Source organism: Micromonospora sp. R311 (genome assembly GCF_056780015.1).
This window is the reverse complement of record NZ_JBSWCE010000025.1, coordinates 1-112543: the sequence shown is the minus strand read 5'-3', so window position 1 is coordinate 112543 and position 112543 is coordinate 1. Positions and strand designations below refer to the sequence as shown.

At 74.0% G+C, this 112543-nt stretch carries 104 protein-coding genes and 2 pseudogenes (1 of these 106 cut by a window edge); 47 read left to right on the top strand and 59 right to left on the bottom strand.

The window, feature by feature from the left end; all coding sequences use genetic code 11:
• The 3 genes and pseudogenes from AC1WTP_RS21770 to AC1WTP_RS21760 form a co-directional block, all read left to right on the top strand.
• On the top strand, positions 1-194 hold the 3' end of the coding sequence (locus AC1WTP_RS21770; RefSeq protein ID WP_481651105.1) for an STAS domain-containing protein. The gene continues 313 nt to the left of window position 1, outside the view; the window shows 194 of its 507 coding nt (coding positions 314-507); its start codon lies beyond the left edge, outside the window; the stop codon is at positions 192-194.
• Between the two features lie 39 nt (positions 195-233).
• Positions 234-506, top strand: coding sequence for a GlsB/YeaQ/YmgE family stress response membrane protein (locus tag AC1WTP_RS21765; RefSeq protein WP_481651104.1), 273 nt, complete (start codon positions 234-236; stop codon positions 504-506).
• A gap of 145 nt (positions 507-651) precedes the next feature.
• Positions 652-1170: pseudogene (locus AC1WTP_RS21760) on the top strand (STAS domain-containing protein); the annotation flags it as partial.
• Positions 1171-1317: 147 nt separating this feature from the next.
• Here AC1WTP_RS21760 and AC1WTP_RS21755 read toward each other — a convergent pair.
• Complete coding sequence (locus AC1WTP_RS21755; protein WP_481651103.1) at positions 1318-2139, bottom strand: DNA-formamidopyrimidine glycosylase family protein; 822 nt, start codon at positions 2137-2139, stop codon at positions 1318-1320.
• Positions 2140-2180: 41 nt separating this feature from the next.
• On the opposite strand from AC1WTP_RS21755, the gene AC1WTP_RS21750 reads away from it, so the two are divergent.
• Positions 2181-3257, top strand: coding sequence for a spore photoproduct lyase family protein (locus tag AC1WTP_RS21750; RefSeq protein WP_481651102.1), 1077 nt, complete (start codon positions 2181-2183; stop codon positions 3255-3257).
• Positions 3258-3297: 40 nt separating this feature from the next.
• Here the strand turns inward: AC1WTP_RS21750 and AC1WTP_RS21745 are convergent, their stop codons facing one another.
• The 4 genes from AC1WTP_RS21745 to AC1WTP_RS21730 are packed head-to-tail and all read right to left on the bottom strand — an operon-like array spanning position 3298 to position 6873.
• The gene (locus AC1WTP_RS21745) at positions 3298-3750 is read right to left on the bottom strand and encodes a MaoC family dehydratase (RefSeq protein WP_481651101.1); all 453 of its coding nucleotides are present in this window, start codon (positions 3748-3750) and stop codon (positions 3298-3300) included.
• Positions 3747-4919 carry an acyl-CoA dehydrogenase family protein gene (locus AC1WTP_RS21740; RefSeq protein WP_481651100.1) on the bottom strand — a complete coding sequence of 391 codons (1173 nt, stop codon included), beginning with the start codon at positions 4917-4919 and terminating at the stop codon, positions 3747-3749. Before AC1WTP_RS21740 ends, AC1WTP_RS21745 begins: the two co-directional genes overlap by 4 nt.
• 30 nt (positions 4920-4949) lie before the next feature.
• Positions 4950-5708: an SDR family NAD(P)-dependent oxidoreductase gene (locus tag AC1WTP_RS21735; RefSeq protein ID WP_481651099.1), complete on the bottom strand. Its 759-nt coding sequence runs from the start codon at positions 5706-5708 to the stop codon at positions 4950-4952.
• A gap of 16 nt (positions 5709-5724) precedes the next feature.
• Positions 5725-6873, bottom strand: coding sequence for an acyl-CoA dehydrogenase family protein (locus AC1WTP_RS21730; RefSeq protein WP_481651098.1), 1149 nt, complete (start codon positions 6871-6873; stop codon positions 5725-5727).
• A gap of 92 nt (positions 6874-6965) precedes the next feature.
• On the opposite strand from AC1WTP_RS21730, the gene AC1WTP_RS21725 reads away from it, so the two are divergent.
• From AC1WTP_RS21725 to AC1WTP_RS21715, 3 genes are read left to right on the top strand one after another with little or no spacing between them, the layout of a single operon-like run.
• Entirely contained in the window at positions 6966-7631 is a 666-nt protein-coding gene (locus AC1WTP_RS21725; protein ID WP_481651097.1) for a TetR/AcrR family transcriptional regulator, read from the top strand.
• A gap of 48 nt (positions 7632-7679) precedes the next feature.
• The gene (locus AC1WTP_RS21720; protein WP_481651096.1) at positions 7680-9098 is read left to right on the top strand and encodes an aldehyde dehydrogenase family protein; all 1419 of its coding nucleotides are present in this window, start codon (positions 7680-7682) and stop codon (positions 9096-9098) included.
• Positions 9095-10168 carry an alcohol dehydrogenase catalytic domain-containing protein gene (locus tag AC1WTP_RS21715; RefSeq protein WP_481651095.1) on the top strand — a complete coding sequence of 358 codons (1074 nt, stop codon included), beginning with the start codon at positions 9095-9097 and terminating at the stop codon, positions 10166-10168. Before AC1WTP_RS21720 ends, AC1WTP_RS21715 begins: the two co-directional genes overlap by 4 nt.
• A gap of 23 nt (positions 10169-10191) precedes the next feature.
• Here AC1WTP_RS21715 and AC1WTP_RS21710 read toward each other — a convergent pair whose 3' ends face one another.
• Positions 10192-10593 (bottom strand): helix-turn-helix transcriptional regulator, encoded by a 402-nt coding sequence (locus tag AC1WTP_RS21710; RefSeq protein ID WP_481651124.1) that lies wholly within the window; start codon positions 10591-10593, stop codon positions 10192-10194.
• Positions 10594-11089: 496 nt separating this feature from the next.
• On the opposite strand from AC1WTP_RS21710, the gene AC1WTP_RS21705 reads away from it, so the two are divergent.
• Positions 11090-11413, top strand: coding sequence for a hypothetical protein (locus AC1WTP_RS21705; RefSeq protein ID WP_481651126.1), 324 nt, complete (start codon positions 11090-11092; stop codon positions 11411-11413).
• A 1083-nt stretch (positions 11414-12496) separates the two neighbouring features.
• Here the strand turns inward: AC1WTP_RS21705 and AC1WTP_RS21700 are convergent.
• From AC1WTP_RS21700 to AC1WTP_RS21680, 5 genes and pseudogenes are all read right to left on the bottom strand, one after another.
• Positions 12497-12937: pseudogene (locus AC1WTP_RS21700) on the bottom strand (ATP-binding protein); the annotation flags it as partial.
• Positions 12938-12999: 62 nt separating this feature from the next.
• Positions 13000-13611: a TetR/AcrR family transcriptional regulator gene (locus AC1WTP_RS21695; RefSeq protein WP_481651094.1), complete on the bottom strand. Its 612-nt coding sequence runs from the start codon at positions 13609-13611 to the stop codon at positions 13000-13002.
• Positions 13612-13661: 50 nt separating this feature from the next.
• Complete coding sequence (locus AC1WTP_RS21690) at positions 13662-14894, bottom strand: acyl-CoA dehydrogenase family protein (protein WP_481651093.1); 1233 nt, start codon at positions 14892-14894, stop codon at positions 13662-13664.
• A gap of 72 nt (positions 14895-14966) precedes the next feature.
• Positions 14967-15764: an SDR family NAD(P)-dependent oxidoreductase gene (locus AC1WTP_RS21685; protein WP_481651092.1), complete on the bottom strand. Its 798-nt coding sequence runs from the start codon at positions 15762-15764 to the stop codon at positions 14967-14969.
• A complete protein-coding gene (locus AC1WTP_RS21680; RefSeq protein ID WP_481651091.1) occupies positions 15761-16510 on the bottom strand; it encodes an SDR family oxidoreductase in 750 nt (249 codons plus the stop codon). Before AC1WTP_RS21680 ends, AC1WTP_RS21685 begins: the two co-directional genes overlap by 4 nt.
• A 160-nt stretch (positions 16511-16670) precedes the next feature.
• On the opposite strand from AC1WTP_RS21680, the gene AC1WTP_RS21675 reads away from it, so the two are divergent.
• The gene (locus AC1WTP_RS21675) at positions 16671-17891 is read left to right on the top strand and encodes an acetyl-CoA C-acetyltransferase (protein ID WP_481651090.1); all 1221 of its coding nucleotides are present in this window, start codon (positions 16671-16673) and stop codon (positions 17889-17891) included.
• Positions 17892-17988: 97 nt separating this feature from the next.
• Here AC1WTP_RS21675 and AC1WTP_RS21670 read toward each other — a convergent pair whose 3' ends face one another.
• The 7 genes from AC1WTP_RS21670 to AC1WTP_RS21640 all read right to left on the bottom strand — a co-directional run bounded on the left by AC1WTP_RS21670 (position 17989) and on the right by AC1WTP_RS21640 (position 24953).
• A complete protein-coding gene (locus AC1WTP_RS21670) occupies positions 17989-19275 on the bottom strand; it encodes an ABC transporter substrate-binding protein (RefSeq protein ID WP_481651089.1) in 1287 nt (428 codons plus the stop codon).
• A 78-nt stretch (positions 19276-19353) separates the two neighbouring features.
• Entirely contained in the window at positions 19354-20469 is a 1116-nt protein-coding gene (locus tag AC1WTP_RS21665) for a branched-chain amino acid ABC transporter permease (RefSeq protein WP_481651088.1), read from the bottom strand.
• Positions 20466-21344 (bottom strand): branched-chain amino acid ABC transporter permease, encoded by an 879-nt coding sequence (locus AC1WTP_RS21660; protein WP_481651087.1) that lies wholly within the window; start codon positions 21342-21344, stop codon positions 20466-20468. Before AC1WTP_RS21660 ends, AC1WTP_RS21665 begins: the two co-directional genes overlap by 4 nt.
• Positions 21345-21369: 25 nt before the next feature.
• Positions 21370-22089 carry an ABC transporter ATP-binding protein gene (locus tag AC1WTP_RS21655; protein ID WP_481651086.1) on the bottom strand — a complete coding sequence of 240 codons (720 nt, stop codon included), beginning with the start codon at positions 22087-22089 and terminating at the stop codon, positions 21370-21372.
• 76 nt (positions 22090-22165) lie between these two features.
• The gene (locus AC1WTP_RS21650; RefSeq protein ID WP_481651085.1) at positions 22166-22951 is read right to left on the bottom strand and encodes an ABC transporter ATP-binding protein; all 786 of its coding nucleotides are present in this window, start codon (positions 22949-22951) and stop codon (positions 22166-22168) included.
• 254 nt (positions 22952-23205) lie between these two features.
• A complete protein-coding gene (locus AC1WTP_RS21645) occupies positions 23206-24090 on the bottom strand; it encodes an alpha/beta hydrolase family protein (RefSeq protein WP_481651084.1) in 885 nt (294 codons plus the stop codon).
• A 128-nt stretch (positions 24091-24218) separates the two neighbouring features.
• The gene (locus tag AC1WTP_RS21640) at positions 24219-24953 is read right to left on the bottom strand and encodes a YqjF family protein (RefSeq protein WP_481651083.1); all 735 of its coding nucleotides are present in this window, start codon (positions 24951-24953) and stop codon (positions 24219-24221) included.
• 217 nt (positions 24954-25170) lie between these two features.
• Here AC1WTP_RS21640 and AC1WTP_RS21635 point away from each other — a divergent pair, with 217 nt between their 5' ends.
• Entirely contained in the window at positions 25171-26355 is a 1185-nt protein-coding gene (locus AC1WTP_RS21635; RefSeq protein WP_481651082.1) for a low temperature requirement protein A, read from the top strand.
• Here AC1WTP_RS21635 and AC1WTP_RS21630 read toward each other — a convergent pair.
• Positions 26320-27540: a low temperature requirement protein A gene (locus tag AC1WTP_RS21630; RefSeq protein ID WP_481651081.1), complete on the bottom strand. Its 1221-nt coding sequence runs from the start codon at positions 27538-27540 to the stop codon at positions 26320-26322. The genes AC1WTP_RS21635 and AC1WTP_RS21630 overlap by 36 nt on opposite strands.
• Before the next feature lie 252 nt (positions 27541-27792).
• Between AC1WTP_RS21630 and AC1WTP_RS21625 the strand changes: the two genes are divergently transcribed.
• The 7 genes from AC1WTP_RS21625 to AC1WTP_RS21595 all read left to right on the top strand — a co-directional run bounded on the left by AC1WTP_RS21625 (position 27793) and on the right by AC1WTP_RS21595 (position 36536).
• A complete protein-coding gene (locus AC1WTP_RS21625; RefSeq protein ID WP_481651080.1) occupies positions 27793-30174 on the top strand; it encodes a discoidin domain-containing protein in 2382 nt (793 codons plus the stop codon).
• A gap of 79 nt (positions 30175-30253) precedes the next feature.
• On the top strand, positions 30254-32290 hold the full coding sequence (locus tag AC1WTP_RS21620; RefSeq protein ID WP_481651079.1) for a glycosyl hydrolase family 28-related protein: 2037 nt from the start codon (positions 30254-30256) through the stop codon (positions 32288-32290).
• Positions 32291-32599: 309 nt separating this feature from the next.
• Positions 32600-33013 carry a GntR family transcriptional regulator gene (locus AC1WTP_RS21615; protein WP_481651078.1) on the top strand — a complete coding sequence of 138 codons (414 nt, stop codon included), beginning with the start codon at positions 32600-32602 and terminating at the stop codon, positions 33011-33013.
• An 11-nt stretch (positions 33014-33024) separates the two neighbouring features.
• Positions 33025-33915: an ABC transporter ATP-binding protein gene (locus AC1WTP_RS21610; protein ID WP_481651077.1), complete on the top strand. Its 891-nt coding sequence runs from the start codon at positions 33025-33027 to the stop codon at positions 33913-33915.
• The gene (locus AC1WTP_RS21605; RefSeq protein ID WP_481651076.1) at positions 33912-34904 is read left to right on the top strand and encodes a transporter; all 993 of its coding nucleotides are present in this window, start codon (positions 33912-33914) and stop codon (positions 34902-34904) included. Before AC1WTP_RS21610 ends, AC1WTP_RS21605 begins: the two co-directional genes overlap by 4 nt.
• Before the next feature lie 242 nt (positions 34905-35146).
• Positions 35147-35506, top strand: a complete 360-nt coding sequence (locus tag AC1WTP_RS21600; RefSeq protein WP_481651075.1) for a hypothetical protein — start codon at positions 35147-35149, stop codon at positions 35504-35506.
• A complete protein-coding gene (locus AC1WTP_RS21595; RefSeq protein ID WP_481651074.1) occupies positions 35493-36536 on the top strand; it encodes a T3SS (YopN, CesT) and YbjN peptide-binding chaperone 1 in 1044 nt (347 codons plus the stop codon). The genes AC1WTP_RS21600 and AC1WTP_RS21595 overlap by 14 nt, the downstream gene beginning before the upstream one ends.
• A gap of 81 nt (positions 36537-36617) precedes the next feature.
• Here the strand turns inward: AC1WTP_RS21595 and AC1WTP_RS21590 are convergent, their stop codons facing one another.
• The 6 genes from AC1WTP_RS21590 to AC1WTP_RS21565 all read right to left on the bottom strand — a co-directional run bounded on the left by AC1WTP_RS21590 (position 36618) and on the right by AC1WTP_RS21565 (position 44224).
• The gene (locus AC1WTP_RS21590; protein ID WP_481651073.1) at positions 36618-37334 is read right to left on the bottom strand and encodes a cellulose binding domain-containing protein; all 717 of its coding nucleotides are present in this window, start codon (positions 37332-37334) and stop codon (positions 36618-36620) included.
• Positions 37335-37407: 73 nt separating this feature from the next.
• Positions 37408-37785, bottom strand: coding sequence for a DUF742 domain-containing protein (locus AC1WTP_RS21585; protein ID WP_481651072.1), 378 nt, complete (start codon positions 37783-37785; stop codon positions 37408-37410).
• Complete coding sequence (locus AC1WTP_RS21580) at positions 37763-38212, bottom strand: roadblock/LC7 domain-containing protein (protein ID WP_481651071.1); 450 nt, start codon at positions 38210-38212, stop codon at positions 37763-37765. Before AC1WTP_RS21580 ends, AC1WTP_RS21585 begins: the two co-directional genes overlap by 23 nt.
• Positions 38209-40416: a sensor histidine kinase gene (locus tag AC1WTP_RS21575; RefSeq protein WP_481651070.1), complete on the bottom strand. Its 2208-nt coding sequence runs from the start codon at positions 40414-40416 to the stop codon at positions 38209-38211. Before AC1WTP_RS21575 ends, AC1WTP_RS21580 begins: the two co-directional genes overlap by 4 nt.
• Positions 40413-42953, bottom strand: coding sequence for a helix-turn-helix transcriptional regulator (locus tag AC1WTP_RS21570; RefSeq protein ID WP_481651069.1), 2541 nt, complete (start codon positions 42951-42953; stop codon positions 40413-40415). Before AC1WTP_RS21570 ends, AC1WTP_RS21575 begins: the two co-directional genes overlap by 4 nt.
• Before the next feature lie 8 nt (positions 42954-42961).
• Positions 42962-44224 carry an Hsp70 family protein gene (locus tag AC1WTP_RS21565; RefSeq protein WP_481651068.1) on the bottom strand — a complete coding sequence of 421 codons (1263 nt, stop codon included), beginning with the start codon at positions 44222-44224 and terminating at the stop codon, positions 42962-42964.
• A 293-nt stretch (positions 44225-44517) separates the two neighbouring features.
• Here AC1WTP_RS21565 and AC1WTP_RS21560 point away from each other — a divergent pair, with 293 nt between their 5' ends.
• From AC1WTP_RS21560 to AC1WTP_RS21540, 5 genes are all read left to right on the top strand, one after another.
• Positions 44518-45426, top strand: coding sequence for an IniB N-terminal domain-containing protein (locus AC1WTP_RS21560; protein ID WP_481651067.1), 909 nt, complete (start codon positions 44518-44520; stop codon positions 45424-45426).
• A 103-nt stretch (positions 45427-45529) separates the two neighbouring features.
• Positions 45530-47377, top strand: a complete 1848-nt coding sequence (locus AC1WTP_RS21555; protein WP_481651123.1) for a dynamin family protein — start codon at positions 45530-45532, stop codon at positions 47375-47377.
• Positions 47374-48843: a GTPase domain-containing protein gene (locus tag AC1WTP_RS21550; protein WP_481651066.1), complete on the top strand. Its 1470-nt coding sequence runs from the start codon at positions 47374-47376 to the stop codon at positions 48841-48843. Before AC1WTP_RS21555 ends, AC1WTP_RS21550 begins: the two co-directional genes overlap by 4 nt.
• Before the next feature lie 28 nt (positions 48844-48871).
• Positions 48872-49006: a hypothetical protein gene (locus tag AC1WTP_RS21545; RefSeq protein ID WP_481651065.1), complete on the top strand. Its 135-nt coding sequence runs from the start codon at positions 48872-48874 to the stop codon at positions 49004-49006.
• Positions 49007-49293: 287 nt separating this feature from the next.
• On the top strand, positions 49294-50778 hold the full coding sequence (locus AC1WTP_RS21540) for a S1 family peptidase (protein ID WP_481651064.1): 1485 nt from the start codon (positions 49294-49296) through the stop codon (positions 50776-50778).
• A gap of 161 nt (positions 50779-50939) precedes the next feature.
• Here AC1WTP_RS21540 and AC1WTP_RS21535 read toward each other — a convergent pair whose 3' ends face one another.
• A complete protein-coding gene (locus AC1WTP_RS21535) occupies positions 50940-51959 on the bottom strand; it encodes an ornithine cyclodeaminase family protein (protein ID WP_481651063.1) in 1020 nt (339 codons plus the stop codon).
• A 188-nt stretch (positions 51960-52147) separates the two neighbouring features.
• Between AC1WTP_RS21535 and AC1WTP_RS21530 the strand changes: the two genes are divergently transcribed.
• Positions 52148-52720: a hypothetical protein gene (locus AC1WTP_RS21530; RefSeq protein WP_481651062.1), complete on the top strand. Its 573-nt coding sequence runs from the start codon at positions 52148-52150 to the stop codon at positions 52718-52720.
• A 96-nt stretch (positions 52721-52816) separates the two neighbouring features.
• Here the strand turns inward: AC1WTP_RS21530 and AC1WTP_RS21525 are convergent, their stop codons facing one another.
• The 4 genes from AC1WTP_RS21525 to sigJ form a co-directional block, all read right to left on the bottom strand.
• Positions 52817-53683: a MauE/DoxX family redox-associated membrane protein gene (locus AC1WTP_RS21525; RefSeq protein WP_481651061.1), complete on the bottom strand. Its 867-nt coding sequence runs from the start codon at positions 53681-53683 to the stop codon at positions 52817-52819.
• Positions 53684-53754: 71 nt separating this feature from the next.
• Positions 53755-54351 carry a cell wall protein gene (locus tag AC1WTP_RS21520; protein WP_447139274.1) on the bottom strand — a complete coding sequence of 199 codons (597 nt, stop codon included), beginning with the start codon at positions 54349-54351 and terminating at the stop codon, positions 53755-53757.
• A gap of 15 nt (positions 54352-54366) precedes the next feature.
• The gene (locus AC1WTP_RS21515; protein WP_481651060.1) at positions 54367-54780 is read right to left on the bottom strand and encodes an RlpA-like double-psi beta-barrel domain-containing protein; all 414 of its coding nucleotides are present in this window, start codon (positions 54778-54780) and stop codon (positions 54367-54369) included.
• Between the two features lie 254 nt (positions 54781-55034).
• Positions 55035-55919: an RNA polymerase sigma factor SigJ gene (gene sigJ, locus AC1WTP_RS21510; RefSeq protein WP_481651059.1), complete on the bottom strand. Its 885-nt coding sequence runs from the start codon at positions 55917-55919 to the stop codon at positions 55035-55037.
• A gap of 314 nt (positions 55920-56233) precedes the next feature.
• Between sigJ and AC1WTP_RS21505 the strand changes: the two genes are divergently transcribed.
• Positions 56234-56521 carry a hypothetical protein gene (locus AC1WTP_RS21505; protein ID WP_481651058.1) on the top strand — a complete coding sequence of 96 codons (288 nt, stop codon included), beginning with the start codon at positions 56234-56236 and terminating at the stop codon, positions 56519-56521.
• Here AC1WTP_RS21505 and AC1WTP_RS21500 read toward each other — a convergent pair.
• From AC1WTP_RS21500 to AC1WTP_RS21490, 3 genes are all read right to left on the bottom strand, one after another.
• The gene (locus AC1WTP_RS21500) at positions 56419-57006 is read right to left on the bottom strand and encodes a TetR/AcrR family transcriptional regulator (RefSeq protein ID WP_481651057.1); all 588 of its coding nucleotides are present in this window, start codon (positions 57004-57006) and stop codon (positions 56419-56421) included. The genes AC1WTP_RS21505 and AC1WTP_RS21500 overlap by 103 nt on opposite strands.
• A gap of 4 nt (positions 57007-57010) precedes the next feature.
• Complete coding sequence (locus tag AC1WTP_RS21495; RefSeq protein WP_481651056.1) at positions 57011-59479, bottom strand: PEP/pyruvate-binding domain-containing protein; 2469 nt, start codon at positions 59477-59479, stop codon at positions 57011-57013.
• A gap of 127 nt (positions 59480-59606) precedes the next feature.
• Positions 59607-59729 (bottom strand): 50S ribosomal protein L36, encoded by a 123-nt coding sequence (locus AC1WTP_RS21490; protein WP_447139279.1) that lies wholly within the window; start codon positions 59727-59729, stop codon positions 59607-59609.
• A gap of 255 nt (positions 59730-59984) precedes the next feature.
• Between AC1WTP_RS21490 and AC1WTP_RS21485 the strand changes: the two genes are divergently transcribed.
• The 3 genes from AC1WTP_RS21485 (at position 59985) to AC1WTP_RS21475 (ending at position 62275) form a co-directional block, all read left to right on the top strand.
• The gene (locus AC1WTP_RS21485) at positions 59985-61424 is read left to right on the top strand and encodes a nitroreductase family protein (RefSeq protein ID WP_481651055.1); all 1440 of its coding nucleotides are present in this window, start codon (positions 59985-59987) and stop codon (positions 61422-61424) included.
• Positions 61425-61458: 34 nt separating this feature from the next.
• A complete protein-coding gene (locus AC1WTP_RS21480; protein WP_481651054.1) occupies positions 61459-61800 on the top strand; it encodes an MmcQ/YjbR family DNA-binding protein in 342 nt (113 codons plus the stop codon).
• Between the two features lie 88 nt (positions 61801-61888).
• On the top strand, positions 61889-62275 hold the full coding sequence (locus tag AC1WTP_RS21475; RefSeq protein ID WP_481651053.1) for a DUF2267 domain-containing protein: 387 nt from the start codon (positions 61889-61891) through the stop codon (positions 62273-62275).
• 133 nt (positions 62276-62408) lie between these two features.
• On the opposite strand, the gene AC1WTP_RS21470 is transcribed toward AC1WTP_RS21475, so the two are convergent.
• Positions 62409-64883, bottom strand: a complete 2475-nt coding sequence (locus AC1WTP_RS21470) for a low temperature requirement protein A (RefSeq protein WP_481651052.1) — start codon at positions 64881-64883, stop codon at positions 62409-62411.
• A gap of 216 nt (positions 64884-65099) precedes the next feature.
• Here AC1WTP_RS21470 and AC1WTP_RS21465 point away from each other — a divergent pair, with 216 nt between their 5' ends.
• Positions 65100-66359, top strand: a complete 1260-nt coding sequence (locus AC1WTP_RS21465; RefSeq protein WP_481651051.1) for an ROK family transcriptional regulator — start codon at positions 65100-65102, stop codon at positions 66357-66359.
• Positions 66360-66706: 347 nt separating this feature from the next.
• Positions 66707-68422 carry an arginine--tRNA ligase gene (gene argS / locus AC1WTP_RS21460; RefSeq protein ID WP_481651050.1) on the top strand — a complete coding sequence of 572 codons (1716 nt, stop codon included), beginning with the start codon at positions 66707-66709 and terminating at the stop codon, positions 68420-68422.
• Between the two features lie 225 nt (positions 68423-68647).
• Here the strand turns inward: argS and AC1WTP_RS21455 are convergent, their stop codons facing one another.
• Genes AC1WTP_RS21455 through AC1WTP_RS21435 form a run of 5 tightly spaced genes read right to left on the bottom strand, consistent with a single transcriptional unit; the run spans position 68648 to position 72847 of the window.
• A complete protein-coding gene (locus AC1WTP_RS21455) occupies positions 68648-69631 on the bottom strand; it encodes a quinone oxidoreductase family protein (protein WP_481651049.1) in 984 nt (327 codons plus the stop codon).
• Complete coding sequence (locus tag AC1WTP_RS21450; RefSeq protein WP_481651048.1) at positions 69631-69993, bottom strand: hypothetical protein; 363 nt, start codon at positions 69991-69993, stop codon at positions 69631-69633. The genes AC1WTP_RS21455 and AC1WTP_RS21450 overlap by 1 nt, the downstream gene beginning before the upstream one ends.
• A complete protein-coding gene (locus AC1WTP_RS21445; protein WP_481651047.1) occupies positions 69990-70856 on the bottom strand; it encodes a DODA-type extradiol aromatic ring-opening family dioxygenase in 867 nt (288 codons plus the stop codon). The genes AC1WTP_RS21450 and AC1WTP_RS21445 overlap by 4 nt, the downstream gene beginning before the upstream one ends.
• A 12-nt stretch (positions 70857-70868) precedes the next feature.
• The gene (locus AC1WTP_RS21440; protein WP_481651046.1) at positions 70869-71657 is read right to left on the bottom strand and encodes a citryl-CoA lyase; all 789 of its coding nucleotides are present in this window, start codon (positions 71655-71657) and stop codon (positions 70869-70871) included.
• Entirely contained in the window at positions 71654-72847 is a 1194-nt protein-coding gene (locus AC1WTP_RS21435; RefSeq protein WP_481651045.1) for a CaiB/BaiF CoA transferase family protein, read from the bottom strand. Before AC1WTP_RS21435 ends, AC1WTP_RS21440 begins: the two co-directional genes overlap by 4 nt.
• A gap of 242 nt (positions 72848-73089) precedes the next feature.
• Here AC1WTP_RS21435 and AC1WTP_RS21430 point away from each other — a divergent pair, with 242 nt between their 5' ends.
• Both AC1WTP_RS21430 and AC1WTP_RS21425 read left to right on the top strand, forming a co-directional pair.
• Complete coding sequence (locus AC1WTP_RS21430) at positions 73090-74556, top strand: amidohydrolase family protein (protein WP_481651044.1); 1467 nt, start codon at positions 73090-73092, stop codon at positions 74554-74556.
• Between the two features lie 34 nt (positions 74557-74590).
• Positions 74591-75430 carry an IclR family transcriptional regulator domain-containing protein gene (locus AC1WTP_RS21425; RefSeq protein ID WP_481651122.1) on the top strand — a complete coding sequence of 280 codons (840 nt, stop codon included), beginning with the start codon at positions 74591-74593 and terminating at the stop codon, positions 75428-75430.
• A gap of 187 nt (positions 75431-75617) precedes the next feature.
• Here AC1WTP_RS21425 and AC1WTP_RS21420 read toward each other — a convergent pair whose 3' ends face one another.
• Entirely contained in the window at positions 75618-76427 is an 810-nt protein-coding gene (locus AC1WTP_RS21420) for an IclR family transcriptional regulator domain-containing protein (RefSeq protein WP_481651043.1), read from the bottom strand.
• 403 nt (positions 76428-76830) lie between these two features.
• On the opposite strand from AC1WTP_RS21420, the gene AC1WTP_RS21415 reads away from it, so the two are divergent.
• Positions 76831-78099 (top strand): MFS transporter, encoded by a 1269-nt coding sequence (locus AC1WTP_RS21415; protein ID WP_481651042.1) that lies wholly within the window; start codon positions 76831-76833, stop codon positions 78097-78099.
• Positions 78100-78218: 119 nt separating this feature from the next.
• On the opposite strand, the gene AC1WTP_RS21410 is transcribed toward AC1WTP_RS21415, so the two are convergent.
• Genes AC1WTP_RS21410 through AC1WTP_RS21390 form a run of 5 tightly spaced genes read right to left on the bottom strand, consistent with a single transcriptional unit; the run spans position 78219 to position 82656 of the window.
• Positions 78219-79106, bottom strand: a complete 888-nt coding sequence (locus AC1WTP_RS21410; protein ID WP_481651041.1) for an SMP-30/gluconolactonase/LRE family protein — start codon at positions 79104-79106, stop codon at positions 78219-78221.
• Complete coding sequence (locus AC1WTP_RS21405; protein ID WP_481651040.1) at positions 79100-80026, bottom strand: aldose epimerase family protein; 927 nt, start codon at positions 80024-80026, stop codon at positions 79100-79102. Before AC1WTP_RS21405 ends, AC1WTP_RS21410 begins: the two co-directional genes overlap by 7 nt.
• On the bottom strand, positions 80020-81165 hold the full coding sequence (gene dgoD / locus AC1WTP_RS21400; RefSeq protein ID WP_481651039.1) for a galactonate dehydratase: 1146 nt from the start codon (positions 81163-81165) through the stop codon (positions 80020-80022). The genes AC1WTP_RS21405 and dgoD overlap by 7 nt, the downstream gene beginning before the upstream one ends.
• Positions 81162-81872, bottom strand: coding sequence for a FadR/GntR family transcriptional regulator (locus AC1WTP_RS21395; RefSeq protein ID WP_481651038.1), 711 nt, complete (start codon positions 81870-81872; stop codon positions 81162-81164). The genes dgoD and AC1WTP_RS21395 overlap by 4 nt, the downstream gene beginning before the upstream one ends.
• 37 nt (positions 81873-81909) lie before the next feature.
• The gene (locus AC1WTP_RS21390) at positions 81910-82656 is read right to left on the bottom strand and encodes an SDR family NAD(P)-dependent oxidoreductase (protein ID WP_481651037.1); all 747 of its coding nucleotides are present in this window, start codon (positions 82654-82656) and stop codon (positions 81910-81912) included.
• Between the two features lie 160 nt (positions 82657-82816).
• Between AC1WTP_RS21390 and AC1WTP_RS21385 the strand changes: the two genes are divergently transcribed.
• From AC1WTP_RS21385 to AC1WTP_RS21370, 4 genes are read left to right on the top strand one after another with little or no spacing between them, the layout of a single operon-like run.
• Positions 82817-84109 (top strand): ABC transporter substrate-binding protein, encoded by a 1293-nt coding sequence (locus AC1WTP_RS21385; protein ID WP_481651036.1) that lies wholly within the window; start codon positions 82817-82819, stop codon positions 84107-84109.
• On the top strand, positions 84109-85044 hold the full coding sequence (locus tag AC1WTP_RS21380; RefSeq protein WP_481651035.1) for a carbohydrate ABC transporter permease: 936 nt from the start codon (positions 84109-84111) through the stop codon (positions 85042-85044). The genes AC1WTP_RS21385 and AC1WTP_RS21380 overlap by 1 nt, the downstream gene beginning before the upstream one ends.
• A complete protein-coding gene (locus tag AC1WTP_RS21375; protein WP_481651034.1) occupies positions 85041-85865 on the top strand; it encodes a carbohydrate ABC transporter permease in 825 nt (274 codons plus the stop codon). Before AC1WTP_RS21380 ends, AC1WTP_RS21375 begins: the two co-directional genes overlap by 4 nt.
• The gene (locus tag AC1WTP_RS21370; protein WP_481651033.1) at positions 85862-88021 is read left to right on the top strand and encodes an alpha-galactosidase; all 2160 of its coding nucleotides are present in this window, start codon (positions 85862-85864) and stop codon (positions 88019-88021) included. Before AC1WTP_RS21375 ends, AC1WTP_RS21370 begins: the two co-directional genes overlap by 4 nt.
• Before the next feature lie 95 nt (positions 88022-88116).
• Here the strand turns inward: AC1WTP_RS21370 and AC1WTP_RS21365 are convergent, their stop codons facing one another.
• Positions 88117-90198 carry an NPCBM/NEW2 domain-containing protein gene (locus tag AC1WTP_RS21365; RefSeq protein WP_481651032.1) on the bottom strand — a complete coding sequence of 694 codons (2082 nt, stop codon included), beginning with the start codon at positions 90196-90198 and terminating at the stop codon, positions 88117-88119.
• A 664-nt stretch (positions 90199-90862) separates the two neighbouring features.
• On the opposite strand from AC1WTP_RS21365, the gene AC1WTP_RS21360 reads away from it, so the two are divergent.
• A complete protein-coding gene (locus tag AC1WTP_RS21360) occupies positions 90863-91126 on the top strand; it encodes a hypothetical protein (RefSeq protein ID WP_481651031.1) in 264 nt (87 codons plus the stop codon).
• Positions 91127-91245: 119 nt separating this feature from the next.
• On the opposite strand, the gene AC1WTP_RS21355 is transcribed toward AC1WTP_RS21360, so the two are convergent.
• Together AC1WTP_RS21355 and AC1WTP_RS21350 are read right to left on the bottom strand one after the other, a co-directional pair.
• Positions 91246-91548: a GNAT family N-acetyltransferase gene (locus tag AC1WTP_RS21355; protein ID WP_481651030.1), complete on the bottom strand. Its 303-nt coding sequence runs from the start codon at positions 91546-91548 to the stop codon at positions 91246-91248.
• Between the two features lie 150 nt (positions 91549-91698).
• Positions 91699-93267: a DHA2 family efflux MFS transporter permease subunit gene (locus tag AC1WTP_RS21350; RefSeq protein WP_481651121.1), complete on the bottom strand. Its 1569-nt coding sequence runs from the start codon at positions 93265-93267 to the stop codon at positions 91699-91701.
• A 546-nt stretch (positions 93268-93813) separates the two neighbouring features.
• Between AC1WTP_RS21350 and AC1WTP_RS21345 the strand changes: the two genes are divergently transcribed.
• A complete protein-coding gene (locus AC1WTP_RS21345) occupies positions 93814-94110 on the top strand; it encodes a BON domain-containing protein (RefSeq protein WP_481651029.1) in 297 nt (98 codons plus the stop codon).
• 21 nt (positions 94111-94131) lie between these two features.
• On the opposite strand, the gene AC1WTP_RS21340 is transcribed toward AC1WTP_RS21345, so the two are convergent.
• Positions 94132-94593, bottom strand: a complete 462-nt coding sequence (locus tag AC1WTP_RS21340; protein WP_481651028.1) for an Lrp/AsnC family transcriptional regulator — start codon at positions 94591-94593, stop codon at positions 94132-94134.
• 98 nt (positions 94594-94691) lie between these two features.
• On the opposite strand from AC1WTP_RS21340, the gene AC1WTP_RS21335 reads away from it, so the two are divergent.
• Positions 94692-95597, top strand: a complete 906-nt coding sequence (locus AC1WTP_RS21335) for an SMP-30/gluconolactonase/LRE family protein (RefSeq protein WP_481651027.1) — start codon at positions 94692-94694, stop codon at positions 95595-95597.
• Between the two features lie 86 nt (positions 95598-95683).
• On the opposite strand, the gene AC1WTP_RS21330 is transcribed toward AC1WTP_RS21335, so the two are convergent.
• Positions 95684-96679 carry an endonuclease/exonuclease/phosphatase family protein gene (locus AC1WTP_RS21330; protein ID WP_481651026.1) on the bottom strand — a complete coding sequence of 332 codons (996 nt, stop codon included), beginning with the start codon at positions 96677-96679 and terminating at the stop codon, positions 95684-95686.
• A 22-nt stretch (positions 96680-96701) separates the two neighbouring features.
• On the opposite strand from AC1WTP_RS21330, the gene AC1WTP_RS21325 reads away from it, so the two are divergent.
• The 5 genes from AC1WTP_RS21325 to AC1WTP_RS21305 all read left to right on the top strand — a co-directional run bounded on the left by AC1WTP_RS21325 (position 96702) and on the right by AC1WTP_RS21305 (position 100273).
• Positions 96702-97544 carry a hypothetical protein gene (locus AC1WTP_RS21325; RefSeq protein ID WP_481651025.1) on the top strand — a complete coding sequence of 281 codons (843 nt, stop codon included), beginning with the start codon at positions 96702-96704 and terminating at the stop codon, positions 97542-97544.
• Between the two features lie 225 nt (positions 97545-97769).
• Positions 97770-98012 carry a hypothetical protein gene (locus tag AC1WTP_RS21320; protein ID WP_481651024.1) on the top strand — a complete coding sequence of 81 codons (243 nt, stop codon included), beginning with the start codon at positions 97770-97772 and terminating at the stop codon, positions 98010-98012.
• 181 nt (positions 98013-98193) lie between these two features.
• Complete coding sequence (locus tag AC1WTP_RS21315) at positions 98194-98634, top strand: phage holin family protein (protein ID WP_481651023.1); 441 nt, start codon at positions 98194-98196, stop codon at positions 98632-98634.
• Entirely contained in the window at positions 98631-99140 is a 510-nt protein-coding gene (locus tag AC1WTP_RS21310; protein ID WP_481651022.1) for a DUF3618 domain-containing protein, read from the top strand. Before AC1WTP_RS21315 ends, AC1WTP_RS21310 begins: the two co-directional genes overlap by 4 nt.
• Positions 99141-99229: 89 nt before the next feature.
• Positions 99230-100273, top strand: coding sequence for a fatty acid desaturase family protein (locus AC1WTP_RS21305; RefSeq protein ID WP_481651021.1), 1044 nt, complete (start codon positions 99230-99232; stop codon positions 100271-100273).
• A gap of 140 nt (positions 100274-100413) precedes the next feature.
• Here the strand turns inward: AC1WTP_RS21305 and AC1WTP_RS21300 are convergent, their stop codons facing one another.
• On the bottom strand, positions 100414-101289 hold the full coding sequence (locus tag AC1WTP_RS21300) for a bile acid:sodium symporter family protein (RefSeq protein WP_481651020.1): 876 nt from the start codon (positions 101287-101289) through the stop codon (positions 100414-100416).
• A 312-nt stretch (positions 101290-101601) separates the two neighbouring features.
• Between AC1WTP_RS21300 and AC1WTP_RS21295 the strand changes: the two genes are divergently transcribed.
• Positions 101602-102945 (top strand): glycoside hydrolase family 18 protein, encoded by a 1344-nt coding sequence (locus tag AC1WTP_RS21295; RefSeq protein WP_481651019.1) that lies wholly within the window; start codon positions 101602-101604, stop codon positions 102943-102945.
• Between the two features lie 127 nt (positions 102946-103072).
• On the opposite strand, the gene AC1WTP_RS21290 is transcribed toward AC1WTP_RS21295, so the two are convergent.
• Entirely contained in the window at positions 103073-104449 is a 1377-nt protein-coding gene (locus tag AC1WTP_RS21290) for an FAD-dependent oxidoreductase (protein WP_481651018.1), read from the bottom strand.
• A gap of 356 nt (positions 104450-104805) precedes the next feature.
• The gene (locus AC1WTP_RS21285; protein WP_481651017.1) at positions 104806-105303 is read right to left on the bottom strand and encodes a hypothetical protein; all 498 of its coding nucleotides are present in this window, start codon (positions 105301-105303) and stop codon (positions 104806-104808) included.
• A 162-nt stretch (positions 105304-105465) separates the two neighbouring features.
• Between AC1WTP_RS21285 and AC1WTP_RS21280 the strand changes: the two genes are divergently transcribed.
• Both AC1WTP_RS21280 and katG read left to right on the top strand, forming a co-directional pair.
• Positions 105466-105873, top strand: coding sequence for a Fur family transcriptional regulator (locus tag AC1WTP_RS21280; protein ID WP_481651120.1), 408 nt, complete (start codon positions 105466-105468; stop codon positions 105871-105873).
• A gap of 32 nt (positions 105874-105905) precedes the next feature.
• On the top strand, positions 105906-108101 hold the full coding sequence (katG, locus tag AC1WTP_RS21275) for a catalase/peroxidase HPI (protein WP_481651016.1): 2196 nt from the start codon (positions 105906-105908) through the stop codon (positions 108099-108101).
• Between the two features lie 78 nt (positions 108102-108179).
• On the opposite strand, the gene AC1WTP_RS21270 is transcribed toward katG, so the two are convergent.
• The 6 genes from AC1WTP_RS21270 to AC1WTP_RS21245 all read right to left on the bottom strand — a co-directional run bounded on the left by AC1WTP_RS21270 (position 108180) and on the right by AC1WTP_RS21245 (position 112538).
• The gene (locus AC1WTP_RS21270; protein ID WP_447140703.1) at positions 108180-108590 is read right to left on the bottom strand and encodes a VOC family protein; all 411 of its coding nucleotides are present in this window, start codon (positions 108588-108590) and stop codon (positions 108180-108182) included.
• Between the two features lie 13 nt (positions 108591-108603).
• Entirely contained in the window at positions 108604-109368 is a 765-nt protein-coding gene (locus tag AC1WTP_RS21265; RefSeq protein WP_481651015.1) for an arsenate reductase/protein-tyrosine-phosphatase family protein, read from the bottom strand.
• Positions 109369-109441: 73 nt separating this feature from the next.
• Complete coding sequence (locus tag AC1WTP_RS21260; RefSeq protein WP_481651014.1) at positions 109442-110551, bottom strand: FAD-dependent oxidoreductase; 1110 nt, start codon at positions 110549-110551, stop codon at positions 109442-109444.
• A 94-nt stretch (positions 110552-110645) separates the two neighbouring features.
• Positions 110646-111455, bottom strand: coding sequence for a hypothetical protein (locus AC1WTP_RS21255; protein WP_481651013.1), 810 nt, complete (start codon positions 111453-111455; stop codon positions 110646-110648).
• Positions 111452-112393, bottom strand: coding sequence for an ABC transporter ATP-binding protein (locus AC1WTP_RS21250; protein WP_481651012.1), 942 nt, complete (start codon positions 112391-112393; stop codon positions 111452-111454). Before AC1WTP_RS21250 ends, AC1WTP_RS21255 begins: the two co-directional genes overlap by 4 nt.
• Before the next feature lie 79 nt (positions 112394-112472).
• Entirely contained in the window at positions 112473-112538 is a 66-nt protein-coding gene (locus AC1WTP_RS21245) for a helix-turn-helix domain-containing protein (protein WP_447139377.1), read from the bottom strand.
• Positions 112539-112543 lie beyond the last annotated feature (5 nt).

Below are 112543 nucleotides of genomic sequence, written 5' to 3'. Positions count from 1 at the left end.
AACCGGACACGTCCGCGGACGCGCCACCCCCACCGACCGACATGCCACCCCCACCGGCCGGTCCGGCTCCCCCGCCGGCCGGCACGGCTTCCCCACCGGCCGGCACAGCCCCCCTGCCGGCCGGTGGGGCGGCCCGGTCCACCGGGCCCAACGGCCGCCCCTACGGCAGGGCGGCGGTCGCCTCGCCGTCGTGACCGCCCGCGGGCCGCGGGCCGAGTACCGAGGAGGACAGCATGACCGCGACCGGTCTCAGCACGGCGGTGGCCGTCGGCCTCGCCGTCGGGGCGCTGGGCCGGTTCGCCGCACCCGGCCGCCGGGAGGTGCCGGTCTGGCTGGCGCTGGTGGTCGGGGTGGTCACCGCGGTGCTCGGCACGGTGGTGGTCGGCCTCGCCGACGCCGGCGACCGCTTCGACCTGCTCGACCTCGTCGTGCAGGTCGGGTCGGCCGCGGCCGGCGTCGCCCTGGTCGCCGCCACCACCGGGCGCGGGCGATCCGACCCGGCCTGACCCGGTTGTCGCGGCAGGGTCGTCCCCGCCGGCACGACGAACCGGCCGTCCGGCGGCCCGCCCGAGGGAGCGGGCGGACCGGCGGCGCGGCCCCGGCCGGCGACGCGAGGGCCACCGCGGCCCGAGGGAACGCGAGGAAGAGGACATGACCGTCGTACCCGACGAGAACCTGATGACGCTGATCTGCGACGCGTGCGGCGAGACCGTCCGGGCGACCGCCTGCGTGCTGCCGGACGCCGAGGTCGTCTGGACGCTGGTGTCCGAGCACGGCTGGAGTGGCTCGCCCTTCGCCACCGGCCCGCACCGCTGCCCGCGCTGCGAGCCGCTGCCGCCCGACCCGGCCGACCCGACGGGCGGGAGCCACCCCGGCTCGGTGCTGGGCATCGACTACCTGGAGGACGTCCCGGTGGTGAGCGTCACCGGCGACATCGACCTGGACGGCGGCGACGCGCTCCGCGCGGCCCTGCGCTCGGCGGTGGAGGTATCCGGGCACGTGGTGGTCGACCTGACCCGGGTCGACCTGATCGACTCCACCGGGCTCGGGCTGCTCGTCCGCGCCCACCGGGACGCCCGCGAGCGCGGGGTGGTGCTGTGCCTCGCGGCGCCGTCCCGCTACATCCGCACGGTGCTGCACACGATGCGCCTGGACGGCCTCTTCCCGGTCTTCGACAGCGTCGAGGAGGCGGCGGCCGGGGTGTCCGGGACACCCCGCCGCTCTCCCGACGGGCCCGACCCGGGGTCGGCCCGGCGCCCGGAGGCCGCCGCCCGGGCCGGGTGACTCGCCCGGTCGCGGTGCCGCTCGCCCGGCCGGTCACGCCGGTGGCTGGTCGACCGGGCAGGCGTACGCCGAGCGGCCACCCAGCTCCCACACCCGCACCGGCGCGCCGCAGCGCCGGCACGCCTGCCGCTTGTACACCCACCGTGCATCCGGCGCCGCCGGGTCGCTGACCACCTGGCCGGCGTCCCGGCCCAGGGCCAGGTGCCGCACCGCGAGGTCCCACAGCCGCCGCGCCGTCTCCGGCCCGACGCCCCGGGTGTCCGGATCGACGCCGGCGAGGAAGAGCAGCTCGGCCCGCCAGGCGTTGCCGATGCCCGCCCAGACCGCCTGGTCGAGCACCGCCGCGCCGACCGCGCCCCGGACGGCGGCCAGCCGGCGCACCGCCTCCGCCGGGTCGGCGTCGGCCCGCAGCGGGTCCGGCCCGAGCGAGTCGCGCAGCGCCCGCTCGCCGGCGGCCGGGAGCGGCTCGCACCGGATCGGGGCGATCAGGTCGTACGCGACGGCGGCGCCGGTCAGCCGCAGCCGCACCCCGGCGCGCGGGGCGGCGGTCGGGTCGTCGTACCGCAGGAACAGCCCGCGCAGGCCGAGGTGCACGTGCAGGGTCGGGCTGCCGTCCAGGTGGTAGAGCAGGTGCTTGCCGTACGCCTCCACCGCGCGCAGCCGCCGCCCGTCGTAGGGGCCGGGGTCGAAGCGGCCCTGCGGGCTGGAGACCGCGAGCACCTGCCCGGCGAGCGCGGTGTGCTGCTCGCGGGCGTAGCGGTGGATCAGGTGCCCCTCGGGCACGTCAGCGGCCTCGGCGGGACACGGCGGGCATGGTGGCGGATACCCGGCGCGCCCGGCCGGAAACGTCGTCACGGGCGGGAAGAAGGGCGGTCGGTCCGCAGTTGTACCGGTTCGTGACCGACGTCGCCGCGCAGTCCCGGCTGCTCGACATCCGGCGGATCTTCGTGGAGCCGGAGGCCGCCGCGCTCCCGCGCGGCCAGCAGGTGCTGGCCCGCTTCCCCGAGGCCGAGCGGATCGAGATCGACAGCCACACCCGCATCCCGGAGCTGTACGGCGACGAGACGAACGTGACCCGCTGGGTGCGGATCAAGACCGAGACCCTCGTGCTCGGGGTGAAGAAGTCGCTCACCGCCCGGCCGAACGGCCGCTCCAGCGACTTCATCGCCCCCTCCACCGCCAACGGCTGCGCCATGGCGTGCGCCTACTGCTACGTCCCGCGGCGCAAGGGCTACAGCAATCCCGTCACGGTCTTCGCCAACATCGAGCGGATCACCGGCTACCTGACCCGGCACGTGGCCCGGCAGGGCGTGAAGGACACCCCGAACCAGTGCGACCCGCACGCGTGGGTGTACGACATCGGCGAGAACTCGGACTGCTCCCTGGACGCCCGGGTCAGCGACAACGTCCGGGACCTGGTCACCTGCTTCCGCGACCTGCCCACCGCGAAGGCCAGCTTCGCCACCAAGCACGTCAACCGGGACCTGCTGGACTGGGACCCGCGCGGGCGTACCCGGATCCGGTTCTCGCTGATGCCCGCCCGGGACGCCAGGCTGCTCGACATCCGCACGTCCCCGATCGCCGAGCGGATCGCCGCCATCGACGACTTCGTCGCCGCCGGCTACGAGGTGCACGTCAACCTCAGCCCGGTGGTGGTACGCGACGGCTGGCTCGACGACTGGGTGGAGCTGCTCGACCAGCTCGACGCCGGGATCGGGCCCCGGGCCCGGGCGCAGCTCGCCGCCGAGGTCGTCTTCCTCACCCACAACGACCGGCTGCACGAGGTCAACCTCGGCTGGCACCCGAAGGCCGAGGAACTGCTCTGGCGCCCGGAGCTCCAGCAGCCCAAGCGCTCGCAGACCGGCGGCTGGAACGTGCGCTACCGCACCGGCGACAAGGGCCGCTACGTCGCCGCGCTGACCGGGCTGATCGCGGCCCGGACGCCGTACTGCCGGATCCGGTACGCCTTCTAGCCGGCCCGGCCGGGCCACGTCGGCCCGGCCGGCGCGACGGTCACGCGTAGAGGCGGCTGACCGTCTCGGCGACGCAGACCGGCTTGCCGCCCGCGTCGCTCTCCACGGTGACCGCGGCCACCAGTTGCACGCCGCCGTCCACCGGGGACACCTCGGCGATGGTGGCGGCGGCCCGCACCGCGCCGCCGACCCGGACCGGGGCCGGGAACCGCACCCGGTTCAGCCCGTAGTTGATGCCCATCCGCACCCCGTGCACCCGGTAGAGCCGGCCGACCAGCGCCGGCAGCAGGGACAACGTCAGGTAACCGTGGGCGATGGTGCCGCCGAACGGGCCGGTGGCGGCCCGTTCGGGGTCGACGTGGATCCACTGGTGGTCGTCGGTGGCGTCGGCGAAGAGGTCGACCCGGCTCTGGTCGACCCGCTGCCAGTCGCCGGGGCCGATGGTCTCGCCGACTGCGGCGGCCAGTTCGTCGAGGGAGGCGAAGGTCCTCATGCCAGGTGCCCTCCGAGCTTGGTGTAGCCGCGCAGCAGGTCGCGGGAGATGATCAGCCGCTGCATCTCGTCGGTGCCCTCGAAGATCCGGTAGAGCCGGACCTGCCGGTACCAGCGTTCGATCGGCAGCTCCCGGGTGTAGCCCATGCCGCCGTGGATCTGCAGCACCCGGTCGACCACCCGGTTGACCATGCCGGCCCCGTAGAGCTTGGCCATCGACGAGGCGTGCCGGGGGTCCATGCCCTGGTCCACGGTCCAGGCCGCCCGCAGGATGAGCCAGCGGGCCGCCTCCAGCTCGGTCTCGGAGTCGGCGATCATCCACTGGATCGCCTGGTTCTCGCCGATCGGCCGGCCGAACGTCTGCCGGCTGTTGGCCTGGTCGATCGCCATCCGCAGCGCCCGCTCGGCGATGCCCACCGCGTGCGACGGGATGGTGTAGCGGCCCTTGCCGATCCACTCCATCCCGAGGGTGAAGCCCTGCCCCAGCTCGCCGAGAATGTTGCGGCCGGGCACCCGCACGTCCTCGAAGACCAACGAGGCCGGCCCGCCCTCGCCCATCGTCTGGATGAACTCCGACCGCCAGCCCATCGACCGGTCCACCAGGAAGGCGGTGGCGCCGCCGTTGCGGGCCCCCTTCTCAGGGTCGGTCACCGCGATCACGATGGCGAAGTCGGCGTCGTTGCCGCCGGTGATGAAGGTCTTCTCACCGTTGAGGATCCAGTCGTCACCGTCGCGGCGGGCGCTCAGCTTGATGTTGGCCGCGTCCGACCCGGCGCCCGGCTCGGTGATCGCGAAGCAGCTGCGCCGCTCACCCTCGATGGTCGGGATCAGGTACTCCCGCTTCTGCTCCTCGTTGCAGTGGAACAGGATGTTGTCCGCCTCGCCGCCGAACCGGAACGGCACGAACGAGCGGCCGATCTCGGTCCAGATCAGCGACTGGGTGACCGCCGGCAGGTCCATGCCGCCGTACTCCTCCGGCGTGGCCAGCCCCCAGAAGCCGAACGCGCGCGCCTTGAGCTGCAACTCGCGCAGCTCGCTGTGCTCCAGGCCGGGCCGGTGCGCCCGTTCCCGCCGCAGCAGCTCCTGCTCCAGCGGCATGACCTCCTTGGTGATGAAGTCGCGTGCGGTGTCGCGGATGGCCCGCTCGGTGTCGGAAAGCGCGAAGTCCATGTCCCCTCCGGGTGGTGAGCCGGTCGCGCCTCAGCGCGCGCCGCCGTTGACGTACAGGGTCTGGCCGCTGACGTACGAGGCGTCGTCGCTGGCCAGGAAGGCGATCACCGAGGCGATCTCGGCCGGCTGGGCGACCCGGCGCAGCGGGGTGTGCTCGGCGACCATCCGCTGGTGCTCCTCCGGGCTGCTGCCCACCCGCTGGGCGGTGGCAGCGGTCATCGCGGTGGCCACGTAGCCCGGGGCGACCGCGTTCACCGTCACGTTGAACGGGCCGAGCTCGAGGGCGAGGGTGGCGGTCAGGCCCTGCACGCCGGCCTTGGCCGCCGCGTAGTTGACCTGCCCCCGGTTGCCGAGGGCGGAGCGGCTGCTGAGGTTGACGATCCGCCCGTACCGGGCCGCGACCATGTGCTGCTGGGCCGCCTGGCAGCAGAGGAACATGCTGGTCAGGTTGGTGGTCAGCACCGCCTCCCAGCCTTGCAGGGGCATCTTGAACAGCAGGTCGTCGCGGGTGATGCCGGCGTTGTTCACCAGCACGTGCAGCCCGCCGTAGGTGCGTACCACCCGGTCGGTCATCGCGGCCACCGCGTCGGGGTCGGTCACGTCGCATCCGATGCCGACGGCCCGGCCGCCGGTCGCGGTGATCTCGTCGGCGACGCCCTGGCTGCGCTCGGCATCGAGGTCGACCACGGCGACGGCGGCCCCCTCGGCGGCCAGCCGGTGCGCGGTGGCGGCGCCGATGCCCTGCGCGGCGCCGGTGACGACGGCGACCCGGTCGGCGAATCTGGTCACGGTTGCTCCCTTGGGGTCAGAAGGCGTTCACGCCGGTGAGCGCGCGGCCGATGAGCAGCTGCTGGATCTGGCTGGTGCCCTCGTAGAGGGTGCCGACGCGGGCGTCGCGCAGGTACTTGCCGACCGGGTACTCGTCGATGTAGCCGTACCCGCCGAAGACCTGGACCGCGTTGTTGGCCGCCCGGACGGCGGCCTCGCTGGCGAAGAGCTTGGCCATCGACGCCTCGGTGGCGAACGGCTGGCCGCGGTCGATCAGGTCGGCCACCCGCCAGACCAGCAGCCGGGCGGCGGCGGTGTCGACGGCGATGGCGGCGAGCAGTTGCTGCACCAGCTGGTGCCCGGCGATGGGCTTGCCGAACTGGGTGCGCTGCCCGGCGTAGCCGACCGCGGCGTCCAGGCAGCCCTGGGCGATGCCGACGCAGCCGGCGGCCACCGACATCCGGCCCTTGGCCAGGGTGGCCAGCGCCAGCCGGAAGCCGGCGCCCTCGTCGCCGAGGCGCGCCGAGTCGGGCACCCGGACGGCGTCGAAGCGGAGTTCGCCGGTGGCCTGCCCGCGCAGGCCGAGCTTGCCGTGGATCTCCCGCCGGATCAGCCCGGGCGCGTCGGTGGGCACCAGGAACGCGGTGATGCCCCGGTGCCCCGGGCCGCCGGTGCGGGCGAAGACCAGGGCGACGTCGGCGGTGGTGCCGTTGGTGATGAACGTCTTGGTGCCGGTGATCAGCCAGTCGCCGCCGTCGCGGACCGCCCGGGTGGTCAGCGCGGCCGCGTCCGAGCCGCTGTCCGGTTCGGTCAGCGCGAAGCAGCCCAGCGCGGCGCCGGTGCAGAGCCGGGGCAGCCACTGCGCCCGCTGCTGGGCCGACCCGTGCCCGGCGATGGACTTGGCGACCAGCCCGAGCGAGACCGAGACGATGCCCCGCACGGCCGAGTCGCCCCGGCCGAGCTCCTCCAGCACCAGGCAGTAGGAGAGGTGGTCGCCGCCGGACCCGCCGTCCTCCTCGGGGATGGTCAGCCCGAGGAAGCCGAGCCCGCCGAGCTTTCCGACGATCTCCGGGTCGACCGACTCCCGCCGGTCCCAGGCCGCCGCGTGCGGGGTCACCTCGCGGTCGACGAACTCCGCGGCGAGCCGGCGGACCGCCGCCTGCTCGGCGGAGAGCTGAAGGTCCATGCCCGTTAAACTAGCGGTGCAAGTTTAACTCCGTCCAGACCCGGCTGTGGCAGAGTTTGCGGCGGACCGTCGAGCGAGGGAGGGAGGGACGCATGCCCCGGCCACGGCAGGCGCTGCTCAGCCGACAGCGGATCGTCGAGGCCGCCGCCGCGCTGATCGACGCGGAGGGGCTGGAGGGGTTCTCCACCCGCCGGCTCGCCGCCGAACTCGGGGTGCGCGGGCCGTCGCTCTACAACCACTTCGCCACCAAGGACGAGATCCTCGACGCGGTGGCGGACAGCATCACCGGCCAGGTGGACGTGTCGTTCTTCGGCCGGGTCGACTGGCGGGAGGCGCTGCGCCGGTGGGGGCACTCCTACCGGGCGGCGCTGGCCGCACACCCGAACATCGTGCCGTACCTGGCGCGCGGGCCGGGGCGGCGGCCGGCGGCGCTGGCCATGGCCGACGCCGTCTACGGTGGACTGGTCGACGCCGGCTGGCCGCCGGCCCGGGCCACCCACATCGGCGCGCTGATGCGCTATTTCGTGGCCGGTTCGGCGCTCGGGTCGTTCGCCCGCGGCTTCGTCGAGGACCCGGGGCTCTACGCCGAGCAGTATCCGCACCTGACCCAGGCGCACCGGCTCGCCGAGCACCAGCAGCGGGTGGACGAGGGCGCCTTCGCGCTCGGCCTCGACGCGCTCATCGACGGCCTCTCCCGCACCTACGAGGCACACATCGGGCCGCTGTCGCCCCTCCCGCCGGCCGGCACGGCGTACTAGAGTCAAAACTTGCACTGCTAGTTTTCGCCGACGTACGTGAGGGGCTCGATGGATCTCGCACGGACCGACATCTACCTCGACGGGGCCTGGGTCGCCGCCTCCTCCGGGCAGACCCTGGCGGTGCGCAACCCGGCGACCGAGGAGGTCGTCGCGACCGTGCCGGCCGGCACGGCGGACGACGTCGACCGGGCCGTCGGGGCGGCCCGGGCCGCCTTCCCCGGCTGGGCCGGCACCGCCCCGGCCGAGCGGGCCGCCGCCCTGGACCGGCTGCACGCCGCGCTCACCGCCCGGACGCACACGATCGCCCGGACGGTCGCGACAGAGCTGGGCACCCCGCTGAAGGTCGCCGTCCGGGTGCAGGCCGGGTTGCCGCTGACCGTGCTGCGCAGCTACGTCGAACTGGCCGGCCGGCCACCGGCGGAGGAGACGGTCGGCAACTCGCTGGTCGTCCGCGAACCGGTCGGCGTGGTCGGCGCAATCACTCCGTGGAACTACCCGCTGCACCAGGTGGTCGCGAAGCTGGCTCCCGCGCTGGCCGCCGGCTGCACGGTGGTGCTCAAGCCCAGCGAACTGACCCCGCTGACCGCGTACCTGCTCTTCGACGCGATCCACGAGGCCGGCTTCCCGCCCGGCGTGGTCAACCTGGTGCCCGGCACCGGCGCGGAGGTGGGCGAGGCCATCGCCGCCCACCCGGACGTGGACATGGTCTCCTTCACCGGTTCCACCGCCACCGGCCGCCGGATCTCCCACCTGGCCGCCGACCGGATCGCCCGGGTGGCCCTGGAACTCGGCGGCAAGTCCGCCAACGTGATCCTCGACGACGCCGACCTGGCCACCGCGGTGAAGGTCGGCGTCGGCAACGCCTTCCTCAACTCCGGCCAGACCTGCACCGCCTGGACTCGGATGCTGGTGCACCGGGACCGCTACGACGAGGCGCTGGCCCTGGCCGCCAAGGCCGCCGAGGGCTACCGGCTCGGCGACCCGTTCGACCCGGCCACCCGGCTCGGCCCGCTCGTCTCCGCCGCGCAGCGGGAACGGGTCACCGGGCACGTCGCCCGGGGGCTGGCCGACGGTGGCCGGCCGGTCGCCGGCGGACCGGACGCCCCGCTGCCCGAGCGCGGCTTCTTCGTCGCCCCGACCGTGATCGCCGACGTCGACCCGGACAGCGCCCTGGCCCAGGAGGAGGTCTTCGGTCCGGTGCTCGCGGTCATCCCGGTCGACGACGAGGACGCGGCGGTGGCCGTCGCCAACAACTCCCGGTACGGGCTGGCCGGCGCGGTCTGGTCGGCCGACGAGGAACGGGCGCTGCGGGTGGCCCGGCGGATGCGCACCGGGGCGGTCGACGTCAACGGCGCGCCGTTCAACCCGCTCGCCCCGTTCGGCGGCTACAAGCAGTCCGGCCTCGGTCGCGAGCTGGGCCGCTACGGGCTGGACGAGTTCCTCCAGACCAAGGCCATCCAGCGGTGAGGGCGCTGGTCGCCCGGGCGGCGGGCGCGCCGCTGCGGGTGGAGGAGGTGGAGTTGCCCGCCGCCGCGCCCGGCGAGGTGCGGGTGGGCATCCGGGCCGCCGGCGTCTGCCACTCCGACCTGTCCATGGTGAACGGCACGCTGGCGCCGCCGTACCCGCTGGTGCTGGGGCACGAGGCCGCCGGCGTGGTGGTCGAGGTCGGCGCCGGCGTGGACCGGGTCGTGCCCGGCGCGCACGTGGTGCTGAACTGGGCGCCGCCGTGCCGGCAATGCTGGTACTGCGGGCGCGGCGAGCCGTGGCTCTGCGAGCGGGCCGGGTCCCCCGCGGCCGCGCGGGGCCGGACGTCCGCCGGCGAGCCGCTGCACGTCACGCTCGGCCTCGGCGCGCTGGCCGAGGAGGTGGTGGTGCCGCAGGACGCGGTGATCCCGGTCCCGGCGGAGCTGCCCTTCGCCGCCGCCGTGCTGCTGGGCTGCGCCGTGCTCACCGGGGTCGGGGCGGTGCGCCGCACCGCGCGGGTGGCTCCCGGCGAATCGGTGGCGGTGATCGGCCTCGGCGGGGTGGGCCTGTCGGTGGTCTCCGCCGCCCGGGCGGCCGGCGCCGACCCGGTGCTCGCCGTCGACGTGTCACCGGCCAAGGCGGAGCTGGCCGCCGCCGCCGGCGCCACCGCGTTCCTGCTCGCCGACGACGCGCTCAACCGGGCGGTCCGGGAGCGGACCGGGGGCCGCGGCGTCGACCACGCGCTGGAGTGCGTCGGGCGGAGCGCCACCATCCGCACCGCCTGGCGGGCCACCCGGCGCGGCGGGCAGGTGACCGTGGTCGGCATGGGCGGCAAGGACGACGTCGTCGGCCTCAGCGCCCTGGACATCTTCCACTCGGCCCGGACGCTGCGCTCCTCGGTCTACGGGTCGTCCGACCCGGACCGGGACGTGCCGGAACTCGCCCGGGCCGTGCTGGACGGCACCCTCGACCTGGCTCCGCTGATCACCGACCGGACCGATCTGGACGGCGCCGCGGCGGCGTTCGACCGGATGGCCCGGGGCGAGGGCGCCCGCACCGTCGTGCTGCCCTGACCGCCGCCCGGCCGGCACGGTGGTCAACTGATCGCCCGGGCCAGTTCGGTGCGCGAGCGGATGCCGAGCCGGTGGAAGATGTTGCGCAGGTGGTGGTCGACCGTACGGGTGGAGAGGAACATCCGGGCCGCGATCTCCCGGTTGGTGGCGCCCTCGGCGACTAGTTGCGCGATCCGCAGTTGCTGGCCGGTGAGCAGCCGCGCCGCCGGCAGGTCCGGCGTGCCGACCGACTCCCCCGCCGCCCGCAGCTCTGCGGTGGCCTGCTCGGCCCACGCGGTCAGCCCCGACAGCACGAAGGCCTCCCGGGCGGCGTGCAGGTGCTCCCGGGCGTCCCGGGGGCGGCGGCTGCGGCGCAGCTCGCGGCCGAGGAGCAACTCGGTGCGGGCCCGCTCGAACGCCCCGGCGTCCGGCGGGTGCAGCCGCAACGCGGTGCGGAACCGGTGCTCGGCGTCGGCGCTGCCCCGGGGCGAGCAGCGCGTGGCAGCGCGCGGAGAGCGCCCGGCGGGACGGGCTCGCGGTGCTGCTGGCCCAGCGGTCGAAGACGGCGAGCGCGGCGGTGGCCGCCGACCGGTGGGCCGCCCCGGCGGCGGCCTCCACCAGGTACGGGGTGGCCATCACCTGGACCAGGACCTGCCCCCGGCCGGTGCCGGGGCGGGCCAGGGCGGTCAGCCGGGCGGCGGCCGCGCCGGGCCGGTTGTCGACCAGGTCGAGCACCGCGAGGGCCCACTGCGCCAGGGCGCGCGGCCGGCTGTGCGGCGGGGCCGCCTCGCCGATCTCCCGGATCCGGCGCAGGCTCGTGTCCCGGTCGGCCCGGACGGCCGCGAGCACGGCCAGCATGCCCAGGTGCACGCCGGCGCAGTTGACCTGCCCGGTGTCCCGGGCGACGCGCAGCCCCTCCCGCGAGGTGTCCGCCGCGGCCTCGTGCCGGCCCAGCCAGTACTCGGCGATCGCGCGCAGCTCCAGCGCCCGGGACAGCAGGGACAGCTCGCCGCGGGCGCGGGCCAGCTCGGCGGCACGCTCGGCGAGCCGGTGGGCGGCGCTGTCCACCGCGACCAGCAGGCCGGCGACCGCCGCGCAGGTCAGCGCGGTCGGGGTGAGATCCGCCCCGGTCAACCGGTTGCCGAGGACGACGGCCCGGCGCAGCGCGGGCCCGCCCCGCTCGTGGTCACCGCGCAGCGTCGCCGCCACCCCGGCAACCAGCGCGGTCATCAGTTCGGCGGCGGGCGGGTCGCCGGGCCGGCGTAACGCCGACACCCGGCGCGCCACCTCGGCGTACCGGTACTGGTCGCCGGAGAAGCAGACCGCCTCACCGGCACGGACCAGCGCGCCGAGGGCGGCGAGGCGGTCGGTGGCGGAGACCGCGTCCGCGGCGGCCAGCAGGGTGCCCGCGGCGGCCGACGGCGCGCCGCACCGCAGTTCCAGCTCGCCGCGGAGCAGGCCGACCCGGCCGGTCACGGTCGGGTCCGCCGAGCGGGTCACCCGCGGGTCGGCCAGCAGCCGGCGGGCCCACTGTGGCCGGCCGGTCGTCCAGGCGTGCCGGGCGGCGGCCACCAGCCGGGCGGCGGCGTGCCGCGGCTCGGTGCTGAGGTCGGCGGCCCGGCACAGCGCCCGGGCCGCGATGTCCCCGGCCGCGTCGCCGGCCGCCGCCTCGAGTTCCGCCGCCAGCGCCGGGTCCGGGGGCACCGCCGCGGCCGCGCGGTGCAGGGCCCGACGCAGCCGCTGGCCGGGGCCGTCGAGCACGTCGGCGAGGAGCAGGTGGGCCGCGCGCCGCTCGGCCAGCGGCACGCTCTCCGCGACCACCGCCCGGGCCAGCGGCTGCGCCAGGGCGACCCGCCGCACGTCGACCCGGACCAGGCCGGCGGCCTCCGCCGGGGCGAGCGCCTCGACCGCGGTGCCGGCGGCCCGTGCGGCCCGTACCAGGGTGGCGGGGTCGCCCTCCGGGTCGAGCGCGGCGAGCAGCAGCACCCGCCGGGTGTCGGCCGGCAGCCGGTCCAGCCGGGCGCGGTACCCGCGCCCCAGCGCCCCGTCGACCGGCGGCGCCTCCGGCAGCGGCTCCTCGCCACGGCACTGGCCGGGGCTGAGCACCTCGGCGAGGTCCACCAGGGCCTGCGGGTTGCCTCCGGCGACCGCGGTGAGTGCGGTGGCCACCGCCGGCGCGATGCCGGGCAGCCGGTCGGCGAGCAGGGCGGCGCCGGCCCGGTCGTCGAGGGGCCGCAACCGGTGCCGGGGCACCCCACCGGCCACCGCGTCCGTTCCCGCCGTCAGCAGCACGGTGACCGGCAGGTGGCGCAGCCGGCGGGCCACGAAACCCAGCACCTCCGCGGTCGGCCGGTCGCCCCGGTCGACGTCGTCCATCGTCAACAGCAACGGACGGTCCCGGGCGGCGACGGCGAGCAGCCCCAGCACGGCCACCGACAGGGCGAGCCGGTGGTGGGCGGGACAGCCCGCGCCGGCCAGCGCCCGCCGCAGCACCCCGCGCTGCGGCTCGGGCAGCGCGTCGGCGCGGTCGAGCAGCGGATCGAGCAGGCGGTGCAGTCCCGCGTACGGCAGCCCGGCCTCCTCCGCGAGCCCCGCGCCGGCCAGCACGGTACGGCTCCCGGCGTGCCGGTGCGCGTAGCCGACGAGCACGCTGCGGCCGGTGCCCGGCTCGCCCCAGAGCAGCAGCGCTCCTCCGGCGACCGGCGGGCCGTCGAGCAGCCGCCGGATGGCCGCGCACTCGGCGTCACGGCCGAACAACCCGGTTAATTGCACTGTTGATGCAGTAACCATGCATCGAGTGTCACCTATCGGCAACCGGAAGGAAAGAGTCGGCTCCCCGGTATCGGGGCCGGTCAGCGGGGCGTCACGTCGGCGAGCAGCGCGCCCACCGTGCGGGCCATCACCGCCCGGGCCTGGTCCACGCCCAGCCCCAGCCCGTCCCGCAGCATCGACCAGGCCGGCCACATGCTCGCCGCGACCAGCGCGTGCACCAGCTGCTCCCGGCCCGACCCGGCCTGCGCCAGCTCGGCCGCGAAGAGCTGCTCGACCTCGTCACGGACCCGCGCTATGTGCTTGAGCCGGTTGCGGTGCAGCTGCTCGGAGACCGGCTCGCGCATCTGGGCGGCCCGGGCGGACGGCGCGATGAGCTGGAGCAGCCGGGCCCGCTGCCGGCAGTACGCGTCGATTCGCTTGGCCAGCGGCAGCGCCGGCGAGATCGGCCGGTACGCGGCGTCCTGCTGGCGGAGCACCTCCGCGCCACTGGCCTCGAAGAGCGTCTCCATGTCCTTGAAGTTGGTCCAGAGCGTCCGCAGCGAGATGCCGGCCCGCTCGGCGATGCGCTCGCCGGTCGGTCGCAGGTCGCCCTCGGAGATCAGCGCGAGGTGCGCCTCGACGATCGCCGCCCGGGTGCGCTCGGCCCGGGCGGTCCGCCCGTCGACCCGGCCCGGTGCCTCGGCCCCGCCCATCCGCGCTCGTCCCCTCACCGCTGCCACGTCGTCCCACCGCCTCGCCGAGTCTAGACGCGGGCCGTGGGCCGGACCGGCTGGTGCCGGCGCAGTTCCCGGCGGGCCAGCGACTGCCGGTGCACCTCGTCCGGGCCGTCGGCCAGCCGCAGCGCCCGGGCCTTGACCCAGAGCCGGGCCAGCGGCGTGTCCTGGCTGACCCCGGCCGCCCCGTGCGCCTGGATGGCCCGGTCGATCACCCACTGGACGGTCTCCGGCACCGCGATCTTGATCGCCTGGATCTCGGTGTGCGCGGCCCGGTTGCCCACCGTGTCCATCAGCCAGGCGGTCTTGAGCACGAGCAGGCGGGCCTGCTCCAGGCGGACCCGGGCCTCGGCGATCCAGTCCCGGATCACCCCCTGCGCGGCCAGCGGCCCGCCGAACGCGTGCCGGTCGGCGACCCGCCGGCACATCAGCTCGACGGCCCGTTCCGCCATGCCGACCAGTCGCATGCAGTGGTGCACCCGGCCCGGTCCGAGGCGGGCCTGCGAGATGGCGAAGCCCTCGCCCTCCGCGCCGATCAGGTTGCCCACCGGCACCCGGGCGTCGACGAAGTCGACCTCGGCATGGCCGCCGTGGTCGCTGTCGTCGTACCCGAAGGTCCGCAGGCCGCGGCGGACGGTCACGCCCGGGATGTCGCGCGGCACCAGAATCTGGCTCTGCTGCCGGTGCCGGGGCGCGGCCGGGTCCGTGCGTCCCATCACGACGAAGACCGCGCACTTCGGGTCGAGCGCCCCGGTGACGAACCACTTCCGGCCGTTGACCACGTACTCGTCGCCGTCGCGCTCGATCCGGGTGGCGATGTTGGTGGCGTCCGACGACGCGACGGCCGGCTCGGTCATCGCGAACGCGGAGCGGATCCGACCGTCCAGCAGCGGGGTGAGCCAGCGCTCCCGCTGCTCCGGGCTGCCGAACAGGGCCAGCAGCTCCATGTTGCCGGTGTCCGGCGCCGCGCAGTTGAGCGCGACCGGGGCCAGCCCGGGTGACCGGCCGGTGATCTCGGCCAGCGGCGCGTACTGCAGGTTGGTCAGGCCCGCGCCGTGCTCGCCGGGGAGGAAGAGGTTCCACAGGCCCCGCCGGCGGGCCTCGGCCCGCAGGTCGGCGACGACCGGCGGGGCGGCCCACGGGTCGGCGCGCTCCCGCGCCTGCTTCTCGAAGACGGGCTCGGCCGGATGGATCCGCTCGGCCATGAAGGCGAGCAGCCGTTCCCGCAGCCGCTCGGTGGTCTCGTCGTAGCGGAAGTCCATCAGGCGCTCCGTCTCCTCCGTGGACGCTGGGTCAGGTGCCCGGCGAGCCGGCGCAGGTCGAGGGCGGGCAGCTCAGCCATGCCGGCGCTCGACGTCGCGCTGGGTCCGGTTCATCGCCCGCAGCCAGCGGTCCGGATCGGCGGCGCGGTGGGCGTACCAGGCCGCGACCTCGGGGTGCGGCAGCACCAGGAAGCGGTCGTCGGCCAGCGCCGCGCTGACACAGCCCGCCACCTGCTCGGCGCTGACCGCGCCGGCGTCGAGCAGGGCGGAGCTCGTACCGTCGGCGGCGGCCAGCATCGGCGTCCGCACCCCCTGCGGGCAGAGCGCCTGGACGGTGATCCCGCGGTGGGCGTAGCTCGCCCGGAGCCACTCGGCGAAGGCCAGCGCGGCGTGCTTGGTCACCGAGTAGGGCGCATTGCCGAGCAGCGTGAGCAGACCCGCCGCGGAGGCGGTGACCAGCAGCCGGCCGCGGCCGGCGGCGAGCCAGTGCGGCAGCAGCTCGCGCGCGGCGAGCACGTGCGCCATCACGTTCACCCGCCAGGCCCGCTCCCACGCCTCGTCCGGCGCGTCGGCGCCGCCGGCCGGGGCCACCCCCGCGTTGGCGCAGAAGAGGTCGACCGCGCCGAGGCGGTCCCGGGCGAAGCCGACCAGGGCGGCCACCCCGGCCGGATCGGCCGCGTCGCCGGGGCAGGCGTACGCCCCGATCCGTGCCGCCACCGCCCGGGCGGTCGCGGCGTCCAGGTCGTTGACCACCACCCGGGCGCCGTCGGCGGCGAACCGGGTGGCGAGGGCGGCGCCGATGCCGGACCCGGCCCCGGTCACCACCACGCCCGCCCCGGCCACGACCAGCCCGCGGGACGGCGCGGTCATCCGGTGATCCGGCCGGCGAGGCCGACGCCGCCGTCGAGGACCAGGGTCTGCCCGGTGATCCAGGCCGCGTCGGCGGAGGCGAGGAAGGCGACCGCGCCGGCGACGTCCTCGGGTACGCCGAGCCGTCGCAGCGGGTACGCCCGGGCGACCTCGTCCTCCCGGCCCTCGTGCAGCGCCGCCGCGAACCGGGTCTTCACCACGGCCGGGGCCACCGCGTTGACCCGGACCGCCGGGGCCAGCTCGACGGCCAGACAGGCGGTGAGGTGGTTGACCGCGGCCTTGCTGACCCCGTAGAACGCGATGCCCGGTGACGGGGTCAGGCCGGCGATCGAGGAGACGTTGACGACGCAGCCGCCGCGGTCGGTCATCCCCGCCGCGCAGAGCTCCTGCACCCAGCCGAGCGTGCCGACCAGGTTGACGTCGAGGATCTTGCGGGCCGCGGCCAGGTCCAGTCCGGCCAGTGGCCCGTGGACCGGGTTGATGCCGACGTTGTTGACCAGCACGTCCACCGGCCCGAACTCCTCGCCGACCCGGCGGACCGCCGTCCGGCGGTGCTCGGCGTCGTCGGCCCGGCCGGGCACGGCCAGCGCGCGAGCCGGGCCGCCCAGCTCGGCCACCGCCTCGGCCAGCGCCTCGGGGTGGCGGGCGGTCAGGCCGACCCGGGCCCCCTCGGCGACCAGCCGGCGGGCGACCGCCAGGCCGATCCCGCGGCTGGCCCCGGTGACCAGGGCGACCCGACCGGCCAATCGACCTGAATCTGCATTCACAATGCAGATAGTAGGAGGGCGGGACGAGGGCGTCAACGACGGATGCCGATGACCATCTCACATTCCGTTGACACGGCCGCCGGATAACCGCACCGTCGGTGCAGATATCGCTTGCCCGTTTCGGGAAAGGAACCCCGCCATGCCGGAAGCCGTCATCGTCGCCGCCGCCCGATCACCGATCGGGCGGGCGAACAAGGGCTCCCTGCGCGAGCTGCGCGCCGACGACCTGGCCGCCACGATCGTGCGGGCCGCCCTGGACCAGGTTCCCCAGCTCGACCCGGCCGAGATCGACGACCTGATGCTCGGGTGCGGCCAGCCCGCCGGTGAGCAGGGCTACAACCTCGCCCGCGTGGTGGCCGTCCTGCTCGGGCTCGACCACCTGCCCGGCACCACCGTCAACCGGTACTGCTCCTCGTCCCTGCAGACCACCCGGATGGCCCTGCACGCCATCCGCGCCGGCGAGGGCGACGTCTTCGTCTCGGCCGGCGTGGAGTGCGTCTCCCGTTACCACCGGGGTCGCAGCGACGGGCACCCGGACAGCACCAACCCGCGGTTCGGCGGCGCGACGGCGCGCACCGCCGCGCGGGCCGCCGGCGGGGCGCCGGCCTGGCGCGACCCGCGCGCGGACGGCGAGCTGCCGGACGTCTACGTCGCCATGGGACAGACCGCGGAGAACGTGGCCCAGCTCCGCGGGATCTCCCGCGACAGCCAGGACGAGTTCGCCGTACGGTCGCAACTGCTCGCCGAGAAGGCGATCGCCGACGGCTTCTGGGCCCGGGAGATCACTCCGGTCAGCGTGCCCGGCGGCACGGTGGTCGCCGCCGACGACGGCCCGCGCCCCGGGGTGACCCTGGCGGCGGTGGCGGCGCTGCCACCGGTGTTCCGGCCGGACGGCACGGTGACCGCCGGCAACTCCTGCCCGCTCAACGACGGGGCCGCGGCACTCGTCGTGATGTCCGACGTCCGGGCCCGGGCGCTGGGCATCACCCCGCTGGCCCGGATCGTCGCCACCGGCCTGAGCGCGCTCTCCCCCGAGGTCATGGGGCTCGGGCCGGTGGAGGCGTCCCGGCGGGCGCTGCGCCGCGCCGGGATGTCCATCGCGGACGTCGACCTGGTCGAGATCAACGAGGCGTTCGCGGCCCAGGTGCTGCCGAGCGCCCGCGAGCTGGGCGTCGACTGGGACCGGCTCAACGTCAACGGCGGCGCGATCGCGGTCGGGCATCCGTTCGGCATGACCGGCGCCCGGATCACCACCACCTTGCTCAACTCGCTGCGCTGGCACGACCGGCAGGTCGGGCTGGCGACCATGTGCGTGGGCGGCGGCCAGGGCATGGCGATGATCGTCGAGCGGCTCAGCTGACCAGGGCCGAGGTCGCGCCCCGGCCACGCCCGGTCGCCGGTGACCGGGCGTGGCCGGGCGGCCGGGCGCGGTCGAGCAAGCCGCGCCCGGCCGGTCCTCACGAGGCGGTGGGGATCCCGTTGGCCGGCGGGGTCACCGGGGCGGCGGTGTACTCCCGCACCGGGCCGTCGCCCTCGTCCGTCTCGTACGCCGGCCCGAAGTAGGCCTGCACCCCGCCGCTGACCCGGGTCAGCCGTTCCCCGCCGTAGCCGGAGTGGTCGGTGGCGGAGAAGCGCAGGGGTGCCAGCCCCGGGCCCTGGTAGCCGCCCCTGCTGACCTCGTCGAGCACCGACTCGCGGGTCAGGTCCTTGCCCGCGGCCTGGAGCACCTGCACGAAGAGGTAGCCGACCGCCATCCCGTAGACGGTGTTGCCGTCGAACGGCGCGTCCCCGTTGTGCTCCTTGTTGACCTTGCTGAAGAGCTGGATCCACGGGTTGGCGGTGTCGTTCTGCATGGGCAGGTAGTTGACGCCGATCATGCCCTCCAGCAGCGGCGCGGCGTCGCCGAGCTGCTTGGCCAGGGTCGGGTGGTCGGCGCCCACGTTGGAGACCAACCACTGCGGCTTGTAGCCCAGCCGGGCCGCGGTGCCGACGGCCAGGGCGGTGAAGCCGGGCACGGTGGCCAGGACGACCACCTCGCAGCCGGCCGCCTTGAACGCGCCGATCTGCGGCGCCACGTTGGTGTTGCTGGTGACGTACGTCTGCTTGGCCACCACCGCGCCCGCGCCGAGCACCTGCTCCACCCCGGCCAGGCTGTCCCGACCGAAGTCGTCGTCCTGACCGAGGAAGCAGACCTTGCGGCCGGGCAGCGCGGTCTTCACGTGGTTGGCGAGGATCTTGCCCTCCACGGTGTAGTCGGGGTTGAACCCGAACGTGCCCGGATACTTGTCCGGCTGGTCCCAGCTGCGGCTGCCGGAGGCGACGAAGAGGTCCGGCACCCGGTTGCTCTTGAGGAAGTCGAGCACCCCGGTGTGGGTCGGCGTGCCGAGCCCGTTCAGGACGGCGAAGACCTTGTCCTGCAGGACCAGCTGGCGGACCACCTGCTGGGTGTTCGCCGGGTTGTACCCGTCGTCCATGATCTTGTAGGTGATCTTCCGGCCGTGCACGCCGCCGTTGGCGTTGACGTAGTCGAAGTACGCCTTGGTGGCCGGTGCGATCTTGGAGTAGCCGGCCGAGGCCGGGCCGGTCAGCGGCATGTGGGTGCCGACCACGATCTCGGTGTCGGTGACGCCGGGCACCGGCCCGCGTCCCGACCCGCCGCCGCCGTCGCCGCTGCACGCGGCGGAGGTGACGAGCAGGGTGATGGCGGTGGCGATCGCGAGACCACGTCGTGTCGAGGGTGGCATGGGGACACCGACCTTTCCTCGGTCCGGTTCTGTTGGCGGGTGGCGGGTGGAGCGGGGTGGACGGGGGCCCGGGTCGGTTCAGGACCGGCGACGGCCCGGCAGGCGGGCCACCAGCACCCGGCCGAGACGGGCCAGCAGGCCCTGCACGCCGCCGGGCGCGGCGATCATGACGACGATCAGGGTGACCCCGAAGATGGCCAGCGGGAGGTTGCCCTCCATCCGCTGCGCCACGGCTGGGGAGAGGGTGACCTGCTCGGTCAGGGTGTGGGTGAGATCGGGCAGGGCGACCAGCAGGACGGCGCCCCAGGCCGCCCCGGCGAGGCTGCCCAGGCCGCCGATGACGACGGCCATCAGCAGGAACAGCGACAGGGTGAGCGAGAACGCCCCGGGCGAGACGCTCTGCGCGAGCACCGCGAGCAGGGCGCCGCCGAGCCCGGCGCCGGCGGCGCTGACCACGAAGGCGAGCACCTGCGTGCGGGCCACGTGGATGCCGGCGAGGCGGGCGGCGACCTCGTCGTCGCGGACCGCCCGGAAGGTGCGGCCGTACCGGCTGCGGACGAGGTTGGCCAGCAGCACCAGGGCGAGCAGGGTCGCCGCCGCGGTGACCCAGAGCTGCCAGCGCTCGTAGGGGAAGTACGGCCCGAGCGCGGCCGGTGGCGGCTCCACCGGCACCGACAGCCCCTGCTCGCCGTTGAAGACGCCGTCGAAGGTGACGGTCAGCGCCGGCACCACGATCGCGACGGCCAGCGTCACCCCGGCCAGGTACGGGCCGCGCAGCCGGGCGGCGGCCACGCCGACCACCGCGCCGACCACCAGCGCCGCCAGCACCGCCGCGACCAGCGAGACCGCGAGCAGCCAGCCGCCGGTGAGCCCGGCGTCGAGGAACGCGGTCTGGCAGAAGGCCACCGTGTACGCGCCGGTGGCCATCAGCGCGCCGTGCCCCAGCGAGAGCTGCCCGTTGAGGCCGGTCAGCACGGTCAGCCCGGCGGTGGCGCAGAGGTAGGCCGCCACGGTGGCGAGCTGGAAGTTGCGGAACGGCTCCAGGCCGTAGCTGACCGCCGTCAGCAGCAGTGCGGCGGCAACCGCGACGCCGAGGTGGCGCAGCAGGGTCGGAACGCCGCGCCCACCGGCGGGATGGGTGCCGGCGTCCGGCGCCGGGGTGCGCGGCGGCGTGGCCGCCCGGGTGGCGCTCACACCCGCCTCGCGGTGACCGGGGCGAACAGCCCGCCGGGGCGGACCAGCAGCACCGCCAGCAGCAGCACCAGCACGGCGAGCGGGGTGAGGTCGCTGCCGGCGTAGCCGCTGACGTAGGAGAGGAGCAGACCGACCGCGAGCCCGCCGACCACCGCCCCCGGTGGACTGTCCAGTCCGCCGACCACGGCGGCGGTGAACGCCGAGACGAAGACCAGGTCCATCGCGTGCGGGTGCAGGCCCAGCTCGGTGGGGATGACCAGCAGGCCGGCCAGCGCACCGACCCCGGAGGCCAGCGCCCAGCCGAGGGTCAGCATGCCGCCGACGTTGACCCCGAGCAGCCGGGACACCTCGGGGGCGAACGCCGCCGCGCGCATCCGCAGGCCGACCGCGGTGCGGGTGAAGATCCAGGCCAGCCCGACCACCACCACCCCGACCGCCGCGAACGCGAACAGGTCGTACGGGGAGAGCACGGCGATCCCGGCCACGGTCAGCGCGGACCGGGAGAACGGCGCCTCGGCGGGCAGGAACTCGTTGCCGTAGACCATGCCGAGGAGCGCCTGGATCAGCAGCACCAGCCCGAGGGCGACGATCACCGGGTTGAGCGGGGACGCGTGGTCGACGAAGCGCATCACCGCCAGGTCGACGACCGCGCCGAGCAGCAGCCCGGCGACGAGCGCGGCCAGGAAGCCCAGCCAGTACGAACCGGTTGCGGCCGACACGCTGTAGGCGACGTACGCGGTGGCCACCGCCATCGCGCCCTGGGCGAAGTTGACGATCCGGGCGGCTCGCCAGATCAGCACCAGGGCCAGCGCGAACGCGGCGTAGACCGCACCCCGGGACAGGCCGTCGAGGGTGAGGAAGACGAAGCGGTCCAACGGTCCTCCCGCGGGGACGAGGTGGTCAGAAACCGAGGTAGGCGTGGCGCAGGTCGTCGTCGTCGCGCAGCCGGGCGGCCGGGGCGGTGCTGACCACCCGGCCTAGCGCCATCACCACGCCCTGGTCGGCGACCGACAGCGCGCTGCGCACGTTCTGCTCGACCAGGAGCACGGTCAGCCCGGTCCGGTCGCGCAACTGGCGCAGCAGGGCCATGGTCTGGGCGACCACCCGCGGCGCCAGGCCGAGCGACGGCTCGTCGAGCAGCAGCAGCCGGGGCCGGCCGACGAGGGCCCGCCCGAGGGCGAGCATCTGCCGTTCGCCGCCGGAGAGCTGGTGGCCGAGGTGCCGCCGGCGCCGGGCCAGCGGCTCGAACAGCTGGTAGACCTCGTCGAGGGCGCGCTCCGCGTCGGCCCGGTCGCGCCGCCAGAGCCCGCCGAGCCGCAGGTTCTCGTCCACCGTCAGCTCGCCGACCACGCCGCGCCCCTCCGGGACGTGCGCCATGCCGCGGCGGACGAGCCGCTCGACCGGCACGCCCCGCAGGTCGTGCCCGGCCAGCGCGACCCGGCCGGCGACCGGGCGCAGCATGCCGGAGAGGGCGCGCAGCAGGGTGGTCTTGCCGGCCCCGTTCGCCCCCACCACCGCCGCGATGGTGCCGGCCGGCACGGTGAGGTCGACCCCGTGCAGCACGGGCGCGGCCCCGTACCCGGCCACCAGCCCGCGCACCTCCAGCAGGTCGGCGCTCATGCCGGCACTCCGCTTCGCTCCGTGCCGACATGAGGCACCACCGCACAGAGCCTGATGATTCGCTCGCTCCGCTCGCTCATGCCGCCGCCTCGTCGACCTCGGCGCCGAGGTAGGCCTCGGTGACGGCCGGGTCGTCGCGGATCTCGGCCGGGGTGCCGGCCGCGACGACCCGGCCGAAGTCGAGCACCACGATCTCGTCGCAGACCGACATCACCAGGTCCATGTGGTGCTCCACCAGCAGCACCGCGCAGGGGTCGGTGTCCCGCCGGGGCAGCTGCCGGACCAGCTCGGCCAGCTCGGCGATGTCGTCGCCGCCGAGCCCGCCGGCCGGTTCGTCGAGCAGCAGCAGCCGGGGCCGCGCGGCCAGCGCGCGGGCCAGCGCGACCCGCTGGCGTACGGCGAACGGCAGGGTGCCCGGCGCGGCGTCGGCGTGCCCGGCGATGCCCAGGCCGTCGAGCACGTCGAGGGCGTGCCGGCGCAGCCGGCGCTCGTCGCGGTCGCTGCGGGGCAGGCCGAGCAGCGCGGCGAGGAAGCCGGCGCGGGCGGTGTGCGTGGCGCCGGCCATCACGTTCTCCAGCACGGTGAGCCCGGCGAAGAGCCCGGTGCCCTGCAGGGTCCGGGCGATGCCGAGCCGGGTCAGCTGGTGCGGCCGGGGTCGCAGCGGGCGGCCGTCGAGGGTGATCGTGCCCGAGTCCGGCGCGACGAAGCCGCATACGACGTTGAACAGGGTGGTCTTGCCGGCCCCGTTCGGGCCGATCACGCCGACCACCCGGCCGGCGGGCACCCGCAGCGAGACGTCGTCGAGGGCGGTGAGGCCGCCGAAGCGCACCCCGATGTGGTGCAGCGCGAGCCCTTGTTCCATTCACCCATCCCTCGCTCCGACGGGACGTTATTTACACTGGGAGTGTACGTTTCTCGGGTCCGGCGTCAATACCTTCGATGCGCCGCCGCCCGCCCCGGAACGCGGTACGGCGGTGGCCGGACGGACGCCGATCGGCACACCGACGCGCAACATGCACTCCAGATGCGACACCCAGGACAGGGGCCCGCCACCGCGCGGGGCGGTGGCGGGCCGGGGTCGGGGGGCGGCCGCGGCGGGCGGCCGCCCGGTGGGCGTCAGGCGTTCGGGCAGGTGTTGCGGTACTCCTCGATGTCGAAGCCGCTCGGCCCCGGGCAGAGGAACTGCTCGTAGCGGGTGTCGTTGTCGACGAACCGCTTCAACCAGGCCACCATCTGCCGGGCGGTGGGGGTGTTGACCGTCTGCGGGAAGAAGTGGCTGGCGCCGTTCAACTCCAGGTACGCCTTCTCCGACGACGCCGGGATGCTGGTGTAGAACGGCTCCGAGTGCGAGGAGACCGGGGCGACGCTGTCGCTCTCGCCGCCGATGATCAGCGTCGGCACCCGGACGTCGGACCAGGTCTTGTCCAGGTTCCAGGGTGCGAGCGGCACGGCGGCCTGCAGCGACGGCCGGGACACGGCGGCCTCCAGGCTGCCGCCGCCGCCCATCGAGTGGCCGGCGACGGCGAGCCGGGTGCCGTCGATCCGGCCCCGGACGGAGCTGCGCTGGACCAGGTAGTCGAGCGCCGCGAGCAGTTGGCGGCCGCGGCTGTCCGGCTGGTCGAACCGGCTGTTGGTCTCGATGCCGATCACCACGAAACCGTGCGAGGCGATCCGCGGCCCGAGCCAGCTGATGCTGGACCAGGCGGCGGTGTAGCCCGGCGAGATGGCGATGGCGCCGAAGGTGCCCTCGCTGGTGCTGGTCGGGTAGTAGATGACTCCCCCGCCGAAGCCGGTGACGCTGAGCGAGGAGACGCTCTGCGACGCGGTGGCGAAGGGGCCCCGGCTGGCCTCCAGCAGGGCGGTGGTCGGGGCGGGGCCGCGCTCGTACGGATTCTCGGCGGCCCGGGCCGGAGCGGCGGTCAGGACGCCGGCGGCGGCCAGGAGGCTGGCCACGGCCAGCCCGGCGACGCGGGCAAGGGGACGGGTGGTGGTCGGTGACACGTCGGGCGCTCCCTGGGGTCGGGGATATCGACGCCCGTCAGTCTTCGACGTGTCGGCCGGTGCCCGCATCGGTGAAATCACCAGTCCCGGCGGCCCACGGCCGGCGGGCCCACCCGACGCCGACTGCGTCAGCGGACCACGGCGGGGGTGCCGAACCGCACCGGGACACCCGGCGAGTAGAGCACGCTGACCGGCGCCGCCCCGGGGGCGGGCAGGCCGGCGGCGCGGACCAGTTCGTCGTCGAGGGCCACCAGCTCCGCGCGGTGCAGCGGCCACCGGGGGTGCACGTTGGGCAGGTGCAGCGTCCGGCCGTACGCGCGGGTGTGCAGACCCCAGCGGGCGGTGAGGAAGTGCTCCAGCGGGGTCGGCTCGGCGATCGGGGCGCCGACCCGCATGCTGAACGCGCTGGCCGCGCCGCGCGGGCCGGGCCAGCGCCGGCGGCTGGTGTAGGTGAGCAGGTCGCCGTCGCGGCGCAGGCGCATCCGCGACCACAGGTACGGCAGCCGCAGGCTGGCCCGGGCGACCAGCACCGGCAGCAGTCGGGACGCGTCCAGGGACCGGAACACCACGGCCCGCCGGCCGGCGACGTCGACGCTGTACAACCGCACGTTGGTCTCGCAGAAGGTGCCCAGGTAGGGCAGGCCCGGGCCGGCGAAGAGGCCGAGCCCGACCATCCGGAACCCGATCAGGCCGACGTACGTGCGCCCGTCGAGGACGTCCGGCCGGGTGCCGGGCGGCAGCATCGGCGCCACCACCGCCGGGTCTACGGCCCAGTGCAGGAACGCCAGATCCTGCCAGCGCTGCACCAGCACCGGCCGGCGCAGCGGCCGGGCCGCCTCGGCCGTCACCTCCTCGGGATCCACCGGGCCATTGTCACCGGTACGAGCCACCGGGCACCGCGCCGGCCGGTCCGGGTCGGGCACATCGACGGCCGGCCACGGCCGCCTGTCCACGAACGCGGACGGTAGGGCCGTTCCGGCGCTGCGGCGACCGGCCGTTCGGTAGGTTGGCAGTGCCCCGGCCGGTGCCAGGTCGCCGGCGGCTCCCCTCGCGGTGCGGCCCGCCAGAGGAGGCAGACGCGTGACGTCCGGTCCGCTTCCCCGGATCCTCCGCCGGCGCGGCGAGCCGGAGCATCCGACCTTTCTGGAGCTCTTCTTCGACCTGGTCTACATCTTCATGCTCTCCCGCCTCGCGGAGGGACTGGCCCAGGACCTCAGCCTCGAGGGTGCCGCGCGGACCGCCGTCCTGCTGCTGGCCGCCTGGTGGGTCTGGGTGCTGACCGCGTGGCTCACCGACCTGTTCAACCCGCGGCTGCCGATCATCCAGGCCACCGTCCTGCTGGTCATGTTCGGCACCCTGCTGATGGCGGTCGCGGTGCCGCACGCCTTCGACGCGCACGGCGGGCTCTTCGTCGCGGCGTACTTCGCCATCCACGTCGTCCGGGACGCGGTGCTCATCCCCGGCACCCGGGTGAACCGGGCGATCCAGGCCCGCAGCATCCGGGTCTTCTTCTGGTTCGGGGTCACCGTCGTGCCGTGGGTGGCCGGGGTGTTCGTGGACGGCACGGCACGGCTGGCGCTCTGGGCCCTCGCGGCGGCGGTCGACCTCGGGTCGGCCCGGATCGGCTGGCCCACTCCGTGGCTGGGCCGTACCGAACTGGCCAGTCAGATCTTCACCGGCCCCCACCTCTCCGAGCGGCACCGGGAGATCTTCATCATCTCGCTCGGCGAGTTGATCCTGACCGTCGGCATGGGCCTGGGCGGCAGCGGCCTCCAGGCCGGGCCGGTGGCCGCCTGCGCGGTGGCGTTCGCCAACGCGGTCCTGCTGTTCCACCTGTACTTCCAGCGGGTCCGGCAACTGCTGGCGCCGCCGAGCGTCATCGCGGTGGAACGGGTCCGACCCGGCACCTCCACCTCGTACAGCCATCTGGTGCTGGTGGCCGGGGTGGTCGTCATCTCCGCGGGGGACACCCTCGTCATCGACGACCCGACCGGCGCGGCGCCGGCGGCCCTGGTCGTCGCCCTGCTCGGCGGGCCGGCCCTCTTCCTGCTCGGCAGTTGCCTGCTCGACGCCGTGGTGACCGGCCGGGTGCTGTGGTCCCGGGCGCTGGGCGTGGTCGCGCTGGCCGCCCTGGCGCCCGCGATGGCGCCGTTGCCCCCGCTGGCGATCATGGTCGCGGCGAACCTGGTGCTGCTGCTCATCCTGATCGGTGAGCGGGTCGCCCCACGCTCACGGCTGGTCAGCGCCGCCCCGCCCGCCCGGTGACGCCCGGCCGAGCGCCGGGGGCATCGGGGTCCTCGTGCGCCGCCGGGTGCTCACCAGGTTCGCCGTGGCGATCAGGGCCAGGACGGTCATGGCGAGCAGCGCGACCAGGACCGGCGACAGCCGGGACACCGCGGGCGCCCCGGCGGCCAACAGCAGCAGGCCGGCGATCCGCGACCGGGAGATCCGGCCGAACACGCTGTAGTCCAGCAGCGCGCGGCCGACCAGGAAGAGAGCCGGTCCGCCGAGGATGACCGCGGCCCAGGACGGTGGCGTGTCACCTGACGGGCGGGTCAGGACGAGGTGGTTGGCGACCGCGACCAGCCCGATGCCGGCCACGATGATCAGGTGGGTGACCGCGGCGGACTGGGTGAGCAGCGACGGGTTCGTGGACCGGGCGATCGCCTCGGTCAGCAGTTCCCCGGCCCGGTAGATGTAGATCCGCCACATCAGCACCACGATCGTGAACACCACCGCCAGCACCCCGGCCCGCCCGCTCGAGTAGTCGCCGAAGCTGAAGGTGGTCGCGGTCACGAAGAGCGCCGCGCCGAGCGCGAGGATGACGAACTGCCGGTATCGCTCGGCGACCCGCTCACCGACCAGCCGCCAGTCCTCGGGGTGTGAGCGGCCGAGCAGCGGCACCGGCCAGCCGAGCACGGCGCCGACGTACTCCACCGCGACCGCCGCCGCCCAGAGCGCCAGGCGGGGCGGGCCGGCGAAAAGGGCCCCGCCGATCCACCCGAGCCCGGCGACCACCTCCCAGAAGACGACCCGCCGGCTCAGGCTCCGCCCGGAATCGTCCCGCGACAGGAACATGTTGTAGGTGCTCGAACCGAGGTGGATCGTCACGTAGGTCACCGCGAACAGCAGGTCGGCGCCACCGTACGCGTCGTGCACCAGGGCCGCCAGCAGCAGGCTCCCCGCCATCACCCCGATGAACAGCGCCTGCACCGCCGGTCGGGTGATGTCGAGGGTGTCCCCCGCCCAGGTGGTCAGCGCCCAGATCAGCGTGAACGCGAGCAGCAGCACCAGCGTCTCGGCGGCGCCGGTCCAGCCGACCTCGTCCCACAGTTTCTTGGCGAGCGAGATGAAGGCGAAGACGAAGGCCAGATCGAAGAAGAGCTCCAGGAACGCCGGACGCGCCGGATCCCGCGGGGCCGCCACCTCGGTGTCGCCATCGGCTGCCATCGACCATCCCGTCCCGTCCGGCCGCACCCCGCCGTCCACCACCGACCCTATGGGCTGATCGCCCGGTGACCGGGGCGATTGCTCCCGCCGGGACGGGCCAGGCGGCGGCCGGGCGGCAAGCACCGGCTTCATCTAGTTCTTACGGTGGGTGTGCCGGGATCTTTCATAAAGCAGTCTGACTATTGCGATCGCGTGTCCGCCGCTGGCATGATGACCGTCAATTCTCGCCGGCCTGGTGAAAGGGCGGTTGCCATGGCGCTCTCCCGCCGAAAGCTGATCGGTTCCGTCGCGGCGGGCTCCGCGCTCGCCGCCGTCTCTCCGGCCGAACTGGTGCCGGCCCTCACCCGCCCGGCACGCGCCGCCAGCCCGCCCGGCGACGTGGTCGGCAGGATCACGGTCGGCTACCAGGGCTGGTTCAGCTGCCCGGGCGACGGGGCGCCGATCGGCGGCTGGTGGCACTGGAGCCGCGACCGGTTCCAGCCGCCGTCACCGGCCAACACGACCATCGTCTCCTGGCCCGACACGCGGGAGTACGCCCACGGCTACTCCACCGCCTACCCCAACCTCGGCAACGGCCAGCCGGCCCAGCTCTTCTCCTCCTACGACCAGCAGACCGTCGACACCCACTTCCGCTGGATGCAGGAGCACGGCTGCGACACCGCGGCGTTGCAGCGGTTCAACCCGTTCGGTGACGAGGGCCCGACCCGCGACGCCATGGCGGTGAAGGTCCGCAGCGCGGCCGAGCGGTTCGGGCGCAAGTTCTACATCATGTACGACGTCACCGGCTGGACGGCCATGCAGTCCCAGCTCAAGGAGGACTGGACGACGAAGATGTCGGCGCACACCGCCTCCCCGGCGTACGCCCGGCAGAACGGCCGGCCGGTGGTCTGCGTCTGGGGGTTCGGCTTCAACGACGACGGCCGCCCGTTCGCCCCCGCGCCCTGCCTGGACGTGGTGCAGTGGTTCAAGGCGCAGGGCTGCTACGTCATCGGCGGCGTGCCCACCTACTGGCGGCAGGGGATCAACGACTCCCGCCCCGGCTTCGCCGAGGTCTACCACGCCTTCAACATGATCTCGCCGTGGATGGTCGGCCGCACCGGCACGCTCGACGGGCTGGACTGGTTCCACAGCAACGTCAACGTGCCCGACCTGGCCGACTGCACCGCGCACGGGATCGACTACCAGCCCTGCGTGATGCCGGGCGACCTGTCCGCCGGGCACCGCCGGCACGGCGACTTCTACTGGCGACACCTCTACAACATGGTCCGCCTCGGCGCCCACGGCCTCTACGTCTCGATGTTCGACGAGTTCAACGAGGGCAACCAGATCGCCAAGACCTCGGAGACGCAGGCCACCACCCCCGCCGGGGCGGGCATCCGGGCGCTCGACGAGGACGGCACCTTCTGCTCGTCCGACTACTACCTCCGCATCACCGCCGACGGCGGGCGGATGCTCAAGGGCCAGCTCGCCCTCACCCCGGTGCGGCCGACCCCGCCGGTCGTCGGCGGCAACCCGCCCACCGGTGACCTGGCCGCCGGTCGGCCCAGCACGGCGAGCAGCCAGCACGGCCCGTTCGTCGCCGCCAACGCCGTCGACGCCGATCCGGGCAGCTACTGGGAGGCCGGCAACGGCACGTTTCCCCAGTGGTGGCAGGTCGACCTGGGCGCCGGCCACCCGCTGACCCGCCTCGTGCTCGCCCTGCCGCCCGGCTGGGAGCCGCGCACCCAGACCGTGTCGGTGCAGGGCAGCACCGACGGCTCGACCTTCGGCACACTGTCCGCGCCGGCCGGCGTCCGCTTCGACCCGGCCACCGGCAACACCGCCACCCTGGCGCTGCCCGGAGCCACCGCCCGGCACGTCCGGGTGACGATCGCCGGCAACACCGGCTGGCCGGCCGCGCAACTCGCCCGGGTGCAGGCGTACGCGGCGGGTGGCACCCCCACCCCGCCCACGGCGCCGGGCAACCTGACGGTGACCGGCCGGAGCGCCACCAGCGTGTCGCTGGCCTGGGCCGCGTCCACCGACGCCGACGGGGTGGCGGGCTACCAGGTGCGCCAGGGCGGCCAGCCGGTCGCCTCCGTCACCGGCACCGCCGCCACGGTCAGCGGGCTCAGCCCGGCCACCGCCTACACCTTCACCGTCGTCGCGCTGGACACCGCCGGGACGCCGTCGCCGCCGTCGAACGCGGTCACCGTGAGCACGGCCCCCGCACCGCTGACCGACCTGGCCCGGGGCCGGCCGGTGGCGGAGAGCAGCCACACCCAGGACCACGGCTGCGCCAACGTGGTCGACGGCAATCCGGACAGCTACTGGGAGAGCGCCAACAACGCCTTCCCCCAGTGGGTCCGGGTCGACCTCGGCGCACCGACGACGGTCGGCCGCGTGGTGCTCCGGCTACCGCCGTCACCGGCCTGGCAGACCCGCACCCAGACGCTCTCGGTGCAGCTCGGCCCGGACGGCGCGGCATGGACGAGCGCCGTCGCCGCCGCCGGGCGGGTCTTCGACCCGGCCACCGGCAACCAGGTGACGCTGACCTTCCCCGCCGCCCAGGCCCGGTACCTGCGGGTGCACATCACCGGCAACACCGGCTGGCCGGCGGGACAGCTGTCCCAGGTGGAGGTGTACGCCCCCTGACCCGGCGGCCGGCCGGCCGCCCCGTCCCCGCCCTGGCGCGGCCGGCGGGATCCCCACCACCGACAGAAACGAGTCACCGATGTTCCGACGTGTCCCACCCGGCCCGCCGCGGCGACGCCGACCCGCGCGGGCGCTCGTGTCCGCCACCGCGCTCGCGCTCGCGGCCGGCGTGCTGGCCGGCGCGCCCGCCCCGGCCGCCGCCGACCCGGCCGGCCAGCGCCCGGTCGTGACCCGGGCCGCCCTCGATCCGGCGCTGGTCGCCGGCCGGGGCGCCCGGGTCGGCTTCGTGGAGCAGGAGGCGGAGAACGCCCACACCGACGGCGAGGTCATCGGGCCCGACCGGACGGCCTACACGCTGCCGTCGGAGGCCTCCGGCCGGCGGGCGGTACGGCTGACCCCCGGCCAGCACGTGGAGTTCGTCCTGCCCGCCGCGGCCAACGCGATCACCGTGCGCTACAGCATCCCGGACGCGCCGAACGGCGGCGGCATCACCGCCCCGCTGGACGTCGCGGTGAACCGCAAGCGGGTCCGCACCATGACCCTCACCTCGCAGTACGCCTGGCTGTACAACCAGTACCCGTTCACCAACGATCCGCGGGCCGACCTGCTCCACCCCGACTGGTGGATCACCGAGTGCTCCTGCGTCCCCGCCCGGACCACGCCGTACCCGAGCATCCAGAAGCCGTTCCGCCCCAGCCACTTCTACGAGGAGCAGCGCCTGCTGCTCGGCCGGACCTACCGGGCGGGCGACCGGATCCGGCTCACCGTCCCCGCCGGCAGCAACGCCGCGTGGACCGTCATCGACCTGCTCGACTCCGAACTGGTCGGCCCGCCGCGGGTCCGGCTGGCGGCGGCGAACGTGCTGGCGTTCGGCGCCGACCCGACCGGCCGCCGGGACGCCGCCCCGGCCATCGAGCGGGCCATCGCCTTCGCCCGGCGCACCGGGCTCACCGTCTACCTCCCGCCCGGCACCTACCAGGTGAACCGGCACATCATCGTCGACGACGTGACCATCGAGGGCGCCGGTAACTGGCACACGATCATCAGGGGCCGGGAGATCGCGCTACCCGCCCCGGCGCCGGACGGCTCGGTGCACACCGGCGTCGGCTTCTACGGCCGGGACGCCGCGGACGGCGGCAGCCGGAACGTGCACCTCTCCGGTTTCGCGATCGAGGGCGACGTGCGGGAACGCATCGACACCGACCAGGTGAACGCGATCGGCGGCGCGCTGAGCGACTCCACCATCCACGGTCTCTACCTGCACCACACCAAGGTGGGCATGTGGTTCGACGGGCCGATGCGCAACCTGCGGATCACCGACAACATCGTCGTCGACCAGATCGCGGACGCGCTGAACTTCCACACCGGCGTGACCGACTCGCTGGTGGCACACAACTTCGTCCGCAACACCGGCGACGACGGCCTGGCCATGTGGTCGGAGACGACGGCGAACGCGCGCAACACGTTCGCCAACAACACGGTGCAGTCGCCGGTGCTCGCCAACGGCATCGCCCTCTACGGCGGCACCGACAACACCGTCTCCGGCAACCTGATCGCCGACCCGGTACGGGAGGGCAGCGCCATCCAGCTCGGGTCCCGGTTCGGCGCGGAACCGTTCACCGGTTACGTCCGGGTCCGGGACAACACCACCGTCCGCGCCGGCACGTACGAGCTGAACTGGAAGATCGGCCTCGGCGCCATCTGGCTCTACGCGCTGGAGGGCAGCATCGACGCGCGGATCGAGGTGGTCGGGGACGACTACCTCGACAACACGTACAACGCCGTCATGCTGGTCAGCGAGTGGGCGGTGAAGGACCTCCACTCGATCAGCAACGTGCACTTCCGGGACATCCGCGTCGACGGCACCGGCACCTCGGTGGTGAGCGCCCGCGCGGCGGGCTCGGCGTCGTTCCGGAATGTCGACGCCCGGCACGTGGGCGCGGTCGGGGTCAACAACTGCGGGTCGTTCCACTTCACCCCGGCCGGTTCCGAGTTCTCCCTCACCGACCTGGGCGGCAACGACGGCGGCTGGCTCGCCCCCTGGCTGTTGCCGAACACCATCACCTGCGACGACCGGCCGCCGGTCGTCCCCCCGCCACCACCGGCACGGTGGTGAACCGGGTGGGGTCCGGGCATCCGGCCGGATGCCCGGACCCCACCCCGTCGGCGTACGTGATCCGGCGGTCTGGTGGGCGCTGTCGCCGGCCGTGGCGGCGAACCCGGCGCCGCTGACCCTGGCTTCCGATCACCTGCGTCCCGCGGTCGCCGGCCGGCCCTCGCCGGTCGGCGACCGCGTCGTCGCGGGGTGAACCGGCCGGCGCGACCGGCTGCCGTCCGCGCCGGACACGCCGCGATTCCGGGCTGTTCGCCGATCTGGCTGTCCTATAGTCTTACTGACGTAGGACAATAGGAGGGATCGTCGCGGGTGATCGAGTTCGTGCTGGACGGCCGGTCCAAGGTGAACACCTACGTGCAGCTGGTGCAGCAGGTGAAGCAGGCGTTGCGGGTCGGCCTGCTGACCCCGGGTGACCAGCTGCCCAAAGTCCGTGACGTGGCGCAGTCCCTGGCGATCAACCCGAACACGGTGTTGAAGGCGTACCGGGAGTTGGAGATCGAGGGCCTCGTGGAGGGGCGCCCCGGGTTGGGCACCTTCGTCCGGCGCACGCTCGCCGGCGCGTCCCTGCCCAACCAGCCCGAGCTCCGCGACGACCTGGTGGCCTGGCTGCACCGCGCGCAGGCCGCCGGCCTCGGCCACGAGGACATCACCGCCCTGGTGGAGACCACGATCCGGGCCACCCTCCCGGCCGGGCCGGCGCAGACGGAAAGCGTGAGCAGATGAGAGGAGACCGGATGGACGTCGTGCTGGAGACCGACCAGCTCGGTAAGCGGTACGGAAACAAGTGGGCGCTACAGGACTGTTCGCTGCGGTTGCCCGCCGGCCGCATCGCCGCCCTGGTGGGTCCCAACGGGGCGGGCAAGAGCACCCTGCTGCACCTGGCGGTGGGCCTGCTGCGGCCCGACGCCGGCGCGGTGCGGGTCTTCGGCGAGACGCCGTACGGCAACACCGCCGCCCTGTCCGAGATCGGGTTCGTCGCCCAGGACACCCCGCTCTACCCGGACTTCACCGCGGCCGAGCTGCTCACCCTCGGCGCCCGGCTGAACCGTCGCTGGGACGCAGCGCTGGCCCGCAACCGGCTGGCCGAGCTGGGCATCCCGCCCCGCAAGCCGGTCGGGCAGCTCTCCGGCGGACAGCGCGCCCAGGTGGCGCTCGCCATCGCCCTGGCCAAGCGGCCCCGGCTGCTGCTCCTCGACGAGCCGGTGGCCAGCCTCGACCCGCTGGCCCGGCGCGAGTTCCTCCAGTCGTTGATGGGCAGCGTCGCCGACGCCGGCACCACCGTGCTGCTCTCCTCGCACCTGCTCGCCGACCTCGAACGGGTCTGCGACTACCTGATCGTGCTGCACGCCTCCCAGGCGCGGCTGGTCGGCGCCGTGGACGACCTGGTCGCCGGGCACCGGCAGCTGATCGGGCCCCGGCACGGCGGCGATCCGATCGCCGGCGTCTCGGCGGTGGTCCGGGCCAGCCACACCGACCGGCAGTCCACGCTGCTGGTCCGCACCGACGGGGCGATCGTCGATCCGCGGTGGACCGTCCGCGAGGTGTCCCTGGAGGACGTCATCCTCGGCTACCTCGCCGACGGCGACGCGCAGGCGAGCCACGCCGAGTGGGAGGTGCCGGCATGATCTGGCTGACCTGGCGTCAACACCGCCGGCAGGCGCTCTTCACCCTCGCCGGCCTGGCGGTCCTCGCCGCCGTGCTGGTCCCGACCGGCCTCGCCATGCGCAACCGGTTCGCCGAGCTCGGCGGGCCGGAGTGCGTACGCCAGCTGGCGGGGTCCGAGCTGGCGCCGGGCGTGGTCGAGTCCTGCAACCGGGCGTTCGACCAGTTCAGCAACCAGTACGGCACGTTGAACCTGGTGGGCGTGCTCTTCCTCGTCCTGCCGCTGCTGGTCGGCCTGTTCTGGGGCGCTCCGCTGGTCGCCCGCGAGGTGGAACAGGGCACCCACCGGCTGGTGTGGACCCAGGGGGTCAGCCGACGCCGCTGGGCGGTGGTGAAGTTCGGGCTCGTCGGGGCGGGGGCGACGGCCGTGGCGGCGAGCTACGGGCTGGGCATGTCGTGGTGGCTGGGCCCGTTGACCCAGGCGGAGCGGCAGGGCCGGTTCGACGTCATCTTCTTCGACATGCAGGGCCTGGTCCCGGTCGGCTACACCGTCCTCGCGGTGGCACTGGGGATCTTCGCCGGCACGGTCTGGCCCCGGATGCTCCCGGCCATGGGGGCCACCCTGGCCGGCTTCCTCGGCCTGCGCATCGCCCTGGTGGAGTTCGCCCGGCCGCACTACATGGCGGCGCAGACCCGCACCTTCCCGGTGGTGAGCGACACCCCCATGCCCCACCTGGCCCACGGCGACTGGGTCCTGTCCAACGGCGTCCGGGACGCCGAGGGCAACATGGTGGCGGCCAACGCGCAGATCGCCTGCCCGCCCGGCGCGACCGGGCCGGGCGGCGGGCCCTGCGGCGCCGAACTCGGCCTCCAGCCGGGTGCCTACAACTGGCAGCTCTACCAGCCGGCAGACCGGTACTGGGCCTTCCAGTACATCGAGACGGGGATCTTCGTCGCCCTCGCCGCGCTGCTGCTGCTCCTCGCGGTGCGCCGGATCCGGCGGATCGCCTGAGCCCGAGGGGTGGCCGCCGGGCGAGGGCCCGTCCGGCGGTCACCCCACCGGCGTCGCGGCGAGCGGCCAGCACCGTCCCTAACCGGGCGGCGTCCTCCGGACACCGCCGGCAGCGACCCGTCCCGGGTCGCGGGCTTGCCGCGGGTGCCTACCGTCGAGGACGGCGGTACCACCCGGGCACGCCCGGCACCCGCGCCGAGGGCTGGTGCGGGAGCCGGATCGGCGATCAGTAGGGTAGGGATGTGTCTCTATGGATGGCCGCGATGTGGGGACTGGTCGGCAGCGCGGTGGCGGAGGCGCTGAACCTCTACGGGATGATGCGCCCGACCGCCGAGTCGGGGCACCGGTGGCAGTGGCCGTGGCGGGACCCGCGGGACCGGCCGATCGTGCTCTTCGCCGTCCTGCTGCGGATGGTCGCCGGCACCGGGCTGGCCGCGGCGGCCGGCGCCGGCGGCCTGGCCACCACCGCCTTCGCCGCCTTCACCTTCGGGGTGGCGGCGCCCCTGGTGATCGCCAAGATGTTCGACCAGATCCGGGTGGCGGACCAGCCGGCCAAACCGAGCCGCGACGGCGGGAACGGCAGTCACGATGACGCCGCGTGACGGCTTCCTGCGCCGGCTCGTCCTCGCCCTGGCGGCCCGGCCCGCCACCACCGCCACCACCGTCCCCCCGCCGACCCGGACCCGGTTCGCCGCCGCGCTCGCCGCCCGTCCGGTGGCCGACGGCCGGTCGGGCGCCGGGCCGGTGCCGGCGCTGGCCGACCGGTACCACGACGGCAAGCTGACCCAGCGGGTCCGGGAGGTGCTGGCCGGCATCCTCGGCACCACCGCCGACCAGCTGCGGGTCGACTCCGACGGCGACGTCGGCATCCGCGCCGGTTCCGCCATGATCTTCGTACGCACCCAGGAGGACCCGCCGCTGGTGGACGTCTTCTCGCCGCTGCTCACCGGCGTCGACGCCACCGAGACGCTCTACCAGCGACTCTCCGACCTCACCAACGGCCTGGTGATCGGGCGGATCTACTGCACCGGGGACACGGTCTGGGCGTCCATCCCGGTCTTCGGTCAGGACTTCCAGCCCACCCAGCTGCTGCTGGCCCTGCGGGCCATGATCGAACTCGCCGACGACCTGGACGACCAGCTCCGGCAGGAGTTCGGCGGCAGCCGATTCTTCGGCCCCGAGGCGTCCGGGCTGGTCGCGGTTCCCGATCCGACCGGCTACCTGCGCGACCTCGCGGCCTCCGGGGAGACCGGCGCGACCGGCGCGGGCAGCGTCCTGGTCGACCTGCTGGCCGACCGGGGCCGCACCGAGGAGCTGCGGCTGCGCGCCGAGCACGGCGACTGGCACGCCGCCTCCCGGCTCGCCGCGCTGCTGGCCGGCCGGGGCCGCGCCGAGGAAGCCGAGCGCTACTGGCGGATCGCCGCCGACCAGGGCGAGCCCCGGGCCCGCCACGAGTTGGCCACCCTGCTGGCCGGCCAGGGCCGGCACGACGAGGCGATGGCACTGCTGCGGCAGGCGGTCGCCGACGACGACTGGCGGTCGCTGCCCCTGCTGCTGACGCTGCTCACCGAGCACGGCCGGGTGGACGAGGCGATCGCCCTGCTGCGGCAGCGCGCCGGCGCCGACGACTGACCCGGTCCCCCGCCGCCAGCTCGGGGCCGCCCGATCAGCCGTTCCCGGTCGCCGCCGCCACCCGTGAGCCGCCCGGCCGGGTCAGTCCGGCAGGCCGGCGCAGGGGGTGCCGTCGATAGTGCAGGCCGTCGGGCTCGAGCTGAGCGGGGCGCCGGTCACCCGGAAGGTGACCCGCACCGAACCGCCGGCGGGGACCGCTCCGCCGGCCCCGTCCGGCACGAAGGTCCACGTCGCGCCGTCCCGGCTGGCCCGGGCGCCGCTGACCGAGGTGACCTCCAGCGACTCCCGGGGCAGCGTGACGACCAGGGTCCAGTCGGTCACCCGGCTCCGCCCGGGATTGCGGATGGTCACCGCCGCGCCGTAGCTGAGCAGGGCGCGCTCCTCGACGGCGAACTCGGCGCCCAGCGCCACGGTGGCCGGCGGCGTACCGGTGGGGCCGGACCGGCTCGGGGCGGCCGACGAGGTCGCCGCGGTGCTCGGGCGCGGGGCCGACGGGCGGGTGGCGGCCGGCTCGGCCTGCACCCCGACGCCGTCCGCCGGTGGAGCCGGTGGCACCGCGACCTTCGACGGCGGATCGAGGGCCACCGGAGCCAGCCGCTCCGGCGTCCGCAGCACCACCACGACGGCGGCCGCCGTCGCGACCAGCACCGCCAGCCCGGCGATCGCGGCGAGCCGGACGACCGCCGGCCCGTCACCCCGACCGCTGGCGGCGCGCCGCACGGACCCGGCGACCGCCAGGATCCGGTCGAGCACGATGATCGCCACGGTCCGCCGTGGCTGCGGCGGTGCTGCCGGCATTACCTTCTCCCCCTACAGATCGTCCGCCGGGCACGCTGCCGCGCCCCGTGCGCCAGCGGGCCCCCCGGCCCGGTCACAGCGCGCGAAGCCCGGCCAGCAACTCCTTGAGCAGCGCCTCGGTCGGCAACGCGGACAGCATCGGTGGCTCGTGCGTCTCGATCAGCCCGGTCTCCGCCAGGTCGGCGAGCAGCACCCGCACGGTACCCACCGGCAGGTCCAGCTCCGCACCGACCTCGGCCACCGACAGTGGACGCCGGCACAGCTCGACGATCCGGGCCTGCTCCGGAAAGAGCTGGGCGGCGGGAGCGGCGGGCCGGCTCACCACCAGCGTGATCAGGTCGAACCGCCCCTGGTCGGGCGCACTGCGACCGCGGGTCATCGCGTACGGCCGGACCACCGGACCCGCGTCGTCGTCGTACCACGCCTCGTCAGCGTCGCCGGTCGGTCGCACCGGTGTCCCCGCTCGTCGCCAACGAGGCCGGCTCCAGGTACACCGGCAGGTGCCGTTCCGCCTGCCCCACGAAGAGCGCCACCTCGTACGCCATGTCGCCGACCTCGGCGTCAGCGCCGATCCGCACGGTGAGGATCGCCCCGTTGCGGGTGGTGGCGACGAACAGGAACGCCCGGGCCATCTGCACCACCACCTGCCGCAGCGCGCCGCCGACGCAGACCCGGGTGGCCGCCATGCCCAGGGCCTCCAGTCCGGCGACCATGCTGGACAGCTGGGCGCCCAGCTCGTCGTCGACGCCCCGGGAGGTGCCGAGCAGCAGCCCGTCCGGGGACAGCACCACCGCGAAATCGGCCCCGGGCACCCGGTCGACCAGGTCGTTCAGGGCGGCGGTCAGGCTGTCGGCGCTGACCACTGATTGCGTCATCATCGTCCTCTCGGTCCTCGGGGTACCGGCATCTCGACCGTGTCGGAGCCGACGGTGCCCGGCCCGGGCCGCACCGACCCGGGTCGGCGGTCGCGTACCGGCAGGCCGCCGCTGTCGACGCGCGGCCCGCCGCCGGGCCGCGCCGGTAGCCGGTCCGGGCCGCCCGTCCCGGCCCATCCGCCGAGCGTCCCGTCCGGCGCGCCGTCCGCTCCGCTCGGGGCCACCAGGCCGGCCGGCAGCCACACGACCGCCGCCGTTCCGCCCCGGGGACCGGGACGGAGCGAGACCCGGATGCCGTGGCGGGCGGCGAGCCGGGCGGCGGCGTACAACCCCGCGCGGCCCTGCGGGGGGCCGCCCGGTGGCGGGTCGCCGAGCAGGCCGTTCAGCTCGGCCAGCACGGCGGCCTCCAGCCCCGGCCCGTCGTCGGTGACCACGATGGAGCAGCCCCGGGCCGTGGCCTCGGCGGCGACCCGCACGGTGGTGTTCTCCGGCGAGAAGACCAGCGCGTTCTCGATCAGCTCGGCCAGCAGGTGGACCACGTCGGTGACCGCCGGCCCGGCGAGCGTCCACGGCCAGTGCGCCGTGACGAGGACGCGCTGGTAGTCCGCGACCTCGGCGACCGCGCCGCGCGCCGCGTCCAGCAGCGGCACCGGCCGCCGCCAGCGCCGGGCCGGCGTCGCGCCGGCGAGGGTGACCACCTTCTCCACGTTGCGCCGGATCCGGGTGGCCAGGTGGTCGAGCCGGAACAGCTCGGCGGCCTCGGCCGCCGAGCGCTCGCGGCGCTCCAGCGCGTCGAGCAGCGTGAACTGGTCGCGCAGCAGGGCCTGGTTGCGCTGGGTCAACCGCAGGAGCAGCTCGTGCAGGGCCGGCTCCCCCGCACCCGGGTCCCGACCCGGCCCGGTGCTGTCGGCGACCGCCGTCCCGCCGCGCCGGCCCGCCACCGCGGGCAGGCGCGGTTCGGCGGTGCCCGGCCCGGCGGGTGCGCCGAGGCCGACCGGTCCGCGCCGGTCGGCGAGGGGCCCGGCGGGCGCTCCGGGGCCGGGCGGTCCACTCCGGACCGCGAAGGGTTCGCCCGCCGACTCCGGCCCGGTCCGGGTGCCGCCGGACCGGTCCGGGTCGCCCGCCCGCGGCGGCGCGACCGGGTCCCGCTCGGCCGGGTGGCCCACCGGCGACGGCGCGCCCCGGTCCCGCCCGGTCAGCGCGAAGCCGGCCGCCGGACCGGCCAACCGGCGGACGGTGCCGAGCCAGCTGAACAGCAGGGCGAGCACGACGACCAGGCCGAGGCCGAGCACCACGCCGGTGCGGAGCACCACCAGCGCGGCGCCGGGCGTGGCCCGCTCGACGCTGTCCCGGGCGGCCGACTTCACCAGCGCGTGCAGCCCGGCCAGGGCCGGGTCCACCGCCGCGCGCCACTGCTCGGTGGTCGGCACCGGTCCGTCGTCGCCGGTGCGGACCAGTCGGTCCTCCAGCGCGAGCAGGGCGGCGAAGCCCGGTCCCTCCACCAGGTCGCGGTGGTCGTCCCGGTCGGCGGCCGGCAGCCCGGCGGCCGCCTCGGTGCGGGCGTACCGGTGGGTGGTGACCAGTTCGGTCAGCCGGAGCCGATCGTCGGCGGTGAGCCAACCGTTGGTCAGCGCGGCGCTGAGCAGGGTGTCCTCGCGGGCGAGCAGCTCGCGGGCCCGGGCCAGCGCGATCACCGCCCGGGTCTCGGCGGCCAGCCCGCTCTCCCGCGCCCCCCATTCCGGTCCGTAGACCGCGAACGCGGCGTCGATCAGCCGGTGGTAGCCGGCGATCGCCCCGGCCCGGCCGACGTCCGCCTCGGCCCGCAGCCCGGCCAGCCCGCCCAACTGCCGGACCAGCTCGTCGACCCGGCCCCGGACCGGGCCGGCGGTGAGCAGTCGGAGGTCGGGACCGTCGGTGGCCGCCCGGAGGACGTCGATCCAGCGGTCGGTGTTGGCCCGCGCGCCGGGCAGGCCGACGCGGGCCTGGTCGGCCCCGGCGATCGCCTCCGCGGTGAGCCGGCGCTCGTACTGCAGATCGAGGATCAGCCGGTCGGTGGGCTGCCCGAAGGTCTCGGCCAGTGCCCGCACCCGGAGCAGCTCGGCGGCGTCCCGGACGGTCAGGTAGGCCGTGTACGACCAGAGCAGGAGCAGCACGACGGCGAGCGCGGCGAGCTGCCGCCGGATTCGCGGGTCGCCGGGCCGGGTCACGGCGCCGGCCGTTCCGGCCAGGGCCGGCCGGACCCGTCGCCCGAGCGGTCGGCCAGCAGCGTCCGCAGCAGCGCGAGCAGTTCGGCCCGGTTGGCGCAGTTGAGCCGGGACCGCATCCGCGCCACGTGGTGCTCCACCGTCTTCGCCGAGATGAACAGCCGGTCGCCGATCTCGCGGTAGGTCAGCCCGGCCACCACCAGCTCCGCCACCTCGCGCTCCCGGTCGCTGAGCCGGTGCGGCGCGGGGCTGGCGATGGCCTCGGCGCCCTCGACGCCGGCCCGCGGCGCGCCCTTGGCCCCGGCCGGCCGACCCTGCAGCATCCGGGCGCAGTCCAGCAGCGCGGTCATCGCCCGCCGGTCCGAGGTGCGGATCGCCGCCTGCCCGGCCAGCCGCGCGCCGTCCCAGCACAGGCCGGCGTCGTGCAGCCCGCGGGCGGCCGCCTCCACCCGGACCGGGTCGACGACGCCGCGCAGCACCTCCACCCAGCTCGCCGCGGCGGCGGCGACCACGGCCGCGTACCGGCTGTGGTCGGCGGCGGCGAGCAGCGCGGCCACGTGTTCGTCGGCGGCCGCCGGCTCCTCGGTGAGGATCGCCGCGTGCAGCCCGCTCCAGTGCAGCGGTGCGCTCCACAGGGGCGGGTCGCCCAGCCGGGCCAGCAGCTGCCGGGCCTCACCCAGGTACGGCTCCAGCCGGCTCAGGTCGCCCAGCCGCGCGCCGGCGATCGCCAGCTCGCCGAGCGGCAGCAGGGTGAACAGGTCGACCGGGTGGCGGACCAGGGCCTCCAGCGCGTGTCCCCAGCCCCGCTGGAGGGCGCCGAGGTCGCTGTTGCGCCGCGCGATGCCCAACTCCAGCGCGGTGGCGAAGAGCAGGTCCCGCGACTCGAGCGGCCGGCCAGCGGTCACCGACCCGAGGCGGTCGGCGGCGAGCAGCGTACGGCCCCGGACCATCGCGATCCATGCCTGCATCAGCCGGTGCCGCCGGGCCAGCAGCGGACCGCCGGTGCCGCTGGCGACGGCCCGGTCGAGCACCCGCTCCCCGACGTCCAGCTCGCCGCAGTGCAGGGCGGTCAGCGCGGCGAGCGCCGCCGGGCTGTCCGGCAGCAGCACCGCCCGGCCGGCCGGTTCGAGCAGCGCGGCCGCCTGCACCAGGGTGGAGAGCGCGGCGGTGGGCGGGCCGGCGATGCTGGCGGAGATCCCGTCGGCCATCAGCCGGGCCGCGCTGGCGTGCAGGGTGGGCGGCCCGTCGGCGGCCTGCCGGGCCGGTTCGGCGCGGTCGGCCGGGTGGCCGGCGGCGAGCGCGCCGACGGCCGCGAACGCCGTCGCCGAGGCGCTCCCCGACCAGCGGTACAGCTCGACGCTGCGGCCGACCTGACCACGGTGCGCTAGCGCCGTCGCGGCGACCACCGCCGCCTCGGCGCGGTCGGCCGGCGTGGCCGTGTCGAGCAGCCGGTCGGCCAGCCGGAGGGCGGCGTCCAGGTCGCCGGCGAGGGCGGCGGCGACCGCCTGCCGGACGGCCACCGGCCGACCGGCGGCCGTCGCGGCGGCGAACAGCTCCGCGGCCAGTGCCGGCTCGCCGGCCAGCGCCTCCTCGGCCGCGGCCGCCAGCGTCGGGGCGGGACAGTCGGCGGCCACGCCCGCCGCGCGCAGCGAGCGGACCAGCGGGAGCACCGGCCCGCCACGGGCGAGCTGCACCTCGGTGAGCCGGCGCCACACCGCGGTGCGGTCGGTGGCCGGGCTCAGCGCGGCCACCGCCCGGCGCACGATCGGCGCGAGCCGGCCGTCGACGCCGAGCAGCCCGGCTGCCCGGGTCGCCGAGACGAGCTCGTCCACCTCCTCCGGCGTCCGCCCGAGCAGCGGGCCGAGCAGGTCGACCGGCAGCGGCACGCCGGCGGCCACGGCGAGCAGCAGCCGGCGTACGTCGGGGGCCAGCTCCTCCAGGTCCGGCGCGAACTCGAGCACCGCCTGCCGCGCCGGTTCGGCGGGTACGCCACCGCCCTGCCCCGGCAGCCCACGGACCAGTCGCTCGACGTCCCGCGGCACCCCGCCGGTCTGGCTGTGCACGAAGTCGACCAGGTCGGGCCGGCGGCCGAGATCGGCGGCGGCGAGGTAGGCCGCGGTCTGCTCGCGGGCGAACGGGGTGAGCAGGACCAGCTGTCCGTCCCGGCGCAACGCGTCGGCCAGCTCGGCCAGCGCCGCCGGCCGGGGCCACGGCCGGTAGCCGACGGCCAGCCGGTGCCGCCGGGCGACCACCAGGGCGTGCAGCGCCCGCAGCCGCGCGTCGTCGAGCAGGTGCGCGTCGTCGACCAGCAGCACCGCGTCCGGGTCGACCGCGTCGGCGGCCGCCGGTGCGCCCTCCAGCACGGTCGTCCCGGCCTGCCGGTAGATCCGGGCCAGCTCCCGCAGGTACGCGCTGCGGCCGTGCCCGCCGGGCCCGGTCACGCCGAGCGTCAGCGGCGCGCCCGGTTCCCTCGCCACGGCGTCGAGCAGGGCCCGTGGCCCCTGGTCCAGCACCAGCCGGGACCCGGCGACGCTACTCATGATCATGGTCATCCTTCGCGTCCCCGCCCTCGCGTGAGCGCCAGGCGGGACGCCTTCGGCAGTTCCAGTGGGGTGATCCGGATCGGCGGGCGGGGTGGCGGCTCGCCGGGCATCGGCCGATCCGGGTCGGGTCGCCGCCGCGCCGGCACGGGGGCCCGGCCCGAGCCGCTGACCGGGGCGTCCGGCACCGGTTCGCGCTGCGGCGCGCGCGGCGCGACCACCTGGCAGGCGGCCAGCGCCGCCCCGGTGGCGGCGGTCAGCTGCGGGTCGGGTTCCACCTCGACCGGCACCGGGAAGGCCGCGGCGAGCACGTCGGCGACCAGCGGGATCCGGGTGGAGCCCCCGGCGAGCAGGACGCCGTCGAGCTGGGCCGGCCGCAACCCGGCGGAGTGGACGGTCCGCACCAGCAGGTCGGCGGTGGCCTGCACGGCCGGCCGGATCAGGTCCTCGAACCGGGCCCGGCTCACCGGCACCCGGGCCGGGCCGGTCGGCAGGGTCAGCAGCACGTCGGTCTCGGCGTCCACGGTCAACTCGCGCTTGGCCCGCTCGCACTCCGGCAGCAGCCCGCGCAGCACGGCCTGCGCCGTTCGCGGGCCGGCGGCGCCCAGTTCCCGGGCCAGCACGGTGCGGACGTGGTCGGCCAGCGCCTCGTCGAAGTCGACCCCGCCGACCCAGTCGAGCCCCTGCGGGAGACCGAACGTCTCGTACGTGCCGCGCGGGGTGCGCCGCACCAGGGCCGCCTCGAAGGTGGCGCCGCCGAGCGCGTACACCGCCGCCGAGCCGCCCGGGAAGCCCCGGGCCGCGTGGCTCTCGGCCACCGTGACCGTCCGGGGCAGCAGCGTCACCGCGTCCAGCCCGAACTCCCACAGCGCGCGGCGCAGCAGGTCCCGCCGGTGCCGACCCCAGCCGGCGGGGTGGCTGAGCACGACGGCGTCGGCGGGCTCGCCCTCCCGGTCGTGGACACGCTCCACCACCCAGGTCGCCAGCGCGGCGGTCAGCGTCTGCGGCGAACACGGCTCACCGGCGAGCAGCAGGGGCACGTCGTCGCCCACCCGGCCGACGAAGCCCCGGGCGGTGCGGCCGGGGTCGGCCCCGGCCGGCTCGCCGACCAGGAACATTCCGTCCGTCGACAGGCGCACCACGGACGGCAGCGTGACGGATCCGTCATCCAGGGTGACCGGCTCCGGGCGGGTCCAGGTGGCACCCCGGCGCCGGGCCACACTGGCCACGGTCGTGGTGCTCCCGATGTCTATCCCCAGGACGTACGGCATCCGCTTTCTTCCCTCACCGCGAGTTGGCCGGTCGGCGGCGACGGTGTCGACACCCGGACCACCCCCGGCGAAACCCCGTGGGCTCCTACGTTCGTACCAGAGATCACTCCCGGATCGGGACCCTAACTCTGGCCGGCCCGAGTCCCCCAGTCCCCCTAACGTACGAGGGGGCGGGCACCCTAATCCGGCGGGGTGGGTTGCGGGCCGTTCCCCGATGCCCGGTGCCGGCCCCGGGCCGTACGGTCACTGTCGACGATCGCCGGTCACCGACGCCAACGAGGAGAACGCGCACAATGCCGCACCAGACCCTGCACGACTTCGTGCTCAACCTGCTCACCGACCCGGACGCGCGGTCGGCCTTCGACCTCGACCCGGAGGGCGCGCTGCAGGCCGCCGGCCTCAACGACATCACCGCCGCCGACGTGCAGGACGTCGTCCCGCTGGTGGTCGACTACGCCCCGGTGCACGGGCTCGCGCCGGTGGGCCCGGTGGCCGGTCAGCTCGGGGTCGACCCGCTGGTGACCGACGCGACCGACGTGGTCGGCCAGCTGCAGAGCGTGACCCAGCAGATCAGCCTGACCAGCTCCGACAGCGGGCTGGACGTGAAGGCCGGGGTGCTGGGCGCGATCGCCGTCGACCCGAGCGCCGTCGCCGTCGGGGCGACCGTGCTGCCGGGGATCGGCCTGGGCGTCGGGCCGGGTGGCCTGGAGACCGACCTGACCGGGGCGCACGACCTGGCGCACACCCTCGACGCCGACGTGGTGGGCGCGGTGGACACCGTGGCCGACCCGGTCGTCGGCGACGTGACCGGTACGGCCGGCGACCCGGGCGCGGTGCTCGGCGGCGCCGACTCCGGGCTGCTCGGCAACGGCGTGCTGGGCGGGGACGGCCTGCTCGGCGGGGCGCTCGGCGGCACCCAGGGCCAGGTCGGCGGCCTGGTGGACGGGCTCGGCGTGGACGACACCCTGGGTGGTCTCGGGCTCGGCGACGGGCAGGGCGGCCTGGTCCCGCCGGTCGACGTGCCGTCCACGGTGGGCGGCGTGACGCAGCAGGTCGACGGCCTGCTCGGCGGTGTGACCGGCACGGTGGGCAGCGTGACCGGTGACGTGACCGGCGGTGTGACCGGCGACGCCGGGGTCCACGGCGACGCTTCCGCGTCGGCCGGCGGCGGCCTGCTGGGTGTCACCGACGGTCTGCTCTGACCGGATTCCGGTGGAGCGGGAAGGCCGGATCGCCCTGGGCGGTCCGGCCTTTTCCCGGATCCCTCTTGATAATTGACCTGAAATCCGCACACTTGGTGCGGTGATGGCGGGGATCTGGCTGGACGTGCTCGACGAGATCGCCCGTACGTGCCGGGAGCACGGGCGCGGCGATCTGCTCCAGACGGTCCGTGAGAAGCGCGCCCAACTGCTGGATCCCACGCTGCGGGTGCTGGTCGTGGGCGAGCCCAACCAGGGCAAGAGCCAACTGGTCAACGCCATCGTCAACGCCCCGGTCTGTCCGGTCGGCGACGGCCGTACCACCGTGCTGCCGACCGTGGTGCGGCACGCCGGGGTCGCCGCCGCCGCGGTGGTCCAGGGGCCACCGTCCACTCCGGGTCGGCCCGGTGGCGGCACCGGGGCCCTGGAGCGGACCGCGCTCCCGCTGGACCAGATCCCCGCCGGCGTGGCCGGCACCCTGCGCCGGGCCGGCGGCGGCCCGGCGTACGTCGAGATCGGACTGCCCCGCGCGCTGCTCGGCGCGGGCCTGGTGCTGGTGGACATGCCCGGCGCCGACGAGGTGGCCGCCCTCGGCGGCGCCGCTCCGGCGGCGGCGCTGAACCGCGCGGACGCCGTGCTGCTGGTCTCCGACTCGACCCGGGAACTCTCCGTCGCCGAGCTGAACGTGCTGCTGCACCTCACCCGGTCGCACCCCAACGTGGTGGTGGTGCAGACCAAGACCGACCTGGCGCCGGACTGGCGGGCGGTGGCCGAGCGCAACCGCAAGCACCTCGCCGAGGCCGGCGTGCCGGCGGCGCTGATCTGCGTGTCGGCGGCGCTGCGGCTGCGCGCCGCGGCCGCCGACGACCGGGTCCTCAACGCCGAGTCGGGCTTCCCCGTGCTGATCGCGCGGCTCCAGCGGGACCTGGCCGGCAAGGCCGACGTGCTGGCCCGGGCCTCGGTGAGCCTGGTCGCCCGCACCGTGGTGGAGCAGCTGGCCGCGCCGCTGCGGGCCGAACTGGAGAGTCAGCAGGCCGAGCAGGAGTCCGGCCCGATGACCCGGCTGCACGCGGCCCAGCGGGAGGTCGACGAGCTGCGCCGGTGCGCCACCCGATGGCAGAACACGCTGGCCGACGAGATGGCCGACCTGCTCTCCGACATCGAGTACGACCTGCGCGACCGGACCCGGGAGATCCTGCGGACGGTCGACGAGGCGTTCGACACGGCCGATCCGCTGGTGGCCTGGGACACCTTCGAGGAGTGGCTGCGGCGCAGCCTGGTCGAGGCGGCCGAGGCGAACCACGAGTGGCTGGTGCAGCGCTGCGACTGGGCCGCCCGGCGGGTGGCCGGCAACTTCGCCCGGTACGGCTACGACGTGCTGCCGCCGTGGTCGATGGCGGTGCCGGAGGACCTCGGTGACCGGATGCCGAGCATGGAACGGCCGAACATCGACCGGTTCACCGCCGGCCAGAAGGTGTTCACCGGTATGAAGGGCTCGTACGGCGGCCTGCTGATGTTCGGCCTGGCGATGACGCTGGCCGGCATGCCGATGATCAACCCGGTGTCGATCGGCGCCGGCGCGCTGTTCGGCGGCAAGAGCATCCGGGACGAGAGCCGCCAGTTGCTGCGCCGCCGCCAGTCGACCGTCAAGACCGCGATCCAGCGCCACGTCGACGACTTCTTCGTCCGGACGACCAGGGACTGCCGGGACGCCGCCCGGCAGGTGCAGCGGATGCTGCGGGACCACTTCAGCGCGCTGACCGAGGAGTTGCAGGAGGCCATCATCCAGTCGCTGCGTACCGCCAAGGCGGCCGCGGACACCGACGCGGCGGCGCGCGACCAGCGCCAGCGCGAGATCCGGCTGAAGATGACCCGGTTGGCCGCGCTCTACGAGCAGGCCCAGCAGCTGACCGGCGCCCGGCCCGCGCCGGCGACGCTGGAGCCGCGGGCATGACCGTCGGACTCCGGCTGGACGAGGCGGTGTGGGGCCTGCTGCACCGGGCCGTGGAGCTCTACCGGGAGCACCCCCGGGCCAGCGCCCATCTGCGCCAGCAGCTGGCCCGGCTGGAGCAGCCGCTGCGCATCGCTATCGCCGGGCCGTGGCGGTCCGGCCGGTCGACCGTGCTGAACGCGCTGATGGGCGAGGAGGTCGCGCCGGTCGAGGGGACCGACGGCAGCGGCGTCTTCACCTGGTACGAGGACGGGGCGCAGCCGGCGGCCACCGCGTACTCGACCAGCCACCCGCCGCAGGAGCTGGCGGTGGCCAAGTCGGCGACCGGGATGCGGGTGGACCTGGTCGGCTGGCGGGCCGGTGAGCTGCGCGACATCGTGGTGCGGTGGCCGACCCGGGCGCTGCGGCAGGTCACGCTGATCGACACGCCGCCGGTCGCCGGCCCGGACGAGCACGGCCGGTCCCCGGTGCTGGACCGGGTGCTGCGCGACGCGGACGCCGTGCTCTACCTGACCCGCGACGGTCGGGGCAGCGATCTGCGGGTGCTGGAGTCGGTACGGGAGAGCGCGGTCGGGCAGGCCGCCCCGGTGCACGTGGTCCTGGTGCGGTCCCGGGCGGACGAGACCGGGGGCGGGCGGATCGACGCGCTGCTCACCGCCCGGCAGCTCGCCCGCCGGCAGCACCGCGACCCGCGGGTCGCCGCGGTCAGCCTGAACGTGGTGGCGTGCAGCGGACTGCTCGGGCTGGCCGGCCGGGTGCTCAGCGAGTCGGACTACGCGGCGCTCGCCCAGCTGGCCCGGGCGCCCCGTGCGGAGCTGGAGGCGTACCTGCTCTCGGCCGACCGCTTCCTCCGGGGCGAGCTGCCGGTCCCGCTGGACGCCGAGGTGCGCGCCGCCCTGCTGGACCGGCTGGGCCTGTTCGGGGTGCGGCTGGCCACCACCCTGGTGCGTACCGGCTGCGACAGCCGGGTCGCGCTCTCCGCCGAGCTGATCCGGCGCAGCGGCCTGGCCGAGCTGCGCGAGTCGGTGAACCGGTTCTTCGTCGACCGGCGGGACACCCTCAAGGCGCGCTCGGCGCTGGCCGCCGTGGAGGCGCTGGCGCGGGCCGAGCCCGGCCCGGGCAGCGCCGAGCTACTCGGCACGGTCGAACAGATCCTCGCCGGTGCGCACCAGTTCCAGGAGCTGCGGCTGCTGGCCGCGCTGCGCGACACCCGGCTCGGCTTCGAGGCCGACCTGGCCGAGGAGGCGCGGCGGCTGGTGGGCGGCGACGGGATCGGGCTGGCGGCCCGGCTCGGCGTCGAGCACGACGCGACCGTGCAGCGGCTCTGGGAGGTCGCCGCCGACGCGCAGTGGCGCTGGCGGGAACGCGCGGAGGACCCGCTGCTGCGGCTGGCGCAGCGGCGCGGCGCGCAGGTCGTCGTGCGCAGCTGCGAGGGGATGCTCGCCGAACTGGCCGAGGGTGGGCGGTGACCGGCCGCCGCCCGGTCAGGCCGGCTTGGTGATGAAGGACGGCCGGATCCGGGCCCAGGGCACCCACGCCGAACTGCTCGCGGGCGACGACCTCTACCGCCGGCTGGTCGAGGCGCTGCGCATCGCGGCCGGGCGGCACGGCGGCGCGGTGGCCGTACGCTGAGGCGCGCCAGCCCCCGACCGGCCGTGTCAGCTCGTGGTATGAGCCAGCTGATATAGAGCAATCTCGATCCTGTGCGCGTAGGTTGACGCTGACCCGTTCGATCGGGCCGGCGTCGGGGCCGAGGGCGACCAGTGGCCGCGGCACGGGCCGGGTCGGCAGGTCCCGGCACCGTCCGCGCCGCCCACTGCTTCCGGCGGGCGGGGCGCGGCTGGGCACCGGACCCCCGCTCCCGTCCGCGGCGCAACCCCCATGAACCCGCGCCGCGGCCGCCCTCAAGGAGGCCACGGATGAGACGAAGCTTCGCCGCCGCGGCAGCAGCGATCCTGCTGCCCGTCGGCGCCCTCACGATCGCGGCGCCACCGGCCGCCGCGGCACCGGTGGACGTACCCGCCACGAGCGCCGCGGCGCCACCCGCCGCCGCGTCGTCGGAGATGTTCGCCGCGCTGCAGCGGGACCTCGGCCTCACCGCCGCCCAGGCCCGCACCCGCATCGCCCGCGACGAGAAGGGCAGCCGTACGGACGCCGCGCTGCGCCGGTCGCTCGGCGCGGCGTACGCCGGCGGCTGGCTGACCGCCGACGCGCTCGTGGTGGCGGTCACCAGCCAGGCCGCGGCGGACCGGGTCCGGGCCGCCGGCGCCCGGCCGAAGGTCGTCGACCGCAGCGGCGCGGAACTCGACCGGATCAAGTCGACGCTGGACCGGCACGCCGCGAAGGCGCCCGCCGCCTCGGTCCCCGGCTGGTACGTCGACGTCACCACCAACAGCGTGGTGGTGCTCGCCCGCGGCGACGCCCGCGCGGCCGCGGCGTTCGTGCGGGCCAGCCGGGTCGACGCGTCCGCCGTCCGCGTGGTGGCCACCACCGAGGCCCCGCGCACCTACTACGACGTGCGCGGCGGCGACGCCTACTACATGGGCGGGCGCTGCTCGGTCGGCTTCTCGGTCACCGGCGGGTTCGTCACCGCCGGCCACTGCGGCACCGTCGGCACCGCGACCCAGGGCTACAACCAGGTCGCGCAGGGCACCTTCCGCGGGTCGTCCTTCCCCGGCAACGACTACGCCTGGGTGCAGACCAACACCAACTGGACCCCGCAGCCGTGGGTGAACAACTACTCCGGCGGCAACGTCACCGTGGCCGGCTCCACCGAGGCGGCGGTCGGCGCGGCGATCTGCCGCTCCGGCTCGACCACCGGCTGGCGGTGCGGCTCGGTGCAGGCCAAGAACCAGACCGTCAACTACGCCGAGGGTTCGGTCAGCGGGCTGACCCGCACCAACGCCTGCGCGGAGCCCGGCGACTCGGGTGGCTCGTGGCTCTCCGGCCAGCAGGCGCAGGGCGTCACCTCCGGCGGCTCCGGCAACTGCACCTCCGGCGGGACGACCTACTTCCAGCCGGTCAACGAGATCCTCTCGGCGTACGGCCTGACGCTGCGCACCAGCGGTGGCGGTGAGCCGCCGCCGCCGACCGGCTGCACCGGCTACGAGGCGACCTACACCGGCTCGATCTCGGCGGGCCAGAGCCGGTACCAGCCGAACGGCAGCTACTACTACTCGTCGGTCTCCGGCACCCACCGCGGCTGCCTGGACGGGCCGACCGGGGTCGACTTCGATCTCTACCTGCAGAAGTGGAACGGGTCCAGCTGGGCGGACGTGGCCGGGTCGTACACCGCCGGCCCGGACGAGTCGCTGAGCTACACCGGCACCGCGGGCTACTACCGCTTCGAGGTGCACGCCTACAGCGGCTCGGGCAGCTACTCGATGGGCATCACCAACCCGTGATCCCGACCGGTGCGGCCGCCGGCGGCGGTCGCACCGGGGCGGGACGCGGTGACGGCGGGGTGCGGAGGGGAGTCCGCACCCCGCCTCAGCGCGTGGCGGACGAACCGCCGCCGCCTCCGCTCCTGGTGGACCGGACCGGCACCGCGTCCCCCACCCGGCGCTCAACCGGGCGGCGTGCCGTGGGCGAACCCGCTGCCGGGCGACGGCGCCGGCCGGGTGCGGTAGACCTCGACCCCGACGGCAAGGTCCTGCCAGGGCATACCGGTCCCCTTGAACAACCGTGGTCCACCGGCGGGCAGCCGGGCGCGGCCGGTCACCAGGTGGTGCAGCGGGATCAGCTCGTCCTCCCGCAGCACCCCGGCGGCCAGCGGGATGACGACATCACCCGCCTCCCGCAGGGTGCTGGCCCGCGACTCGACCACGACGTGCGAGCGGGCGACCAGCGTGTCGTCCACCTCCCGGGCGTGCGGCGAGTGCGAGCCGATCGCCACGACCACCGCGTCCGCCCGGACCAGCGCACCGTCGAAGAGCGGCGTGGCGGAGCTGGTACAGCAGCAGATCACGTCCGCCCGGCTCACCGCCTCGGCGGCCGAGCCCGGGTCGCGGAGCTCGACGGGCACGCCCGTGCCGGCCAGCCGCGCGGCCAGCCGGTCCCGCCGGGCGGTGGCGCGGGCGACCAGGGTCAGCTCCGCGACGTCGTGCAGCGCCAGCAGCGCCGCGGCGTGGCCGAGCGCCTGCGGGCCGGCCCCGAACACGGTGAGCCGCAACGGCTCGCCGGCGGTGGGCGGCAGCAAGTGCCGCACCGCGAGCGCGGACATCGCCGGGGTGCGCAGGTTCGTCAGCGCGGCGCCGTCGATCAGCGCCGCCGGGCGTTGTTCCGACCCGGCGAAGAGCAGGAAGGCCCCCTGGATGAGCGGCCGGCCGCGGTCCGGATTGTCGGGGGTGCTGGTGAGCAGCTTGCAGCCGGTGTACCCGTCCCTGGTCGCCGGCATGACCAGCAGTTCGCCGGCCGCCGTGGCCAGCCGCGAGCGGGGCGGCTGCCGTTCCGGGTCGAGGCCTTCGGACAGCGCGGTCTCCAGGGCGTCCACCGCGGCCCGGACCGGAGTCGCCGCGACCTCGGCCGCGGCGACGAGCCTCATCCCGGCGAAGGTGGCGACGGTCGGCGCGGCGGACTCGGACACGGGCGGCTCCGGGGGTGGACGGCTGGCGGGACATCACAGGCTAGTCCGCGCCGGGTGACACCCCGGCCGGCGGAGGTCCCGCGGGCGGGGGTCGAAGGTCCCGTCGACTGTGGTCCGCCGGCACTGCTCGCGGCGGGCCGGAACCGGTGGAATCGAGTCGTAGACAAGAAGTGAGAGGAGCAGGCGCAATGACCGCCATCGCTGAGCGTCCGACCGTCAACCGCACCGCCACCACCGCCCACCGGGCGGTCGCCGTCCCGGCCGAGACCACCCGGGAGAGGGCGACCCGCTACACCCTCGCCGGCCTGCGCCTCGCCCTCGGCTGGACCTTCCTCTGGGCGTTCCTGGACAAGATGTTCGGCCTGGGCCACTCGACCGACGCCGCCAAGGCCTGGATCAACGGCGGCAGCCCCACCAGGGGCTTCCTCGGCAACGCGGTCGCCGGCCCGTTCGCCGACCTCTACCGGTCGTTCGCCGGAGCCGCCTGGGCCGACTGGCTCTTCATGGTCGGTCTCGCCGCCATCGGCACGGCGCTCCTGCTCGGCATCGGCGTGCGGATCGCCGCCGCGGCCGGCGCCCTGCTCCTGGTCATGATGTGGACGGCCGTCCTGCCCCCGGAGAACAACCCCTTCATGGACGACCACCTCGTCTACGCCGGCGTCCTCGCGGTGCTCGCCCTCACCGCCGCCGGGAACACCCTCGGCCTCGGCCGGTACTGGACCCGACTGCGGATCGTGCGGCGGCTGCCCTTCCTGAAGTGACGACGCCCCCGACGAGGGCGGCACCCGGACCGGGTGCCGCCCTCGCGGCGTACCGGCACCGGCGGCCCGGAGCCGATCCAGGTGCCGGCGCCGGCGTCAGGCCGGGACGACGGAGAGCCGGGGGCCGGCGGGCGGCGCGGTACCGGCCAGGCTCACCAGGGTGTGCCCGGTGACGTCGTCGACCAGGGCGACCCGCACCGCGCCGGGCTCCGGGTCGGCCAGCGGCACGGCGAAGACCGCGGTCACCGGGCGGCCCTGGTAGCGGGCGGCGTGTGCGACGAAGCGCCACTCGCCGTCGTCCCAGTGCTCGCGTACATCGGAGCGGAGCAGCGCCGCCACCCGGCGGTAGGCGTCGCTGAGCTGGAGCTGCTGCACGGTGGCGAGCAGCGGCACCCCGGAGCCGCCGCGCAGCGGATGGGTCAGCCGGGCGCGCAGCCGGCGCAGCGGCAGCAGCCAGGCGGCGTCCAGCTCCGGCGAGAGCGCCACCACCGCGGCCAGTTCGGCGAGCAGCACCGCGGCGCCGGCCGCCGGCCGGGCCGCCAGCGCGCCCGCCCAGCCCGTCCCGGCCAGGCCGGCCAGGCCGCCCGCCGCCACCAGCAGCCCGGCCCGGGCCAGGCTGCGGCCGGAGACCGGAGTGGCGCGGGCGCTCAGGCACCCGCAGGAGGAGGCCGGCGCCGCCCGGCGGGCGTAGCCGAGGTAGCCGAGGAAGCCGACGGCCAGCGCGGTCGCGGCGACCGCCTCCAGCCGCAGCACCGGGGGCAGCAGGAGCAGCCCGCCGAGGGTCAGCTCGACGGCGCCGAGCAGCCGGTACGCCGGCAGCGCCCGGCGCTCTCCGAGCAGCCAGGCCAGCGCCGACCGGTGGGCGGCCGCGGCGGCGTGCCGGCTGAACAGTTTGACGCGGGCGGACCAGATCAGCACGGCACCGACGACCAGCGGTTGCAGCGCCGCGATCATGTCGATCATGGGTTCTCCCATCGGGTGGTCCGGCGGGCGGCGCCCCGGGCGGCCCCGTACCGCCCGGGGTGCCGCGCGGGTCAGGCGGCGGCGTAGACGGTGGCGATGTCGATCTCGTTGGTGTCCGGATGCCAGGCGCCGAGCACCTGGACGTGCCGGCCGACCCGCAGCAGCGACATGTCGCTCACCGCCGGCGTCCCGTTGTAGACCGCGGCGGACCGGTCCGGCACCACGTGCGCGACGATTCGTTGGCCCTTGTGGTCCAGGTGCAGCACGTTGCGGCCGACCGCGGCGATGTGCCCGTGCAGGTTGACGATGTTGACCCAGACGGCGTCCGCGGCGAGCGTGCCGTCGGGCAGGCGGACGCCGCGGGCGTAGAGCCCGTCACCGACGGCCACCCGGTCGAACGTGGTCGGGTGCAGCTTCCAGATGCTCGTGCCGTCGGTGATCCGGATCGAGTGCAGCACGGTGTCCGAACCGGTGACCAGCAGCATGCTGCCGGAGATCTTGCTGATCCGGCCCTCGGCGAAGTTCGGGTCCGGTGCGCCGGGCTCCACGGCGGAGGCCTCGGCGGCGAAGGCGGCCTCGGGGGCGAGCGAGCCGAGCGCGGTGGCGCCGACCACGCCGCCGAGCGCGGCGGTGGCGAGCAACCGCCGTCGGTCCAGGGTCTGGTGCATGGTGGTGCCCTCCGTTCAGACGGTGTCGACCGAGCAGGGCCGCAGCCCGGCGGAGAGACTGGCGATCGCGCTGTACGCCGCGGGCGTCAGGTCGATGATCCGGTTGCTGCCGCAGGCCGAGCCGCAGCAGGTCCGCTCGCCGCAGAACAGGTCGGTCTGCGGGCCGCAGTCGGCGATCGTGGTGCCGATCCGGGCGCCGTTGCAGAGGTTGGTGGTGTAGTGCCGGAAGCCGCAGCCGCGGCGGCTCATCCCGGTGATCCCGCAGGCGTGCGGGCGGGTGATGGCCAGGCACGCGTCCGAGGTGTTCGGCCAGGCGTGCTGGTAGTTGCCGGATCTGCAGGTGCCACAGGCGCCGCCGCCGGCCGAGCCGCAGGGACCCCAGGCGCTGCCGCAGCAGAACCACGACACCTCACCTCGCAGAGCTGCCATGGGTACCTCCCTCCAGGAACGTGATCGAAAACGATCAGTGTCTATATAGACGCTGATTGTTGTGGCATAAATCACCAAAGTCAACGGTGGAGTGGTAGCTTTCCTACGGAGCGCGTGGTGGGCGGATTCGGACCCGACCCGGTGATGCGCGGCGCTGATGGCGTGCGGCGACCAGGGTCTCGGCCGTCAACCTCGGTCAGTCCTGACCGCGAGCGCCAGCGGCGGGTCACCCGGACGCCCGCCCGGCACGCCGGTCAGCGGTCGAGCACGGTCAGGTCGAGCGCGGCGAGCCGGTCCGGGTCGGAGAGCACGTCGATGGCGACGATCCGGCCGTCGGTGACGGTGAAGCCCATGACCGACAGCGGCCGGCCGTTGGCCACCACCACGACCCCGGCGGCCCCGTTGACCAGCGCCGGCCGGGCGAACGGGGAGAGCCGCCCGAAGGTGACCGCCTGCCCGGCCACCGCCCGCGCGCCGGTGACGACGACCCGCCGGTGGGCGCGGGCGGCCCCGCCGTCGGCGCGCAGCACCACCTCGGGATCGAGCACGGCGACGAGCGCGGCGAAGTCGCCGTCGCGGGCGGCGGCGAAGAACGCGTCGACCACCGCCCGCTGCCGGGCGAGGTCGGGGTCGGGCGCCGGCGCCTGCCCCCGCACCCGGCGGCGGGCCCGGCTGGCGAGCTGGCGGGCCGCGGCCGGTGACCGGTCGACCATCGGCGCGATCTCCTCGAAGGGCACCGCGAACATGTCGTGCAGCACGAACGCGAGCCGCTCGGCCGGCGTCAGCGTCTCCAGCACCACCAGCAGCGCCAGCCCGACCGAATCGGCCAGCACCGCCTGCTGCTCCGGGTCGAGGCCGGAATCCGGGCTGATCACCGGATCCGGCACCCGCACGTCGAGCGGCTCCTCCCGCCGCGCCGCGCGTGAGCGAAGCATGTTCAGGCACACCCGGGCCACCACCGTGGTCAGCCACCCCGCGGGGTTCTCCACGCTGCCGGCGTCGGCGCGGCTGACCCGCAACCAGGCCTCCTGGACGGCGTCGTCGGCCTCGCTCACCGAACCGAGCATCCGGTAGGCCACCGCACGCAGCCGCGTCCGGTGCTCCTCGAACCGCTCCGTCAGCCACTCGCGCTCGTCCACCTGTCACGCCTTCCTCGCGGGGTCGTACCGCTAGGACCCGCCGCGGCCGGGCGATGTGACCGGGGGACCGGATTCCGGCCCGGCAGCGAACGCCCCAGCACCCGCAGCCCACCCGGCGACCAGCGGAAAGACCGCCGCCGGCGGCATCGCTTCGACGCCGGAGACGAGTTCGGCCCAGCCCGGAACAGCACCGTACCGGCCGCGCCGGTCAGGCCCGGCGCCTGGGCCGGTCGGCCCGGGTAGGGCTGGCCATACCCGGAAGCTACGCCCAGACGGCTGGGGTGGGCGCCCCGGCCCCGATCAGCGTCTGCCGCATGACACCGCCGGACCCGCCGCACCTGGCCGCGACGCTGCGCCGCCCTCACTACCTGCTCTCCTGGTGGCCGTGGCGCGCGCTGGCCTATCTGCTGACCACCGTGCCGGTCGCCGGCACCCTCGCCGTCGGGCTGCTCCTCGTCGGGGCGCCGCTGCTGGCGGCCGTCAACGCGGTGCGGCAGGGTCAGCCGGCCGGTGCCCGGTCCGCCGCGCCGAAGACGATGTCGAGGTGGTCGTCCAGCGCGGCCAGTGCCTGCTCCACGGTGTACTGCCCGCCGAGCAGGTAGAGGCCCAGCCCCTCCATCAGCGCCAGCACCCCGGCGGCCGCGTCCCGGCGGGGCGCCGGGAGGAGACCGGCGACGAACTCCACCAGTTGCCCGGTCTCCTCGCGCATGCCGGCGGCGGCCTCCGGGCGTACCGCGGTGTAGGCCAGGAAGGCCAGGGCGACCCGCCCGTCGGCGCGCGACTCCTCGGTCAGCGGCAGCAGCGAAGTGATCATCGCCCGGAGCAGCTGGCGGGGCGACGGGTCATCGCCCAACCGGCTGACCGCGTCGGTGATCCGGGCCTGGCCACGGTCCCGCACGACGCCCATGGCGAAGGTCATCATCTCGTCCTTGGTGCGGAAGTAGTGCTGCACCATGCCGGGCGAGACACCGGCCTCGGTCGCCACGTGACGCAGGCTCACCGCCTCCAGCCCCTGCCGGGCGGCGACCCGCATCAACGCGTCGGCGATGAGCGTGCGCCGCTCGTGGCGGTCGACCTTCTTCGGCATGGCCTCATGCTGTCACGGTGCGGTCGTGCCGGTGATCGGCCGCGACCCCGGCCGGTGCGGGGACGCCGGCGGCGGGGTCCGCGACGGTCACCGTCCCGGCCGCGGCGTCGACCGTGACCAGTTGTCCGGTGCGGATCCGGCGGGTGGCGTGCGGGACGCAGATGACGGCAGGGATGCCGTACTCGCGGGCCACCGTCGGGCCGTGCGCCATCACCGCGCCGGTCTCGGTGACCAGCGCGGCGGCGGTGAGGAACAGCGGCGTCCAGCCCGGGTCGGTGGTGGGCGCGACCAGGATCTCGCCGGGTTCGACGTGCGCGGTGGCCGGGTCGTGGACGACCCGGGCCGGCCCGGTCGCGCGGCCGGCGGCGGCTCCCACGCCGCGCAGGGCGCCGTCCGCGGCCGGCGTGGCGGGCAGGACGGCCTCGACGTCGGTGCCGTCGGAGAGGACGGCCACCGGAACGCTGCGCCGGCGCAGTTCCCGCCGGTGCACCGCCCGGCGGGCGGCGACCGTGGGCCGGTGGTCGGCCCCGTCGTGCACGGCCGCGTGCGTCTCGTCCAGGGTCAGGAACATGATGTCGTCCGGTTGCGCCAGCAGGTTCCGCTCGGCCAGGTCGGCGCCGATGAGCAGCAGTTGCCGGCGCATCTCCCGCAACCGGTACAGGCCGGCGAACTTGCCGGCCTCCCGGAGGCCGGCCAGCGACCGGGCCCGGCGCAGCAGGAACCCGGCGAGCCGGCCGCGGACCGGCCGGCGGCGGCGGGCCCGCGCGACGATGTCCGCCAGGGCGGCCTCGGCGGTCGCCGCGGCGCGGGCGAAACGCGCGTCGGGCGCCTGCTCCGGGTCGGTGACCCGGAGGTAGTTGGCGATCATGGCGAAGACCGGCGTCGGGTCCTCGTCCCAGCGGGGCACCCCGAGGTCGACCTCGGCGACCGCGCGGTGGCCGTAGCGGTCCAGGAACTCCGCCAGCCCGAAGTCCGGCAGCTCCCCCCGGGCGTACCGGGCGGCCAGCTCCCCGGGCGGGGTGGTGAGCAGCAGGTCGCGGTGGTCGCCGACGTGTCGGGTCAGCCGCCACAGCGCCAGGTCCATGTCGAGGGTGACGTTGTGCGGCATGCCGCCGAGCACGGTGTTGATCTCGTCGCGGCTGGCCACCCCGGCGAGCAGCGTGGGCGGCAGCGCGGCGGCGAGCATGCCGGCGACGATCGGCCAGACGATGTCGTACGGGCCGGCCGAGGGGTCCTGGGCGCGGACGAACTCCAGCCGCTCGGCGGCGGTGCGCAGCCCGGCGGGCGCGGCCGAGCGGAGCCTGAGCCGCTCGACCTCCTGGAACAACCGGAGCCGGGCGGCGTCCGGCCGGGCCAGCGACCGGGTGACCCCGGTGACGGCGCGCAGGCCGGTGCGCAGGGACGGGACGGACCCCGCGCGGCGGGTGGCGCCCGGCAGCGGGGCGAACCGCGGATCGGCGAGCACGTGCTCCATCACCGCCTGCGCGCGCGGGCCGAAGTCGACCGCCATCAGCTTGACCAGCCGCTTGCGGGCGGCCCGGTCGCGGGCCAGGTCGGTGAGGTCGCCGTACAGGCGCCCGCCGATGTCGGTGACCTCCACCGTGAGCCCGAACGCGGCCAGCATCCCCGCCACCAGCGCCTTCAGGCTGGACATGCCCATCGGGGTCGCGGGCTGCAGCATGCCCTGCACGTGGCCGAACTCCAGGTAGACCCGGGGGGTGGGTTTCCCGGTGTCCGGCGGCAGCGGGAACAGCGTGGTGATCGGCCGTGACTGCAGCAGCCAGTGGACGCCGTCGCGGTCGTACGCCCACTCGACGTCCTGCGGGGCGCCGAAGTGCGCCTGGAGCCGGCGGCCGACCTCGCGCAGCTCGGCCAGCTGGGCGGCGGTCAGCGGCCCCGCGGCGGCGGGCGGCGCGTCGTCGAGGACGTACCGGTCGACCGCGGTGGCGCCGTCGACCACGGCCGTGCCGAGGCCCGGGGCGGCCTCCACCACCTGCTCGGTGCGGCAGCCGGTGAGCGGGTTCGCGGTGAACAGCACCCCGGCGACCGCCGGCTCGACCATGCGCTGCACGACGACGGCCATCCGCACCGACTCGTGGTCGATCTGGTGGGCGTCGCGGTAGGCGACGACGCGCGGGTGGTGCAGCGAGTCCCAGCACCGCCGGATCGCGGCCAGCACCTCGGGCAGCCCGGTGACGCCGAGCAGGGTGTCCTGCTGCCCGGCGAAGCTGGCGTCCGGGAGGTCCTCCGCGGTCGCGCTGGAGCGCACCGCCACCGGGCCGCCACCGAGCCGCCGGTACGCCTCGGCGACCTCGGCCTCCGGGATCACCCCCCGGTCGTGGGCGAGGGTGGTGACGCAGAAGCCCTCCGGCACCCGTTCCCCCGAACGGATCAGCTCACCGAGCCCGGCCGCCTTGCCACCGACCAGGTCGACCAGGTCGCCGGTCACCTCGGACAGCGCGATCACCCGCATGCGGACACCTCTTTTGCAGTGCAGTTGCATTGCGAAAGACGCTACCTGTTTCACGATGCAACTGCAATGTGAAGCCTGCCGCGAGGTGCTCGCCCTCGCCCCGGAGGGGTGGCGCCGTCGGTTCCGGTCAGCCCTGGCGGGCCTTCTGGCGCCGGTCCGCCTTGTTGATCACGAAGATCCGGCCCCTGCGGCGCACCACGATCGAGTTCACCTTCCGCTTCAACCCCCGCACCGAGCTTCTGACCTTCATGGCGGAACACCCCTTCCTGATCGCCGGATCCCGGGCCTCCGCCGCGGGCGACGGCAGCGGACCGGGGACGGCCGGGCAGGCGTCGCGACGACGGTGGGCGATCTTCGACGTAACCCGGCTCGGGTACCCGGCGGCACACCGGTCATTCGTCACCTCGCGGGCGCCGCCGTCCGCCCGGGGCGAAGCCCGCTCGGCGGTGTCCCGCCAGGCCCGGCAGCGGCCGACCGCCGCGGTGGGGGCTGGCAGGATGGCCGGGTGGACCTCGACTCCGGCGCCGGGCTGCTGCACCGGCTGACCTCGTACCTGCCGAGCCGCGAGTGGAACGTGCCGGTGGACGACCCCCGGGTCCGCCGCGACCTCGTCCCGAACGACCCGGCGACCCTGCCCCCGCCGATGAAGGGTTACCCGGACGGCCTTCCCGTCGTGGCGCTGCCGCGCGACCTGCCCGACCCCGGCGTGCCGGCGACGGCCGTCCTCGCGGGCGTCGCCTGCCCGGCGCGGCCGTTGGACGCGGCGCAGCTCGGCCGGGTGCTCTTCCTCGGCGCCGGCGTGGTCCGCACCGCCCGCCGCGACGGGCGTCCGATCTACTACCGCGCCGCCGGTTCCGCCGGGGCGCGCTTCCCGCTCGAGGTCTACGCGAGCACCCGTGGCGTCGCCGGAGTCCCGGACGGCGTGCACTGGTACGACGCGGCGCGGCACGCGCTGGTCCAGGTCGGCCCCGCCGCCGCCGGGACGGTCACCACGCTCGTGGTGACGGGCGTGCCGTGGCGGACCGGTTGGCGCTACACCGAGCGGGGGTGGCGGCACCTCTACTGGGACGCCGGGACGCTGCTGTCCCAGCTGTCGGCGGCCGCCGCGAGCGCCGGCATCCCGCCACGGCTACGGTCGCTCTTCCCGGACGCCGTGGTGCGGGCCCTCGTCGGCGCCGACGGGGTGCACGAGTACCCGCTGGCCCTGCTCTCCCTCGGCGACGGCGAGCCGGCGATCGGACCCACCGGGCCGGCGGCCCCGGGCGAGCTGCCGCCGGTCGAGCTGCCGCTGTGCACCGCCGCGCAGCGCGCGGGCGAGCGGGACGACCTCGGCGCGCCGTGGCCGCAGGCCGCCGCACTGCCGGGCTTCCCACCGTCGGACACCCTGGACGAGGTGGTGCGCCGGCGCGGATCGCAGCGCCGGATGGACCGGTCCCGGACGCTGCCGCGCGCCGCGCTGGAATGGCCGATGGCCGCCGCCCTGCGCGGCGTGCAGGTGCCGCACTGGGTGGCCGTGCACGGCGTCGAGGACGTGGCACCCGGCCTCTACCGGTGGCCCGACCTGGCCCGACCGCTGCTGGCCACGGATCTCCGGGACGAGCTGCTGCGGGTCTGCCTGGACCAGTCCCTCGCCGGCGACGCCGCGTACGTGGTCATCGCGGCCACGCCGCTGTCGGCGCTCGACGACCGGGGATACCGCGACGCCCAGCTCGCCGCCGGGCTGGTCGAGGGCCGGCTGCACCTGGCCGCGTACGCCCTGGGCGCGGGCGCGTCGGGGATGACCTTCATCGACTCGGAGGTGCCCGGTCTGCTGGCCGAGCCGGCCGACCTCGCGGCGCTGCTCTTCACCTGCGTGGGGGTCCCGGAGTACCGCTCGCGCGCCGGGGGCCGGCCCGGCGCGCCGGTGGAGATCCGCCCGGTCGTGCCCCGCCTCGGCCGGTCCTGACGGACTGCCGGGGGGCGTCGCTACGGTGGTCCGCATGGTCACCGTCGCCGACGTCCGCGCGCTGGCCCGGACGTTGCCCCGCAGCAGCGAGCACGTGATCCGCGACCGGATCAAGTTCCGGGTCGGCGCGATCGTCTACGTCGCGTTCTCCCGCGACGAGCGGACGATGGGCTTCGGCTACCCGAAGGAGCAGCGGGACGGCCTGATCGCCGCCGAGCCGGAGCTGTTCTTCCTGCCCGGCACCTCCGACCTGCGGTTCAACTGGGTGTGCTGCCACCTCGCCCGCCTCGACCACGACCAGATGACCGAGCTGGTGACGGAGGCGTGGCGGATGGTGGTGCCGAAGTTCCTCGCCCGGCAACGGCTCGGCGACTGAGCCGGGGCGGACAGGCGTACGAAGGGCCCTCGTTTGCCGCCGGTCGACACGGGTAGCCACGCTGTCTCCGGCACGGGAAGGACGGGGCATGGCTGAGCTGAAGTTCTTCGACAAGGTGGCCGCACGGGCGGGCGTACCGGCGGAGACGGCGCAATCCCTGACCGAGGCCGCCCTGCAGACCCTCGCGGAGCGGATCAGCGGCGGCGAGGCGGCAGACCTGGCCGACCACGTGGCGGCCGAGCTGCGCCCACTGCTGGTCAAGGGCACGGAGGATCCGGAGGTCTTCGGGTACGACGAGTTCCTGCGCCGGGTCGCCGAGCGCGCCCGGGTGCCGAGCGACGTCGCGGAACGCGGCGTGCGGGCCGTCCTGCAGACGCTGCACCGGGTGGTCGGGCACACGGAGTTCGAGGAGGCGATGGCGCAACTGCCGGCGGACCTGCGGGCCCTGGCCGAGCCGGTGCCCCGCTCGCCGTGACCGGCGCAGGTCGCGCCCCCTGGCTCCGGGACGGTGACCCGCCGCCCCGCCGCGCCTCGCCGTCGAATGCCGAGGCGGTAGCTTCTGCCGCACCACGCGCCTGGAGCGCGCCTCGGTGCCGAGGGTCGGGCGCTCACGGCCGATGTGGTGGGCGCGACGGGGGCGACTCCGGCACCAGCGGCTCCTGCAGGGCACGCCGCACCTCGCGGGTGCCGATCGCCTCGGCCAGCGCGAAGGCGGTCAGCGCGGTGGCTAGGACAGCCAGTCCCGCCAGCCGGGACACCCGGGTGCACACCGCCGTCAGGACGATCAGCGTCAGGATCTCGGCCACCCGGAGCGGACGGATCCGGTGCATGATGCGCCACCAGAAGAGCTTGTCGCCGAGCAGGAAGACGATCACCCCGCCGTAGAGGGTGAGGTGGGGCATGTCCCATCCGACGGGTCCGGCGAACCGCTCGACCTCCGCCACCGTCTTGCGGAGCCCGAGCGCGACCAGCACGATCCCCATGATCATCACGAGGTGCGCGTACGTGTACGCCTCGAGCGCCAGGCGACTGCGCTGCCCGTCCTGCAGGCTCTGCACGCCCCGCTGCCCCGCGGTGGCATCGACGTCGAAGTACGCCCACCAGAGCGCCGCGATCAGCACCAGGCCGAGCACCGCGGCGAGGACCATCATCGTGGAGACGCCACGGTTGCTGAGCGAGAGCCCGGTCGAGACGATCGCGCCGCCCAGCGCGACGAGGATGATCAGCCCGAACCGGTCGGCCCAGTGTTCCGCGGACCGGACCGGCCAGTGCCGGGCGTTCAGCAGATAGCCACTGCCGAGTTCGACCAGGATGGCGGCCACCCACAGGGCGGCCCGGACGGGCTGGAACAACCCGGTATCCGTCGCCGGCACGACGACGGCCGCGGTGTACAGCAGGGCGAGCGCAACGGCGGACGGAACCGCGAGCCGCACCAGCTGGCCCCGGAACGCCGGATCGTTGCGGCTGATCATCCAGAACGCGCCGAAGTTCACCGCCCGGACGATGCCGTAGCAGGTCACGAAGACCACCGGCCCGGGCAGCCCGCCGGGCAGGTCCGCGAAGACCACCGGCACGGTGATGGCGATGATCAGGATGGCCGCCGCGGCGCCGAGGAGCAGCAACCGGCCGATGGCGTTCTCCGTCCGGAACGCGCTGCCGAGCCAGGCGTAGCAGGCCCAGGACCACCACAGCAGGACCAGCACGGCCAGGCCCTGCAGCAGCCCGCGCCAGTTGGGTGCCGCCGTCATCAGTTCGGTGACCTCGATGAAGGCGAAGACGAAGACCAGGTCGAGGAAGAGTTCCTTCGGGGTGACGCCGCTGAACCGCTCGGTGACCGGTTCGATCGCCCGGTGCAGCGTCCGGTGCTTGACCCGGAAGACGGTGCGGTCGAGCACCACCAGACTGACCACCACCGCGGCCAGCAGGCCGAGTTGGACCACCACCGGCACGTGCGCCGCCAGCGGGGCCAGCAGAAGCACCAGGACGACGCCGGCGATCGGCCCGCGGCCCAGCAGGCCGATCGTCCGGCGTTCGAAGGCGATCAGGCCGACCAGGTAGAGCGCCACCCCGCCGTACAGGCTGACCAGGCCGAGCCCGGGCTCGTCCGGCGCCGCCTCGAAGGCGAGGCCGTTGAAGGTGTGCTTGAGCCCGAGGGAGAGCAGGATCAGTCCGGCGATCATCGGCAGGTGCAGGAAGGTGTACGCGTCCCGGGCGAGCAGGGCCCGGGCCCGGCCCGACGCGCGCTCCAGCGCGTCCTCCGCGGCGAACCGGGCGATGTCGAAGTACGTCCACCAGAGCACGCCCACGAGCAGCGCGCTGAGCAGCATGCCGCCCACCACTCCCCAGCTGACCGCGGTTGCCGTGCCGACGCCCTGGCCCATCCCGGCCGAGATGATGATCTCGCCGAACGCCACCAGGATGATCAGGTGGAACCGCTCGGTCCAGTGCTTGATCGAGAGGATCGGCCAGGCGGTCAGTCGCATCGCCACCGCCCCGCCGTGCTCCACCACGATGGCGAGCAGCAGCAACCAGAAACGGGCCCACTCCCCCGCCGCGCTGCCCTCGCCCAGGGGCCGGGGCAGCAGAGCGGCGGCCAGCAGCACCACCGCCGCGGCCAGCAGAGGTAGCCACAGCCGCAAGTGCCCGCGACGACTGGCCGGATCCGACCACTTGACGATCGTCAGGATCAGCAGCGTGCCGGATCGGATGATCAGGTAGCAGACCACGAACGTCAGCGGACCGGGCAGGCCGCCCGGCTCGTCGGCGAACGCCTCCTGCAGGGCCACCCCCATCACCAGGACCACCGCCGCCAGGCTGAACATGATCAGCGGCATGACGCCCCGGTCCACCCGGACGGCGTTGCCGAGCCAGGAGTACGACATCCAGCAGAACCAGAGCAGCACCAGCAACAGCGCGCCGTGCAGCACGTTCGCCACGGTGAGGTGGGCGGCGGCCATGTTGGTCACGTTGATGAACGCGTAGACGAAGATCAGGTCGAGGAAGAGTTCCAGGCGGCTGACCGCGCTGGACTCCCCGACCAGTTGGATCCGGCCGGCCGCCACCTTCGGCCCCTTGTCCGCCACGCCCTCACTCTGCCAAGGCCGGGCTGGGCGGACAGGAGATCCGGAAAGCGTGCCCCACCGGTCGGCGCCCGTCCGCCGACCACCCGACGATCTGCGCGGTCACACCGGCCGGTAGCGGCCCGGCGAGTGACGGTGTCGTACCCGCGCCGTGGTCAACGCTTTCCGCGACGCGTATCTTTGCGCGTAGGTTTCCACCAGCCGACCAGGGTTCTCGTGATGCTCAAGAGCCGGATGCCGCGCGAGGACGGACGCGCTCCCGAGGAGATCCGTCGGCGCAACCTGGCTGCCCTGCTCCGGCACGTCCACCTGCACGGTCCGCTGTCCCGCGCAGCGCTCGGCGCGCGGACCGGGCTGAACCGCAGCACGATCATGGCGCTGACCGCGGACCTGGCGTCGGCGGGTCTGGTCCGCGAGGCGGGGTTGTCGTCGACCGGCCGGGCGGGCCGGCCCTCGGTGGTGGTCCGGCCGGAATCCGACCGGGTCCACGTGCTGGCCTTCGACGTGGCCGTGGACCGGTTGGCCGCGGCCCGGGTCGGGCTCGGCGGCACGATCACGGACCGGCGCGAGGCGGTCCGCTCCCGTGCCGGAGCGGACCTGGACATCGTCGTCGGGGTGCTGGCCGAGTTCGGCCGCGAGTTGCACGACGGGGCGCCGGCCGATTCGGTGTGCGTCGGCGTCGGGGCCTCCTACTGCGGGATGATCCGGCCCTCGGACGGGATGGTCCGATTCGGACCGGACATGGGCTGGGTGGATCAGGCCTTCGGCGCCGAACTGGGCCGCCGGCTCGGCCTCGGCCTGCCGGTGCTGGTCGGCAACGAGGCCCACCTCGGCGCCATGGCGGAGAACCAGCGCGGCGCCGGCGTGGGCGTGCGCAACCTCATCTACCTGCACGGCGACGTCGGCGTCGGGGGCGGGATCATCGTCGACGGCGACCTCCTCGACGGCGACGGCGGGTACGGCGCCGAACTCGGGCACATGATGGTGAACCCGTACGACGGCCGGCCCTGTGGGTGCGGCTCCCGTGGCTGTCTGGAGGCCGAGGTCGGTGAGCGGGCCCTGCTCGATGCGGCCGGCCGGCCGGCGGAGCTGATCGGTCGCGACGCGGTCCGCGCCGTCGTCGACGCCGCCGAGCATGGCGATCCGGTGGCCCGGGACGCGCTGCGGCGGATCGGCGACTGGCTGGGCATCGGGGTGGCGAACCTGATCAACCTGTTCAACCCGGGCATGGTCATCTTCGGCGGCATGCTCCGCGACGTGTACCGGGGGTCGGCCGCCCAGGTCCGCGCGCGGATCGCGGAGAACGTGCTGCCGGTCTCCCGGGAGCGGGTGCGGCTCTCCGTCTCGGGCCTGGGCGACGACGCGACCCTGGTCGGGGCGGCCGAACTGGCCTTCGCCGACCTGCTGGCCGATCCGCTGGGCGGGCACCGGCTCGGCCCCGCCGCCGTCGCCGCACCGGCGCCCCGCCGCGGCCGGTAGGACCGGACCCGCCGCGGCCGGTAGGACGGGGGACCTGCCCGCCGACCCGGGCCGGGCCGCGGGGCCGATATCGGATCGCCGCCGGGCGGGTCCGGCCGGTAGGGTGCGCGGCATGAGTGGCTCCGTCGCGCCCACCGGCACCGCGTGCCGGTGCGCCCTGCCGAACGGCGGGGAGCGACGTCGGCGATCCGTGGCTCGCGTGCGAGTCACCGACCGCCTGGGCTGACGTCACCTCTGCGACCGGGCGGATCGATCCGCCGGTCCCATCCGAGCCGTCGCGTCGATCCGTACGGATCCCATCCGAGCGACCCGCGGGCAGCGCGGGTCCGAGCGAGATCGGCGTACCGATGAATCTGGAGAAGTTGCTGGCCGACCGGCTGGCGCCGGCGTTCGCCGCGGTCACCGGCGGTCCGGTCGACCCCGTCGTGCGGCGGTCGCAGCGGGCCGACTTCCAGTCCGACGCGGCCCTGCCGCTGGCGCGGCGGCTCGGCCGCCCGCCCCGGGAGATCGCCGTCGAGGTGCTGGACCGGGCCGACCTCGCCGACCTCTGCGCGGCGGCGGAGGTGTCCGGTCCCGGTTTCATCAACCTGACCGTGTCCGACGCGGCACTCGGCGGGCTGGTCTCCCGGATGGCCACCGACCCCCGGCTGGGGGTGCCGGTCACCAGCCGGCCGGAGACCGTCGTCGTCGACTACTCGGCACCCAACGTCGCCAAGGAGATGCACGTCGGCCACCTGCGCTCGACGGTGATCGGGGATGCGACGGTGCGGCTGCTGGAGTGGCTCGGCCACCGGGTCGTCCGGGCCAACCACCTCGGCGACTGGGGCACCCCGTTCGGCATGCTCATCGAGCACCTGCTCGACCTGGGCGAGGCGGAGGCGGTCCGGGAACTGTCGGTCGGCGACCTCGACACGTTCTACAAGGCGGCCCGGGCCAAGTTCGACGCCGACGAGGGGTTCCGGGAGCGGTCCCGGTCACGGGTGGTCGCCCTGCAGGGCGGCGACGAGCGGACGCGACGGCTGTGGCGGCTGCTGGTCGAGCAGTCGACGGCGTACTTCCTGCAGGTCTACGACCGGCTCGACGTCACGCTGACCGACGCGGACTTCCAGGGCGAGAGCCGCTACAACGACCTGCTCGCGCCGGTGGTGGCGGAGCTGGACCGGCTCGGACTGCTGCGGGACAGCGGCGGCGCCGCGTGCGTCTTCCCACCCGACAGCACCGGTCGGGGCGGCCAGCCGCTGCCGCTGATCGTCCGCAAGTCCGACGGCGGCTACGGCTACCCCGCCACCGACCTGGCCGCCCTGCGGCACCGCACGGCCGACGTCCGCGCCACCCGGCTGCTGTACGTCGTGGGTCGGCCCCAGCGGCAGCACTTCGACCTCGTCTTCGCCGTCGCCGCGCAGGCCGGTTGGCTCCAGCCACCCGCCCGGGCGGAGCACGTCGGTTTCGGCTCCGTCCTCGGACCGGACGGACGGATGCTGCGCAGCCGCAGCGGCGACCCGGTGAAACTGGTGGCGCTGCTCGACGAGGCGGTCACGCGCGCCACCGAGCTGGCCCGGCGGAAGAATCCCGACCTCGACGACCGCGCGGCGGACGAGGTCGGGAGGGCGGTCGGCATCGGCGCCGTCAAGTACGCCGACCTGTCCACCGACCGCAACCGGGACTACGTGTTCGACTGGAACCGGATGCTCTCGCTGGACGGCAACACCGCCCCGTACCTGCAGTACGCGTACGCCCGGATCCGGTCGATCTTCCGGCGGGCCGGTGGCGGCACCGCCGGGACGACGGTGCGGCTCGCCGAGCCGGCCGAGCGGGCCCTCGCCATCGAGCTGATCGGCTTCCCGGCGGTGGTGGATGCGGTACAGCACGACCTGGAGTTCCACCAGCTGGCTGGCTACCTTCATCGGCTCGCCACCACCTTCAGCGGCTTCTACGAGCGCTGCCCGGTGCTCCGCGCGGATCCGCCGCTCCGGGAGAGCCGGCTGGTGCTCTGCGACCTGACCGCCCGCGTCCTCCGGCAGGGCCTGCACCTGCTCGGCATCCGCACCCCGGAGCGGCTGTGAGTCATCCACTCTCGATGGTGAGCCCGGGACCGACGCCTGCCATCGGCAACCGGCCAGCCAGGCCGCCGGTCCCCGCGCTGATCCGCCGCCGGCGATCTCCCGGGTAGCTGAAGTACGCCCAAGGAACGCGCGGACCAGGGCGGATCGGGATTCCGCCTCAGCACAAGCGGCCCGGCGGGGTGCCGTCCCGCCGGCACCGCCGCGAGGGTCGGCCGCGGCGGCGGGTCAGGTGTCCCGGCCCGCCGCACCGCCGGGGGTCAGCACGATCCGGCCGGTGGCGCGCCCGTCGGCCTGCCGTGCCCAGGCGTCGGCGGCCTCGGCGAGCGGGGTCGTCAGGTAGTCCAGGACCAGCCGCCCCGCGGCGGCGTGACCGGCGACGGTCCGTACCGCCTGCGCCTTCTGCTCGCTGCTCAGCTCGTTGTTGGTGTAGCCGAGGACCCGCAGCGAGCGGCTGCGCAGGGTCGCCGAGTCGAACGGCGCGTGCTCGCCGGCCGCGCTGCCCAGGTTGACCAGCCGGCCGTGCCCGGTGAGGGTGCGCAGCGCCGCGGCGGCCGGCACCCCGAACAGCGGGTCGAGCACGACGTCCACGGGTCCGTCACACGCCGGGAGCAGTCGCGCCGCGAGCGACTCCACGTCGTCGCCCTCGGTCAACGCGACGACGGCGTCCGCGCCCAGCCTGCGGGCGCGCTCCCGGGCGGCGGTGGAGCGGCAGGCGGCGACCACCCGCCGGGCGCCGTGCAGCCGCGCCACCTGCAGGGCGACCTGACCGACCACACCCCCGGCGCCGAGGACCAGCACTTGCTCGCCCGCGCGCAGTTCGCCGCGCCAGGTCAGGGCCATCCAGGCGGCGACCGCCGACAGGCCGAGAGCGGCGACGAGGGTGTGGTCGACGTGGTCGGGCAGCGGCACCACGTCGGCCGCCGGTACGACGCAGTACTCGGCCATGCTGCCGTCGCCCGGACGCATCCCGGCGGTGGTGGAGAACCAGACCGGCGTCCCGTCGTCCAGCCGGCCCACGCCCTGCACGCCGGGAACGTAGGGCACGGCCGGCGCGCCGAAGTACGACGTGCCGGTGCCGCACAGCACGTCCAGCGGGGTGATGGGCGCGGCGGCGACCGCCACCCGCAGCTGCCCGTCGCCGGGCCGGGGCGGTTCCCGACGCTCGACGACGGGCGGCCGTCCGCACTCGGTGATGACGACGGCGCGCATCAGGTGGCGATGTCCGGGTAGGGCAGGGAGAAGTGCGCCAGCCGCCGCGCGTACTCCTTCTGGAAGCCCAGCGGTTCGGCGTGGTCGCGTTCGAACATCGCGATGAACAGGGTCAGCGTCAGGAACGGGTGCGCACCCAGTTCGAACAGCTTCACGTAGTCGTGCCCGGCGAGCGCCGCCCGTTCCTCGTCGGTGAAGCGCAGCCAGGTGCTGGCCTCGGGGACGTGGCAGTTCAGGATCTGGTTGGCGCGTTCGGCCTCCCACCAGGTCACCGTGCCGCGCGGATCCGCGCGGTAGCGCTCGACCAGCTCGGGGTCGCGGTCGACGGTGTAGAGGAACTTGTTCAGCAGGTACCTGCTCATGCCGCCGGCGCTCCCTTCGGGTACCAGGTGAAGTAGGCCTCCATGGTGTGGAACAGGTCGAGGGTGTCCACGTAGTCGGCCTTGGCGCCCTCCCCCGCGACGCCCATCATGAGCATGAAGTCCATGAAGCCGTGGGTGGCGTTGCCCGGCGCGTGCAGGCTGTCCAACGTGACCTCGGACAGGCAGCCCTCCAGGTCACCGCCGGCGATCCACTCCACCGCCCTGCGGTCGAACTCCGGGTCCGGGCCGTGCTCGCCGAACTGGCGGGGCCCGCCCAGCTCCAGCGACAGGTGCCCGGTGCCGATGACCGCGACGCGCTGGTCGCTCGGCCAGGACTCGATCAGCTCGCGGATGGTGCGGCCCAGCTGCACGAAGCGCTTCGGCCGGGGCAGCGGCGGGGCGAAGATGTTGGTGTACACCGGCACGATCGGCAGGTCGGCCTCGGGCCGCAGGGTGATGATCGGGCAGGTGATGCTGTGGTCGATGCGCAGCTCGTTGCTGTACGCCAGGTCGAAGCCGGCGTCCAGCCCCTCCCGCAGCAGGTAGCCGGACAGCTCCTCCTGGCCCTTGAGCAGCATCCGGGGCAGCCCGAACTCGCGCTCCTCGTTGTACCAGTTCGCGTCGTAGAACGGCGCCTTGCCGATGAGGAACTGCGGCATGTTGTCCAGCCACAGCTGGTGGAAGTGGTCGGAGCCGACCATGACGAGCACATCCGGGTTGGCCCGGGTCAGCGTCTCGCGGAAGGCGGTGATCTTGCGTACCCACTCGTCGGCGAACGGCGGCCGGTCCTCGCCCTGCGCGGTGCTGGCCCGGTAGTAGAACGGATGGTGGGTGGAGGCGATTACCGCGACCAGTTCGGCCATGGACGGCTCCTCTCAGGACGGGTCGGGGGTGGTGTAGGTGGCGTTGCGGTCGACGGTCAGGTAGACGTCCATGCCGATCGGGGTGCGCCGCTCCTCGGCCAGGTGGCCGAGCAGGCCGGCGGCACGGGCCAGCAGCGCGAACCCGCGCAGCAGGTCGACCGGCAGGCCCAGGTCGGCGAGCGCGGCGCCGCAGACCCCGGCGCCGTTGAGCGGCAGGGTCCGGCCCAGCACCCGCGGATGCACCCGGCCGATCGCCTCGAACAGCCGCAGGTGCGGCCCGCGCAGCCGCTCCTCGTCGGCGATGCGGATGAGCACGGGCGTACGCGGGTCCTGGACCTTGTGCACCGGGTGGCCCAGGCCGGGCACGAACCGGCGCTCGGCGCGCGCCGCGCTGACGGCGGTGTCGGCCAGGGCGTCCCAGCCGGCGTCGTCGGTGGGCAGCGGCCCGGCCACGCCGGCCAGGGTGTCGGCGAGGAACCGGCCGCAGTCCTCGGTGACCCCGAGGAAGCGGGAGCCGCCGCCGAGCAGCCCGGCGGCCAGCGCTCCCTGCAGCGACTCCGGGGCGCTGAGGTAGGTCAGCCGGGCGGCGATGGCGGTCGGGGTGAAGCCGTGGTCGGCCAGCGCGACGAGCACCGCCTCGAAGACCCGCACCTCCGACGGCGTGGGCCGGCGGCGCGCGACGAGCCAGAAGGCCAGCTCGCCGAAGCCGACGCGGCCCATCAGGTCGGCGGCGAGATCCTGGCCGAGCAGGCGGATGTGGTCCGCGTCGGAGGTGCCGATCGACGTCGGGAAGGTGCTCACTGGTCCTCCTGCTCCTCGGACAGCCACTTGCGGATCTCGGCGCCGTGCTCGTCGAGTCCGGGTGGCGGTAGCTGGTAGCGCGGCGGGGTCACCGAGAAGGTGATCGGGTTGCGGACGCTCGGCACGGCGTGCTCACCGTCGCCGACCGTGACGACCGGTTCCAGGCCGAGTTCGTCGGCGAGCGCGACGCCGTCGTCGATGGTGTTGATCGGGGCGCAGGGCACGCCGGCGGCGATCAGGGCGCGGAACCAGTCGTCCTTCGTCCGGGTCGTCAACCGCTCGACCAGCAGCGGCCGCAACTGCTCGCGGTTGGCGGTCCGGTCCTGGTTGCGCCCGAACCGGGGGTCGTCCACCAGTTCCGGGACGCCGAGCACCGCACACAACTTGGCGAACTGGCCGTCGTTGCCGGCGATGACGATGAGTTCGCCGTCGGCGGTGGGCAGCGGCTCGTAGGGGAACAGGCTCGGGTGGGCGTTGCCCATCCGGTAGGGCACGACTCCCCCGGCCACGTACGCGCTGCTGTGGTTGACCAGGCCGGACAGCGCCGACGACAGCAGGTTGACCTCGACGTGCTGCCCGCGGCCGGTGGCGTCGCGGTGGTGCAGCGCGGCGAGGATGCCGATGGTGGCGTGCATGCCGGTCATCACGTCGAACACCGAGATGCCGGCCCGGTAGGGCGAGCCGTCCGGATCCCCGGTCAGGCTCATCAGCCCGGAGATGGCCTGCACCATCAGGTCGTAGCCGGGCAGCGCGGCGCCCGGGCCGGTGCCGAACCCGCTGATCGAGGCGTAGATGACGCCGGGGTTGCCGGCCGCCACCGACCCGTAGTCCAACTCGAACCGGCGCAGCCCACCCGGTTTGAAGTTCTCGATGAGGACGTCGGCCCGGGCGGCGAGCCGCCGGGCCACCGCCAGGTCCCCGGGGTCGCGCAGGTCCAGGGCGATCGACCGCTTGTTGCGGTTGATACCGAGGTAGTACGTCGAGACGTCGTCGCGTACCGGTGGCATCCAGGTGCGGGTGTCGTCGCCGGCGGGGCCCTCCACCTTGACCACCTCGGCGCCGAGGTCGGCGAGGAGCATGGTGGCGTACGGCCCGGCCAGGATTCGCGAGAAATCGGCGATCAGTAGCCCGGCCAACGGGCCGGGCGCTGGTTTCGGATCATTGCCGTCTCGCTGCTCCGGCGTCGCCACATCCACTCCTGACCGTCATGCGGACATCCGTCCGCGCGGTTGAGTATCGAAGCCCGGCCGACCCGTGTCAACCGGTCGACCCCGCATCAAAGGCCCCTGTCCGCTGCGGTACGGATGATGCACGAACTCCTCCGGCACGTCTTGACACCTTTCTGACCGCCCTCCAGACTTGCGCCATTCTGCGGGCTGTCCGTGGTACGGACTATTGTCCGCCGTCCGACGACCGTGGGGAGTTGACTGCAATGAGCACGAGCGAACCAGGCTCGACGGGTCCCGAGCCCGACCGCCCCGTCCTGTTCCGCAACGGACTGGTCCTCACCATGGACGACGCCCACCGGGTGCTGCCCGGCGCGGACGTGCTGGTCGTGGGCGAGCGGATCGCCGAGATCGGCATCGGGCTGGCCGCCCCCGAGGGCGCCGTCGAGATCGACGCGTCCGGCGGCATCCTCATGCCCGGCATGATCGACACGCACCGGCACATGTGGCAGACCGCGATGCGCGGCTACGGCGCCGACTGGACCCTCACCCAGTACTTCGTCTGGTACTACCTGGAGTCCGGCAGGCTCTTCCGGCCGGAGGACGTGTACGCCGGCAACCTGCTCGCCGCCATCGAGGCGATCGACGCCGGGGTGACCACGACCGTCGACTGGTCGCACGGCCTGCGGACCACCCAGCACGCCGACGCGGCGGTGGACGCCCTGCGGGAGGTGCCCGGCCGGTTCGTCCTGGCCTACGGCAACATCCAGCAGGGCCCGTGGGAATGGTCGACCAGCCCCGAGTTCCGCGACTTCGTCGACCGCCGGTTCCACAGCCGCGACGACATGCTCGGCCTCCAGATGGCCTTCGACGTCACCGGAGACCCCGCCTTCCCCGAGAAGACGGCGTTCGAGGTCGCCCGGGAGCTCGACGTCCCGGTCACCACCCACGCCGGCGTGTGGGGCGCCACCAACGACGACGGCATCCGGCTGATGCACGAGCACGGCTTCATGACCCCGTCGACGGTGTACGTGCACGCCGCCACCCTCACCGCCGACTCGTACCACCGGATCGCCGCCACCGGCGGCTCCGTGTCGGTCTCCACCGAGAGTGAGCAGAGCGCCGGCCAGGGCTACCCGCCCACCTGGCAGCTGTGCCACCACGACATCCCGGTGTCGCTGTCGATGGACACCAGCGTGTGGTGGAGTGGCGACCTCTTCTCCGCGATGCGCACCACGCTCGGCGCCGACCGCTCCCGGGAGCACCTCGAGGCGCACACCCGGCAGGACACCGTCACCCACTGCCGGCTGCGGGCCGAGCAGGTGGTGGACTGGGCGACCCGGGGCGGCAGCCGGGCACTCGGCCTGGACGGCGTGGTGGGCAGCCTGGAGCCGGGCAAGAAGGCCGACCTCGTCCTGATCAAGAACGACCGTTCGCCGGTGATGTTCCCGATCCTCAACCCCTACGGCCACGTCGCGTTCCAGGCCCAGCGCGGCGACGTGCACACCGTCGTGGTGAACGGCCGCGTGGTCAAGCACGACCACCGGCTCGTCGGCGTCGACCTGGCCAAGGCCCGGCGCAGCGTGGAGCAGACCATCGAGTACCTGGTCGGCGAGCTGGGCCAGGAGGCCTGGGTGATGGGCATGAACCCGGACGTCCCGGAGACCAAGATCCAGGAGAACCCCTACACGTACACCGAGTGGGACGCCGGCTCGGCCCGGTGGAAGCACTGACCGCGGGACGGTCACCGGCGGAGAGCGGGTGGTGATGGCGCGCGGGGCGGGGGCGGACTTCATCGCGGCGCTGGCCCGTGGCCTCGACGTGCTGCGCTGCTTCCGGCCCGGTCGGCCGGTGATGACGCTCAGCGAGATCGCCGCGGCGACCGGGCTGGCCCGGCCGACCGTCCGCCGGATCCTGATCACCCTGGACGAACTCGGCTACGTCCGCTCCGCCGAGCGCGGGTTCGCGCTCACCCCGCGGGTGCTCGAGCTCGGCATGGCGTACGTCAACTCGTTGAGCATGTGGGATATCGCCCGACCGCACCTGCGCCGGCTCGTCGGGCAGACCAACGAGTCCTCATCCATGGCCCAGCTCGACGGCGGCGACATCGTCTACGTCGCCCGCGTCGCCGTCCCGAAGATCATCACGCTCGCGGTGACCATCGGCACCCGCTTCCCCGCCCCGGCGACGGCGATGGGTCAGGTGCTGCTCGCCGCGCTCTCCCCCGCCGACCTGGACCGGGCCCTCGCCCTGCCCGGCCGGTCCGGCGTCACCCCGCGGTGGCTGCCGGACCGGGGCGCGCTCGACGCGTCGCTGCGCGACGTGCGGGCCCGCGGCTGGGCGCTCGCCGACGAGCACCTCGCGCCGGGCGTCCGGTCGGTCGCCGCCGGCGTCCGCGACGGGCAGGGTCGGGTGGTCGCCGCCGTCAACGTCACCGTGCACGCCGCGGAGACGTCGGTGCGCCAGCTCACCGACGAGCACCTGCCGCGCCTGCTCCACACCGCGGCCGAGATCAGCCGGGACTGGGCCCTGCTCGACAGCGTTCCGGTGCTCGTCCAGGAGGCCACGGCCGGCGGCGGCCGGCCCGTCCCCACCGGAAGCGGGTGATCGCGCCGAGCGCGTCCGTCATACGGACAGCTGTCCACGATCGGCTCGCGGCGAGTGTGACACGCGCCGGCCGCCGCATCGGCCCGACGCCCGGGACCTCCGACGGGGAGGACCAGCCCGCGTCGGGCTTCGGCGTGGCGTGCCGCCCCGCCCGCGGGCGCCGGGAGCGGGCCCGGACACCCGCACCTCAGGCCGTGGAGAGCGCCGGCACGCGCGGGATCGCGTCGAAGAGCGCGAAGTCGGCGCTGATGTCGCTCGCCGCCTGCAGGAGCAGCGGCAGGTACTCCTCGGTCAGCGTCTCGACCGGGGTTTCCGCGGCGTGCACGGTGACGTTCAGCGCCGCGATCACCTTGCCGGCGCCGTCGCGCAGCGGCGCGGCCACCGAGCGGATGCCGGCGGCGAGCTCCTGGTCGGTCAACGACCAGCCCTTCGCCCGCACCTCCCGCAGCGTCCGGTCCAGTTCCGCGCGGTCCAGCTTCCGGCGGGGCTCCACTCCGGACCGGCTCGGCTCGGCCAGCCGCCGGTCGAGCTCGTCCAGCTCCAGCCCGGCCAGCAGCACCTTGCCGAGCGACGTCTGCGGTGCGGGGAACCGGGTGCCGATGCTCACCGAGAGCGCGATGATCTTGGGCACCGCGACCCGTGCGACGTAGACGATGTCCGACCCGTCCAGCTGGGCGACGGAGGACGACTCCCCCGTCCGGGCGACCAGTCGCTCCATGTGCGGGCGGGCCACGTCCCACAGCCCCAGCGCCTGCACGTAGGTCAGGCCGAGTTCGAGCACCCGGGTGGTCAGCGCGAAGCCGCCGGTGAGCGCGCGTACGTAACCCAGCGACTCGAGCGTCAGCAGGATCCGGCGGGCGGTCGGGCGGGCCAGGCCCGTCGCGGCGGCCACCTCGCTCAACGTCATCACCGGCCGGTGCGGCTGGAACGCCTTGATGACGTCGAACCCGCGGGCGACCGCCTCGATGAAGTTGGGGTCGTCGTCGCGACGAGGCATCTGCGGCTCCTGCTGGTCGGCTGACACGTTCGGGCACGGCACCGAGCCGGCGCCGCGCCCCGAGCCTAGCCGGGCGTACCGCTGTCCGCGTGACGGACCGCCGGCCAATTCGGCGATACGACCGGATCACCGAACCACCTCTTGACAGTGCGCCGGAGAAGCCCCATCGTTACGCCAACGCCCCGGCGGCCACCAGGCGGACAAACGTCCGTCAAGCGTCGGGCGGAAGCTTCAGATCGACAACCGCACCGCCACCGCTCAGCGTCCGGCAGTCCAGCCCGGAAGGCTGCCGGGCCCGGTCGTCCCCCGGAGCGCCCCGCCACCGGCACGACCCCGGCCACGCCCATCCGCACCCTCACCGCGGGCGACGCCCAGTCCCCGCCAGTTGGAAGGGGAGACATCAGTGACGGAGACTCTGCAGGAACCGACCGAGCCGCCGGTCACGCGATCCACCGCGGCGACGACGCCGGTGGCGGTCGCCGTCGGCTTCGCGGTGCTCTGCGCCTCGTACATGCTCAACGCGATGGACCGGCAGATCTTCTACCCGCTGCTGCCCGAGATCCGGCAGGAGTTCGGGTTCTCCCTGGACCAGGGCGGTCTGCTGGCGACCGGCTTCACGCTCGGCCTCGCGCTGGCCGGGCTGCCGGCCGGCTACCTGGTCGACCGGCTGTCCCGGAAGACCATCATCCTGATCAGCGTCCTGGTCTACTCGCTCGGGACGCTGGCGATCCCGCTCGCCGCCGGCTTCGCCGACATGAGCGCCTACCGGCTGATCTCCGGCGTCGGCGAGGGCGTGCAGGCCACCGCGCTCTACGCCGTCATCGGCGCCTTCTTCTTCCACCGCCGCGCCGTCGCCGCCGGAGTCGTCGGTGTCGCGTTCGGCGCCGGCATCTTCCTCGGCCCCCTGCTCGGCACGCAGATCGCCACGGCCTGGGGCGACTGGCGGGGACCGTTCTTCGTCTTCGCGGCGGCCGGGCTGCTGATGTGCCTGCTCATCGCCGCCACCGTCAACAGGGGGATGACCGAGGCGGTCACCGGCGCCAACGCCCGGGCGGTGGGGACCTTCGACCACGTGCCCGCCAGCCCGTACAACCGCAACACGCTGGGCCTCGGCGTCGCCTGCGCGGTGTCCGGGCTGGTGTTCTACGGCTTCCTCGGCCTCTACCCCACGTTCCTGCGGGAGGAGCTCGGGTTCAGCGTGGGGCAGGCGGCGCTGGCCGTCTCCTGCTCGGGCTTCGGCGCGATGATGGCCCTGCCGGCCGGCTGGCTGGGTGACCGCGTCAGCCAGCGCAACCTGCTCGCCGGCGCCTTCGTCGCCACGTCGGTGACCGCGTACGTCACCTACCAGGTCGCGACCTCGGCGCCGGCCCAGTACGCGCTCGCCTTCCTGATGGGCACCTTCGCCAGCGGCTTCCTCTTCACCAACTGCACCACCGCCATGCAGCGGGCCGTCCGTCCCGAGCACGTCGGGCGGGGCGCGGGCCTCTTCATGCTCTGCTACTACGTCGCCGCCGCCTTCTCCGGTCTGCTCTTCGCCCGGCTGGTGGCCGCGCTGGACTGGACCGGCGCCGGGCTGTGGCAGCTGACCGTGCTGCCGGTCGTCGGCATCGTCGGCCTCGTCCTGGTCGACACGTCCCGGATGGTCGTCCCGCGACCGGCCGCCGCGAAGTGACGACGCGGGCCGCCACGGTCGGAACGGCGACCGTGGCGGCCGGCGCCGTCGGGCGTACTCCTGCCACACCGCCGGTGGCGTGGTCCCGGCATCGCGCCGATGCCGGCGCCCGTACGTGATCACACCGGCAGCGGCGACCGGGGCGCAGCCGGCGCGGCGGGCAGCCCGGCGACCTCCACGTCGACCGCGAGGAGCGCGCCGTCGACGGGGCCGCGCGGCGCCAGGCCCAGCGCGGCGGTGGTGACGAAGAGCCGGCGCAGGTCGGGCCCGCCGAGGCAGACGCTGGTGGGCTGCGCCGCGGCCAGGCGGATCTCCCGGTCCAGCGTCCCGTCCGGCCGGTAGCGGCGGACGGCGTGACCGCCCCAGAGCGCCACCCAGAGATGCCCCGCGGCGTCGACCGTCATCCCGTCCGGCGCGCCCTCGCCGGGCGACAGGCGCAGGAACGGCTCCCGGGCGGAGAGGGCACCGGTGGCCGGGTCCACGGTGAACCGGTCCACCTGGCCGAGCGGGGTGTCCGCCAGGTACATCACGGTGCCGCCGGCGTCGAAGGCGGGTCCGTTGCTGATGGTCAGCCCGGTCACCGCCGGCTCGGGCGGGCCGCCGGCCGGCAGCCGGTAGAGGGTGCCCGCGCCCGGGGTGGCGTCGTAGGCCATGCTGCCCGCCCAGAACCGGCCGTGCGGATCGGCCACCGCGTCGTTCATCCGGGCCCGGGCCGGGTTCTCCCCCTCCAGGTCCGCGACCGGCTGCGGGGTCCCCCCGCCGTCCAGCACCGCCACGCCGGTGCCGACCACCGCCAGCCAGCCGCCCGGCCGCCCGGCGATCGGGGCCACCGCGCCGAGCGGCCCGTCCACGGTGCACAGCTCGCGCAACGGCGCGGGCGCGTCCCCGGTGGTCTCCAGCAGCCGACCGGCGAGCAGGTCGACGAGGACGAGCCGGCCGTCCACCCAGCGGGCGCCCTCGCCCAGTTCGAGGCGGTCACCGCTCCACGGGATCGGTTCGGTCAGCACCGGGTCGCTCCTTTCGCTGGTCGAGGCGCGCTGCCGGGCGGGTCGGGACGTCCTCCCGGCGCGCGGTGCGCGGTGACGGTCAACCGCCAGCCGACCTCGCCGCTCGACGGCACCTCGGCGGCGTCGCCGGGACCGGCCTCGGCCAGGTCGAAGACGGCGCCGAGCATCGGTTCGACGCCGACGCTGCGGTACGGCGCGTCGGTCGGCCAGCCACGCAGGTTGCGCCAGAGCGCGGTGGCGCGGGGCTGGCCGTCGCAGTCGAGGTGCAGGGTCAGCCGGTCGGTGCCGTCGACCACCCGCACGGTCGGGCAGCCCAGCAGCACCGCCCCGACCGCGGTGCCGTCGTCCGGGCCGAGCCGGTCCAGCGGCAGTCCGGCCGGCCCGGGCCACGGCGCGGTGAGCCACCGGGCGCCGGCCGGCCACCGGTCGGCGGGCAGCAGCGCGGCGGCCTCCGGATAGAGCCGGGTCGAAGTCCCGGCGGGCGCGTCCAGCCGGGCGGCGGAGGAGAGGTCGAGCAGGGCGTGCGCCGCCCAGACGAAGCGGTAACCCGGCTCGGCCTCCAGCCGGTAGTCGGCGACCACCGCCCCGGACCGTTCGGTGAGCCGCCGGGTCAGGACGAAGTCCGGACACTCGACCGTGGCGGCGCCGGCGCCGATGGTCCGCCACGGCCGGGACCACACGTCGCCGTGGTCCGGCCGGCCGCGCACGGTCGGCAGGCACTCCTCCAGGCCGCCCGCGTCGACGAACGGGTCACCGGCGCGCACCCGGTCCCGGCCGGTGCCCGACCGCCGCCAGAGCCACTCCCGGCCGCCGCCGCGCAGCGTCGTCCAGCGGCCGCCGCGCTGGTCGTCCGATCCGACCCGCAGCGGCACCGGGATCTGCGCCCCCGGCGGCCGGCCCTCGGCGGACGCGCTCACCATTCGGCGAAGGAGCCGTCGTCGTGGCGCCAGACCGGGTTGCGCCAGGCGTGCCCGGTCCGCGCCGCGGCCCGGACGGCCGCCTCGTCGACGGTGATGCCCAGCCCGGGCGCCGTCAGCCGCCGGATGTGCCCGTCGACGAACCGGTAGGGCTCCGGGTCGACCAGGTAGTCGAGGAGTTCCGAACCGGCGTGGTAGTGGATGCCGATGCTCTGCTCCTGGATGAGGAAGTTCGGTGTCGCGAGGGCCACCTGGAGGCTGGCCGCGAGCGCGATCGGACCCAGTGGACAGTGCGGGGCCAGCACGGCACCGTACGTCTCGGCGAGCGCCGCGATCCGGCGTACCTCGGAGATGCCGCCGGCGTGGGACAGGTCCGGTTGGACCACCGCGACCCCGGCCTGCAACGGCCCGAGGAACTCCCCGCGGCCGTACAGCCGCTCGCCGGTGGCCACCGGGACGGGCGAGCAGGTGACGATGTCGTGCAGGTGGTGGGCCTGTTCGGCGAGGACCGGCTCCTCCGCGAAGAGCGGTCGCAGGGCGGCGATCTCGGGCAGGATGCGGCGGGCGGCGGCGGCGCTGGCCCGGCCGTGGAAGTCCAGCGCGAGGTCCCGGCTGTCGCCGAGCACCTCGCGGGCGGCGGCGACCCGGGCGATCACGGCGTCCACCTCGGCCGCGGTGGGGATCGCGGAGAGCAGGCCGCAGGCGTTCATCTTGACCCCGGTGAGCCCGGCGGCGACCTGCGCGGCGGCGGCCTCGGCGACCTCGCCCGGCTCGTCCCCGCCGATCCACGAGTAGACCCGCACCCGGTCCCGCACCGCGCCGCCGAGCAGGGCGTGCACCGGGACGCCGTAGGCCTGCCCGGCGATGTCCCAGAGCGCCTGGTCGAGGCCGGCGACGGCGCTGGAGAGCACCGGCCCGCCCCGGTAGAAGCCGCCCTTGGTGAGGATCTGCCAGTGCTGCTCGATCCGGAGCGGATCCTCGCCGACCAGGTACTCGGCCAGCACCTCGACGGCGCTGCGGACCACCTCGGCGCGTCCCTCGACCACGGGCTCGCCCCAGCCGACGAGCCCCTCGTCGGTCTCCACCCGGCAGAACAGCCACCGGGGTGCGACGAGGAAGGTCTCGATCCGGTCGATCTTCACCGGTCGCCCTTCCGCCCGCGCACCTTCTCGACGTCCCGCACGGCCTTCTCCAGCAGGCTCCGCATGGCGGTCTCGGCCGCCGCCTCGTCCCGGGACCGGATCGCGTCCACCACCGCCCGGTGGCTCGGCACCGGGTCGTCGTGCGGCTCGCCGCCGTGCACCAGCCGGTCGCGTTCGGCGAGGCCGGTCTCCATCACCACCTCCATCCGCTCCAGCAGTTCGTTGTGCGTGGCGGCGAGCAGCGCCCGGTGGAAGCTCAGGTCGGCGGCGACGGCGGCGACCGGATCGCCCTTCGCGGCGGTCATCTCGTCCAGCGCGCCGTCCAGCGCGGTCAGGTCGTCGTCGGTCGCCCGGCCGGCCGCCAGCCGGGCGGCGGCCGGCTCGATGATGGTGCGGACCTCGTGCAGCTTGTCCAGCAGCCGCGGGTCGGCGCCCTCGGCGAACTGCCAACGGATCACGTCACCGTCGAGGAGGTTCCAGTCCGCCCGGGGCCGGACGAACGTGCCGCGCTTCTGCCGGGCGTCCACGATGCCCTTGGCGGAGAGCACCTTGAGCGCCTCCCGCAGCGCGGTGAGGCTGACGTCGAGCTCCGCCTGGAGCGCGGCGATGTCCAGGGTCGCGCCGGCGGGTATCTCCCCGGCCAGGATCCGGCGCGCGATCGCCTCGACGGTCTGCCCGTGCAGGCCACGGCGTGCGTACTGTGCCAATGCTCTTCGCACCTATCGGTTCGTCGGTATCGATCGGTCAGGCTGAGGTTTTCACCGCGGTCCAGCCACCGTCCACCACCAGGCTCGCCCCGGTGACGTACGCGGCGTCCGGCGAGGCGAGGAAGGCCACGGTGGCCGCCACCTCGTCCGGAGTGCCGAACCGCTTGGCCACCGTCTCGGCGACGCTGCGCCGGCGGTCCGCTTCGGACACCTCGGCCCAGGCGGCGGTGAGGATCGGCCCCGGCAGCACGGTGTTCACCCGGACCTCCGGCCCGTACTCGACGGCGAGTTGGCGGCCGAGCGCGACCAGGCCGCCCTTGGCGGCGGCGTAGGCGGGTCGGCCGGGCAGGCCCACCAGCGCGTGCACCGAGGAGACCAGCACCACCGCGCCGCGACCGGCGCGGAGGTCGTCCAGGCAGGCCCGCACGCCGAGGAAGGTGCCGGTGAGGCTGACCGCGAGCTGATGGTCCCAGGACGTGCGGCTGGTCTCGTGGGCGGGGGCCACCTGGACCGCGTAGGCGTTGCTGACCAGGATGTCGACCGGCCCGAACGCGCGTCGCACGGTCGCCGCCGCGGCCGCCCAGTCGGCCTCGTCGGCGACGTCGGCGACCACCGGCACCGCCCGACCGCCGGCGGCGGTCAGTTCCTCGGCGAGCGGCGTGGGGTCGCGTACGTCCAGCAGTCCGACGGCCGCGCCCTCCGCCGCGAGTCGCCGGGCGGTGGCCGCCCCGATCCCGCCGAGCGCCCCGGTGACCAGCGCGGTCCTGCCGTCCAGTCGTCGCATGTGGTGGCTCCCCGTCCGCCGTCACCCCGATGATCTAATCATTAATTAGTAAAACATCTTGACAGCCACATGCGACGGATGCAACCTTCTGGCCACACCGTTCACACGACTGACACAACCGCGTTGTCACGCACCGTGTCACTGAGGAAGGGACACCCCCGTGACCGACTTCAACCCCGGTCGCCGCCGGTTCCTTGGGCACCTCGGCCTCGCCGGCGTCGGCGCGCTCGGCGCCGGCTCGTTCCTGACGGCCTGCGCCAGCTCCGCCAGCGGACCGGCGGAGAAGGCGTCCGGCGCGGTCACCCTCCAGTCGAACCTCTCCTCGCCGCAGGCGAAGGCGGCGATGGAGAAGCTCGTCGAGAGCTTCAACAAGCAGGGCAAGGGTCGGGCGAGCTTGAACACGATCGCCTCCGAGACCTACCGCACGCAGCTGCCCACCTACCTCACCTCGGCGAACCCGCCGGACCTCTACACCTGGTACGCCGGCTCGGTCGCCAACAACTACGCCAGCAAGGACCTGCTGCTCGACGTCTCCGACGTGTGGCAGGGGCTGGGCGACTACCCCCGGTCGCTGCGGAACATCTCCACCGACCCGACCGGCAAGCAGATCTTCGTGCCGATGACCAACTACTGGTGGGGCTTCTTCTACCGCAAGTCCAACTTCGCCAAGTGGGGCGTGCAGGAGCCGAAGACCTGGACCGAGTTCCTCGCGCTCTGCCGGACCCTGCAGGGCAAGGGCGTCGCACCGATCGGCATCGGCCTCGGTGACACCCCGTGGGTCGCCTCGGCCTGGTTCGACTACCTCAACATCCGGATCAACGGCGCCCCGTTCCACCGGGAACTCCTCGCCGGCCGGCAGCGGTTCGACGACCCGAGGGTCAAGGCGGTCTTCGCCCGCTGGCGCGAGGTGCTGCCCTACTTCGACCCGAAGGGCAAGGCGTACCCGTTCCAGGAGGCGACCACCGCGCTGCTGGCGAACAAGACCGGGATGTTCCTGATCGGCACCTTCTTCGCCGACGCCGCCCCGAAGGACGCCCTCGGCGACCTCGACTTCTTCCGGTTCCCGATCATCGACCCGGCGGTGCCGGTCGCCGAGGAGGCGCCCACCGACGGCTTCTTCGCCAGCGCCAAGACGGCGAACCCGACCGGCACCAAGGCCCTGCTCACCTACCTGGCCTCGGCGGAGGCGCAGGAGACGTACATCAGGAGCAGCTCGGGCATCGTGCTGCCGGCCAACCCGAAGGCGAAGGCCGCCGACTCCCCGCTGGTCGCCAAGGGCAAGGCCATGCTGGACAGCGCCGCCGAGCTGACCCAGTTCTTCAACCGCGACTCCAGCGACGCGTTGCAGCCGACCGCGGACACCGCGCTCACCAAGTTCATCGACAAGCCGAACCAGATCGACGCGATCCTGCGCGAGTGGCAGGCCGGCGCCGAGAAGGTCTTCAAGGGCTGATGGCGACACTCGCACCGGCCACCTCCCGGTCACCGGCGGCGGGCGCGACGCCGAAGCAGCGGCGACGCCGGCGGAACCGCCCGTCGCCGCTGCTGGTGGCGTTCGTCCTGGTGCCCTTCGCGGTCGAGAGCATCTGGGTCTTCTGGCCGGCCGTGCAGGGCTTCTGGTTCTCGCTCACCCGGTGGGACGGCCTGGCACCGCCCACCTTCATCGGCTTCGACAACTACGCGGAGCTGGCCGGCGACCCGATCTTCCGGGGCGCGCTGGTCAACACCGTGATCTGGCTGGTGCTCTTCGGCGGGCTGTCGGTCGTCGGCGGGTTCGGCATGGCGCTGCTGCTGCAGCGCGAGCGGCGCGGGGTGGGCTTCTACCGCGCGGCGCTGTTCACCCCGGTGGTCTTCTCGCTGGTGGTGACCGCGCTCGTCTGGCGGGTCTTCTACCAGCCCGACGGGCTGGCCGACCAACTGTTGCGCGCGGTCGGCCTGGAGCAGCTGATCCGGCCCTGGCTCGCCGATCCGCAGACCGCGCTCTACGCGGTGATCCTGCCCGCGCTGTGGCGGCAGATCGGCTACGTCATGGTGCTCTACCTGGCCGGCCTGAAGGCGATCGACCCGGCGCTGCACGAGGCCGCCCGGGTGGACGGCGCCAACGGCTGGCAGCGGCTCTGGAAGGTGACCATCCCCCAGCTGCGCGGGGTCAACGCGGTGGTGCTCTCGGTCATCGTGATCGACTCGCTGCGGTCGTTCGACATCGTCTGGGCGCTGACCCGCGGCGGGCCTTACCACTCGTCCGAGTTGCTCAGCACCTACATGTACTCCGCCGCCTTCCAGAGCCTGCGGCTGGGCTACGGCTCCGCCATCGCAGTGGTGATCTTCATCCTCGCGCTCGCGGTCATCCTCGGCTACCTCGTCCGCGCGTTCCGGGAGGACACATGATCCGCGCGCTGCGCACCGGCGCCTTCCACACCGGCATGAGCCTGCTGGCCCTGCTCTGGCTCGGCCCGATCCTCTGGGTCGTCGCCATGTCGACGAGGACCTTCGACGACATCGCGGCGCACGGGGTGGGCAGCCTGCCACGCTCGTTCACCCTGGACACCTACCGGCAGGCCTGGACCGACGGCGGTGAGCTGCGCGCGCTGGTCAACAGCATGCTGGTCACCGTGCCCGCGGTCGTCCTCAGCCTCGGGCTGGCGGCGGTGGCGGCGTTCGCGCTCAGCCGGTTCCGGATCCCCGGCCGCCGCACGATCCTGCTGCTCATGCTCGCCGGAAACCTGCTGCCGCCACAGATCCTGCTCATCCCGGTCAGCAAGTTCAGCGAGCTGACCGGCCTGTACGACACCCTCGCCGCGCTGATCGCGGTGCAGGTGGGCTTCGGGCTGGGCTTCTACACCTTCGTGCTGCACGGCTTCATGCGGGACCTGCCGGGCGAGATCCAGGAGGCGGCCACCATCGACGGGGCCGGGCCGGCGCAGATCTTCGCCCGGGTGATCCTGCCGCTGACCCGGCCCGCCCTGGCCGCGCTCGGCGCGCTCTCCTTCACCTGGATCTTCAACGACCTGCTCTGGGCGATCACCGTGCTGCGCACCGACGACCGGATGCCGGTGACCCCCGCCCTGCTCGCCCTGCAGGGGCAGTTCGTCTCCTCGTGGAACGTCATCGCCGCCGGCACGGTGATCGCGGCGGTGCCCACCCTGCTGGTCTTCCTGCGCTTCCAGCGGCACTTCGTGTCCGGCCTGGCGATCGGAGCCGTCAAGTGAGCGGGCCCGCCGACGAACCCGGCAACATCTACGAGCGCGCCGCCGCGCGCGCCGTGGCGGACGCGGGCGACGAACGGGCCCCGCTCGCCGGCCCGTGGACGCTGCGCGGGGTCAAGACCGAGTACACCGTCGTCGTACCCGGGCACGGCCGGTGGCTGGAGCTGGTCAGCTGGGGGCCGGCCGGAGTAGCCGGCGGCCCCTCACCGGTCAGCTACACCGGCCCGACCCCGTTCCTCACCGCCGGCGACTTCGCGCCCGTGGAGTACGCGACCGACGCGGCCCGCCCGTTCGCCGGCGCCGACCTGGTCGTCGAGACGGCGACCGGCGACCGCCGGGTCTCCTGGCGCTTCCAGCACGCGAGCGTTGACAGCGGCCAGTTGCGGGTCACGTTCGCCGACCCGGTGACGGGGCTACGTGCTGAGCACTGCTACCGCGTCCCGGCCGGCACCGACGTGGTGGAGCGGTGGGTCGAGCTGGAGAACACCGGTCCGGCTCCGCTGCGGCTGGCCCGGGCCGGCTCGGCCGGGTTCTGCGTGCCCACCCCGCACGGGGCCCGGCTGAGCTACCAGTGGGGCCAGTGGGCTCAGGAGTTCCAGCTCGCGCACGTCGACCTCGGCCACGGGCAGTTCACCATCGGCAGCTCGCAGGGGGTGCCGGGGCACACCTTCGTACCCTGGCTGGCGGTCCGGGACCGGGCCGCGACGGACGGCCCCACCTGGGGCGTGGCACTGGCCTGGACCGGTTCGTGGCAGCTCGTCGCCGAGCCGGACACCGGCGGGCTCACCCGGGTCCGGGCCGGTCGCCGGCTGGTCGACGGCGGGCTGGACCTGCCCGCCGGCGGGCGGCTCACCCTGCCGGTGGTCGCCGGCGCCTACAGCGACGCCGGGCTGGACGGGCTGGCCCGGGTCTGGCACCGCTACCAGCGGCAGCTCGCCGGCGACCGGCTCGACCGGACCCGGCCGGTGCTCTACAACTCGTGGGAGGCGACCGAGTTCGCCGTCGACGCCGGCAACCAGCTGGCACTGGCCCGGATCGCCGCGGACCTCGGCGTGGAGACCTTCGTGGTCGACGACGGTTGGTTCGTCGGGCGGCACGACGACCGTGGCGGGCTGGGCGACTGGACCCCGGACCCGGCCAAGTTCCCCGCCGGGTTCGACGCCTTCGTCGCCGAGATCCGCGCGCTCGGCCTCACCTTCGGACTCTGGGTCGAGCCGGAGTCGGTCAGCCCGAGATCGGGCCTCTACGCCGAGCACCCGGACTGGGTCTACGCGATCGACGACCGGCCGATCACCCCCATCCGCAACCAGTACCTGCTCGACCTCGGCCGCCCCGAGGCCGCCGAGTTCGTCCACTCGACCCTCGACGGGCTGCTCCGCAAGCACGACATCGGATACCTGAAGTGGGACTTCAACCGGCCGCGCACCGAACCCGGCCGGCCCGGCGCGGCCGTCCGGCCGGACCTCGACGGCGCCCACGTGGCCAACCTGCACCGGATCTACGCGGCCCTGCGCCGGGACCACCCGCACGTGGTGATCGAGGCGTGCGCCGCCGGCGGCGCCCGTACCGACCTCGCCATGGCCGCCCACGCGGACGTCTTCTGGCCGAGCGACAACACCGGCCCGCTGGACCGGCTCGCCATCCAGTACGGCTTCCTGCACGCCAACGCCCCGCACCTGCTCAGTTCGTGGGTGACCGACGCGGTCGGGCTGTTCGACCAGCGACCCCGCTCGCTGGCCTTCCGGTTCGTGCTCGCGATGGCCGGGGTGCTCGGCATCGGTGCGGACATCCGGCGCTGGACGCCGCGGCAACGGGCCGAGGCGGCGAGCTGGATCGCCCGCTACAAGCAGGTCCGCGAGGTGATCACGCACGGCGAGGTGCACCTGATCGGCGGCCCCGACCAGCCGCGCTGCGCCGTGCAGTACACCGCGCCGGACGGCGACACGGTCGTCGTGCTCGCCTGGCACACCGGCCGGCTCGACGGGCACGGGCTGCTGCCCTCCCGACCGGTCCGGCTGCCGCTGCGCGGGCTGGCCACTCAGGCCAGCTACCGGCACGGCGAGCACACGTACTCCGGCAGCCACCTCACGGCGGTGGGCCTGCCGGTGCGGTGGACCGCGGACCACGACGCGGAACTGTTCGTCCTGCGCCGCGGCTGACCCCCTCGTCCGGCCGGGCGATCCCCGCGCCGGCAGCAGCCGAAAAGACAGTCGCACCCGGGCGAACCATCACCCGGGTGCGACTGTTCGGCGGTTCAGCAGCTGGCGTTCAGGCCGGCCCAGTCGGCGCGGTCGTTGTAGCCGCCGTCGCCCGCGTCACCGACCACCAGGTCGAGCACCCGGACGCCGGTCAGGTCGACGTCGACCTGGCGGATGTCGTCGCGGGTCAGCACCCCGCTGTCGAACAGCACCCGGCCGTCGCCGACCACCTGGAAGGTCGCCGTCGCGCCCTCCGGCCCGACGTTGCGCACCGCGTCGTCCAACCCGACGACCGCGGTCAGCCGGCCGCACTCCTTGCCGACGTAGTACCGGACCGTGGACGGCGAGGCGACCCCGATGCCGGTCGGATACACCTGACCGAGCATGCTGATCGGCGACCAGCCGCCGACGCTGGCATCGACCGTCGGGCTCATCCAGCCACTGGTGGCGCTGACCCAGCGGTGGTGCGACAGGACCACCTCGCCGTCCGGCGGCGCGGGCGCCACGAGCACCGCCGACACCGTCGTCTGCCGCAGTCGTCCCTGCCCGAGCACCCGGTACGACGTGGTGGCGGTCAGGGAGGCGGCGCCGGGCTCGGCGGAGTCCGGCAGCGCCACCGTGAAGGCGTACGTGGCGGTCCCGCCGGGAACCAGCCGGTCCGGCGCCGCGCCCGAGAGGCGGACCGTCCAGCCGGCGGGGGTCGCCAGTTCGACCTGCGGCGCAAACACCGGCCGCGCCCCGTCGTTGCGGACGACCACCTCGACCCGCGCCTCGTCGCCGCCGGCGAGCATGGGCAGGTGACCGTCCGGCACCGGGTCGGCGCCGACCCGGGTCACCTCCGGCAGGCCGGCGGTCACGTGCGGCACACCCGGCTCGCCCTCCGCCGGGCCGACCCGGAACAGCACCGCGCCGTGGGCCGGAACCGCGGCGCTGATCGTGCCGGCGCTCTCGGTGACCTGGTCGGTCCAGGCGTTCGTCACGGTGAACCGCGAGCCGGGCAGGCCGGCCTCGGCGGCCGTCGTGGTCACCACCTCCGGGGTCTCGCCCCGGTTGAGCAGCACCACGGCCCGGTCGCCGTCGGCCAGGCGCTTCACCCACGTCTCGGTGGTGCCGGCCGGGCCGACCCGGACGGCCTGGACCGCGGCGGCGTCCTGGTTGATCCCCAGCACGTCGGGATCGGTGAGGATGTCGACGGAGGTCTGGCTGAGCTTGCGGACGTCGCTACCGATCACCAGGGGTGCGGCGGCCACGGACCAGAGGGTCATCTGGGTCCGGAACTCCTCGTCGGTCATCCCGAGTTCCGGGGCGAGGTAGTCCGGGTCGTTGTACCGGCCCGGCCCGACGACCTCGGGGTGTCGCGCGTTCACGTCGTAGTTGCGCAGCACATCCTTGAACTTGATGTCGCCGACGAAGCCCACGTCGGTGTACGTCCGCCAGGACTGCGCGATCGCCGGCGCGTAGGTCCAGGAGTACGTCGACTGCTGCTCCTCCGGGTAGTCGCCCCAGTCGGGCGAGGTCACCGGGTTGCACAGGTTGAAGATGATCGGCCGGCCGCTGGCGTTGTTCCGCAGCGCGTGGGCGAACTCGGTGTAGACGGTCTTCGGGTCGAGGTCCGCGGCGATGCCGCAGAGGAAGTCCACCTTCACCGCGTCGAACTCCCAGGCGGCGAACTGGTCCGCGTCGCGCTGGTAGTAGCCGCCGCTGCCGAGTCCGCACTTGCCCGGGATGTACGGCCCGGCGTCGGTGTAGATGCCCGCCCGCAGGCCCTTGGCGTGGATGTAGTCCACCAACGGCTTCAACCCGTTCGGGAAGCGGGTCCGGTCGGCCTGCAGGTCGCCCGCGGCCGTCCGCGGCTCCGGGTCCTGCCAGCCGCCGTCCAGCCAGACGATGTCGTAGCCGGCCCGGGCCAGGCCGCGGGAGACCAGCGCGTCGGCGACCTGCCGCACCGACTCCTCAGAGAAGTCGCCGCCGAGACCGAAGTAGGTGTTCCAGCCCTGGTAGGGCGTGGGACTGAGCACCTGCTGGGGTGCCGGCGCGACGCCGGCGACCGCGGCGGCCGGCTCGGCGTGCGCGGGTGTCGGCGCGACCAGCAGGCCGGCCGCGAGGGCGAGCAGGGCGATCGGTACGTGTCGTTTCACATCGGATTCCTTCGCTGCCGGTGGAGGGGCGGGTGCCGCGTCGAGCTACCTGCCGGCCGTCGTCCGGCCCGGCACGTGCTCCGGCTGGACCTCGCTCCGCCGCGGGGGCCGGTCGCCCGGTCGCGCCGGAGCCCGGAGTGGCACCGCGCGGTTCGCGGCCGGTGCCGTGGGCGCGGTGGCTGTTCCACTCACGACGGACGTCGCGGACGAACGGCCGGAGGCGCCCGACGTGGCGGTGACGAACCGGTCGACGTGGGTCTCGGCGTCGCGGATCCGGGTCCGATGTGGAACGGATCCTCGGTCGGTTGTCAGACCAGTCATGCCCGTACTCCTGAGGTGTGTTTCCGGGATCTTGCCGCCGGTCACCGCCAGGTGTCAATATTAATTCGTAAATTATGAGTTCTAGGTGTCGCGGCGCGTCCACACCCGACTCCGGCAGGACATACGACAGCGGTGGGGCCGGGCCATACCCGGCCCCACCGCTGTTGAATCTGTGGTCGACCCCGAGGCACCTCGCAACGGCGTCGGTCAGCCGTCGGTGCCGCCCGGCTACCAGCCCTCCGGCGGTGCCTCGTCTGTCCAACCGGCACTGTGCACGAGGGTGTAACGTGCCAGCTTTCCGGGGGCGGCGGCGCCGGAGCGGCCGGCGCCTAGGCTGGCAGGCATGTTCCCGTGGGACGACTCACGCCGGGCGTTCACCGACGCCACCCGGTGCTTCCTCCGCACCGCCGCGCTCGTCGGCGACCGGTGGGAGCGGCCGGGCCTGGGTGAGTGGGACGTCCGCGCACTGGTCGGTCATACCAGCCGGTCCCTGCTGACGGTCGAGGACTACCTGGCCCGTCCCGCCACCGCCGTCGACGTCGCCGGGCCGCTGCTGCTCGCCGCCACCGGCCGGCCCGGCCTACCGGCGGGATTCTCGGTGCTCTGACCGGGCAACGCGGCCGCCCGCCCCGGCCGCCGGGCGGGCCGACCTGGCCTACCGGCAGCGGCGCGGCACGACGACCGCCGGTTGCGGAATCGAGGCACACCCCGGGCGGCCGGTGCGGGTTACTTCACCTTGCGCGTCGACCGGGCCACGATGGCGTCGTACTCGGGGTGCTTGCCCAGCCAGTCACTGAGGAACGGGCAGATCGGCACCACGGTTCGGCCTCTCGCCCGGGCGTCGTCCATCACCGCACGGGCCAGGGTCGACCCGACCCCCTGCCCCTCGAACTCCGGGGCGACCTCGGTGTGGGTGTAGGCGATGATGGCGCCGCTCAGCTGGTAGGTGACCACGCCGGCCAGCGCTCCCGACTCGTCCCGCGCCTCGAAACGCTCCCGCTCCGGCACGTCTGTCACGGTGAACTGCACCCCGCCATCCAACCACGGGTTCCGCCGGGCGCACCGCGCCGGCCCGGGCACGGGCCGGGCGGCGGCTGGACAGGCCGAGGCCGGCCTGCCGCAGGCAGGCCGGCCTCGGGTCGGGCCGTCGGAGATGTGCCCGACGGCCCGACCGGCCGGTCAGTGGATGACGACCGGCGTCTTGGCCTGGCCGCCCCGCTCCTCGTCGAGCAGGTGCGACGGCTCGCGCCGCCGGGGCAGGAACGCCGCCGGGATGAACGTGACAAGCACCAGCGCGAACGCGACCCAGAACGTGGTGGCGAACGAACCGGCGGCGAAGTCGAGGCCACGCTCGATGAGCGACGGGTCGACCGGGAACTGCTGGGCCAGCTCCGGCTGCTGCTGAATGCCGATCGCGAGGCCGGCTTGGGTCAGCGGTTCCCCACTCGGGCCGGTGACTCCCGGCACGGCCGGGGAGCCCTTCAGCTCGTTGGTGAGGATCACCGACATCACCGCGGCGCCGACGGACCCGCCGATCTGCTGGAGGATGTTGACCAGCGTGGAACCGCGGGCCACGTCGTGGGCGTGCAGGGTCTTCAGCGCCGAAGTCATGATCGGCATCATGGTGCCGCCCATGCCCAGGCCCATCACGAACAGCGACCCGCAGAGCAGCCAGTAAGACGTGTGCGGGTCGACCTGGGTGAAGGTGAAGAACCCGACCGCGATGAGCGCGAGCGCGAACGGCACCGTGCGACCGACCGGCACCCGGTCGGCCAGCGTGCCGGCGATCGGCATCGTCACCATCGCGCCGATGCCCTGCGGGGCCATCAGCAGGCCGGCGGCCAGCGTCGTCTCGCCGCGGATCTGCAGGAAATAGCTCGGGAACAGCAGGCCGGCGCCCATGAACGCGATGATGAACACGAACAGGGTCACCGTCGCGATGGTCAGGTTGCGGTTGCGGAACAGCCGCAGGTCGAGCAGGGGGTGCCGGGGCTTGAAGGAGTAGAGGACGAACCCGACGACGAGCGCGCCGCCGACCAGCATGGGCGCCCACACCTCGGCGTCGGCGAAGGTGCCCGCCTCGGGCAGCGTGGAGATGCCGTAGAGGAAGAGGGCGAGCCCCGGCGAGAGCATCAGCATGCCGACGAAGTCGAACGACTCGGACGGCTCGGGGGCGTCCTTCGGCAGGACCAGCTGCGCGTAGATGAGACCGATGACGCCGATCGGCAGGTTGATCAGGAAGATCCAGTGCCAGCTCGCCGTGTCGATCAGCCAGCCGCCGAGGATCGGGCCCCCGATGGGCCCGAGCAGCATCGGAATGCCGAGAACGGCCATCAGCCGGCCGATCCGGTTGGGTCCGGCGGCCCGGGTCATGATCGTCATACCGAGCGGCATGAGCATGCCGCCGCCGAGGCCCTGCAGCACCCGGTAGCCGATCAGCTCCCCGAGCGTGTCGGCGGTGGCGCACAGCCCGGACCCGATCGTGAACAGCGCCAACGCGACCATGTAGAGCCGCTTGGTGCCGAACCGGTCGGCGGCCCAGCCGCTGAGCGGGATCACCGTCGCCAGGGCGAGGGTGTAGGCCGTCATCGTCCAGGCGACCTCGGCGTAGGTCGCGTCGAACTCGCGCTGGAAGGTCGGCAGGGCGACGCTGACCACCGTCACGTCGAGGATCGACATGATCGCGCCGAGGACGACGACCCCGGCCACCTTGAGAACCGCCGCGTCGAGCTTGTCCGATGTCGCCATGGATTGCTGTGTCACTAAATCTCCTGAATCCCCGTTTCGGCCGGCGGGCACTGGCCGGGCGCCGGGCCTCGTGCGGCGCGCGTCGTCACGTCTGGGATCGGTGCCCGCAGGCAGACTAACGACCGGGACCGACAATCGGCCTCCGGTTTCCGGCCGTCGAGGCCGACCTCACTCCGCACCATCCCCACCGAACGGCCCAGGTCGGGACGACGCCCGACCGGCCCACGCAGCCACCGGTCCGGCGTGGCGCCCCCGGGCCGGCGTCCCGGGCGACACGGGCGCCTCGTCACCGGCGGCGCGACCGACCCGTCGACCTCGGGCCCGCCGCCCGGCGGCGGGCCGCGCATCGGCGCTCGCGGCCGGCGGCCCAGCGGGTGGAGGTGAGCGGTGTCACGCGCGCATCCACCCGATGGCGTCGGTTCATTTGTCACACAACTGTCGAGGAACCGCATGGTCACCTCCACGATCGTCACCGAGGGTGGTGGGCGAACGCGACGCATTGCCTGGCAGCCGTGGACGACACCCGCCAACACGACCGGAGGACCAATGGTGTTGCCCTGGCCATTCCCCGACGACCCCTCGTTCCACTCCCCTGACGTGCCGGAGCAGCAGAGCGAGGATCTGCGGCTGGCCGCCCTGGTGTCCCAGCGGCTGAGCATCGACTGGACCACCCGCCGGCAGCAGATCGCGGTCAGCGTGCAGAACCGGGTGGTGATCCTGGCCGGGACGGTGGCCAGTGCCGCGGCCCGCCAGGTCGCCGGCGACCTCGCGTGGGACGTGCCGGGCGTCTTCGACGTGTGCAACTCGCTACGCCTGCGGCCGGCGGAACGGCCGGGACAGTAGGCCCTCCGCCCGTCGCCCGCGTCAGGGGATGGTCGTCGGCGGGTGCGGATCCAGTGGGCGCTCGAAGAACGTCTCCAGGACGACGATGGTCCGCGTCCCGGTGACGCCCTCGACCTGGAAGAGCCGCCGGAGGCTGGCCTGAAGCTGCTCCGGCGTGCCGACCCGGATCTTCACCAGCACCGAGGCGGGGCCGGCCACCACGTGCGCCTCCTCCACCTCGGGCAGCGCGGCAAGGGCCTCGTGGGTGGACCGGTCGCCCATCCAGGCGTTCGCCTCCACCATCACGAAGGCGAGCACGCCGCGGCCCACCGCGGCCGGGTCCACGTCGACCGTCGTCCGTCGGATGATCCCCTGCTCGCGCAGTTTGCGGACCCGCTCGTGCACGGCACCGGTGGAGAGCCCGACCGTCGCGGCGAGCGCGGCGTACGGCTGTTGGGCGTCCCGTTGCAGGGCGGCCAGCAGGTCACGGTCGATGTCGTCCACGCCACCTCCTGACGCTCGTTCGGATATTCTCTCGAAAGTCCGATCCTGGTTCGGTCATGTTAGCGTTCTCCCGAACGCGAGTAGCGCGGGAGGTTGCCATGCTGGATCGGTTCCGGACCCGGTTCGAGGTGCTCGACGAGCGGTTCGCACGGGTGAACGGCGACGAGTGGGTGGAGTGCCTGTGGACCGGGGGGCGCTGGCTCGAGGGGCCCGCCTGGTTCCCGGCCGGGCGCTACCTGCTGTTCAGCGACATTCCCAACGACCGGGTGCTGCGCTGGGACGAGACCACCGGGGCGGTCGGGGTGTTCCGCCAGCCCGCCGGATACGCCAACGGGCACACCGTGGACCGGCGCGGCCGGCTGGTCAGCTGCGAGCAGGGCCGGCGCCGGGTCACCCGGACCGAGCCGGACGGCTCGGACACGGTGCTCGCCGACCGGTGGCGCGGTAAGCGGTTGAACAGCCCGAACGACGTGGTCGAGCACTCCGACGGGTCGATCTGGTTCACCGATCCGAGCTACGGCATCGACAGCGACTACGAGGGCAACCGCGCCGAGCCGGAGATCGGCGGCAACCACGTCTACCGGGTCGACCCGCACAGCGCCGAGGTGCGCGTCGTCGCCGACGACTTCGAGCAGCCCAACGGGCTGGCGTTCGACGCCGACGAAGCCACGCTGTACGTGGTCGACACCCGGCGCCGGCACATCCGCCGCTTCGACGTACGCGATGACGGGACGCTCGCCGGGGGCGACGTCTTCGCCACCTGCGACGCCGGGTCCTTCGACGGCGTACGGCTCGACGAGGCCGGCCGGGTCTGGATCGCCGCGCACGACGGTCTGCACTGCTTCCACCCGGACGGCACCCTGCTCGGCAAGCTGCACACGCCGGAGGTGGTCGCCAACTTCACCTTCGCCGGCCCGAAGCGCAACCACCTCTACATCTGCGCCTCCAGCTCGCTCTTCACCCTTCGGGTGAACGTCAACGGCGTCCGCTACCCCGGTTGGTGACCCGCGTGCCGCGGACACCCGCGATGGCCGGTACGGCGACGCCGCACCGGCCATCGGACACGGGGCGTCCGGGTCGAGCCGCACGGTCAGTGACCGACGCCGACCTTCTGCCCGGGCAGCGCCAGGTCGGCGACCACCGGCAGGTGGTCGGAGGCGGCGGTGGCCATCGGGGATGCGACGACCGCGACCGTACGGGCGACGACGTCGCCGGACTGCATGATGTAGTCGATGCGGTGGGTGGGGTCCTCGGCCGGGTGGGTGTGCCCCTCGCCGACGCCGGCCGCCTCCCAGGCATCCACCAGGGTCTCGACGAGAGTCCGGATCTCCGGCGTGTCCGGGGTGGCGTTGAGGTCGCCGAGCAGGACGACCGACTCGTCGGGAACGCCGATGAGCTGCGCGATCGCCTGCGCCTGGGCAACCCGCTCGGCGGCGTCGTTGTGCTGCAGGTGGGTGTTGTAGACCTGCACCGGTACCCCCCGCACGTTGATCCGGGCGCGCAACAGGCCGCGTTGCTCGTGGTTGCCGAACCGCGGCAGGTAGGTGTTCTGCCACTCCAGGATCGGGAAGTTCGAGAGGATCGCGGTGCCGTACTGGCGGCGCGGCTGGCCCGGGGCGAGCGGTTCGAGATCGAGGTTGGCGCCGTAGACGACGTGCATGTTCAGCGCGCGCGCGAGCCACGCGGCCTGGTCGACGAACTCGCTACGCTCGCCGAAGTGCCGATCGACCTCCTGGAGGCCGACGACGTCGAGCCGGCTGTCCCGGATCACCTGGGCCACTCGGGACAGATCGAGGATGCCGTCGGCGCCGGCCGCGTGATGGATGTTGAAGGTCATGACGCGCACGGGTCGATCCGGCGCCTGCGGCGGGGGCGGGTCGACCGCCGCCGCTGCCGTGGCCGGTGAGGTCAGGACCGCAGTCGTCGCCACGACGGCGAGGAGGGACAGGAGCGTTCGTGGGATCCGCATCTGCGGAGCATGCCAGCTCACCATGACATCGCCCCGAATGGTGGGCGAAGACTCTCTACATCGGATGGCCGAGTTGATCCCGCGGTAACGCCTCGGACAGAGTTCCTCGATGGCCATTCACTGACCAAGGAGCCCATGAGTGCACGTCAGGATGGCGACCAGCGCCGGTAGGGCCGGCCAGCCGAACGAGGACTTCGCCGGCGCTGTGCCCGGCGCTGCCGTGCTGCTGGACGGCGCCGGCATCCCGGGCACCGAGTCGATCTGCAGCCACGGCGTCGCCTGGTACACACACCGTCTCGGCGGCGCGCTGCTCGGCCGGCTCTCGCGCGACGACGGGCGAGACCTCACGGCGATCCTCGCCACCACGATCGGCGAGATGGCCGCCGAGCACCGTGACACCTGCGACATCACGAACCCGAGCAGCCCGCAGGCGACCGTGGCGATGGTCCGCGCCCACCGGGGCCGCCTGGACTATCTCCTGCTCGCGGACTCCTTCCTCGTCCTCGACCAGGTCCGCGGTGGCCCGCAGGTCATCACCGACGAGCGTGAGGTCACCGCCAGGCGCATCTGCTCGGCGGCCCTGAAGGGCGTTCCCAGGGAAACCCCGGAGTACGACCGGATCCGGGATTCCTGCGTCGAGGCGCTGCGGGCTCGCCGGAACCAGCCGGGCGGCTACTGGATCGCCAAGGACGACCCGCGCGCGGCGCACGAGGCGGTGACCGGCAGCCGGCCCCTTCACGACCTGCACGGCCTCGCGCTGCTCAGCAACGGCGCCAGCCGCATCGTCAGCCCGTACGGCCTGACCGACTGGTCCGGCCTGCTGGAACTGCTGGCCGCCAACGGGCCGGCCGACATCATCCGCCGCGTCCGGCAGGCCGAAGCCGGCACCTCCGCGGGCCCCGATGCCCGGATCCCCGACGACGCCACGGTTGCCCACTGCACCCACCTGCCGCACTCCAGGGTCGACGAACTGTCGCGGTGAACAGACGGCGGGGGCGACCGCGCCGGCGGTGCGTCCTGTCGTGCCGCAGGCCCGGGCGCTCGAACACCTGCCGAACCCGCCGAGCAGCGACAGTGGGGCGCCCGGCGGCATTGCCGGCAAGATGACCCGTTTGTGTCGAATGCAGCGAACAGACCCCACTGCTGCTGCGGTGTCCTCACGATGAGAACGAAGGTTGGACTCGACAGTGCGAGGGATTGATCGGGCATGAGGCGTCGACGCAACAGAAGAGTTCCGCTGATCCAGGCGGCGGCGATGTCCCTGGCCGCGGTGATCACCGCGGTGGCCGTCGTCAGAGCCGGCCGTCGCCGTGCCGCGGGTGGCGCGATGGCCAGTGATCTTCCTGCCCGGCCGGACGACGCGTTCGCCGAGGCGGGCCTGGCCGGGTCGCCGATCGCCGGCGGCCCGGCCGACCGGGAAACAACGTCGCCGGCAGCCGCAGCGCGGTGAGGACGGCGAGCGCCACGCCGCAAGCGCCCGGGCACGGCGCCGACTGGGCGTGACCCGGCGGCGCCGCCGGGGCGGCACCGGCGACTGGGCGTGACCCGGCGGCGCCGCGGGGGCGGCACCGGCGACCGGCCCGCGGCGCGAGCGGTGCGACGTGCTGAATTCGTCTTGGAGGTGACAACGCATGGGTGACCCGCCCAGCGGAGACCGGGCTGCCGACGGGCCGCACGCGGACGCCACGGTCGCCCAGCTCGTGCAGCGTGCGACCGACCAGATCACCCGCCTGGTGCGCGACGAACTGGCGATGGCCCGGGCGGAGCTGACCGACAAGGGCAAACGCGCCGGCGCCGGCGCCGCGGTGGTCGGTGGCGCGGGAGGCGTGGCGCTGTTCGGGACGGGCGCGCTCGTCGCCACCGTGATCCTGGTCCTCGCCGAGTTCATGCCGGCGTGGGTGGCCGCGCTGATCGTCACGGTGGTCCTCTTCGCGGTGGCCGGGCTGCTCGCGTTGTTCGGCAGGAAACAGGTCAAGCAGACGATGCCGGTCAAGCCGGAGTCGACGCTGCACAGCGTGCGGGCGGACGTGGAGTCGGTGCAGCAGGCGGCCAAGGAGGGACGAGGGCGATGACCGCGAGCAACGACCCGGACCGCGCCCGAGCGGATGTCGAGAAGAGCCGAGCTGAACTCAGTGCCACGGTGCGGGCCCTGGCAGCCAAGACCGACGTGAGCGCCCGGGGTCGGGACCGGGCCGTCGAGATCAACGGCCGTGCCCGACAGCGCCTGACCAGCTCGGCTCAGGCGATGCGGGGGAAGGCGGCGAAAGCGGTCCGGGCAGCGCGAGGAAGGGCCGCCAGCACCGGTCTCGACGGAGTGGCCCGTGCGGCACAGCAACGCGGGACGGCACTGCGTGAAGGCACGTCGGGGAAACTCGGCGCCCTTCGCGGCAGCGCCACCACCGGTTCGGTGAGCCAGCGGGGGCCTGCCGCCGCCCGTGCACTCCGCGACCGGCTGGTCGGGATGGGATCGGCCGCCCGCCGCCATCCCGTCCTGCTCGTTGCCGCCGCTGCCACCGTCGGCGTCGCCGTGACAGTACGTCAGCAGGGCCGCCGCGCCGCTGCTCGGCGTCGCTCCTGACGCAGGCCCGCCGTTCACCTCGCCCGTCGTGAAGGACCAACTGTGACCACGTCGTCAGTCCGAAACGCCATGCGCACGGAGCCGCGACCATGAGCGATGCGACCCTCGATACCGAACGTCATGGCGGCAGCCAGTACGCGGACCTGTCGCGGCTGATCCGGCAGGCGGGCCTCCTCGATCGGCGGCGTGGTTACTACGCGCTGCGCATCGGTGCCCTCGGAGCGTGCTGCGTCGGGGCGTGGACGCTGTTCGGCTGGCTCGGTGAGTCATGGTGGCAGCTGAGCGTCGCCGCCGCCCTGGCGGTGATCTTCGCGCAGGCCGGGTTCATCGGTCACGACGCCGGTCACCGCCAGATCTTCCGCACCCGCCGCGCCAACGACCTGGTCGGTCTGGTCCACGGCAATCTCCTGATCGGCATCAGTTACGGCTGGTGGGTCGACAAGCACAACAGGCACCACGCCCACCCCAACACCGAAGGCCGGGACCCGGACATCGTGGTCAGGCCGCTGTCGTTCACGCCCGGGCAGGGGCGGACGCGACGCGGGCTGGCCGCACTGGTGGTTCGGTACCAGGCGTACCTGTTCTTCCCGCTGCTGCTGCTGGAAGGCCTGCATCTGCACGCCAACAGCGTCCGGGCCGTCGTCCGCCGGCGCAGGATCAAGCGACGCCCGGCGGAGGCCGCCCTGCTGGCGTTACACGCCGCCGGATACCTCGGTGCCGTCGTCCTTGTCCTGAGCCCCATGCAGGCCGTCGCGTTCGTCCTCGTCCACCAGGGGCTACTCGGCCTCTACCTCGGCAGTGCCTTCGCACCCAACCACAAGGGCATGCCGATCCTCGCCGCCGACGAGCAGCTCGACTACCTCCGACGTCAGACTCTCACCTCCCGCAACGTACGCGGCGGTTGGTTCGTCGACAGCCTGCTCGGCGGCCTCAACTACCAGATCGAACATCACCTCTTTCCCAGCATGCCGCGGCCCAACCTCCGCCGGGCCCAACCACTGGTCCGCCAGTTCTGCGCCGAACACGACATCGCGTACCACGAGACCACCCTGATGCGGTCCTGGGCCCAGGCGCTGACGCATCTCCACGCGGTCGGGTCGGGCCGGCCGGCTGACGACACCGGGCCGAGCTGAGGACCGGCCTACCCGCCGGCCTCGCTCCTCGCCCCGCCGCCGTCGGACGGCGCGGCCGGCCCGACCCCGATCGGCGCACCAGCCGCCGGACCATGACCTCGTCGGCTCCGCCGAGAGGTGCCGGCGAACGGCAAACGTCCTCAGGTGGTGGCGGGCCGGGCGCGGACGCGGGTCACCAGGTAGCCGAAGGCTGCCGCGGTGAAGAACATGACGATGCCGTAGACGGCCCCCGGGATGGCCATCCGGGTGCTGTCGAGCAGCGCCGGGCTGAGCGCGATCGTGATGGCCAGGGTGCTGTTGTGGATGCCGATCTCGAACCCGGCCGCCGTCGCGGCCCTCCGGTCCACCCCGGCCAGCCGGGGTATGCCGTACCCGATCGCGAGGCTCAGCAGGTTGAACGCGAGCACGGCCAGGCCGACCGAGACGAAGTAGTCGGCGATGTTCTCCCGTTCGCCGAGCACGGCACCGGCGATCACCGCGACGAGCACGACGACGGAGAGGATCCGGACCGGTCGGTTCAGCCGTTCGGCGGCGCGCGGCACCCGGGCCCGGATCAGCATGCCGACGGCGACCGGGACGAGCACGATGGCGAACACCTGGAGCACCTTGTCGAACTGCAGGCCGATGCTCCTCCCGTCGGCCAGGAAGTACGCCGCCGACAGGTTGACCACGATCGGCAGGGTGAACACGGCGAGCACCGAGTTGATGGCGGTCAGGGTGATGTTCAACGCCACGTGCCCGCCGAACAGGTGGCTGTAGAGGTTGGCCGTGGTGCCGCCGGGGGAAGCCGCCAGCAACATCATCCCGACGGCCAGTTCGGGCGGCAGGTCGAAGGCGAGCACCAGGCCGAAACAGAGTGCCGGCAGCACCAGCACCTGGCACACCAGTGCGATGACGGCGGCCCTCGGGTGCTGGGCCACCCGGCGGAAGTCCTGGACGGTCAGGCCGAGACCCAGGCCGAGCATGATGATGCCGAGGGCGATGGGCAGTCCGATCAGGGTCAGGGCTGAGTCCATGACACGAGATCGTCGCCATCGGGAGACGACCTCACAATCCCCCGTGTGGCTCGGCGCCGGCCGCCGGCGGCCCAAGACGCCGGGCTCGGCGAAACCGTCGCGACGGAGCCACACCCGAATCGGGTCCCGCACCACTCATGGTGTTGCTGGGAGGCCGGGATTCTCCTCGGCGCCGCCCTGCTGCTCTGGCGCCGGCTGCGCCGGACCCGGCGGGCCTCCCCGCTCGGCTCTTGACCGCGGAATGTGATCGGCTTAGCTTCATCAATCAGAAAGGTCTCCTTACTATTCTGCTCCATCCTCGTGGGAGTGCCGATGCGACCATTCCGTCACCGCCGCCTCACCGCCGTCGTCGCCCTGGCGACCCTGCTGGTCACCGCCGCCCCGCCGACCGCCGCGAGCGCGGGTGACAGCCCGGACCGCCGCGCCGGCTACCACCGGGTCGGCTACTTCACCCAGTGGGGCATCTACGGTCGGGCCTTCCCGGTCAAGAAGCTCGACACCTCCGGGGCGGCGCGCCGCCTCACCCACGTCAACTACGCCTTCGGCAACGTGAGTGAGGACGGACGCTGCTACGTGGACGGCGGGCCGGGCGAGGGTGACGCCTGGGCCGACTACCAGCGTCCCGTCCCGGCTGAGGAGAGCGTCGACGGTGTCGCCGACGCCTGGGGTGAACCGCTCAACGGCAACTTCGGCCAACTGGCCAAGCTCAAGGCCAAGCACCCCGGCCTGAAGGTGATGATCTCGCTGGGTGGCTGGAGCTGGTCGACGTACTTCTCGAACGCCGCCCGCACCGACGCCTCCCGCAAGGCGTTCGTCGCCTCCTGCATCGATCTCTACCTCAAGGGCAACCTCCCCGTCCTGGACGGCGGCAGTGGCGGCCCGGGCGCCGCCGCCGGTGTCTTCGACGGCGTCGATCTGGACTGGGAGTGGCCGAACTGGCCGGGTGAGCCGGGCAACGTGGTCCGCCCGGAGGACCGCGAGAACTTCACCAAGCTGCTCGCCGAGTTCCGCCGGCAACTCGACGCGTACGGCCGGCAGACCCGCAAGCACTACCCGCTGACCGCCTTCCTGCCGGCCAACCCGGCGACCATGGACGCCGGATACGAGGGGCGCAAGATCTTCCAGTACCTGGACTTCGCCACGGTCCAGGGGTACGACTTCCACGGCGGCTGGGACGCGGTGACCAACCAGCAGTCGGCGCTTCGTGTGCCGGCGGGAGCGCCGGACAGCCCGGACTTCTCCGCCGAGGTGGCGATCGACGGCTGGATCGCCCGCGGCGCGCCCCGGGACAAGCTGGTCCTGGGCATCCCGTACTACGGCCGGGGCTGGACCGGCGTCACCGGGGGCGGCACCGGGCTGTTCCAGCCCGCGGCCGGGCCCGCGCCGGCCACCTTCGAGGCCGGCTACGAGGACTACCGGCAGCTGAAGACCCTGGCCGGCAACGGCTTCACCGTCCACCGCGACCTTCGTGTCGGGCACGCCTGGTTGTTCGACGGCACCACCTTCTGGACATACGACGATCCGGCGGTAGTGCTGCAGAAGACGCTGTACATCCGGCGGGCCGGCCTGGCCGGAGCGATGGTCTGGTCGCTGGACGGCGACGACGACAACGCCACGTTGACCAAGACGATCGGCTTCGGGCTGGCGACCCGGTAGTCGTACCCCTGGGCCTGGTAACCCTGCCACCGGCCGCCGCCGACCGGTTCCCCGGCCGGCGGCGGCCCGGCAGGACCGGGCGGCGGGGCGCCACAGCACTCGACCGTGGTCGAGCGCGACGGCCCGATCAGCGCGCTCGCCGGTTGGCGCGCAGGGCGCCCAGTATGACGCCGGGCGTGGCCAGCGCACTCGGATGCTCACGCATGGAGACCACCTCGTTGAACCGCCGCGCGATCGCCACGTCCGTGACGGTCGCCGTGACGATCTGCCGGCTGACCCAGCTGGAGAACCGGTAGCCACGCGGGTAGGGACCCTCGACGTGCGGCAGCGCCAGGTCGGCGGAGGTCGACGTCGACCAGGCGGCGTCGACCACGACCTGCTGCAGGTCGAGGAAATGGCGAGCGGTCACGCCCAGATCCGGGCCTGACCGCAGGTACGCCGACAGGCAGGCCGCGTGCAGGGCCGCCGCCGTGATCCCCTGCCCGTAGACCGGATTGAACGACGCGACCGCGTCACCGACGCTGACCAGCCCGGCCGGAAAGCGCTTCAGCGCGTGGAAGTCCCGCCGCCGGCTGTCGGCGTGGCGGTAGGTCTGGACGTCGCCGAGCAGCTCGTTCCCGGCCAGTTCGCCGAACTCCGGCGGGAACTGGGCCCGCAGCCGGCGGACGAAATCCGCCGCGGTGCGCCCTGGGCGGTTGTCCCCGTAACCGGCCATCATGGCCATCCACCGGCCGTCCTCGACGGCGAAGAACGCGGCACCGGCCACGTCCGACGCCATTCTCGGCGTGTGCAGCGCCAGGACGACCGCGAACTCCGGGTTCGTCTCACGGCGTCGGAACAGGGCCGTCGCGTAGTTCAGGTGCACGGTCATCCGCCGCATGGCGGGCCGGTCCCAGCCGGCCTGCTCCAGCCACTCGGACAGCCTGCTCGACCGCCCCATGGCGTCCACCACGAAGTCACCGCGCTCGACGCCGGGCGCCCCACCGACGTCGCAGCGGACCCCGGTGGTCACGTCACCGTCGAACACGAGACCCGTGGCGCGGGCGGTGATCGTCTTGACGTTGGGCAGTCGAAGCACCTGCTGGCGGATCAGCCCTTCCAGCAGCGGCCGGCTGCCCGCCAGGCTGTCGGCGTCGTCCGGCACGACGACCTTCAGGCGGCCGTCGAGATAGTTCCGCCTGGCCGCGGGGGGCGCCTCGATCGCCCCCTGCGCCAGCGCCCGTTCGCGGAATCCGGGCAACATCTGCTCGAGCTGGAAGAGGCCGCCGGGCAACAGCGCGTGCAGTTGCGTCCCCTGTGGCACGCCCGGCCGCTCCCCGGCCACGTGCAGGTCGTCCCGGTCGATGATGACGACGCTCTCCGCGTGGTCGGACAACACCCGGGCGGCCAGCAACCCGGCGACACTGCCGCCGACCACGACGGCCTTGCCCATGATCGGAGACGCCTGGTCGGGTGGTCGCACCGCGTTCAGCGCGGCGAAGACCCGAGCCGGAGAGAGGGACATCGTGCTCTCCAAGGGGTACGAGGGGGTGCCTTCTCGCGTGCCTGCCAGCGACCGGCGCGCGGGCGCGGAACGGTCCGGTGAGCATGACGCCCGACGATCGTCGCACAAGCGCCGACCGCTGCCCGAAAACGTCCGCAAGGCGACAAAGTGCCGGGTCGGGGCGCGGATGGGCACGACCGCCGGGCCCGGCCGGCACGACAGCGTCAGCGTGATGCGCGCCCCGCAGCCGCCGGACGAGCGACCGGCAAATGCGGCGACGCGGCACCGGGCGGGGGCGCCCAGACTGTCGACATGGCAGCTGCCCGCCCCCGCACCAGCAGGATCCCGTGCCTGCCGATACAGGCCGGGGGGAGAACTCAGCCGCAGTTGCCCCAGCTGTACCGGCCAGCGCTCTGCCAGCTGGTGAAGTACAGGACCTCGCCGCTGTACATCACGCACTTGTCCCGCGCGGAGCGCTGGATCGCGGCGTAGTACTTGTAGTTTCCGGAGTCGTAGGCCCAGGATGCTCCCTCCACCCGGATGCCGGCGGAAACCCCGGTCGTCGAGCCGACGGCCACCCGCTTGAGGGTGGCGACACAGTTGTACGCGGTGGCGCTGTTGTACATCAGGTAGACGTCGCCCACCTTGGTGCCATCCGTCGCGTAGATCGACCGGTGGCCGTCACTGGCGTACGCCCATGAGCCACCGAAGTCGTTGTTGCACGCCTGCGCCGCGGTGAACGGATTCGTCGCGGCCTGCGCGGGCGACGCGAGCGTCACCGCCGCGACGGTCGCGGAGAGAATCGAGATTGCCAGTCGTCGCGCTGATCCGCGCACACGGTCCTCCACATGCTCCGGCGCGAAGATCGCGCACATGAGCGGCCATGATCCCACAGTGGAGGGTGGGCAAGATCAGCGGCGGCGCGGCGGCGGCTCCCGCTGCCCACTTCCTCCTGGCGGGTCGCCGGATTCTGGATGCATTCAAGAATAAACTGGAGCATACTACGCACCGTGGCCACGACCTCGGACTTCGAGCGCATGCTGCGCGAGGCCGGGCTCCGCGTGACCCGTCCACGGCTGGCGGTGCTGAGCGCGGTGCACGCGCATCCGCACGCCGACACCGTCTCGATCTTCGGCGCGGTGCGTCGGGAGCTTCCCGAGGTGTCCCACCAGGCCGTGTACGACGTGCTGCACGCGCTGACCACCGCGGGACTTCTCCGGCGGATCCAGCCCGCCGGCTCCGTGGCCCGCTACGAGTCCCGGGTCGGCGACAACCACCACCACGTCGTGTGCCGGTCGTGCGGTGCGATCGCCGACGTCGACTGCGCCGTCGGCGAGACCCCCTGCCTCAGCGCGTCCGACCCCCAGGGCTTTTCTATCGACGAGGCCGAGGTCACCTACTGGGGGTCCTGCCCCGGGTGTGCCCCGGCACCAGCATCCAGCTGACCGAACCAGCGAGTGACAGGAGAAGGATCGACGTGCCTGAACACGGCAGCGAGAGCGAGAACCCGGCTATCCCCTCCCCGACCCCGAAGCGGAGCCGGCCGAGGGGCAACCAGGACTGGTGGCCGAACCAGCTGAACCTGCAGGTTCTGCACCAGCACTCCCCCCGGGCCAACCCGATGGGCGAGGCCTACAACTACGCGGAGGAGTTCAAGAAGCTCGACGTCGACGCACTGAAGCGAGACATCTTCGAGGTGATGACGACGTCGCAGGACTGGTGGCCGGCCGACTACGGCCACTACGGCCCGCTCTTCATCCGGATGAGCTGGCACTCCGCCGGAACGTACCGCATCGAGGACGGCCGCGGCGGTGGCGGTGACGGCGCCCAGCGTTTCGCCCCGCTCAACAGCTGGCCCGACAACGCGAACCTCGACAAGGCACGCAGGCTGCTCTGGCCGGTCAAGCAGAAGTACGGGCGGAAGATCTCCTGGGCCGACCTCCTGGTCTTCGCCGGCAACTGTGCCCTGGAGTCGATGGGGTTCAAGACGTTCGGCTTCGGCTTCGGACGCGAGGACATCTGGGAGCCCGAGGAGATCTTCTGGGGGCCCGAGGACACCTGGCTCGGAGACGAGCGCTACAGCGGCGACAGGGAACTCGCCGGCCCGCTCGGCGCCGTCCAGATGGGGCTGATCTACGTGAACCCGGAGGGGCCCAACGGCACTCCGGATCCGCTGGCTGCCGCCCGGGACATCCGCGAGACCTTCCGCCGGATGGCGATGAACGACGAGGAGACGGTCGCGCTCATCGCCGGGGGGCACACGTTCGGCAAGACGCACGGCGCCGCCTCCGCCGAGTACGTCGGCCCCGAGCCCGAGGGCGCCCCGCTCGAGGCGCAGGGGCTCGGCTGGAAGAACAGCTTCGGCAGCGGCAAGGGCAGGGACACGATCACCAGCGGGCTGGAGGGCGCGTGGACGCCCACCCCGATCACCTGGGACAACAGCTTCTTCGAGACCCTCTTCGGGCACGAGTGGGAGGTCTGCGAGAGCCCTGCCGGCGCGAAGCAGTGGAAGCCGAAGGGCGGCGCCGCGGCGGACGCGGTGCCCGGCGCCCACGACCCCTCGGTCAGGTACGCCCCGATGATGGCGACGACGGATCTCGCGTTGCGCGTCGACCCGAGCTACGAGCAGATCTCGCGGCGCTTCCTGGAGAACCCGGACCAGTTCGCGGAGGCGTTCGCGAAGGCGTGGTACAAGCTCTTGCACCGCGACATGGGGCCCGTCTCGCGCTACCTCGGCCCGTGGGTCCCCGAGCCGCAGCTGTGGCAGGACCCGGTCCCGGCGGTCGACCACGCGCTGATCTCGCACGAGGACGTCGCCGCCCTCAAGGGCACGGTCCTCGCCTCGGGACTGTCCATCTCCCAGCTGATCCGGACGGCCTGGGCGTCCGCGGCGAGCTTCCGCGGCACGGACATGCGGGGCGGGGCCAACGGGGCGCGGATCCGGCTCGAGCCGCAGAAGAACTGGGAGGTCAACGAGCCGGCCGAGCTCGCCACGGTGCTGCGGACGCTGGAGCGGATCCAGCAGGAATTCAACGACGCACAGTCCGGCGGGAAGAAGGTCTCGCTCGCCGATCTGATCGTCCTCGGCGGGTGCGCGGCCGTCGAGCAGGCGGCCCGGAGCGCCGGGCATGAGGTCACGGTCCCGTTCGCACCGGGGCGCACGGACGCCACGCAGGAACAGACCGACGTGGAGTCGTTCGCCGTGCTCGAACCGAGGGCGGACGGGTTCCGCAACTACCTGCGGGCCGGGCAGAAGTTGTCGCCGGAGACCCTGCTGCTGGACCGGGCCAACCTGTTGACGCTGACCGCTCCCGAGATGACCGTCCTGCTCGGCGGCATGCGAGCTTTGAACGCGAACGCGGGACAGGCACCACACGGCGTCTTCACCGACCGGCCCGAGACGTTGACGAACGATTTCTTCCGGAACCTGCTCGACATCGGCACGGAGTGGAAGGCGTCCGCCACGACCGAGAACGTGTACGAGGGCCGGGACGTCGCCACGGGCGAGGTCAAGTGGACCGCCACCGCCGTCGACCTCGTCTTCGGCGCGAACTCCCAACTCCGGGCCATCGCCGAGGTCTACGCCAGTGCCGACGGCCAGGAGAAGTTCGTCCAGGACTTCGTCGCGGCCTGGGTCAAGGTCATGAACCTGGACCGGTTCGACCTCGCCTGAGGCGGCGGCGGGCCCCGGTCACGGCAGACGTGACCGGGGCCGGTCCGCCTGGGGACCGCCTGTCCGGTGCGGCCGTGATCAGTGTGTGGCCGGTGCCGGTGCGCCTGCCGAGGGGGCGGGTTGGAACAGCTCGATCAGGTTGCCGGCGGGGTCGTCGAGCAGGACTTGGCGTCCGCCGGGCCCGGCGACCACGTCGCTGCGGAACGACAGTCCTGTTCCGCGCAGTCGGTCGATCTCGGCATCGAGGTCGTCGACGACCAGGTGGATGCGGTTGCGTCCGGCGGTGGCGGCGTCGTCGGGGGTGGCGCGGGCGCCCGAGCTGGCCGGCCCGGACAGCAGCAGCCGCAGTGGGCCGCGCACCACGTCGGCGAAGGCGGGCGCGGCGCTGGTGTGCAGGGTGAAGCCGAGATGGGTGGTGTAGAAGTCGATGGCCGTCTGCACGTCATCGACGAGGTAGCGGACGCTGGCGTACTGGTCGGGTGCTGTCACGGCTGGATTCCCTTCAGGAACCGGTGGCGGTGAGGACGGGCAGCAGGTGCCTGATGCGGGTGTCGAGGTCGGCAGCGGTGTGCTGGAAGGCGGGGTAGCTGGTTTGGTCGGTGTCGCCGGCCGTGGCGAGGTCGGGGACGCTCCAGTGCACCCGCCGGGAAGGGTCCGGAAAGTCGGGGCAGGCCTCGCGGGCCTTGTCGCACAGGCTGATCACGTAGTCGAACCGGTGGCCGGTCATCGTGTCCACGTGCCGTGGGAGCTGGCCGGTGACGTCGATGCCGAACTGGTCGTGCAGCAGTCGTACGGCGTCGGGATGAAGGCGTGGCTTGGGCCGGGTGCCGGCGCTGGACACCTCGACGTGGCCGTCGGTGCGGTGGCGGAGCAGGGCCTCGGCGATCGGTGAGCGGGCGCTGTTGCCGGTGCACACGAACAGCACGCCGACGCGGAGCGGGCGCCCCAGGGGGATGCGTGGCGCGGGGCTTCGGCGCAGTGCCGGGTGCAGCGCGGCGCCGGTGTCGGCCATCGCCCTCGCGCAGCGGTCCAGATCCAGGTGGTAGTAGCTGTCGCGGCCGTCGAAGCTGCTGCGGGTGGCGGTGACCAGCCCGCCGGCACGCAGCAGCCGAAGGTGGTAGGAGACCAGGTTCTGCGGCTCACCCACCAGCGTCACCAACTCCCGGACCCGGTAGTCGCTGCTCGCGAGCTCGGTCAGCAGCCGCCATCGCAGCGGATGGGCGGCCAAGCGCACGAACGCCGGGGTGTCGTGATTCGACGACGCCATGCCAGCAGGATACATCAAACCGTTTTGATGAAATAGACGACTGGGGCGAGGGTGGCCCTGACTCCGATCCGGATCAGGGAGCGGGAAAGGAACCGTCGCCGAAGAGGATGCGGCTGGCCGCGGCCCGCCCGAACGGCGTGCGCAGCAGCGTGAACGCCGCTGCCGCGACGGCGGGGGTGCGCACCTGGGCCAGCCCCCGGCGCAGCATCAGCCTTCCCCGGAAGCGCGCGCGCAGCGCGGCGCCGTCGTAGCGGGTCAACGCCGCAGGGTGGCCGGCGCGCAGCGCCTCGTCGAGGACGGCGGCGGCGAGTTCGGACAGCCGCAGGCACGGATCGAGGCCGCCGGCGGTCAGCGGAGAGACCGCACCTGCCGCATCTCCGACCAGGAGCCCGTCAGCGCAGCTGATCCGGCGCAGCACCCCGCCGACCGGGATCGGGCCGCCGCGCCGCTCGACCTGCTCAGGACGGTCGACGCCGGGCAGGCCGGGCGCCGAGGCACGGAACCGCTCCAGAGCCTGCCGAAGACCGTCGGGGAAGCGGTTGGCGTAGCCGGCCACGCCGACGTGGGCATGCCGCCCGTCGTTGACGACCCACGCCAGGTAGCCGGGGGCGAGCGAGGGGTCGAGCACGCAGTGGAACGCCGGTGGCTCCACGCATCCGGGGACCCTGAAGACCTCCTCGGCACCGACCAGCAGGTGCTGGTTGCGGTCCAGGGCCAGGTCCCGGGCGACCCGCGAGCGGGCACCGTCGGCGCCGACGACGAACCGCGCCCGGACCTCGGTCGGCCCGTCCCGACCCGCGATCAGGAAGGAGTCGGCTCGCCGGCCGAGATAGCGGGTGCCCAACGCTGTCCGCACGCCGGCATCGGCCGCGGCGCGGGCCGCTGCCACATACAGCGCCGCCATGTCGGCCACCCGGTACTCGTCACGCGCACTGACCAGGGTCACCCGACGGCGCAGCCCCGGGGGGTAGAGGGCCACTCGCCGGATGGGCGGCCCGAGGCACCCGGGAGGCAGCGTGAAATCATCGAGCGTACGCCGAACGAAGATCCCCGTCGTGCGGATCGCGCCGGTGAGCGTGGGTCGCCGTTCGACCAGCAGCACGTCGTGGCCGCGCTGGGCGAGCAGCGTCGCCGTGTGCAGCCCGGCCAGCCCGGCCCCGACGACCAACACGTCTACGTTCATCAGCCTTCACCTGTCGGGAGTCGTGGACGGAACGTTGCCCGGAGCAGACGGCACCGGAGCCGGAGAGGGTCGCGCCGACCGACGGGACCGCCTCCTACCGGTTCGCGTCGTCGCGCGTCAGTCGCCACCAGCCGAGCAGGAGGACGCCGGCGGCCCAGCCGAGCAGGACCGTCACCGAGGACGCCGTCGTCATCCCCGGCACCTCCCCGAGCAGGAGGAACGCCGCGCCGGACCCGGGCAGGAGATCGGCGAGCGCGGACATCCACCGGTAGCCGAACTGCGGTAGCAACAGCGGCAGTACCAGCATCAGGAGGAACACCGCGACCAGGGCACCGGCGGCGTTGCGCAGCAGGAAGCCGAGCCCGGCAGCGAGGACGGTACCGGCCGCGAAGACGAAGGCGACGGTGGCGAGTGCCTCGAGGCCGTCGGCGAACGGCAGGCTGAGTCCCGGCCGGGCCGCGGCGAAGGCCGCCAGGGCGGACGCGAGCCCCAGCAGCACACCGAGGCCCGTTGCGGCCCCGGCCGCCACGACGGCGCGGGCGAGGTAGAGGACCGCCCGGCGTGACGTCCACTGCAGGGTCGGGACGATCCCGCCGGTGGCGTAGTCGGACGTGACCGCGGTCAGGGTGAGAGCGAGCAGGGCGAACTGCGCCGGCATGGCGCTGATCGTCGACACCGCCCAGGCGGAATCGCCTCGTGGGGGAACGGGATCCGCGGCGGCCTCGAAGCCGGCGATGGCACCGATCCCCACCATCGCCACGGCTGCCGCGGCCAGGAACCACCAGGTGGTCCTGACCGTCCACAGCCGGGTCCATTCGGCAGCGCAGGTACGGGCGAACAGGCGCACGGTGGAGACGTCCTCAGCCACCGCGTGCGGGGCAGGAGTGGTCAGCGGGGCGGTCACCGCTCTCCCTCCGGTGTCGCCCGGACACCCGTCGTCCGGTCGCCGTGGTACTCCACGTGGTTGCTGGTGAGCGCGAGGTACGCGTGCTCGAGGGAGTGCTGGACCTCGGACAGGTGGTGCAACGGGATGTGGCAGGAGTGGGCGACGTCGCCCACCTCCTCGGCGCTGCTGCCGTCGACCTGCAACTCGTGCGGGTCGACGCGCTGAACGGTGAGGCCGCGTTCCCGGAGCCGGGTGAGCAGGAGATCCGACTGCGTGCTGAGGACTCGAACCTGAACGTGCCCCAGTCCGCGCAGGATGTCCTCGGTCGTCGCGTCGGCGATCAGGCGGCCGCGACCGATGACGATCAGACGGTCGGCGGTCTGCTGCATCTCGCTCAACAGATGGCTGGAGACCAGCACGGTGCGCCCCTGGTCGGCGAGTTGGCGGAGCAGCCCGCGGATCCAGCGGATGCCGTCCAGGTCCAACCCGTTCATCGGCTCGTCGAACAGCAGCACCCGGGGGTCGCCGAGGAGCGCTGTGGCGATCCCGAGACGCTGGCGCATGCCGAGCGAGTAGCCCTTGATCCGGCGGCCGGCCGCGCGTCCGAGTCCGACCTGTTCGACCACCTCGGCTATCCGGCGCTCGGAGATGCCGTTCGTCCGAGCGGCCACCCGGAGGTGGTTGCGTCCGGTGCGGCCGGGGTGAACGGATCCGGGATCGAGCAGCGCGCCAACCTCCCGGAGCGGTTCGGTGAGCGTCTCGAACGTCCGACCGTTCACGAGGACCTTTCCGGAGGTGGGTCGGTCGAGGCCGAGCATCATCCGCATCGTCGTGGACTTCCCCGCTCCGTTCGGCCCGAGGAACCCGGTGACTCTCCCCGGCTCGACATCGAAGCTCAGGTCATCGACGGCCAGGACATCGCCGTAGCGCTTCGTGAGCCCACGGACCTCGATCATCGACGACCGCCGCTGGAGGCGTGCGGAACCGCCGCGCCGGTGGCGGCGACGTGTGCGGCAGGTGGTGGGACGCGGTGGTTCATTCGTCGACCCACTCGAGCAGGTCGCCGGGTTGGCAGTCGAGCACCCGGCACATGGCTTCCAGGGTGC

Coding starts and splice junctions, on each gene's coding strand:
- AC1WTP_RS21405 (WP_481651040.1), bottom strand. CDS start 80,026: ATGGTGAGCGCGTCCGCCGAGGGCCGGCCGCCGGGGGCGCAGATCCCG.
- AC1WTP_RS21450 (WP_481651048.1), bottom strand. CDS start 69,993: ATGAGCAGGTACCTGCTGAACAAGTTCCTCTACACCGTCGACCGCGAC.
- AC1WTP_RS21725 (WP_481651097.1), top strand. CDS start 6,966: ATGCCCCGGCCACGGCAGGCGCTGCTCAGCCGACAGCGGATCGTCGAG.
- AC1WTP_RS21505 (WP_481651058.1), top strand. CDS start 56,234: ATGACACCGCCGGACCCGCCGCACCTGGCCGCGACGCTGCGCCGCCCT.
- AC1WTP_RS21330 (WP_481651026.1), bottom strand. CDS start 96,679: ATGGCCATCGAGGAACTCTGTCCGAGGCGTTACCGCGGGATCAACTCG.
- AC1WTP_RS21295 (WP_481651019.1), top strand. CDS start 101,602: ATGCGACCATTCCGTCACCGCCGCCTCACCGCCGTCGTCGCCCTGGCG.
- AC1WTP_RS21565 (WP_481651068.1), bottom strand. CDS start 44,224: ATGCCGTACGTCCTGGGGATAGACATCGGGAGCACCACGACCGTGGCC.
- AC1WTP_RS21560 (WP_481651067.1), top strand. CDS start 44,518: ATGCCGCACCAGACCCTGCACGACTTCGTGCTCAACCTGCTCACCGAC.
- AC1WTP_RS21555 (WP_481651123.1), top strand. CDS start 45,530: ATGGCGGGGATCTGGCTGGACGTGCTCGACGAGATCGCCCGTACGTGC.
- AC1WTP_RS21315 (WP_481651023.1), top strand. CDS start 98,194: ATGGGTGACCCGCCCAGCGGAGACCGGGCTGCCGACGGGCCGCACGCG.
- AC1WTP_RS21390 (WP_481651037.1), bottom strand. CDS start 82,656: ATGCGACGACTGGACGGCAGGACCGCGCTGGTCACCGGGGCGCTCGGC.
- AC1WTP_RS21350 (WP_481651121.1), bottom strand. CDS start 93,267: ATGGCGACATCGGACAAGCTCGACGCGGCGGTTCTCAAGGTGGCCGGG.
- AC1WTP_RS21490 (WP_447139279.1), bottom strand. CDS start 59,729: ATGAAGGTCAGAAGCTCGGTGCGGGGGTTGAAGCGGAAGGTGAACTCG.
- AC1WTP_RS21375 (WP_481651034.1), top strand. CDS start 85,041: ATGATCCGCGCGCTGCGCACCGGCGCCTTCCACACCGGCATGAGCCTG.
- argS (WP_481651050.1), top strand. CDS start 66,707: ATGAATCTGGAGAAGTTGCTGGCCGACCGGCTGGCGCCGGCGTTCGCC.
- AC1WTP_RS21655 (WP_481651086.1), bottom strand. CDS start 22,089: ATGAGCGCCGACCTGCTGGAGGTGCGCGGGCTGGTGGCCGGGTACGGG.
- AC1WTP_RS21685 (WP_481651092.1), bottom strand. CDS start 15,764: ATGACCGCGCCGTCCCGCGGGCTGGTCGTGGCCGGGGCGGGCGTGGTG.
- AC1WTP_RS21495 (WP_481651056.1), bottom strand. CDS start 59,479: ATGCGGGTGATCGCGCTGTCCGAGGTGACCGGCGACCTGGTCGACCTG.
- AC1WTP_RS21610 (WP_481651077.1), top strand. CDS start 33,025: ATGGACGTCGTGCTGGAGACCGACCAGCTCGGTAAGCGGTACGGAAAC.
- AC1WTP_RS21740 (WP_481651100.1), bottom strand. CDS start 4,919: ATGGACTTCGCGCTTTCCGACACCGAGCGGGCCATCCGCGACACCGCA.
- AC1WTP_RS21500 (WP_481651057.1), bottom strand. CDS start 57,006: ATGCCGAAGAAGGTCGACCGCCACGAGCGGCGCACGCTCATCGCCGAC.
- AC1WTP_RS21530 (WP_481651062.1), top strand. CDS start 52,148: ATGACCGCCATCGCTGAGCGTCCGACCGTCAACCGCACCGCCACCACC.
- AC1WTP_RS21310 (WP_481651022.1), top strand. CDS start 98,631: ATGACCGCGAGCAACGACCCGGACCGCGCCCGAGCGGATGTCGAGAAG.
- AC1WTP_RS21280 (WP_481651120.1), top strand. CDS start 105,466: ATGCTGCGCGAGGCCGGGCTCCGCGTGACCCGTCCACGGCTGGCGGTG.
- AC1WTP_RS21650 (WP_481651085.1), bottom strand. CDS start 22,951: ATGGAACAAGGGCTCGCGCTGCACCACATCGGGGTGCGCTTCGGCGGC.
- AC1WTP_RS21590 (WP_481651073.1), bottom strand. CDS start 37,334: ATGCCGGCAGCACCGCCGCAGCCACGGCGGACCGTGGCGATCATCGTG.
- AC1WTP_RS21765 (WP_481651104.1), top strand. CDS start 234: ATGACCGCGACCGGTCTCAGCACGGCGGTGGCCGTCGGCCTCGCCGTC.
- AC1WTP_RS21625 (WP_481651080.1), top strand. CDS start 27,793: ATGGCGCTCTCCCGCCGAAAGCTGATCGGTTCCGTCGCGGCGGGCTCC.
- AC1WTP_RS21525 (WP_481651061.1), bottom strand. CDS start 53,683: ATGATCGACATGATCGCGGCGCTGCAACCGCTGGTCGTCGGTGCCGTG.
- AC1WTP_RS21515 (WP_481651060.1), bottom strand. CDS start 54,780: ATGGCAGCTCTGCGAGGTGAGGTGTCGTGGTTCTGCTGCGGCAGCGCC.
- AC1WTP_RS21285 (WP_481651017.1), bottom strand. CDS start 105,303: ATGTGCGCGATCTTCGCGCCGGAGCATGTGGAGGACCGTGTGCGCGGA.
- AC1WTP_RS21360 (WP_481651031.1), top strand. CDS start 90,863: ATGTTCCCGTGGGACGACTCACGCCGGGCGTTCACCGACGCCACCCGG.
- AC1WTP_RS21465 (WP_481651051.1), top strand. CDS start 65,100: ATGCTCAAGAGCCGGATGCCGCGCGAGGACGGACGCGCTCCCGAGGAG.
- AC1WTP_RS21345 (WP_481651029.1), top strand. CDS start 93,814: ATGGTGTTGCCCTGGCCATTCCCCGACGACCCCTCGTTCCACTCCCCT.
- AC1WTP_RS21730 (WP_481651098.1), bottom strand. CDS start 6,873: ATGGACCTTCAGCTCTCCGCCGAGCAGGCGGCGGTCCGCCGGCTCGCC.
- AC1WTP_RS21690 (WP_481651093.1), bottom strand. CDS start 14,894: ATGGACTTCCGCTACGACGAGACCACCGAGCGGCTGCGGGAACGGCTG.
- AC1WTP_RS21630 (WP_481651081.1), bottom strand. CDS start 27,540: ATGGCAGCCGATGGCGACACCGAGGTGGCGGCCCCGCGGGATCCGGCG.
- AC1WTP_RS21540 (WP_481651064.1), top strand. CDS start 49,294: ATGAGACGAAGCTTCGCCGCCGCGGCAGCAGCGATCCTGCTGCCCGTC.
- AC1WTP_RS21580 (WP_481651071.1), bottom strand. CDS start 38,212: ATGATGACGCAATCAGTGGTCAGCGCCGACAGCCTGACCGCCGCCCTG.
- AC1WTP_RS21420 (WP_481651043.1), bottom strand. CDS start 76,427: ATGCCTCGTCGCGACGACGACCCCAACTTCATCGAGGCGGTCGCCCGC.
- AC1WTP_RS21595 (WP_481651074.1), top strand. CDS start 35,493: ATGACGCCGCGTGACGGCTTCCTGCGCCGGCTCGTCCTCGCCCTGGCG.
- AC1WTP_RS21290 (WP_481651018.1), bottom strand. CDS start 104,449: ATGTCCCTCTCTCCGGCTCGGGTCTTCGCCGCGCTGAACGCGGTGCGA.
- AC1WTP_RS21260 (WP_481651014.1), bottom strand. CDS start 110,551: ATGAACGTAGACGTGTTGGTCGTCGGGGCCGGGCTGGCCGGGCTGCAC.
- AC1WTP_RS21670 (WP_481651089.1), bottom strand. CDS start 19,275: ATGCCACCCTCGACACGACGTGGTCTCGCGATCGCCACCGCCATCACC.
- AC1WTP_RS21265 (WP_481651015.1), bottom strand. CDS start 109,368: ATGGCGTCGTCGAATCACGACACCCCGGCGTTCGTGCGCTTGGCCGCC.
- AC1WTP_RS21745 (WP_481651101.1), bottom strand. CDS start 3,750: ATGAGGACCTTCGCCTCCCTCGACGAACTGGCCGCCGCAGTCGGCGAG.
- AC1WTP_RS21695 (WP_481651094.1), bottom strand. CDS start 13,611: ATGGGCGGGGCCGAGGCACCGGGCCGGGTCGACGGGCGGACCGCCCGG.
- AC1WTP_RS21380 (WP_481651035.1), top strand. CDS start 84,109: ATGGCGACACTCGCACCGGCCACCTCCCGGTCACCGGCGGCGGGCGCG.
- AC1WTP_RS21550 (WP_481651066.1), top strand. CDS start 47,374: ATGACCGTCGGACTCCGGCTGGACGAGGCGGTGTGGGGCCTGCTGCAC.
- AC1WTP_RS21455 (WP_481651049.1), bottom strand. CDS start 69,631: ATGCGCGCCGTCGTCATCACCGAGTGCGGACGGCCGCCCGTCGTCGAG.
- AC1WTP_RS21480 (WP_481651054.1), top strand. CDS start 61,459: ATGGTCACCGTCGCCGACGTCCGCGCGCTGGCCCGGACGTTGCCCCGC.
- AC1WTP_RS21320 (WP_481651024.1), top strand. CDS start 97,770: ATGAGGCGTCGACGCAACAGAAGAGTTCCGCTGATCCAGGCGGCGGCG.
- AC1WTP_RS21675 (WP_481651090.1), top strand. CDS start 16,671: ATGCCGGAAGCCGTCATCGTCGCCGCCGCCCGATCACCGATCGGGCGG.
- AC1WTP_RS21520 (WP_447139274.1), bottom strand. CDS start 54,351: ATGCACCAGACCCTGGACCGACGGCGGTTGCTCGCCACCGCCGCGCTC.
- AC1WTP_RS21425 (WP_481651122.1), top strand. CDS start 74,591: ATGGCGCGCGGGGCGGGGGCGGACTTCATCGCGGCGCTGGCCCGTGGC.
- AC1WTP_RS21300 (WP_481651020.1), bottom strand. CDS start 101,289: ATGGACTCAGCCCTGACCCTGATCGGACTGCCCATCGCCCTCGGCATC.
- AC1WTP_RS21720 (WP_481651096.1), top strand. CDS start 7,680: ATGGATCTCGCACGGACCGACATCTACCTCGACGGGGCCTGGGTCGCC.
- AC1WTP_RS21305 (WP_481651021.1), top strand. CDS start 99,230: ATGAGCGATGCGACCCTCGATACCGAACGTCATGGCGGCAGCCAGTAC.
- AC1WTP_RS21445 (WP_481651047.1), bottom strand. CDS start 70,856: ATGGCCGAACTGGTCGCGGTAATCGCCTCCACCCACCATCCGTTCTAC.
- AC1WTP_RS21620 (WP_481651079.1), top strand. CDS start 30,254: ATGTTCCGACGTGTCCCACCCGGCCCGCCGCGGCGACGCCGACCCGCG.
- AC1WTP_RS21250 (WP_481651012.1), bottom strand. CDS start 112,393: ATGATCGAGGTCCGTGGGCTCACGAAGCGCTACGGCGATGTCCTGGCC.
- AC1WTP_RS21335 (WP_481651027.1), top strand. CDS start 94,692: ATGCTGGATCGGTTCCGGACCCGGTTCGAGGTGCTCGACGAGCGGTTC.
- AC1WTP_RS21605 (WP_481651076.1), top strand. CDS start 33,912: ATGATCTGGCTGACCTGGCGTCAACACCGCCGGCAGGCGCTCTTCACC.
- AC1WTP_RS21430 (WP_481651044.1), top strand. CDS start 73,090: ATGAGCACGAGCGAACCAGGCTCGACGGGTCCCGAGCCCGACCGCCCC.
- AC1WTP_RS21475 (WP_481651053.1), top strand. CDS start 61,889: ATGGCTGAGCTGAAGTTCTTCGACAAGGTGGCCGCACGGGCGGGCGTA.
- AC1WTP_RS21570 (WP_481651069.1), bottom strand. CDS start 42,953: ATGAGTAGCGTCGCCGGGTCCCGGCTGGTGCTGGACCAGGGGCCACGG.